Source organism: Janthinobacterium sp. SUN176 (genome assembly GCF_030587335.1).
In the GTDB taxonomy this organism is placed as follows: Bacteria; Pseudomonadota; Gammaproteobacteria; order Burkholderiales; family Burkholderiaceae_D; genus Janthinobacterium; species Janthinobacterium kumbetense.
In genome coordinates this window covers 3,190,255-3,302,490 of record NZ_JAPWIA010000001.1, presented here as the reverse complement: position 1 = coordinate 3,302,490, position 112,236 = coordinate 3,190,255, and the positions used below count along the sequence as shown (strand labels likewise).

109 protein-coding genes and 2 tRNA genes (2 of these 111 cut by a window edge) are annotated in these 112,236 nt (G+C 63.2%); 54 read left to right on the top strand and 57 right to left on the bottom strand.

The window, feature by feature from the left end; translation table 11 throughout:
* Both O3299_RS14930 and O3299_RS14925 read left to right on the top strand, forming a co-directional pair.
* A protein-coding gene (locus tag O3299_RS14930) for an ABC transporter ATP-binding protein (protein WP_099666795.1) crosses the window boundary here: on the top strand, nucleotides 1-396 show its 3' portion. Its footprint begins 378 nt before the window's first position; the window shows 396 of its 774 coding nt (coding positions 379-774); the start codon falls outside the window, past its left edge; the stop codon is at nucleotides 394-396.
* The gene (locus O3299_RS14925) at nucleotides 393-1,112 is read left to right on the top strand and encodes an ABC transporter ATP-binding protein (protein ID WP_070256673.1); all 720 of its coding nucleotides are present in this window, start codon (nucleotides 393-395) and stop codon (nucleotides 1,110-1,112) included. Before O3299_RS14930 ends, O3299_RS14925 begins: the two co-directional genes overlap by 4 nt.
* Nucleotides 1,113-1,245: 133 nt before the next feature.
* On the opposite strand, the gene O3299_RS14920 is transcribed toward O3299_RS14925, so the two are convergent.
* Nucleotides 1,246-1,812: a phasin family protein gene (locus O3299_RS14920; protein WP_099666796.1), complete on the bottom strand. Its 567-nt coding sequence runs from the start codon at nucleotides 1,810-1,812 to the stop codon at nucleotides 1,246-1,248.
* Nucleotides 1,813-2,162: 350 nt separating this feature from the next.
* Between O3299_RS14920 and O3299_RS14915 the strand changes: the two genes are divergently transcribed.
* The 3 genes from O3299_RS14915 to O3299_RS14905 all read left to right on the top strand — a co-directional run bounded on the left by O3299_RS14915 (nucleotide 2,163) and on the right by O3299_RS14905 (nucleotide 5,076).
* Complete coding sequence (locus tag O3299_RS14915; RefSeq protein ID WP_370385282.1) at nucleotides 2,163-3,080, top strand: DMT family transporter; 918 nt, start codon at nucleotides 2,163-2,165, stop codon at nucleotides 3,078-3,080.
* A gap of 25 nt (nucleotides 3,081-3,105) precedes the next feature.
* Entirely contained in the window at nucleotides 3,106-3,825 is a 720-nt protein-coding gene (locus O3299_RS14910; protein WP_099666798.1) for a nitroreductase, read from the top strand.
* Nucleotides 3,826-4,002: 177 nt separating this feature from the next.
* Entirely contained in the window at nucleotides 4,003-5,076 is a 1,074-nt protein-coding gene (locus tag O3299_RS14905) for a serine hydrolase (RefSeq protein ID WP_305062590.1), read from the top strand.
* A 35-nt stretch (nucleotides 5,077-5,111) separates the two neighbouring features.
* Here O3299_RS14905 and O3299_RS14900 read toward each other — a convergent pair whose 3' ends face one another.
* A complete protein-coding gene (locus O3299_RS14900; protein WP_099378009.1) occupies nucleotides 5,112-5,891 on the bottom strand; it encodes an IclR family transcriptional regulator in 780 nt (259 codons plus the stop codon).
* A 151-nt stretch (nucleotides 5,892-6,042) separates the two neighbouring features.
* On the opposite strand from O3299_RS14900, the gene O3299_RS14895 reads away from it, so the two are divergent.
* The 8 genes from O3299_RS14895 to O3299_RS14860 all read left to right on the top strand — a co-directional run bounded on the left by O3299_RS14895 (nucleotide 6,043) and on the right by O3299_RS14860 (nucleotide 12,938).
* Nucleotides 6,043-6,426 (top strand): diacylglycerol kinase, encoded by a 384-nt coding sequence (locus O3299_RS14895; protein ID WP_035821531.1) that lies wholly within the window; start codon nucleotides 6,043-6,045, stop codon nucleotides 6,424-6,426.
* A gap of 130 nt (nucleotides 6,427-6,556) precedes the next feature.
* Entirely contained in the window at nucleotides 6,557-7,561 is a 1,005-nt protein-coding gene (locus tag O3299_RS14890) for a sulfate ABC transporter substrate-binding protein (RefSeq protein ID WP_099666802.1), read from the top strand.
* A 53-nt stretch (nucleotides 7,562-7,614) separates the two neighbouring features.
* A complete protein-coding gene (locus tag O3299_RS14885) occupies nucleotides 7,615-8,181 on the top strand; it encodes an alpha/beta hydrolase (RefSeq protein WP_034747509.1) in 567 nt (188 codons plus the stop codon).
* Between the two features lie 45 nt (nucleotides 8,182-8,226).
* Entirely contained in the window at nucleotides 8,227-8,865 is a 639-nt protein-coding gene (locus O3299_RS14880) for a peroxiredoxin (protein WP_034785187.1), read from the top strand.
* A gap of 323 nt (nucleotides 8,866-9,188) precedes the next feature.
* Complete coding sequence (gene cysT / locus O3299_RS14875) at nucleotides 9,189-9,998, top strand: sulfate ABC transporter permease subunit CysT (protein ID WP_099408869.1); 810 nt, start codon at nucleotides 9,189-9,191, stop codon at nucleotides 9,996-9,998.
* Nucleotides 9,995-10,921 carry a sulfate ABC transporter permease subunit CysW gene (gene cysW / locus O3299_RS14870; protein ID WP_251350677.1) on the top strand — a complete coding sequence of 309 codons (927 nt, stop codon included), beginning with the start codon at nucleotides 9,995-9,997 and terminating at the stop codon, nucleotides 10,919-10,921. Before cysT ends, cysW begins: the two co-directional genes overlap by 4 nt.
* Before the next feature lies 1 nt (nucleotide 10,922).
* Entirely contained in the window at nucleotides 10,923-11,993 is a 1,071-nt protein-coding gene (locus O3299_RS14865; protein ID WP_034747519.1) for a sulfate/molybdate ABC transporter ATP-binding protein, read from the top strand.
* A 12-nt stretch (nucleotides 11,994-12,005) separates the two neighbouring features.
* Nucleotides 12,006-12,938, top strand: a complete 933-nt coding sequence (locus O3299_RS14860; protein ID WP_070256667.1) for a CysB family HTH-type transcriptional regulator — start codon at nucleotides 12,006-12,008, stop codon at nucleotides 12,936-12,938.
* Here the strand turns inward: O3299_RS14860 and O3299_RS14855 are convergent.
* Nucleotides 12,935-13,288, bottom strand: a complete 354-nt coding sequence (locus tag O3299_RS14855) for an MmcQ/YjbR family DNA-binding protein (protein ID WP_305062589.1) — start codon at nucleotides 13,286-13,288, stop codon at nucleotides 12,935-12,937. The genes O3299_RS14860 and O3299_RS14855 overlap by 4 nt on opposite strands.
* Nucleotides 13,285-13,896: a DUF2185 domain-containing protein gene (locus O3299_RS14850; RefSeq protein ID WP_305062588.1), complete on the bottom strand. Its 612-nt coding sequence runs from the start codon at nucleotides 13,894-13,896 to the stop codon at nucleotides 13,285-13,287. The genes O3299_RS14855 and O3299_RS14850 overlap by 4 nt, the downstream gene beginning before the upstream one ends.
* A gap of 359 nt (nucleotides 13,897-14,255) precedes the next feature.
* Here O3299_RS14850 and O3299_RS14845 point away from each other — a divergent pair, with 359 nt between their 5' ends.
* The gene (locus tag O3299_RS14845; protein ID WP_305062587.1) at nucleotides 14,256-14,807 is read left to right on the top strand and encodes a PEP-CTERM sorting domain-containing protein; all 552 of its coding nucleotides are present in this window, start codon (nucleotides 14,256-14,258) and stop codon (nucleotides 14,805-14,807) included.
* A gap of 92 nt (nucleotides 14,808-14,899) precedes the next feature.
* On the opposite strand, the gene O3299_RS14840 is transcribed toward O3299_RS14845, so the two are convergent.
* From O3299_RS14840 to O3299_RS14830, 3 genes are all read right to left on the bottom strand, one after another.
* The gene (locus O3299_RS14840) at nucleotides 14,900-17,317 is read right to left on the bottom strand and encodes a TonB-dependent siderophore receptor (RefSeq protein ID WP_305062586.1); all 2,418 of its coding nucleotides are present in this window, start codon (nucleotides 17,315-17,317) and stop codon (nucleotides 14,900-14,902) included.
* Nucleotides 17,318-17,612: 295 nt separating this feature from the next.
* On the bottom strand, nucleotides 17,613-18,659 hold the full coding sequence (locus O3299_RS14835) for an aldo/keto reductase (RefSeq protein ID WP_305062585.1): 1,047 nt from the start codon (nucleotides 18,657-18,659) through the stop codon (nucleotides 17,613-17,615).
* A 9-nt stretch (nucleotides 18,660-18,668) separates the two neighbouring features.
* On the bottom strand, nucleotides 18,669-19,718 hold the full coding sequence (locus tag O3299_RS14830) for a quinone-dependent dihydroorotate dehydrogenase (protein WP_099666807.1): 1,050 nt from the start codon (nucleotides 19,716-19,718) through the stop codon (nucleotides 18,669-18,671).
* A 203-nt stretch (nucleotides 19,719-19,921) separates the two neighbouring features.
* On the opposite strand from O3299_RS14830, the gene O3299_RS14825 reads away from it, so the two are divergent.
* The gene (locus O3299_RS14825) at nucleotides 19,922-23,233 is read left to right on the top strand and encodes a S41 family peptidase (RefSeq protein WP_305062584.1); all 3,312 of its coding nucleotides are present in this window, start codon (nucleotides 19,922-19,924) and stop codon (nucleotides 23,231-23,233) included.
* A gap of 43 nt (nucleotides 23,234-23,276) precedes the next feature.
* On the opposite strand, the gene O3299_RS14820 is transcribed toward O3299_RS14825, so the two are convergent.
* Genes O3299_RS14820 through O3299_RS14810 form a run of 3 tightly spaced genes read right to left on the bottom strand, consistent with a single transcriptional unit; the run spans nucleotide 23,277 to nucleotide 25,385 of the window.
* Nucleotides 23,277-23,999, bottom strand: a complete 723-nt coding sequence (locus O3299_RS14820; protein WP_099666809.1) for an arginyltransferase — start codon at nucleotides 23,997-23,999, stop codon at nucleotides 23,277-23,279.
* Nucleotides 24,000-24,059: 60 nt separating this feature from the next.
* Entirely contained in the window at nucleotides 24,060-24,776 is a 717-nt protein-coding gene (aat, locus tag O3299_RS14815; RefSeq protein ID WP_305062583.1) for a leucyl/phenylalanyl-tRNA--protein transferase, read from the bottom strand.
* A gap of 30 nt (nucleotides 24,777-24,806) precedes the next feature.
* Nucleotides 24,807-25,385, bottom strand: coding sequence for an NUDIX hydrolase (locus tag O3299_RS14810; protein ID WP_099666811.1), 579 nt, complete (start codon nucleotides 25,383-25,385; stop codon nucleotides 24,807-24,809).
* A 201-nt stretch (nucleotides 25,386-25,586) separates the two neighbouring features.
* Here O3299_RS14810 and O3299_RS14805 point away from each other — a divergent pair.
* A tRNA-Met gene (locus tag O3299_RS14805) sits at nucleotides 25,587-25,663 on the top strand.
* Between the two features lie 163 nt (nucleotides 25,664-25,826).
* Nucleotides 25,827-25,903 (top strand) — tRNA-Met (locus O3299_RS14800).
* 59 nt (nucleotides 25,904-25,962) lie between these two features.
* Here the strand turns inward: O3299_RS14800 and O3299_RS14795 are convergent.
* Nucleotides 25,963-26,751: a helix-turn-helix transcriptional regulator gene (locus O3299_RS14795; protein WP_305062582.1), complete on the bottom strand. Its 789-nt coding sequence runs from the start codon at nucleotides 26,749-26,751 to the stop codon at nucleotides 25,963-25,965.
* Nucleotides 26,752-26,861: 110 nt separating this feature from the next.
* Between O3299_RS14795 and O3299_RS14790 the strand changes: the two genes are divergently transcribed.
* Entirely contained in the window at nucleotides 26,862-28,067 is a 1,206-nt protein-coding gene (locus O3299_RS14790) for an MFS transporter (RefSeq protein WP_305062581.1), read from the top strand.
* Here O3299_RS14790 and O3299_RS14785 read toward each other — a convergent pair.
* Together O3299_RS14785 and O3299_RS14780 are read right to left on the bottom strand one after the other, a co-directional pair.
* Nucleotides 28,064-30,370 carry a xanthine dehydrogenase family protein molybdopterin-binding subunit gene (locus O3299_RS14785; protein ID WP_305062580.1) on the bottom strand — a complete coding sequence of 769 codons (2,307 nt, stop codon included), beginning with the start codon at nucleotides 30,368-30,370 and terminating at the stop codon, nucleotides 28,064-28,066. The two genes, O3299_RS14790 and O3299_RS14785, sit on opposite strands and share 4 nt — an antisense overlap.
* The gene (locus O3299_RS14780; RefSeq protein ID WP_289903870.1) at nucleotides 30,367-30,843 is read right to left on the bottom strand and encodes a (2Fe-2S)-binding protein; all 477 of its coding nucleotides are present in this window, start codon (nucleotides 30,841-30,843) and stop codon (nucleotides 30,367-30,369) included. Before O3299_RS14780 ends, O3299_RS14785 begins: the two co-directional genes overlap by 4 nt.
* Nucleotides 30,844-30,995: 152 nt before the next feature.
* Between O3299_RS14780 and mug the strand changes: the two genes are divergently transcribed.
* Nucleotides 30,996-31,517, top strand: a complete 522-nt coding sequence (gene mug, locus O3299_RS14775; protein ID WP_305062579.1) for a G/U mismatch-specific DNA glycosylase — start codon at nucleotides 30,996-30,998, stop codon at nucleotides 31,515-31,517.
* Between the two features lie 43 nt (nucleotides 31,518-31,560).
* Here the strand turns inward: mug and O3299_RS14770 are convergent, their stop codons facing one another.
* From O3299_RS14770 to O3299_RS14750, 5 genes are all read right to left on the bottom strand, one after another.
* Nucleotides 31,561-32,346, bottom strand: coding sequence for an anti-sigma factor (locus O3299_RS14770; protein WP_305062578.1), 786 nt, complete (start codon nucleotides 32,344-32,346; stop codon nucleotides 31,561-31,563).
* Complete coding sequence (locus tag O3299_RS14765) at nucleotides 32,343-32,864, bottom strand: RNA polymerase sigma factor (protein WP_305062577.1); 522 nt, start codon at nucleotides 32,862-32,864, stop codon at nucleotides 32,343-32,345. Before O3299_RS14765 ends, O3299_RS14770 begins: the two co-directional genes overlap by 4 nt.
* 21 nt (nucleotides 32,865-32,885) lie before the next feature.
* On the bottom strand, nucleotides 32,886-33,257 hold the full coding sequence (locus O3299_RS14760) for a hypothetical protein (RefSeq protein WP_305062576.1): 372 nt from the start codon (nucleotides 33,255-33,257) through the stop codon (nucleotides 32,886-32,888).
* A 57-nt stretch (nucleotides 33,258-33,314) separates the two neighbouring features.
* A complete protein-coding gene (locus tag O3299_RS14755) occupies nucleotides 33,315-34,238 on the bottom strand; it encodes a DNA-3-methyladenine glycosylase (protein WP_305062575.1) in 924 nt (307 codons plus the stop codon).
* A gap of 69 nt (nucleotides 34,239-34,307) precedes the next feature.
* Complete coding sequence (locus O3299_RS14750; RefSeq protein ID WP_305062574.1) at nucleotides 34,308-35,315, bottom strand: XdhC family protein; 1,008 nt, start codon at nucleotides 35,313-35,315, stop codon at nucleotides 34,308-34,310.
* 100 nt (nucleotides 35,316-35,415) lie between these two features.
* On the opposite strand from O3299_RS14750, the gene O3299_RS14745 reads away from it, so the two are divergent.
* A complete protein-coding gene (locus tag O3299_RS14745; RefSeq protein WP_162835767.1) occupies nucleotides 35,416-35,556 on the top strand; it encodes a hypothetical protein in 141 nt (46 codons plus the stop codon).
* 82 nt (nucleotides 35,557-35,638) lie between these two features.
* Here the strand turns inward: O3299_RS14745 and O3299_RS14740 are convergent, their stop codons facing one another.
* From O3299_RS14740 to O3299_RS14670, 15 genes are all read right to left on the bottom strand, one after another.
* Nucleotides 35,639-36,742, bottom strand: a complete 1,104-nt coding sequence (locus tag O3299_RS14740) for a M48 family metallopeptidase (RefSeq protein ID WP_305062573.1) — start codon at nucleotides 36,740-36,742, stop codon at nucleotides 35,639-35,641.
* 137 nt (nucleotides 36,743-36,879) lie between these two features.
* A complete protein-coding gene (gene dut, locus O3299_RS14735; RefSeq protein WP_251350695.1) occupies nucleotides 36,880-37,329 on the bottom strand; it encodes a dUTP diphosphatase in 450 nt (149 codons plus the stop codon).
* A gap of 30 nt (nucleotides 37,330-37,359) precedes the next feature.
* A complete protein-coding gene (coaBC, locus tag O3299_RS14730) occupies nucleotides 37,360-38,580 on the bottom strand; it encodes a bifunctional phosphopantothenoylcysteine decarboxylase/phosphopantothenate--cysteine ligase CoaBC (protein WP_099666824.1) in 1,221 nt (406 codons plus the stop codon).
* A 17-nt stretch (nucleotides 38,581-38,597) separates the two neighbouring features.
* Entirely contained in the window at nucleotides 38,598-39,101 is a 504-nt protein-coding gene (gene lspA / locus O3299_RS14725) for a signal peptidase II (RefSeq protein WP_077407922.1), read from the bottom strand.
* Nucleotides 39,102-39,284: 183 nt separating this feature from the next.
* A complete protein-coding gene (gene ileS, locus O3299_RS14720) occupies nucleotides 39,285-42,185 on the bottom strand; it encodes an isoleucine--tRNA ligase (protein WP_099666825.1) in 2,901 nt (966 codons plus the stop codon).
* A gap of 81 nt (nucleotides 42,186-42,266) precedes the next feature.
* A complete protein-coding gene (locus O3299_RS14715; RefSeq protein ID WP_077407919.1) occupies nucleotides 42,267-43,238 on the bottom strand; it encodes a bifunctional riboflavin kinase/FAD synthetase in 972 nt (323 codons plus the stop codon).
* Between the two features lie 284 nt (nucleotides 43,239-43,522).
* Nucleotides 43,523-44,734, bottom strand: a complete 1,212-nt coding sequence (locus O3299_RS14710; protein WP_305052944.1) for a hypothetical protein — start codon at nucleotides 44,732-44,734, stop codon at nucleotides 43,523-43,525.
* Between the two features lie 78 nt (nucleotides 44,735-44,812).
* A complete protein-coding gene (locus O3299_RS14705; RefSeq protein ID WP_170840419.1) occupies nucleotides 44,813-45,244 on the bottom strand; it encodes a biopolymer transporter ExbD in 432 nt (143 codons plus the stop codon).
* 105 nt (nucleotides 45,245-45,349) lie between these two features.
* Nucleotides 45,350-45,778 (bottom strand): biopolymer transporter ExbD, encoded by a 429-nt coding sequence (locus O3299_RS14700; RefSeq protein ID WP_071075811.1) that lies wholly within the window; start codon nucleotides 45,776-45,778, stop codon nucleotides 45,350-45,352.
* 5 nt (nucleotides 45,779-45,783) lie between these two features.
* A complete protein-coding gene (locus O3299_RS14695) occupies nucleotides 45,784-46,704 on the bottom strand; it encodes a MotA/TolQ/ExbB proton channel family protein (protein WP_180278707.1) in 921 nt (306 codons plus the stop codon).
* Between the two features lie 86 nt (nucleotides 46,705-46,790).
* Nucleotides 46,791-47,447: an energy transducer TonB gene (locus tag O3299_RS14690; protein WP_289911227.1), complete on the bottom strand. Its 657-nt coding sequence runs from the start codon at nucleotides 47,445-47,447 to the stop codon at nucleotides 46,791-46,793.
* A gap of 539 nt (nucleotides 47,448-47,986) precedes the next feature.
* A complete protein-coding gene (locus tag O3299_RS14685) occupies nucleotides 47,987-49,588 on the bottom strand; it encodes a SpoVR family protein (RefSeq protein WP_099666828.1) in 1,602 nt (533 codons plus the stop codon).
* On the bottom strand, nucleotides 49,588-50,856 hold the full coding sequence (locus O3299_RS14680; protein ID WP_077407911.1) for a YeaH/YhbH family protein: 1,269 nt from the start codon (nucleotides 50,854-50,856) through the stop codon (nucleotides 49,588-49,590). Before O3299_RS14680 ends, O3299_RS14685 begins: the two co-directional genes overlap by 1 nt.
* A 72-nt stretch (nucleotides 50,857-50,928) precedes the next feature.
* Nucleotides 50,929-52,851, bottom strand: a complete 1,923-nt coding sequence (locus O3299_RS14675; RefSeq protein ID WP_099666829.1) for a PrkA family serine protein kinase — start codon at nucleotides 52,849-52,851, stop codon at nucleotides 50,929-50,931.
* Between the two features lie 328 nt (nucleotides 52,852-53,179).
* Nucleotides 53,180-53,431: a hypothetical protein gene (locus O3299_RS14670; protein ID WP_305058546.1), complete on the bottom strand. Its 252-nt coding sequence runs from the start codon at nucleotides 53,429-53,431 to the stop codon at nucleotides 53,180-53,182.
* Between O3299_RS14670 and O3299_RS14665 the strand changes: the two genes are divergently transcribed.
* Nucleotides 53,430-54,461, top strand: a complete 1,032-nt coding sequence (locus O3299_RS14665; RefSeq protein ID WP_289911225.1) for an adenosine deaminase — start codon at nucleotides 53,430-53,432, stop codon at nucleotides 54,459-54,461. The two genes, O3299_RS14670 and O3299_RS14665, sit on opposite strands and share 2 nt — an antisense overlap.
* Nucleotides 54,462-54,482: 21 nt before the next feature.
* Nucleotides 54,483-57,014, top strand: coding sequence for an ABC transporter permease (locus O3299_RS14660; RefSeq protein ID WP_305062572.1), 2,532 nt, complete (start codon nucleotides 54,483-54,485; stop codon nucleotides 57,012-57,014).
* On the opposite strand, the gene O3299_RS14655 is transcribed toward O3299_RS14660, so the two are convergent.
* Nucleotides 57,011-58,018 carry a response regulator gene (locus O3299_RS14655; protein WP_289911221.1) on the bottom strand — a complete coding sequence of 336 codons (1,008 nt, stop codon included), beginning with the start codon at nucleotides 58,016-58,018 and terminating at the stop codon, nucleotides 57,011-57,013. The genes O3299_RS14660 and O3299_RS14655 overlap by 4 nt on opposite strands.
* A 3-nt stretch (nucleotides 58,019-58,021) precedes the next feature.
* Entirely contained in the window at nucleotides 58,022-59,248 is a 1,227-nt protein-coding gene (locus O3299_RS14650) for a HAMP domain-containing sensor histidine kinase (protein WP_289898669.1), read from the bottom strand.
* Between the two features lie 224 nt (nucleotides 59,249-59,472).
* On the opposite strand from O3299_RS14650, the gene cqsA reads away from it, so the two are divergent.
* On the top strand, nucleotides 59,473-60,720 hold the full coding sequence (gene cqsA / locus O3299_RS14645) for an alpha-hydroxyketone-type quorum-sensing autoinducer synthase (protein ID WP_305062571.1): 1,248 nt from the start codon (nucleotides 59,473-59,475) through the stop codon (nucleotides 60,718-60,720).
* Between the two features lie 5 nt (nucleotides 60,721-60,725).
* Here the strand turns inward: cqsA and O3299_RS14640 are convergent, their stop codons facing one another.
* From O3299_RS14640 to O3299_RS14630, 3 genes are read right to left on the bottom strand one after another with little or no spacing between them, the layout of a single operon-like run.
* The gene (locus tag O3299_RS14640) at nucleotides 60,726-61,175 is read right to left on the bottom strand and encodes a MarR family winged helix-turn-helix transcriptional regulator (RefSeq protein WP_099668394.1); all 450 of its coding nucleotides are present in this window, start codon (nucleotides 61,173-61,175) and stop codon (nucleotides 60,726-60,728) included.
* A gap of 57 nt (nucleotides 61,176-61,232) precedes the next feature.
* On the bottom strand, nucleotides 61,233-61,580 hold the full coding sequence (locus O3299_RS14635; RefSeq protein WP_305062570.1) for a GIY-YIG nuclease family protein: 348 nt from the start codon (nucleotides 61,578-61,580) through the stop codon (nucleotides 61,233-61,235).
* 3 nt (nucleotides 61,581-61,583) lie between these two features.
* A complete protein-coding gene (locus O3299_RS14630; RefSeq protein ID WP_305062569.1) occupies nucleotides 61,584-62,861 on the bottom strand; it encodes an MFS transporter in 1,278 nt (425 codons plus the stop codon).
* Nucleotides 62,862-62,993: 132 nt separating this feature from the next.
* Here O3299_RS14630 and O3299_RS14625 point away from each other — a divergent pair, with 132 nt between their 5' ends.
* Both O3299_RS14625 and rmuC read left to right on the top strand, forming a co-directional pair.
* Entirely contained in the window at nucleotides 62,994-63,389 is a 396-nt protein-coding gene (locus tag O3299_RS14625) for a group II truncated hemoglobin (protein WP_034785429.1), read from the top strand.
* A gap of 5 nt (nucleotides 63,390-63,394) precedes the next feature.
* Nucleotides 63,395-64,780, top strand: a complete 1,386-nt coding sequence (rmuC, locus tag O3299_RS14620; RefSeq protein ID WP_099666837.1) for a DNA recombination protein RmuC — start codon at nucleotides 63,395-63,397, stop codon at nucleotides 64,778-64,780.
* A 12-nt stretch (nucleotides 64,781-64,792) separates the two neighbouring features.
* Here the strand turns inward: rmuC and O3299_RS14615 are convergent, their stop codons facing one another.
* From O3299_RS14615 to O3299_RS14595, 5 genes are all read right to left on the bottom strand, one after another.
* Nucleotides 64,793-65,692 carry an MHFG family PEP-CTERM protein gene (locus O3299_RS14615; protein ID WP_305062568.1) on the bottom strand — a complete coding sequence of 300 codons (900 nt, stop codon included), beginning with the start codon at nucleotides 65,690-65,692 and terminating at the stop codon, nucleotides 64,793-64,795.
* Between the two features lie 311 nt (nucleotides 65,693-66,003).
* A complete protein-coding gene (gene glp, locus O3299_RS14610; RefSeq protein WP_305062567.1) occupies nucleotides 66,004-67,863 on the bottom strand; it encodes a gephyrin-like molybdotransferase Glp in 1,860 nt (619 codons plus the stop codon).
* Between the two features lie 62 nt (nucleotides 67,864-67,925).
* On the bottom strand, nucleotides 67,926-69,047 hold the full coding sequence (moaA, locus tag O3299_RS14605) for a GTP 3',8-cyclase MoaA (protein WP_305062566.1): 1,122 nt from the start codon (nucleotides 69,045-69,047) through the stop codon (nucleotides 67,926-67,928).
* A 29-nt stretch (nucleotides 69,048-69,076) separates the two neighbouring features.
* Nucleotides 69,077-70,414, bottom strand: coding sequence for a chromate efflux transporter (gene chrA / locus O3299_RS14600; RefSeq protein ID WP_305062565.1), 1,338 nt, complete (start codon nucleotides 70,412-70,414; stop codon nucleotides 69,077-69,079).
* Nucleotides 70,415-70,502: 88 nt separating this feature from the next.
* Complete coding sequence (locus O3299_RS14595) at nucleotides 70,503-73,613, bottom strand: Rne/Rng family ribonuclease (RefSeq protein ID WP_305062564.1); 3,111 nt, start codon at nucleotides 73,611-73,613, stop codon at nucleotides 70,503-70,505.
* 686 nt (nucleotides 73,614-74,299) lie between these two features.
* Here O3299_RS14595 and O3299_RS14590 point away from each other — a divergent pair.
* The 4 genes from O3299_RS14590 (at nucleotide 74,300) to O3299_RS14575 (ending at nucleotide 77,458) form a co-directional block, all read left to right on the top strand.
* A complete protein-coding gene (locus O3299_RS14590; protein ID WP_077407877.1) occupies nucleotides 74,300-75,295 on the top strand; it encodes an RluA family pseudouridine synthase in 996 nt (331 codons plus the stop codon).
* A gap of 88 nt (nucleotides 75,296-75,383) precedes the next feature.
* Nucleotides 75,384-76,043 (top strand): HAD-IIIA family hydrolase, encoded by a 660-nt coding sequence (locus tag O3299_RS14585; RefSeq protein ID WP_035821424.1) that lies wholly within the window; start codon nucleotides 75,384-75,386, stop codon nucleotides 76,041-76,043.
* The gene (locus O3299_RS14580; protein ID WP_115057572.1) at nucleotides 76,040-76,417 is read left to right on the top strand and encodes a Rieske 2Fe-2S domain-containing protein; all 378 of its coding nucleotides are present in this window, start codon (nucleotides 76,040-76,042) and stop codon (nucleotides 76,415-76,417) included. The genes O3299_RS14585 and O3299_RS14580 overlap by 4 nt, the downstream gene beginning before the upstream one ends.
* Before the next feature lie 39 nt (nucleotides 76,418-76,456).
* Nucleotides 76,457-77,458, top strand: a complete 1,002-nt coding sequence (locus tag O3299_RS14575) for a S49 family peptidase (RefSeq protein ID WP_099666845.1) — start codon at nucleotides 76,457-76,459, stop codon at nucleotides 77,456-77,458.
* 374 nt (nucleotides 77,459-77,832) lie between these two features.
* Here O3299_RS14575 and O3299_RS14570 read toward each other — a convergent pair whose 3' ends face one another.
* Nucleotides 77,833-78,210, bottom strand: a complete 378-nt coding sequence (locus O3299_RS14570; RefSeq protein ID WP_305052934.1) for a hypothetical protein — start codon at nucleotides 78,208-78,210, stop codon at nucleotides 77,833-77,835.
* 256 nt (nucleotides 78,211-78,466) lie between these two features.
* On the opposite strand from O3299_RS14570, the gene O3299_RS14565 reads away from it, so the two are divergent.
* The 12 genes from O3299_RS14565 (at nucleotide 78,467) to O3299_RS14510 (ending at nucleotide 90,598) form a co-directional block, all read left to right on the top strand.
* Nucleotides 78,467-79,177, top strand: coding sequence for a pseudouridine synthase (locus tag O3299_RS14565; protein WP_034754110.1), 711 nt, complete (start codon nucleotides 78,467-78,469; stop codon nucleotides 79,175-79,177).
* 87 nt (nucleotides 79,178-79,264) lie between these two features.
* Nucleotides 79,265-80,263: a fumarylacetoacetate hydrolase family protein gene (locus O3299_RS14560; RefSeq protein ID WP_305062563.1), complete on the top strand. Its 999-nt coding sequence runs from the start codon at nucleotides 79,265-79,267 to the stop codon at nucleotides 80,261-80,263.
* A 263-nt stretch (nucleotides 80,264-80,526) separates the two neighbouring features.
* On the top strand, nucleotides 80,527-81,720 hold the full coding sequence (flhB, locus tag O3299_RS14555; protein ID WP_092608479.1) for a flagellar biosynthesis protein FlhB: 1,194 nt from the start codon (nucleotides 80,527-80,529) through the stop codon (nucleotides 81,718-81,720).
* On the top strand, nucleotides 81,717-83,813 hold the full coding sequence (gene flhA / locus O3299_RS14550; protein ID WP_077407865.1) for a flagellar biosynthesis protein FlhA: 2,097 nt from the start codon (nucleotides 81,717-81,719) through the stop codon (nucleotides 83,811-83,813). Before flhB ends, flhA begins: the two co-directional genes overlap by 4 nt.
* 268 nt (nucleotides 83,814-84,081) lie before the next feature.
* Nucleotides 84,082-85,410, top strand: a complete 1,329-nt coding sequence (gene flhF / locus O3299_RS14545) for a flagellar biosynthesis protein FlhF (protein ID WP_305062562.1) — start codon at nucleotides 84,082-84,084, stop codon at nucleotides 85,408-85,410.
* The gene (locus O3299_RS14540; protein ID WP_099666848.1) at nucleotides 85,403-86,266 is read left to right on the top strand and encodes an antiactivator of flagellar biosynthesis FleN protein; all 864 of its coding nucleotides are present in this window, start codon (nucleotides 85,403-85,405) and stop codon (nucleotides 86,264-86,266) included. Before flhF ends, O3299_RS14540 begins: the two co-directional genes overlap by 8 nt.
* 45 nt (nucleotides 86,267-86,311) lie before the next feature.
* A complete protein-coding gene (locus O3299_RS14535) occupies nucleotides 86,312-87,043 on the top strand; it encodes an RNA polymerase sigma factor FliA (protein WP_077407859.1) in 732 nt (243 codons plus the stop codon).
* A complete protein-coding gene (locus O3299_RS14530; protein ID WP_099666849.1) occupies nucleotides 87,025-87,771 on the top strand; it encodes a flagellar motor protein in 747 nt (248 codons plus the stop codon). The genes O3299_RS14535 and O3299_RS14530 overlap by 19 nt, the downstream gene beginning before the upstream one ends.
* Before the next feature lie 5 nt (nucleotides 87,772-87,776).
* On the top strand, nucleotides 87,777-88,559 hold the full coding sequence (motD, locus tag O3299_RS14525; protein WP_305053148.1) for a flagellar motor protein MotD: 783 nt from the start codon (nucleotides 87,777-87,779) through the stop codon (nucleotides 88,557-88,559).
* Nucleotides 88,560-88,623: 64 nt separating this feature from the next.
* Complete coding sequence (locus tag O3299_RS14520; RefSeq protein WP_305062561.1) at nucleotides 88,624-88,986, top strand: translation initiation factor Sui1; 363 nt, start codon at nucleotides 88,624-88,626, stop codon at nucleotides 88,984-88,986.
* A gap of 43 nt (nucleotides 88,987-89,029) precedes the next feature.
* On the top strand, nucleotides 89,030-89,917 hold the full coding sequence (locus tag O3299_RS14515; protein WP_305062560.1) for a hypothetical protein: 888 nt from the start codon (nucleotides 89,030-89,032) through the stop codon (nucleotides 89,915-89,917).
* Nucleotides 89,918-90,103: 186 nt separating this feature from the next.
* Nucleotides 90,104-90,598, top strand: coding sequence for a type II CAAX prenyl endopeptidase Rce1 family protein (locus O3299_RS14510; RefSeq protein ID WP_305062559.1), 495 nt, complete (start codon nucleotides 90,104-90,106; stop codon nucleotides 90,596-90,598).
* A 17-nt stretch (nucleotides 90,599-90,615) separates the two neighbouring features.
* On the opposite strand, the gene O3299_RS14505 is transcribed toward O3299_RS14510, so the two are convergent.
* The 3 genes from O3299_RS14505 to flgA all read right to left on the bottom strand — a co-directional run bounded on the left by O3299_RS14505 (nucleotide 90,616) and on the right by flgA (nucleotide 92,207).
* Nucleotides 90,616-91,083 carry a flagella synthesis protein FlgN gene (locus O3299_RS14505; protein WP_305062558.1) on the bottom strand — a complete coding sequence of 156 codons (468 nt, stop codon included), beginning with the start codon at nucleotides 91,081-91,083 and terminating at the stop codon, nucleotides 90,616-90,618.
* Nucleotides 91,084-91,091: 8 nt separating this feature from the next.
* On the bottom strand, nucleotides 91,092-91,400 hold the full coding sequence (gene flgM, locus O3299_RS14500) for a flagellar biosynthesis anti-sigma factor FlgM (protein ID WP_034787161.1): 309 nt from the start codon (nucleotides 91,398-91,400) through the stop codon (nucleotides 91,092-91,094).
* Nucleotides 91,401-91,511: 111 nt separating this feature from the next.
* Entirely contained in the window at nucleotides 91,512-92,207 is a 696-nt protein-coding gene (gene flgA / locus O3299_RS14495; protein WP_099666854.1) for a flagellar basal body P-ring formation chaperone FlgA, read from the bottom strand.
* 191 nt (nucleotides 92,208-92,398) lie between these two features.
* On the opposite strand from flgA, the gene flgB reads away from it, so the two are divergent.
* The 13 genes from flgB (at nucleotide 92,399) to O3299_RS14430 (ending at nucleotide 105,250) form a co-directional block, all read left to right on the top strand.
* Nucleotides 92,399-92,851 carry a flagellar basal body rod protein FlgB gene (gene flgB, locus O3299_RS14490; RefSeq protein WP_099666855.1) on the top strand — a complete coding sequence of 151 codons (453 nt, stop codon included), beginning with the start codon at nucleotides 92,399-92,401 and terminating at the stop codon, nucleotides 92,849-92,851.
* A 2-nt stretch (nucleotides 92,852-92,853) separates the two neighbouring features.
* Nucleotides 92,854-93,255 (top strand): flagellar basal body rod protein FlgC, encoded by a 402-nt coding sequence (flgC, locus tag O3299_RS14485; RefSeq protein ID WP_071075845.1) that lies wholly within the window; start codon nucleotides 92,854-92,856, stop codon nucleotides 93,253-93,255.
* Nucleotides 93,256-93,270: 15 nt separating this feature from the next.
* Nucleotides 93,271-93,966, top strand: coding sequence for a flagellar hook assembly protein FlgD (locus O3299_RS14480; protein WP_099666856.1), 696 nt, complete (start codon nucleotides 93,271-93,273; stop codon nucleotides 93,964-93,966).
* Between the two features lie 53 nt (nucleotides 93,967-94,019).
* Nucleotides 94,020-95,567 (top strand): flagellar hook protein FlgE, encoded by a 1,548-nt coding sequence (locus tag O3299_RS14475; protein WP_099666857.1) that lies wholly within the window; start codon nucleotides 94,020-94,022, stop codon nucleotides 95,565-95,567.
* Between the two features lie 60 nt (nucleotides 95,568-95,627).
* Nucleotides 95,628-96,371, top strand: coding sequence for a flagellar basal body rod protein FlgF (locus O3299_RS14470; protein ID WP_070253727.1), 744 nt, complete (start codon nucleotides 95,628-95,630; stop codon nucleotides 96,369-96,371).
* Between the two features lie 72 nt (nucleotides 96,372-96,443).
* Complete coding sequence (gene flgG, locus O3299_RS14465; RefSeq protein WP_034754070.1) at nucleotides 96,444-97,226, top strand: flagellar basal-body rod protein FlgG; 783 nt, start codon at nucleotides 96,444-96,446, stop codon at nucleotides 97,224-97,226.
* A 50-nt stretch (nucleotides 97,227-97,276) separates the two neighbouring features.
* Complete coding sequence (locus tag O3299_RS14460) at nucleotides 97,277-97,927, top strand: flagellar basal body L-ring protein FlgH (protein ID WP_077407839.1); 651 nt, start codon at nucleotides 97,277-97,279, stop codon at nucleotides 97,925-97,927.
* 2 nt (nucleotides 97,928-97,929) lie between these two features.
* Nucleotides 97,930-99,045: a flagellar basal body P-ring protein FlgI gene (locus O3299_RS14455; RefSeq protein WP_099666858.1), complete on the top strand. Its 1,116-nt coding sequence runs from the start codon at nucleotides 97,930-97,932 to the stop codon at nucleotides 99,043-99,045.
* 10 nt (nucleotides 99,046-99,055) lie between these two features.
* A complete protein-coding gene (gene flgJ, locus O3299_RS14450) occupies nucleotides 99,056-99,982 on the top strand; it encodes a flagellar assembly peptidoglycan hydrolase FlgJ (RefSeq protein WP_289898654.1) in 927 nt (308 codons plus the stop codon).
* An 88-nt stretch (nucleotides 99,983-100,070) separates the two neighbouring features.
* Nucleotides 100,071-102,038: a flagellar hook-associated protein FlgK gene (flgK, locus tag O3299_RS14445; RefSeq protein WP_305052927.1), complete on the top strand. Its 1,968-nt coding sequence runs from the start codon at nucleotides 100,071-100,073 to the stop codon at nucleotides 102,036-102,038.
* Between the two features lie 51 nt (nucleotides 102,039-102,089).
* Complete coding sequence (gene flgL, locus O3299_RS14440) at nucleotides 102,090-103,331, top strand: flagellar hook-associated protein FlgL (protein ID WP_180278709.1); 1,242 nt, start codon at nucleotides 102,090-102,092, stop codon at nucleotides 103,329-103,331.
* Nucleotides 103,332-103,489: 158 nt separating this feature from the next.
* A complete protein-coding gene (locus O3299_RS14435) occupies nucleotides 103,490-103,942 on the top strand; it encodes a MarR family winged helix-turn-helix transcriptional regulator (protein ID WP_370385281.1) in 453 nt (150 codons plus the stop codon).
* 48 nt (nucleotides 103,943-103,990) lie between these two features.
* Nucleotides 103,991-105,250: an MFS transporter gene (locus O3299_RS14430; RefSeq protein ID WP_305062556.1), complete on the top strand. Its 1,260-nt coding sequence runs from the start codon at nucleotides 103,991-103,993 to the stop codon at nucleotides 105,248-105,250.
* Nucleotide 105,251: 1 nt separating this feature from the next.
* Here O3299_RS14430 and fliR read toward each other — a convergent pair whose 3' ends face one another.
* From fliR to fliI, 10 genes are all read right to left on the bottom strand, one after another.
* Entirely contained in the window at nucleotides 105,252-106,106 is an 855-nt protein-coding gene (fliR, locus tag O3299_RS14425; protein ID WP_289903910.1) for a flagellar biosynthetic protein FliR, read from the bottom strand.
* A 16-nt stretch (nucleotides 106,107-106,122) separates the two neighbouring features.
* On the bottom strand, nucleotides 106,123-106,392 hold the full coding sequence (fliQ, locus tag O3299_RS14420) for a flagellar biosynthesis protein FliQ (RefSeq protein ID WP_035821365.1): 270 nt from the start codon (nucleotides 106,390-106,392) through the stop codon (nucleotides 106,123-106,125).
* A gap of 10 nt (nucleotides 106,393-106,402) precedes the next feature.
* The gene (gene fliP / locus O3299_RS14415; protein ID WP_369812289.1) at nucleotides 106,403-107,161 is read right to left on the bottom strand and encodes a flagellar type III secretion system pore protein FliP; all 759 of its coding nucleotides are present in this window, start codon (nucleotides 107,159-107,161) and stop codon (nucleotides 106,403-106,405) included.
* Nucleotides 107,162-107,168: 7 nt separating this feature from the next.
* Nucleotides 107,169-107,762 carry a flagellar biosynthetic protein FliO gene (gene fliO, locus O3299_RS14410; protein WP_305052923.1) on the bottom strand — a complete coding sequence of 198 codons (594 nt, stop codon included), beginning with the start codon at nucleotides 107,760-107,762 and terminating at the stop codon, nucleotides 107,169-107,171.
* Nucleotides 107,759-108,193, bottom strand: a complete 435-nt coding sequence (gene fliN / locus O3299_RS14405) for a flagellar motor switch protein FliN (RefSeq protein WP_034754038.1) — start codon at nucleotides 108,191-108,193, stop codon at nucleotides 107,759-107,761. Before fliN ends, fliO begins: the two co-directional genes overlap by 4 nt.
* Nucleotides 108,194-108,243: 50 nt before the next feature.
* Nucleotides 108,244-109,230, bottom strand: a complete 987-nt coding sequence (gene fliM, locus O3299_RS14400; protein ID WP_034754035.1) for a flagellar motor switch protein FliM — start codon at nucleotides 109,228-109,230, stop codon at nucleotides 108,244-108,246.
* A gap of 6 nt (nucleotides 109,231-109,236) precedes the next feature.
* Nucleotides 109,237-109,749 carry a flagellar basal body-associated protein FliL gene (fliL, locus tag O3299_RS14395; RefSeq protein ID WP_099666868.1) on the bottom strand — a complete coding sequence of 171 codons (513 nt, stop codon included), beginning with the start codon at nucleotides 109,747-109,749 and terminating at the stop codon, nucleotides 109,237-109,239.
* A gap of 186 nt (nucleotides 109,750-109,935) precedes the next feature.
* Nucleotides 109,936-111,237 carry a flagellar hook-length control protein FliK gene (locus O3299_RS14390; protein ID WP_305062555.1) on the bottom strand — a complete coding sequence of 434 codons (1,302 nt, stop codon included), beginning with the start codon at nucleotides 111,235-111,237 and terminating at the stop codon, nucleotides 109,936-109,938.
* Between the two features lie 19 nt (nucleotides 111,238-111,256).
* Nucleotides 111,257-111,697: a flagellar export protein FliJ gene (gene fliJ / locus O3299_RS14385; RefSeq protein ID WP_077407817.1), complete on the bottom strand. Its 441-nt coding sequence runs from the start codon at nucleotides 111,695-111,697 to the stop codon at nucleotides 111,257-111,259.
* A gap of 32 nt (nucleotides 111,698-111,729) precedes the next feature.
* Nucleotides 111,730-112,236, bottom strand: partial view of a flagellar protein export ATPase FliI gene (gene fliI, locus O3299_RS14380; RefSeq protein ID WP_233516143.1) — the final stretch only. Its footprint extends 810 nt past the window's final position; 507 of the gene's 1,317 nt are visible here — the last part of the coding sequence; its start codon lies beyond the right edge, outside the window; the stop codon is at nucleotides 111,730-111,732.

Sequence of the window (112,236 nt, the reverse complement as noted above, 5' to 3'; positions counted from 1 at the left end):
GAAGAGGCGTCCATCCGCAAGCGGGCCATGGAGTTGCTCGATTTCGTCGGTATCGCCCAGTTCGCCAACCGGACGGCGCGCTTCCTGTCGTATGGCGACCAGCGGCGCCTGGAAATCGCCCGCGCGCTGGCCACCGACCCGACCCTGCTGGCCTTGGACGAGCCGGCGGCCGGCATGAATGCGACGGAAAAGCTGGCCTTGCGCGAGTTGCTGGTGAAAATCAAGGCGGAAGGCAAGACCGTGCTCCTGATCGAGCATGACGTGAAACTGATGATGGGACTGTGCGACCGCATCACGGTGCTCGAATATGGCAAGCGCATCGCCGAAGGCTTGCCGGCCGAAATACAACAAAACCAGGCCGTCATCGAGGCTTACCTGGGGGGATCGCACGCATGAGCAATATATTGAAGGTGGCGGGCCTGCACGTGGCCTACGGCGGCATCAAGGCGGTGAAAGGCATCGACCTGGAAGTCAACGAGGGCGAGCTGATCGCCCTGATCGGCGCGAACGGCGCCGGCAAGACGACGACCCTGAAAGCCATCACGGGCACTTTGCCTGCTTGCAAGATCGAGGGCACGATCAGTTACTTGGGCGAATCGCTGAAGGGCACGAAATCGTTCCACCTGGTGGAAAGGAAACTGGCCATGGTGCCGGAGGGGCGGGGCGTGTTTACCCGCATGTCGATCCGCGAAAACCTCATGATGGGCGCCTACACGCGCACGGACAAGGCGGGCGTCGAGGACGACATCGCCCGCTGGTTCGACGTGTTTCCCCGCCTGAAGGAAAGGGCGGCGCAGATGGCCGGCACCCTGTCCGGCGGCGAGCAGCAGATGCTGGCCATGGCGCGCGCCCTGATGAGCCATCCGAAGCTGCTGTTGCTCGACGAGCCGTCGATGGGCCTGTCGCCCATCATGGTCGAGAAAATCTTCGAGGTGATCCGCAAGGTGTCGTCCGAAGGCATCACGATCTTGCTGGTCGAACAGAATGCCCGGCTGGCCCTGCAGGCGGCGCACCGCGGCTATGTGATGGATTCCGGCCTGGTCACCATGGGCGGCAACGCGGCCGCCATGCTCGACGACCCGCGCGTGAAGGCGGCGTATCTGGGCGAGTAAGCGCGTTCGGGAAGTGTTCAGGCATAAAAAATGCCCCAGCTGGGCTGGGGCATAATGGCATCCGTCGGGGAAGTGCGGGATGGATGCCTGGAGGAGCTGGTAAGAGCAGACCGCCGTGGCGGCCGCTTGATAATTACTTGGCGGCAGTGCGCGGCACGATTTTTTCAGCCGCTTGCGTGAACTGGTTCACGGCCGACGTCAGGTTCGCTTCGATGGCTTCGACGGCTTGCTTGCTGGTTTTCGAGAATTGCTCGTAGCCTGCATTGGCGTTGCCGATGGCGCTTTTCAGGATGGCGACGGCGTTTTCCGAACCGGCTGGCGCGTTCTTGGTGACTTCTTCCACCAGCGACAGGACTTTACGGTTGGTTTCAGCGATCTGCGATTCAGCAGCTTTGCTGAACTCGGCTTGCGTGCCCGACGTGATGGCAGCCAGGTGACGGCCGTAAGCGATGGCTTTTTCGGCGCCAGGCTGGGCTTGGGCAGAGGCCAGCGAGAAGAATTCTTGTGGATCTTTTGCCGACAGCAATTGCTTGGCGGCGGCGGTCGATTCTTCCAACGTTGCCTTGGCAGCGGTCAGGTTCAGTTCGACGATCTTTTCGATGCCTTCGAAGGCCTTGCCCGTCAGCGACGAGAACAGGGCGAATTGGGCTTCCAGGTTGGCTTTGGTAGCGGACGAAAATTGCTCAGGAATTGAAAACATATAAATCTCCAAAAAATCGAAATCTGGTTAATTTGATGCTGCGTGTACCGTTTGGGAAAGCAGGTGAATCTAAATTTTTCAAGCTGAACAAGAATTGTGCAACGCAACAAACCCTATTCTACGGCGAAAAAAACGTAAGTCAAGCGATTCTTGTGCGATGCAACAATTGAATAGATTTGCATCAAAAGTCATTGTTTCTAAAGAGAAATATTTGATTTCTACCTGTTAATGGTTTGTGCTTAAACTATCGTTTCCAGTGCCTGCGGGGACGATCGCGGCGCAGCATGCTAGACTTTGCCTCCCGCACTGGGCAACGCCCCGGTGCCGATCCCGTTTCCCGAGTCGATACCATGTCCAATCTTCCCGCCGCGGCTGGCGCCAGCGGCAAAGCCTCTTTCCTGACCACTGTGGCGCCGATGGCCTTGCCCGGCTTCTTTGTGTTGTTATGGAGCACAGGTTTTATTGTGGCCAAGTTTGGCTTGCCGTATGCGCCGCCGCTGACCTTTTTGCTGTTGCGTTTCCTGGGCGTGCTGGTCATTTTGTTGCCGCTGGTGCTGCTGTTGCGCGCGCCGTGGCCCGTGGGCCAATTCCGCCAGATCGCCGTGGCCGGCATCCTGATGCAGGCCGGCTACCTGGCCGGCGTGTGGTGCGCCATCAAGCTGGGCATGCCGGCCGGCCTGTCTGCGCTGATTGTCGGCATGCAGCCCGTGTTGACGGCCTGCGCCGCGCCCCTGATCGGCGAATCCGTGCGCCCGCGCCAGTGGCTGGGCCTGTTCTTTGGCTTGCTGGGCGTGGCCCTCGTCGTGTATGCGAAGATCAACCTCGTGGGCTTGACCGTGGAAAGCGTGCTGCTGTGCGTGTTCGCGCTGCTGTCGATGACGGCCGGCACCATGTACCAAAAACGCCACTGTCCGCACTTTGACTTGCGCACCGGCACGGTGGTGCAGTTTGCCGCCTCCATCGTGGTGGTCTTGCCATTCGCCCTGTATTACGAAGGATTGGACTTGCATTTCAGTAATGTTCAATGGACGGCGAATTTCATCGGCGCCTTGCTGTGGTCGGTGCTCGTGCTGTCCATCGGCGCCATCTTCCTGCTGTTCGCCCTGATCCGCCGCAGCGATGCGACGAAAGTGACGGGCTTGCTGTACCTGACGCCGCCCACGACGGCCGTGATGGCCTGGCTGATGTTTGGCGAAGCCTTTAATATGCTGGGCATCGCCGGCATGCTGGTGGCCGTGGTCGGCGTGGTGTTCGTGGTCAAGAAATAATAAGCTATAGCGGGAGAGCAGGGCAGTGAACAAGCAAGCATTGGAAACACCAGCGGCGCAGCAAGCCGTCGATAGCGTCATCCTGTCGCGCCGTTCCATCCGCGCCTTTTTGCCCACGCCGGTGGCGCAGGACGAGATCGCGCGCATCCTGGAAGTGGCGGCGCGCGCGCCTTCGGGCGCCAACATGCAGCCGTGGAAAGTGTATGTGCTGTCGGGCGAGGCCCGCCTGCGCCTGTCGCAGCGCATCCTGGCCGCCTATGCCGCGCCGAAGGCGCCCGATGCGCCCGCGCGCACGGCCTCGTATATCTATTACCCGCGCCAGTGGACGGCGCCGTTCATCGAACGCCGCCGCAAGATCGGCCTGGACCTGTACCAGTTGCTGGGCCTGGAGCGTGGCGACACGGCCGGCATGGCGGCCCAGCATGGGCGCAATTTCCAGTTTTTCGATGCGCCCGTGGGCCTGATCTTCACCATCGAGCGGGTACTGGAACAGGGTTCCTGGCTCGACTACGGCATGTTTTTGCAAAACATCATGCTGGCGGCGCGTGCGCGGGGACTCGACACGTGCCCGCAAGCGGCCTTCATCCATTACCATGACATCATCCGCGACGAACTGGGCGTGCCGGCCGGTGAAATGGTGGTGTGCGGCATGGCCCTCGGCTATGCCGACCCGGACAAGGTCGAGAACCGCCTGAACACGGAGCGCGAGCCGCTGGCCGGCTTTGTTAAATTCATGGACAAATAGACATTACTGGCGACGGGCGGAGAAAAACAGCCGGTTAAGGATGAGTTTGTTTGCTGATCGCCAACGATTTGTATTTCATTGCTGCAATAAATACTGTCCTAACTGTTAAATAGGCTTGCGATTGCTCTGCATTTCGCTACACTGCAATAAGGCAACAGCTTCACGGGGAATTATCGAATGGCTAAGTTTAAACTTGCGCTGGGTATCCTGGCTTCCCTGCTGTTTGCACTGGCGCCGGCTGCGGCCGTGCACGCCAAGGAAGCGAACGGCAAATCCGCAGCCTCGAAGAAACACAACACCAAGAAAATCAAAGTCGTGCTGCGCAAGGGCGCGACGGCCGCGCCGCGCGAAAAGACCGTGCGCCGGGTCGTCATGGTGCGCGGCAAACGCAAGGTCATCTACCAAAAAGTCAGCAGCGTGGCCGTGCCCATGGCCGCACCGATGCCCACCATGGGCGACCTGGCCGGCCTGAACCTGACGCGCGATCCGCTCGACCTGAAGTCCAGCGTGGCGCTGGTGCTGGACCAGGCCAATGCGGAAGTGTTGTTTGAAAAGAATTCCAATGTGGCCTTGCCCATCGCCTCCATCACCAAGATGATGACGGGCCTGGTGGTGGTCGAAGCGCACCAGGACATGGATGAGTTGCTGACGATCACGGACGAGGACGTCGACCGCGCCAAGTTCAGCAGTTCGCGCCTGAAAGTGGGCTCGCAATTGACGCGCGCGAATATGCTGCACATTGCCCTGATGAGCTCGGAAAACCGCGCCGCCTCGGCGCTGGGCCGCAATTATCCGGGCGGCTTGCCGGCGTTTGTCGACGCCATGAACAGCAAGGCGCGCCAGTTGGGCATGATGGATACGCATTACGTCGATTCCAGCGGCTTGTCGAAGATGAACGTGGCCAGCGCGCGCGACCTGGGCAAGCTGGCCATGGCCGCCTTCCGCCATCCGCTGCTGCGCGAGTACTCGACGGACCCGAAAGCCATCGTCGAAGCCAGCGGCCAGCCCATGCAGTTTGGCAATACGAATCACCTGGTGGCCAATCCGGGCTGGGAAATCGGCTTGCAAAAGACGGGCTTCATCAATGAGGCGGGACGTTGTCTGATGATGCAGGCGGTCATCGAAGGACGGGCCGTGATCATGGTCTTCCTCGATTCCAAGGGGAAACAGTCGCGTACGGCCGATGCGGGACGCATGCGCAAGTGGCTGGAAGCATTGAAACCTGCCAATATGAGCTTGCCAGGAGGGTAAGGTGTCCAGGGCGGCATGGCCGCCCTGTATTCTTATTACTCTTGAGGAATGAATCCCAAGGTCACGGAAATCTGGTTCGCCGTTTCCACCAGATCCACCAGCCACTCATCCTGCAGGCGGTCGGCCGGTGCCGAGATCGACAGGCCGGCGATCAGCTTGCCTGTATCGTCGCGGATGCCGGCGGCCATGCAGCGCACGCCCAGTTCCAGCTCTTCATTGTCGCGCGCATAGCCGCGCTCGCGCACCAGGCTCAGCTCGCGCTCGAGTTTTTGCAGATCCGTGATGGAATTCTTGTTGTGCCCGGCCAGTCCCGTGCGCGTGGCGTAGGCGCGGATGGCTTTCGGCTCGTCCACGGAGAGGAACAGCTTGCCCGTCGAGGTCAGGTGCAGCGGGCCGCGGCCACCGATGGCGCGCACCACCTGCATGCCCGAGCGCTCGGAAAAGGCGCGGTCGATGTAGACGATCTCGTCACCTTGGCGCACGGACAGGTTGATGGTTTGCTGGGTTTTCTTGTGCAGCTGGCGCATGAAGTCCAGCGCCGCTTCGCGCACGCTGAGGCGGCTTTTCACCACATTGCCCAGTTCCAGCAAGCGCATGCCCAGCCGGTACGTGCCCGGTTCGATGCGGTCGACAAAGCGCGTCAGCACCATGTCGTTGAGGATGCGGTGCGCCGTCGAGGGGTGCAAACCGGAAACCTTGGATAATTCCTTCAGGCTGACCGGGTCGGAATATTTGGCCAGGGCATCGAGCAGGGCGACCATGCGTTCGATCACCTGGATCGTCGTCTTCGGAGCAGCGACCGGTTCAATTTTCATGATGGATTTGGTGCAATGCAGTATTCATGCTTCTTTATACCATGATGTGAAAAAATAGTGAAATGTTCCGAGATATTCAGCGAATAAATGGTCACAGTGCTATGTCGCCCCCATAATGTGCCCACTGCGCCTGCTTTACATATGGAAAACTATGCAACCTGTAAATGAATTCAAAAGCAAGAGTGGCTTGAAACGGATTTTTTCCGCTTTTTTCTACTCGCTCGATGGCTTGAAAGCGGCCTGGCGCCATGAACACGCGTTCCGCCAGGAGCTCGGTTTGTTCGTCGTCGGCACCGTGATCGCCTTGCTGCTGCGCATCTCCGCCTTTGAAAAACTGGTGCTGATCGGCGTGCTGCTGCTGGTGCTGATCGTCGAACTGATCAATTCCGCCATCGAAGCCGTGGTCGACCGCATCTCGCTGGAGCGCCATCCGCTGTCGAAGAACGCCAAGGATTTCGGTAGCGCGGCCGTGCTGCTGACCTGCATCCTGGCCTTCGCCACGTGGGCCGTCGTATTATTTAACCGTTTCTACTAAACGCTTTATCCCCGTTGCGTACCGTCCATATGCGAAAAATGTATATCAAACGGCGAAACGCTTCGTTCTCTTTGCGGCCATAGCGCCGTAATCTGGTGGCTCTGAAAGTTCAACCACACGGGGATCTTAGATGCTGTCGAAAAAAATCATCACTGCCGCCGCCATCAGCGCGTTTGCCCTTCTGCAAACGGCGCAGGCTGCCGATATCACCCTGCTCAACGTGTCATACGACCCGACGCGCGAGCTGTACCAGGATGTGAATACGGCGTTTGCCAAGGAGTGGAAAGGCAAGACGGGCGACAACGTCAAGATCAAGCAATCGCACGGCGGTTCCGGCAAGCAGGCGCGCGCCGTCATCGACGGCCTGGAAGCGGACGTGGTCACTTTGGCCCTGGCCTACGACATCGACGCGCTGGCCGAGCACAAGCTGCTGGCCGCCGACTGGCAAAAGCGTTTGGCGCACAACAGCTCGCCTTACACCTCGACCATCGTGTTCCTGGTGCGCAAGGGCAACCCGAAAGGCATCAAGGATTGGAATGACTTGATCAAGCCGGGCGTGTCCGTCATCACGCCGAACCCGAAAACCTCGGGCGGCGCCCGCTGGAACCATCTGGCCGCGTGGGGTTATGCCCTGCGCCAGCCGGGCGGCAACGAAGCGAAGGCCAAGGATTTCCTCGGCAAACTGTATAAAAACGTGCCCGTGCTCGATTCCGGCGCGCGCGGCGCCACCACCACCTTCGTGGAACGGGGCATCGGCGACGTGCTGATCGCCTGGGAAAACGAGGCTTACCTGGCCGTCAAGGAACTGGGCCCGACCAAGTTCGACATCATCACGCCATCCGTCAGCATCCTGGCCGAGCCGCCCGTCGCCGTCGTCGATAAATTTGCCGACAAGCACGGCACGCGCAAGGTGGCCGAGGCTTACCTGAACTACCTGTACACGGACGAAGCGCAAGACATTATCGCCAAGAACTACTACCGTCCGGCAACGGACAAGGCGGCGAAGAAATACGCGTCGCAGTTCGCCAAGGTCAACCTGTTCACCATCGAGCAAGTGGCCGGCGGCTGGACGGCAGCACAGAAGGCGCACTTTGCCGACGGCGGCATCTTCGACCAGATCTATCAGCCGAAGTAATCTTCACCGGCAGGCGGCAACGCTTGCCGGAATCGATCACGCAAGGACACATCATGGCGCTGCGCAGCTTTTCCGATTACCGGGTACTGATCGTGCCGGGCTTGCATAACAGCGGTCCCGAGCATTGGCAGAGCCGCTGGCAGCGCCTGTATCCGCAATTCGAGCGGGTCGAGCAGGACGACTGGAACGCTCCCGACCTGGCCACCTGGTCGGCGCGCCTGGATCAGGTGCGGCGGCAGGATGCGCGTCCTACCCTGATCGTCGCCCACAGCTTCGGCTGCCTGACGACGGCGCACAGCCTGGCCCGCGACCCGCAGGGCGTGGCCGGCGTGCTGCTGGTGGGGCCGGCCGATCCCGACAAGTTTGGCGTGGCCAAGGCCTTGCCGCAAAAGCGGCTGCCTTGCCCCGGCATCCTGATCGCCAGCCAGACGGATCCGTGGATGACGGCCGAACACGCGGCGCAGTGGGCACGGCGCTGGAATTGCAAGTATATTGATGGCGGTGCGCTGGGCCATATCAACGCCGAGTCGCGCCTTGGTGACTGGGTATATGGCCAGGCGCAACTGCAAACACTGTTTGATCTGGCGCAAAGCGACAAACGCCACCGTCAGGCAGCCTGATTCGACGCACATCCCATTGCCACACAACCTCTCAAGGAGATCACGATGACTTTACGCCTGGGCGATGTCGCCCCTGATTTTGAACAAGACAGCTCGATCGGCCCCCTCAAGTTCCACGAGTGGGCGGGCAATTCCTGGGTGGTGCTGTTTTCCCACCCGGCCGACTTCACCCCCGTGTGCACGACGGAACTGGGCTTGACGGCCAAGCTCAAGCCGGAATTCGACAAGCGCAACGTGAAGGCCATCGCCCTGTCCGTGGATGCGGCCGAGTCGCACAAGAGCTGGATCAAGGATATCGAAGAGACGCAAAACACGGTGGTGGGCTTCCCCATCATCGCCGACGTCGACAAGAAAGTATCGGTGCTGTACGACATGATCCACCCGGAACAGTCCGTCACGGCCACTGTGCGCTCCGTCTTCATCGTCGACCCGAACAAAAAGGTACGCCTGATCCTCACGTATCCGCTGAGCACTGGCCGCAACTTCAATGAAATCCTGCGCGTCATCGACGCCCTGCAATTGACGGACGGCTACACGGTGGCCACGCCAGGCAACTGGAAAGATGGCGACGACGTCATCATTCCATTGACGGTGCAAGATCCGGACGTGATCAAGCAGAAATATCCGAAGGGATTTACGGCAGCCAAGCCATACTTGCGCCTCACGCCGCAGCCAAACAAATAAGAGCACCGAAAAAACGTCCATGGCGTTGTTGCATTGCCTCGCCGTACATTCGTACTGTCTTCGGCAAGGCGCCTAGCCCTGAACGTTTTATTCGGCGCTCTTGTTCCCACAAAAACGCACCTCACCGGTGCGTTTTTTTTCGCCCAGCATTTCCATCGGCAAGTATGCAAAATCCATCTAAGCAAATGAGAAATGGTTAGTTCTTTTTATAACGATTGCATGTGATTATTGCACTCTATAACTCAAAAATGTAATAAGAAGGAGTTTCTATGTCTGCAGCATCAGCAGCACCGCTCAAGGCGCGCGGAGCGCCGTTTCGGGTCATGCCGGGGTTTAAGCTGTCACTGGGCTTCACGCTCTTTTATCTGGCCTTGATCGTTCTCATTCCGCTGTCGTCGGTGTTCCTGAAAACTTTCACCATGACATGGGACGCCTTCTTCAGCGCCGTCACGTCCGACCGTGTGATGGCGTCGTACCGCTTGACGTTTGGCGCTTCGCTGATCGCCGCCCTGTTGAACGTGGTGTTTGGCGGCATCCTGGCCTGGGTGCTGGTGCGTTACAAATTTCCCGGCAAGCGCATCATCGACGCGCTGGTCGACTTGCCGTTCGCCTTGCCGACGGCCGTGGCCGGCATCACCCTGACGGCTTTGTATTCGTCGAACGGCTGGTTCGGCCAGTTCATCGAAGGCGTGTTGGGCATCAAGGTGGCGTTCACGCCGCTGGGCGTGGTGGTGGCGCTGACTTTCATCGGCTTGCCCTTCGTCGTGCGCACCGTGCAACCGGTGCTGGAAGACGCGGAAAAGGAACTGGAAGAAGCGGCCGCCAGCCTGGGCGCCAATTCGCTGCAAACGTTTATCCGCGTCATCTTCCCCACGATCCTGCCATCCTTGCTGACAGGCTTTGCGCTGGCGTTTGCCCGCGCCACGGGCGAGTACGGTTCCGTGATCTTTATCGCCGGCAACATGCCGATGGTGTCGGAAATCACGCCGCTGTTCATTATTACTAAATTGGAACAATACGATTACGCAGGCGCCACGGCCATCGCCGTGGTGATGCTGGTGGTGTCTTTCCTGCTGTTGTTGACGATTAACCTGCTGCAAGCATGGACGCGCGGAAAGGCGAAGAAATCATGAGTACGAATACGACTAGCGTCGCTGGCGTGGACAATGCGCGCCCGGCAGTGCGCCGCTTCGAGCCGAATGTCGGCCCCGTCGTGCTGGAACCGTTGTGGGTACGCACGGTCCTGATCACCGTCGCCTTGCTGTTCCTGACGGCGTTCCTGATCGTGCCCCTGGTGGCCGTGTTTGCGGAAGCGTTCAAGAAGGGCTGGGAAGCGTATATCGCCGCCATCATCGATCCGGACGCGATTTCCGCCATTAAATTGACCCTGATCACGGCCGCCATCGCCGTGCCGCTGAACCTGGTGTTTGGCGTGGCCGCTTCCTGGTGCATCGCCAAGTTCGAATTCCGCGGCAAGAGCATCTTGCTGACCCTGATCGACTTGCCGTTCTCCGTCTCGCCCGTGATTTCCGGCCTGATCTATGTGCTGATGTTTGGCGCCCAGGGCTGGTTCGGCCCGTGGCTGCAGGCGCACGACATCAAGATCCTGTTCGCCGTGCCCGGCATCGTGCTGGCCACCATCTTCATCACTTTCCCGTTCGTGGCGCGTGAATTGATCCCGCTGATGCAGTCGCAGGGCAGCGAAGAGGAAGAGGCCGCCATCGTGCTGGGCGCCTCGGGCTGGAACACCTTCCGCCGCGTGACTTTGCCAAATATCAAGTGGGGGCTGCTGTATGGCGTGATCCTGTGTAATGCCCGCGCCATGGGCGAGTTCGGCGCCGTGTCCGTCGTGTCCGGCCATATCCGCGGCGAAACCAACACCATGCCGCTGCAGGTGGAGATTCTGTACAACGAGTACAACTTCGCCGCCGCGTTTGCCGTCGCCTCCCTGCTGGCCTTGCTGGCGCTGGTGACCCTGGCCTTGAAAGCTTTCATTGAGTGGCGTTTGAACGAGAGCAACGCCGACGATTCCGCCTTACGTTCCACGGAGCACTGATATGACCATCGCAGTTAAAAACATCCACAAGCGCTTCGGCGATTTCGTCGCCCTCGACAATATCTCGCTGGACTTTCCAGCCGGCGAACTGACGGCCTTGCTGGGCCCGTCCGGTTGCGGCAAGACAACCTTGCTGCGCATTATTGCTGGCTTGGAACATCCGGACAGCGGCCAGGTGTTGCTGGACGCGGAAGACGCGTCGAACCGCCATGTGCGCGAGCGCCAGGTCGGTTTCGTGTTTCAACATTACGCGCTGTTCAAGCACATGACCGTGTTCGAGAACGTGGCCTTCGGCTTGCGCGTGAAGTCGCGCAGCGAGCGCCCGTCGGAAGACCAGATCCGCCGTAAAGTAAAAGATTTGCTGGAGCTGGTGCAGCTCGATTGGCTGGCCGACCGTTATCCGCCGCAATTGTCGGGCGGGCAACGCCAGCGCATCGCCCTGGCGCGCGCGCTGGCCGTCGAGCCGCGCGTGCTGCTGCTGGATGAGCCGTTCGGCGCCCTGGATGCCAAGGTGCGCAAGGAATTGCGCCGCTGGCTGCGCCGCCTGCATGATGACTTGCACGTCACCAGTATTTTCGTCACGCATGATCAGGAAGAGGCGCTGGAAGTGGCCGACCAGGTCGTGCTGATGAACAAGGGCACGGTCGAGCAACTCGGTTCCCCGGAGCAAGTCTATAACCACCCCGCGTCGCCGTTCGTCTACGGTTTCCTCGGCAACGTCAACCTGTTCCACGGCCGCGTGCATGACGGCGTGATGGCCACGGGCGACGCCAGTTTCGAGGTGCCCGATTACGCGGGCGTGAGCGACAGCAAGGGCACGGCCTATGTGCGGCCGCACGACCTGGAAATCGACCGCTACACGCAGGGTGCGGAAGGCATCGTGGTGAAACTGAGCCGCGCGCATGCCATCGGCCCGCTGGCCCAGCTGGACTTGCAGCGCGTGGATAACAGCGAACTGATCGAAGCGGTGATGTCGAACGAGCGTTTCACCCACCTGCAGCTGAAGGAAGGCGAGACATTGGTTGTCCGCCCGAAACGCCTCCATGTATTTGTTGAACCCACCCGAACTTGATACAGGATAGCCATGAACTTTCAACAATTGCGATCGATCCGCGAAGCGGCCCGCCGCGGCTATAACCTGACGGAAGTGGCCAACGCCCTGTTCACGTCGCAACCGGGCGTGAGCCGGCAAATCCGCGAACTCGAAGACGAGCTGGGCGTGGTGATTTTCGAACGCAACGGCAAGCGTTTGACGGGCTTGACGGAGCCGGGCAAGGGCATCCTGAAGATCGTCGACCGTCTCTTGATCGAGGCGGAAAACCTGCAGCAGGCCAGCCTCGAATACAGCGGCCAGACGAGCGGGACCTTGTCCGTGGCGGCCACGCACACGCAGGCGCGCTATGCGCTGCCGAAAGTGGTGCAGAGCTTCCGCGCCGCCTTCCCCGACGTGCGTATTGCGCTACAACAAAGCGCGCCCGAGCACATTGCGGAATGGGTGCTGTCCGGCAAGACCGATATCGGCATCGCCACGGAAGGCTTGAGCCAGTTCCCCGACCTGGTGTCGTTCCCGTGCTACCGCTGGAGCCATCTGATCGTCGTGCCCGACGGCCATCCGCTGCTCGAGCACTCGCCCATCCGCCTGGAAGACCTGGCGAAGTATCCGCTGATTACCTACGACAAGGGTTTCACGGGGCGCGGGCATATCGACGACGCCTTTGCCAAGGCAGGCGTGGCGACCGATATCATCCTGACGGCCATGGATTCCGACGTCATCAAGCAATACGTGGCGCTGGGCCTGGGCGTGGGCATCGTCGCCTCGATGGCCTTCGACCATGGCCGCGACAAGGGGCTGCGGGCCGTGGAAGCGTCGCATCTGTTCGCCACCAACACGACGCGCCTGGCCGTGCGCCGCGGCGCCTACCTGCGCGCCTACGCCTACGAGTTCATCCTGCAGCTGGCGCCGGACTTGACGCGCGAAGACATCGACCGCGCGATGGCGGGCGAGGACGCCCTCTAGGCGATGGCCGCCCTTTGCGCGCGCGTCAGGCTGGCCACGGCGCGCGCGTAGCTATCCTGCACCAGTTCCGCCAGGTAATCGGCCGGGAAGTGCGCCACGTCGACGATGGTCACCCAGTGAAAGCGGCCCATGTAACGGGCCGGTTTCACGCCGGGCATGTCCGTCAGCTCGATAAAGCGCCCGGCGCTGGCGCGCAGGCTGAAGCGCCACTGTTCCGGCATGCTGGTCTTGAAGTACGCAAATTTTTTCCCCGCCACTTCATACACGAGGATGTTCGACGGCGCACCGTACAACACGGCTTGCGCGCCGGGCAGGGCCGCGCAAACGTCTTTCAGTTCATCACTTGTCATTCGTCAACCGCCATGAATTGTTGGGTGTCGTGGTCAAAGGCGAACGCCGACCCGGCGGGCGCATCGAGCAGCGCAATGAAGCGGTCGTCCACGCCGAGCACGGCGCCCAGCGACACGAGGGCCACGTTGGCGCTGTCGTTGATGTAGTCGTCGCTTTCATCATTCGCCGTGAAGCGCCAGCCGCTGTCGTCGGCGTTGTCCGGTTCCTCGCGGTACAGATAGCCGACAGGCGCGCCGTCTTCCAGCACTTTTTTCGTCACGAAGCACAGGCCCGCATAGCGGTTGACGAGGTTGTCGTCATCGTCGTGCTGCGTATTGATGATGTGGCGTGCCGCGAAGGCGACGGGGTCTTTGGCTTGCAGATCACGGATGTAGCCTGGCGTGTTGTCGAGCTTGCCGGTGAAGTGTCCGTGCGGCTCGACTGTGTCGACCAGCACCCACATGCGCTCGGCGCCCGGCGCCTGCGGATCGTCGCTGTGGAAGGCGAAGATCAGCTTGACCACCTCGCCGGGGCGCACCTGGGCGATGGCCTCGGGCGGCGATTTGTAGAAGGTGTAGGGATGGCGCGCCGCCAGTTCGGCGGCGTCGGCCAGGTGCCAGCTGGGCATGGTGATCCGTTATCAAGAAGAGTAACACCCATGGTAGCCGATTGCGTGCCAGGATGACCACGCCTACCTTCAGGCTTGCCGTTGCCGCAGGGCTACACCGCTATCTGGCATGTGCCGATCTGCAACAATCCTGCTGCCAGGAGCGGCGCCCGGACATGGCAGGGAGGGCGGCATGCCCCGCGATAGCAGGCACCGGCCATAAATCGATAAGGCCAATTGAAAATGCCAATGGTAAAAATTGTTTCTTTTATTGCATTTCTATTTCCTGAATGATATCTTTTGCTCTGCGATGTGAAAGTGATAGAAAAATAATTAATATTGCAATTATTGAAATATTTATATCAGGGGAATATATGAACATGACCAAACGTGCGTTGCTGGGTCTTTGCCTGACCGCTGCGGCTTGCCTGGCGCCATTGGCCCAGGCGGCGAGCTGGGTGGAAATCACCGATCCTGCCATGACGGGCTTTTCGGTGGGCGGCAAGACCGTCACCTATGGCAGCGTGGCAGCGGACTCGGTCTGGGTCTATGACGGCGCCAACCCGCCCGGCGCGCAAAGCGCGGCCGCCATCCAGAGTTTGGTCAGCAGCACGTTTGGCCTGCCGTCCAGCGGTACCGGCTCCTTGGTCTTTGCCGCCCAGGGCGACTTGGCCAGCAGCAATTCTGGTTCGTTCACCGTCAACTCCAGCGTCGACTACCTGGCCGTGCATTATGGCCGTGGCGAACTGTTGTTCCACTGGGACACGCCGCTGGCCGCCAATACGGTTGTCACCATTGCCAACCTGCCGCGTGGCCTGAGCAATTTCCGCGCGTTCAATTCGGTTTCGGCAGTGCCTGAGCCAGCGACCTACGGCATGCTGATGCTGGGCATTGGCCTGGTCGGATTTGCCGCGCGCCGCCGCCGCGCCTGAGCCTGCAGCGCCTGAGGGCGCATGCGCTGACGCATGAAAAAAAAGCCTGGAAACGCGATGCGTTCCAGGCTTTTTGCATGGCAGAGTGCCATTTACCAGCTATAGCCGGCCTTGGCGTAGTAATAGCGGCCGTTGAAGCCGTTCGGCGCGAAGCCGCTGTACGGCTGGGTGCCGCCATTGTTGAAGTTGCCCACGCTGGTGACTTGGTCAGGATAGCGGTTGGTGACGTTGTCGATGCCGGCCACCAGGCGCCAGTTCTTGCCCAGTTTCACGGAACCGGACACGTCCAGCACCCATTGCGGATCGTAATGCTGGTCTTGCAGGGCATTGTTTTGCGGCACGATGAAACTGCCGTAGCGCGTTACGACGCCGTGCGCATTCCAGATGCCGACGCTGTAGTCGGCGGCCAGGCTGAACTTGTCCTTTGGCGAACCGACGGTGGCGCGCTGGATGGTCTGGCGGTCGATCAGTTTCAGGTCGTTGGCCGTCAGGATGGCCGGATTGTCCGCCAGTTTCTGTACCGAGGTCTTGTTGTGGTTGTAGGCCACGGTCAAGTCCAGGCGGTCCTTGTCCTGCAAGTCGATGCGGTAGGTGCTGACGATATCCACGCCTTCCGTGCGCGTATCGACGGCGTTGGTGAAATAGCGTCCTGCGCCCACCGGCGTGCCTTGCGCGGCGAGGATGTTTTTCAAAGTAGTGCTGAGTATCAGATTGGAGGAAAACAGGATGCGGTCATCGATGTCGATGCGGTAGGCGTCGATCGTCGTCGTGAAGTTGCGCGTGGGCTGGAATTGCAGCCCCAGGCTGTAGTTGCGGGCTTTCTCCGCCTTCAGGTCCTGTGCGCCCAGTGCGCGCGCCTGCGGCGTGTTGACGGCAAAGGTGCCCGTTTCGATGGCCGTATTCGTGCCATTGATGACCTGGAAGTTGGTGGTGGTGATGGTGTAGTACTGCTGCGCCAGCGATGGTGCGCGGAAGCCGCTCGACACGGTGCCGCGCAGGGACAGGGCGTCCGTGAAGGCATAGCGGGCCGAACCCTTGGCTGAGGTGGTGCTGCCGAAATCGCTGTAGCGCTCATGGCGCAGGGCCACGCCGCCGGACAGTTTTTTCGTCGCTTCCGCTTCCAGGTTGACGTAGATCGATTCATTGTGGCGGCTGTGGCTACCCGCGTTTTCGGGACGGAAGCCGGCAAAGCCCTGCGAACCGGTACCGGTATACGATGCTTGCTCGCCAGCGCCGATCGTGTATTTTTCATGGCGCGCTTCGGCGCCCACGGCCACCGTCAGCGGCCCCGTAAAGTAAGCGACGGGAAATTCGCGCGCCGCGTCGAGATTCAGGACGGTCTGCTCATTTTTCAGCGAGCCCACATAAAAGTGCGTGGGGCTGGCGGCAGCCAGGTCGAAATTGACGGTATTGTCGAGATCCAGCTTGAACTTGTTGCTGCCGTAATTCAGGCTGGCATCCCAACGCCAGCCGGCCGCCTCGCCGCGCAAGCCTGTCACCAGCGACTGGTCGGTCAGGGTGCTGTTCTGGATCGGCAGGAAGCCTTCGGGGAAGATCGACGAGCGGGTGACGTATTGTCCATTTTTGTCCTTCACCAGGCCTGCGCGCCAGGTGGCGCCGGCCGAGGTGTCGCGCTGGCCGTAGCCGCCGAAGGCATACCAGTCGAGGTTGTCGCCGAGATGGTATTCGCTGTTGATGAAGACGGTAGCCGGTTTGCTCTCGGCATCGCCGTAGCGCAGGTTGACCTTGCCGTAGCGCGGTTCCAGCGGGTTGCTGAAATCGCGGCCGGCGCGGTTGGTGGGACCGCGATCGGCCACTTCCGCCGAGACGCGCACCCAGCCGTCGTCGCCCAGGGCAAAGCCGGCCGAACCCTTGATGGATTTCTGCTTGCCGTCGCGCTCCTGCGTCTGGCCATAGCCCACTTCGACGTCGCCGCCGGCCGCGCCTTTTTTCAGGATGATGTTGATCACGCCGGCAATCGCATCGGAACCGTACTGGGCCGCCGCGCCATCGCGCAGCACTTCCACGTGGTCGATGGCGGCCAGGGGGATGGCGTTCAGGTCGACAGGCGCCGAGCCGCGGCCCAGGGTGCCGTTGACGTTGACGACGGCCGACGTGTAGCGGCGCTTGCCGTTCACCAGCACCAGGGTCTGGTCGGGCGACAGGCCGCGCAGCTGGGCAGGGCGCACGGCGTCGCTGCCATCGGCACCCGTCGGACGGGGGAAGTTCATCGATGGCAGCAGGCGCGCCAGCACGGTGGCCAGTTCGGCCGAGCCCGTGCTTTGCAGGTCGCGCGAGGTGAGGATGTCGATCGGCGATTCGGAATCGATGGTGCGGCGGTTCTTGGCGAAGGTGCCGGTGACAACCACCGATTGCAATTCGCCTTCGGCCGGCAGCTCTTGCTGCGCTTGCGCCTGCATGGGCAGGCTGAAGCAGGCGATCAGGCTGGCGGCGATAACGGTTTTCACGGGCAGGGCGGGAAGCTGGGAGCGGGCGTTGCTTGAACTCATCGACGATATCTCTTCGGTTGGTGGTTACGCGGACCATGGCGGTCCGACGATGAAATCAGATTAACAGTGGGCACGTGGCGTGCTTACGAATCGTTCTGTCTATCGATATGCAATAAATATCTGAAACACGTCAACATGGCGCGAGTAGCGCATATGGCCTCGTTTCCAGCATACGACCGGGCAAGGCAAGGCCGCAATGCTGCACAGCAGTAAATTGCCAGCTGTTGTATAAATACGACTATTGCGACGAGAGGGGGGAGCCTGGCGGCGGCATGCGCCGCCAGACGCAGGGCGGTTACTGCCCCGGATTGGGCGCGCTGGCGTGGATGGCGTCGACGGCCGCCACCAGTTCCGGCGACAGGGTGACTTGATGGGCGTCGATATTTTGCTGCAACTGCTCCACGCTGGTGGCGCCGATGATGGTCGAGGCCACGAACCAGCGCGTGTAGCACCAGGCCAGCGCCAGTTGCGCCGGCGTCAAGCCGTGCGCGCGGGCCAGCGCCGCATACTGGCCGGCGGCCGCGATGGTGGCGGGGCGCACGTAGCGGGGGCTCCAGCCGGCCGGAAAGCGCGTCAGGCGGCCCTTGGCCTGCGGATCGTCGAGGTATTTCGCCGTCAGCTGGCCGAACGCCAGCGGGCTGTAGGCCAGCAAGCTGACATTTTCCCGGTGGCAGGTTTCGTCGAGCAAACTCGTCTCGAAATGGCGCGCCGTCAGGTTGTACAGGTTCTGGATGGAGGCGATGCGCGGCAAGCCCTTCAGTTCCGCCTGCTTGATGTATTCGCAGACGCCCCACGACGATTCGTTCGACACGCCGATGTGGCCGATCTTGCCTTCCTCGACCAGCTTGCCCAGCACGGCCAGCGTGTCTTCGATGGCGACGCAAGCGTGCTCCTTGCGCGGGTTGTACACGCTGGCGCCGAAGATGGGCAGGTTGCGGCTGGGCCAGTGCAATTGATACAGGTCAATGTGCTCCGTCTGCAGCCGGCGCAAGCTGTCTTCGACGGCGGCGCGGATGTTGACCGCGTCGTGGTCCGTCTTGCCCTTGCGTATCCAGTGCATGCGCGAATTCGGCCCGGCCACCTTGCTGGCCAGCACGATGTTGCCGCGCTTGCCGCTTTTCTTCAGCCAGCTGCCGATGTGGCGCTCGGTGCTGCCCTGCGTTTGCGCGCTGGCCATCACCGGATACATCTCGGCCGTGTCGATGAAGTTGATGCCCCGTTCCAGCGCGTAATCGAGCTGGCTGTGCGCTTCGGCTTCCGTGTTCTGTTCGCCGAAGGTCATCGTGCCCAGGCAGATCCTGCTGACTTCCAGGCTGCTGGTACCCAGCTTGACCTTTTCCATGCGCCGTCCTTAGCGGGCCTGCTTGCCGTGCAGCGCGCGCGCGCAATCCTTGATCAGCGCGGGACCGGCGTAAATCAGGCCGCTGTACAGCTGCACCAGTTGCGCGCCCGCCTCGAACTTGGCCACGGCGTCGCTGCCCTGCATGATGCCGCCCACGCCGATGATGGGCAGCGCGTCGCCCAGTTCCGCCTTCAGCAGGCGGATGACATTGTTCGACAGCTCGAACACGGGCGCGCCCGACAGGCCGCCCGCTTCCGCGCCGTGCGGCATGCCTTCGACGGCGCTGCGCGACAGGGTCGTGTTGGTGGCGATGACGCCGTCGATCTGGTGGCGCGTGAGCGACTCGGCGATGCTCTTCACCTGTTCGCCATCCATGTCCGGCGCGATTTTCAGGGCCAGCGGCACGTAGCGCTTGTGCTTGTCCGCCAGGCGCGCCTGGGCATCTTTGAGCTGCGACAGCAGGGCGTCGAGTTCCGACGCGCCCTGCAGCTGGCGCAAATTCTTGGTGTTCGGCGACGAGATGTTCACCGTCACATAGCTGGCGTAGGGGTAGACTTTTTCCAGGCACAGCAGGTAGTCGTCGGCCGCGCGCTCGATGGGCGTGTCGGCGTTCTTGCCGATGTTCAGGCCCAGTACCCCAGCGCGGTTCTGGTAGAACTTCGACGCCTGCACGTTGGCGACAAACGCGTCCACGCCGCCATTGTTAAAGCCCATGCGGTTGATGATGCCCTGCGCCTGCGGCAGGCGGAACATGCGCGGTTTCGGATTGCCCGCCTGCGCGCGCGGCGTGACGGTGCCCACTTCGATGGAGCCAAAACCCAGGTCGGCCAGCGCGTCGATATAGGCGCCGTCCTTGTCCAGGCCGGCGGCCAGGCCGACCGGGTTCGGGAAGGTGATGCCCATCACCGTGCGCGGGTCCGCCGCCGGTTTGCCGGCCAGCTTCGTCAGGCCCAGCGCGCTGGCGCGTTTCAGGGCGGGCAGGGTGAGATGGTGGGCCGCTTCGGCATCCATCGAAAACAGCAAGGGGCGGGCGAGGGAGTACAGGAATTTTTCAGACATGGGGCGCTTTGAGTAGGTATGCGGGCTGCCGGGAAGGGCTGGCGGCGCGCGAAATAAGTGGCGTATTTTACCGTGTTCCGCGCGGCTGCCGGGTGTATAGTTCTTGTTGGTCTAATGCAATATTGAATCCTTGCTAATTCGCATTCGACCGTGGACCTTCCTGTTTTTTCTTTGTTCTGTTGACTTCATAAGCGAGACATCGATTGAAAAAGACACGCATCCTGACCGCCATCGCAGCCGCCAGCGCACTGCTGCTGAGCCATCCGGCCCTGGCACTGCCCAATACGCAAGACACCCGCATGCTGAGCGAACCGGCCGTCTCCAGCCGCCACATCGCCTTCATCTATGCGGGCGACGTATGGCTGTCGAACCTGGACGGCGGCGGCGCGCGGCGCCTGACCTCCGACCTGGGCGACAAATCGAACCCCGTGTTTTCGCCCGACGGCAGCCTGATCGCGTATAGCGCGAACATCGACGGCAATGTCGACGTGTATGTGATCGCGGCTGCCGGCGGCGTGCCGCGCCGCCTGACCTTCCACCCGGGTGTTGATCTGGCGCAATCGTTCACCCCCGATGGCCAGTCCGTGATGTTCACCTCGCCCCGCGCCGCCTTCAACAACCGCTTCCAGAAGCTGTTCACGGTGCCGGTGGCGGGCGGCGTGGAAACGCAGCTGGAAATCCCCAACGCGTCGCGCGCCACGTATTCTCCCGATGGCCAGCGCATCGCCTACAACCCGCTGGCGCCCGCCTTCAAGCAGTGGAAGCGCTACCGGGGCGGCACCAATTCCTGGCTGTGGCTGTTTTCGTCCAGCGACAAATCGATTGAAAAAATCCCCCAGCCGACGACGCGCTCGAACGACGTCGATCCGATGTGGATCAAGGATACCGTGTACTTCCGCTCGGACCGCAACGGCGAATTCAACCTGTTTGCCTACGACGTCAAGACGAAAGCCGTGCGCCAGTTGACGCAGCACAAGGATTTCCCCGTGCTGAACGCGTCGGCGGCGAACGGCACCATCGTCTACGAGCAGGCCGGTTATCTGCACTCGCTCGACATCGCCAGCGGCCAGGCGCACAAGCTGGCCATCGCCGTGGCCAGCGACCTGGGGCAGGCGCGCCCCCGCTGGGTCAAGAACGCGAAATACATCCGCGACGCATCGATTTCGCCGTCGGGCGCGCGCATCGCCTTCGAATACCGGGGCGAGATCGTCACCATCCCCGCCGACAAGGGCGACGTGCGCAACCTGACGCAGACGGCCGGCGCCCACGAGCGCACGCCGATCTGGTCGCCCGATGGCCGCTCGGTCGCGTATTTCTCGGACGAGTCGGGAGAATATGAACTGCATGTGCGCTCGCAGGACGGCAAGGGCGCCGTGAAAAAGCTCAAGCTCAATGGCAGCGGTTTCTATGACAGCGCCGTCTGGTCGCCCGACAGCCGGAAGATCGTGTTTGCCGACAATGGCTGGAGCATGTATGTGATCGATGTCGGCAACGGCAAGGTGCAAAAAATCGCCACGGAGCCGATGTATGGCGTCGACAAGAGCATGCGCGCCTCGTGGGCGCCCGATTCGCGCTGGCTGGCCTATACGCTCAATTCTCCCACCTACACGCGCAGCGCCTACATCTATTCCGTCGAGCAGAACAAGTCGATGCCCGTGACCGACGGCTTGTCCGACGTGGCCCAGCCCGTGTTCGACAAGAGCGGCAAATACCTGTACTTCTTCGCTTCGACGAATGCTGGCCCCAGCAACAACTGGTTCTCGCAGCAGAACGAAGACAATCTGGTGACGCGCACCGTGTGGATGGCCGTGCTGCGGCGCGACCTGCCGTCGCCCCTGATCAAGGAAAGCGACGAGGAAAAGGCCGCCGGCGCGGAGAGTAAAAAAGACACGGCGAAGGGGGAAGCGGAAGCGAAGAGCGAGCCGAAGGTCGACCCGAAGACGGGGCGCGACGACCCGAAAGTGGTCGTGGCGCCGGTGGCGCCGATCCACATCGATTTCGACGGCATCGCCACGCGCATCGTCGACTTGCCGCTGCCGGCCGCGCAATTCTCCAGCCTGACGGCTGGCGCTGCGGGGCAAATCTTCCTGCTGCGCGAAAGCGACGGCAAGAAGGCCGTGCAGCGCTTCGATCTGAAGGAGCGCAAGGCGGAAACCGTGGTGGCGGAAGCCGATGATTTCGAAGTCTCGGCCGACGGCAAGAAGCTGCTGTATCGCCAGAAGGACAATTGGGCCATGGGGTCGGCCACGGGCAAGCTGCTGGCGCCAGGCGAGGGCAAGATCAAGGTCGACGCCATCGAAGTGAAGGCCGATCCGCGCGCCGAATGGACGCAGATTTTCAACGAGGTGTGGCGCATCAACCGCGATTATTTCTATGACCCGGGCATGCATGGCGTGGACTGGAAGGCCATGCGCGACAAGTACGCCGTCTTCCTGCCCGAGCTGTCCAGCCGCGCGGACCTGAACCGGTTGATACAGTGGATGTGCAGCGAACTGGCCGTGGGCCACCACCGGGGCGGCGGCGGCGACGATTTTATCGAGGCGAAGAAGGTGCCGGGGGGCTTGCTGGGCGCCGATTATGAAGTGCGCGACGGCCATTACCGCTTCAAGAAGGTGTATGGCGGCTTGAACTGGAATCCGGCCCTGCGCGCGCCGCTGACGGAGCCGGGCCTGAACGTCAAGGCGGGCGAATACCTGCTGGCCGTCGACAGCCGTCCTTTGCTGCCGCCGACGAATATCTACAGCGCCTTCGAGAACACGGCCGGCAAGGCCGTCGACCTGACCGTGGGACCGTCGGCCGACGGCAAGGGCGCGCGCACGATCACCGTGGTGCCCGTCCCGACCGAGGATGCCTTGCGCAACCGCGACTGGATCGAAGGCAATATGCGCAAGGTCAATGCGGCCACGGGCGGCAAGGTGGCGTATGTGTACGTGCCGAACACGGCGGGGCTGGGCCATACCTACTTCAAGCGCTATTTCTTCCCGCAGGCGGACAAGCAGGCCATCATCGTCGACGAGCGTTTCAACGGCGGCGGCAGCGTGGCCGATTACTACATCGAGATCCTGCAGAAGAAGGAAATCGCCTGGTGGACCATGCGCTATGGCGCCGACATGAAGACGCCGTCCGCGTCGATCCAGGGGCCGCGCGCCATGCTGATCGACGAGACGGCCGGTTCGGGCGGCGACCTGCTACCGTGGATGTTCCGCAAAAACAACATGGGCCCGCTGATCGGCAAGGCGACGTGGGGCGGCCTGGTGGGCGTACTGGGCTTCCCCGTGCTGATGGACGGCGGCTTCATCACGGCGCCGAACCTGGCGTTCTGGACGCGCGAGAATGGCTGGGGCGTGGAAAATGAAGGCGTGCCGCCCGATATCGACGTCGAGCAAACGCCGGCCGACGTCATCGCCGGACGTGATCCGCAGCTGGAAAAGGCGATCGAGGTGATCCAGGCCGAACTGGCGAAGAACCCGCCCGTGCAGCCCAAGCGTCCTGCGTTTCCGGACAAGAGCAGGTAAGCCGGTACGGCAGGCATGAAAAAAGGGGCGCAAGCCCCTTTTTTTACAGGATGACCCACTGCCCCTTGATGCGCGCCTCCAAGGGTTTGAAATTGATTTTATACGCCATCTTCGGGCTTTGCTTTATCCAGTAGCCCAGGTAGATGTAGGGCAGGCCCAGTTCGCGCGCTTGGGCGATTTGCCACAGCACGTTGTAGGTGCCGTAGGAGGCGCCCGGCACGTCCGGATCGAAAAAGGTGTAGACGGACGACAGGCCGTCGGCCAGCACGTCGATGATGCTGACCATGCGCAGGATGCCTTCGGCATCGCGAAACTCCACCAGGCGCGTGTTGACCCGGCTTTGCAGCAGGAATTGCGCGTACTGGTCGCGGCTGTCCTGGTCCATGCCGCCGCCCGCGTGGCGCGTGCTCTGATAGCGCAGGTACAGCTCGTAGTGCTCGTCGAGGAAGGACAGGGTGGCCACGCCCGCCTGCAGGTCGGCGTGGCGGCTCCAGGCGCGGCGCTGGTTGCGGTTCGGGGTGAACTCGCCCGTCACGACGCGCACGGGTATGCAGGCCTGGCAGCCATCGCAATACGGGCGGTAAGTAAAAATGCCGCTGCGGCGAAAGCCGTTGCGCACCAGTTCCGAATACACGTCGCTGTTGATCAGGTGCGAGGGCGTGGCCACCTGCGAGCGGGCCTGGCGGTCGTCCAGGTAGCTGCACGGGTAGGGCGCCGTCGTGTAGAACTGCAGGGTGGCAAACGGTAGTTCGTTCAGGTGCGTCATGCTGATCCTGTCTGGTCTGTCCGCGGCAATGGAAGTCTGCGTGGAGATATCATAGCTTTTTTATGCCCGCGGTGCAGCCTGCCAATCCGTGATTTGCGCTGCTTCAATGGCGACGCGCACGTGGGCCAGGAAGCGCGCGCGCGAAATGGGCGCCGCGCCCAGCGACGCCAGGTGTCTTGTTTCTTGCTGGCAGTCAATCATGGCCACGCCGCGCGCCTGCAAAAAGCGCACGAGGTGCGCCAGCGCGATCTTCGAGCCATCCGTCACGCGCGCGAACATCGATTCGCCATAGAACATGCGCCCGATCGACACGCCATACGCGCCGCCCACCAGTTCCCCGTCCAGCCACAGTTCCGACGAGTGCGCGTAGCCCAGCTTGTGCAAGCCCGTGTAGCCGGCGATGATTTCATCGGAAATCCACGTGCCCGGGCCATCCTTGCGCGGCGCCGCGCAGGCGCGCATGACGGCGTCGAAATCGCCGTCGAAACGCAGCTGCCAGCGCCCGTCCGTGGCGGCGCTGCGTTCGACCTTGCGGATCGCCTTGGCCAGGCTGTCGGAGACCTTGAAATGCTCCGTCATCAGCACCATGCGTGGATCGGTGCTCCACCACAAAATAGGCTGGCCTTCGGAAAACCAGGGGAAGATGCCGCGCCGGTAGGCGTCGAGCAGGCGCGCGGGCGACAGGTCTGCGCCGGCCGCCAGCAGGCCGGGCGCCTCGTCGGTCAGGGCGCGCGAGACGTCGGGGAACGGGGTGTGGATGTCGAGCCAGGGAATCATGCGGCGTCAAAGGTGGCAGGTGAGGGGAGCTTATTCTGCATCCGTGCGCGCCATCGGGCGCGTGATGTCGCCCGTATGGACGCCGTAGCTGCCGCCTTCGCGGATTTTCACGCGGTCGGCAAAGAACAGTTCCAGGGTGGCGCGGATGGTGGGAAAGGCCAGGTCGTCCCAGGGAATCTGCGCTTCCGTAAACAGCTGCACGTCCAGGCTTTCGATGCCCGGCGCGAAATCGAGGTCGCGCAGGCGCGCCAGGTAGAACAGGTGCACCTGGTGCACGCGCTGCACGTTCAGCAGCGAGAACAGGGGCCCCAGTTCGATATTGGCGCCCGCTTCCTCCACCGTTTCGCGCTCGGCCGCATCGGACGTCGTTTCATCGTTTTCCATGAAGCCCGCCGGCAGGGTCCAGTAGCCCAGGCGCGGCTCGATGGCCCGTTTGCACAGCAAGACCTGCAACTGGCCATCCTCTTCCCAGACGGGAATCGAGCCGACCACCATTTTCGGGTTCTGGTAATGGATGGCGTCGCAGTTGGCGCACACATAGCGTGGACGGTTGTCGCCTTCCGGGATGGACAGGCTGACAGGATGGGCGCATTCGGAGCAGAATTTCATGGGCGGGCTTAGGAAAAGAATGATGTCTAGTGTAACGCTTACTGTACACCGCTTACTGTACACCGATTGCGTGCGGCGTGGCGTGACGGGCGGACACAATGCCAATCGGCAATTGGCCGGGGTTTTTAATTAAATAGCTCTATTGCAGCCTAAGTTGAGATAGCTATTGCCTAAGCCACCCGTTTGCCCTTATAATTCTTGTGCGGGGTGGAGCAGTCTGGCAGCTCGTCGGGCTCATAACCCGAAGGTCACAGGTTCAAATCCTGTCCCCGCAACCAATACCGGAAAGCCGCTGATTCTTGCAAAAGATCGGCGGCTTTTTTCATTTCCGCCTGGCGCACCCCATCATCTGCCTATCGGCAATCTTCGCGAGGCGGGGCGCGCATGCAATTGTCAAATCTTGCCCTTTACGCCTCGCAACAATCTGGTATATAATTCTGCTGCGGGGTGGAGCAGTCTGGCAGCTCGTCGGGCTCATAACCCGAAGGTCACAGGTTCAAATCCTGTCCCCGCAACCAATTCGAAGCCGCTGATTCCTCGCAAGAGGGTCAGCGGTTTTTTCGTTGTGCGGCGGTGTTTACTCTAGCAGCTGGCGCGCATACACGACCAGCCGCAGGTGGCGGTCCGCATCGATGGTCAGCGAGGTGTGCTCATACGCGATGCCTTCGCCGCCGACGTCCAGGCAGCGCACGCCGGCACATGGCGCATGCACGTCGTGGCGGCGCCACCACAGCTTGAATTCGGGCGAGACTTTTTCCAGTTCGTCCACCAGCGCATGGATGTCCGCTTCCTGCGTGGCGCGCGCATAGTCGCGGCGAAAGCTCGACAGCATCAGCGGCGCCTGCTCTTCCCAGCCGATGAAGCGCGAGCGCAGCAGCGGATCGGTAAACAAGAGCCACAGCAGATTGCGCCGCGCCGGCACATGCGCGCCGAAGCCGAACAGGGCGTCCGCGCCCGCATTGAACGCCAGCACGTCCCAGCGCAGGTTGAGCACATACGCGGGATGCGCCAGTTCGTGCATCAGGCGGCGCACCAGCGGCGGCACCACGCAAAACGTCTTGCCTTCTTCGGCCGGCGGACGCGCATGCGCGAGCAGGAACAGGTGGCGGCGTTCGCCCGCATCGAGTTTCAGCACTTCGGCCAGCTTGTCGAGAAAGGCGCTGGAGACGCCGATGTCGCGCCCCTGCTCCAGCCAGGTGTACCAGGTCAGTCCCACGCCGGCCAGCGCCGCCACTTCTTCGCGGCGCAAGCCGGGCGTCCTGCGCCGCCCGCCGCCGGGCAAACCCACGTCTTCCGGCGACAGGCGTGCGCGGCGCGCCTGCAGGTAGGCGGCCAGTTCGTGGCGGGTGCGGGCCAAAGTGCGCATGGTGCTGCCTTTCAGGTAAGCCTGTTGCTATCAGTAATAGCATAAACAGTTAAATTGTAATTGTTTATATTGTATTCCAGAATGCCTGCTTTCTTCCCGAAGGCTTGCCCATGTCCGATTATTCTTCTCACGCCAGTACTGGCACTTCCGCCGCCGTGCTGCCCGCCACCGTCTACCTGATCGCCGTGGGCGCGTTCGCGCTGGGCATGGCGTCGTATGTGACGGCAGGCCTGATGCCGATGATCGCCGGCGCGTTTTCCGTTTCCCTGGCGATGGCGGCGCAGCTGGTGACGGCGTTTACCCTGGCCTATGGCCTCGGCTCGCCGCTGATGGTGGCTTTGCTGCCGGCGCGCGCGCAGCGCTCCGGCCTATTGATCGCCCTGGGCGTGTTCGTGCTGGCGAACGGGGCCAGCGCGCTGGCGCCCGGTTTCAGCGGTTTGCTGGCATGGCGCGCCATCGCCGGCATCGGTGCGGGCGTGTACCTGGCGCTGGGCATCGCGGCGGCGGCCGGCGTGTCGGCGCCCCAGCAGCGGGGCAAGGCCATCGGCGCGATCATGGGCGGCATGGCGGGCGGCACGGTGCTGGGCGTGCCTTTGAGTTTGCTGCTGGCGCAGCAGCTGGGCTGGGCCGCGGCCCTGTGGCTGGTGGCGCTTCTCGGTGCGCTGGCGCTGGCGGGCTTGCTGTGGAAGCTGCCCGCGCTGCCTGCCGCATCGTCCGCGCCGGCCATTTCGCTGCGCCGCAAGCTGGCCTTGCTGGCCGACGGGCAGGTGCTGGCCATCCTGCTCGTGTCGCTGCTGGCGGCCATCGCCAGCCTGGGCATGTACACCTTCATCGCGCCGCTGCTGGCGTGGTCGGCGCAGGGCTTGGCGATCTCCGCGACGCCCTTCCTGTGGGCGTGGGGCGTGGGGGGGATCGTTGGCAGCGTGCTGGTCGGGCCATGGGCGGACAAGGTGGCGGCGCCGAAACTGACCTGGCTCATCTTGCTGCTGCTGGCGCTCGCCTTGGGCGCGCTGCCGCTGGCGGCCGGCTGGTCGGCCTGGCTGATGCTGGCGCCTATCGTGCTGTGGGGCGCGGCTGGCTGGGCCCTGCAAGTGCCGCAAAACCAGCAACTGCTGGCCGTGCGTGCGCGCCAGGGCGACGGCAACCTTGCCATCGCCCTCAACGAATCGGCGCTATACCTGGGCAGCGCCATCGGCGCCGCCACGGGCGGGGTGCTGCTCCTGCTGGACTGGCCCATGTGGCTGCTGGCGGCCGGCGCCGCCCTGGTCGCCGCCGCAGCGTTGCTGCTGCAGTTGCCGGCGGCGCGGCGCGGCTAGCCTTTCTTCGCCAGTTGCATGCCCACGGGCAGGGCGCGGATGCGCTTGCCCGTGGCGGCGAAGATGGCGTTGCACAGGGCGGGCGCGATGGGCGGCGTGGCCGGCTCGCCCACGCCGCCCAGCTCCATGTCCAGGGTGCCCGGCACCAGGTGCGTGTGGATCACGCGCGGCGCGTCGGCCGCGCGCAGCACGGCGTAGTCGTGGAAATTGCTTTGCTCGACCCGGCCATTTTTAAAGCTGATTTCGCCGCTCATGGCCAGGGACAGGCCCATGATGCAGGCGCCCTCGATCTGCGAGCGCACGCGGTCCGGGTTGATCTGCGGGCCGCAATCCATGGCGATGTCGACCCTCGGCACGATGACTTCGCCGGCCGCATTGATCTCCACTTCGATCACGGCCGCCACATAGGTGACGAAACTGTAGGACACGGCCAGACCCAGGCCCCGTCCCTTGGGCAGCTTGCGGCCCCAGCCCGCCTTGGCCGTCGCCAGCTCGATCACGTGGCGCATGCGGCCGATATCGACCGGATACTTCGCCGGATCTTCGCCATAGTTCCAGCCGTCGGACAGGTCGGCCGGGTTGATCTTGCGCGCGGGACCCAGGAGCGCCAGCAGGTAGTCGCGGTGGTCCTTCTTCGCCGCATGCGCCAGTTCGGCCGTGAACGACTGGATGGCAAACGCGTGCGGGATGTTCGACACGGAACGGAACCAGCCGATGCGCGTGTGGGCCGGCACTTCCGGCACCTCGACGCGGATGTTCGCAATGGCGAACGGCACGTTGATGGCCGACATGCCCAGTTCGAACGGCGCCTGCTTGTTCGCGCCGGCGGCGAAGGTCGACGTGATGGTGGGCGCGGCCGTGCGGTGCAGCCAGGCCGTCGGCATGCCTTTCGCATCGAGCGACGCTTCCAGCCGTTCGACCGATACCGTATGCAGGTAGTCGTGCTGCAGGTCGTCGTCGCGCGTCCACGTCAGCTTGACGGGCGCGCCATCCATGGCTTTCGACAGCAGCGCCGCCTCGACGGCGAAATCGGGTTTCGATTTGCGCCCGAAGCCGCCGCCGAGCAGGGTCACGTGGACGGTCACGTCGTCATACGTCAGGCCCAGGGCCTTGGCCACGTTGCTGCGCGTCGCCTGCGGCGCCTGCACGCAGGCCCATACTTCGGCCTTGCCGTTGGCGATGCGCACGGTGGCGGCGGGCGGCTCCATGGTGGCGTGGGCCAGGTGGGGCAGATAGTACTCGGCGCTGAATTTGCGCGCGGCGGGAGCGGCGGCCAGCGTCGCCACCGTCTTGCCCTGGTCGCGCGCCGGGCTGGCCGGCTGGCGCACGGCCGCTTCCAGCGTCTTGCGGAAGGCCTTCGAATCGTAGCCGCCGTTCGGGCCATCTTCCCATTCCAGCACCAGCGCTTCGCGGCCCTTGATGGCGGCCCAGGTGTTGCTGGCGATGACGGCCACGCCGCCCAGGGGATTGAACATGGCCGGCGGCGGGCTGCCCGCCAGTTCGACGATGCGCAGCACGCCCGGCACTTTCAGGGCCGCCGTCTTGTCCACGCTTTTCAGCTTGCCGCCGAAGACGGGCGGACGGGCGATGACGGCGTACGCCATGCCATCGAGGCGCGTGTCGATGCCGAAGTGGGTGTTGCCCGTGACGATGTCGTGCAAGTCGATGCCGCGCGTGCTGGTTTGCCCGATGTAGCGCAGCTCGCCCGCCGTTTTCAGGCTGATGCGCGCGCGTGGCGGCACGGGCAACTTGGCCGCGTCTTCGGCCAGCGCCCCGAAGGACAGCGAGCGTCCGCTGGCCGCATGCACGACCGCGTGATTGACGGCTTTCACTTCGGTGACGGGTACGTCCCAGCGCACGGCGGCCGCCGTTTCCAGCATCAGGCGCGCCGTGGCGCCCACGTGGCGCATGGCGCGGAACGAGTGGCGCATGCTGCGCGAACCGTCCGTATCCTGGCTGCCGTAGCGCGCTTCGTCGGCGGGCGCCTGCTGCACGCGCACCTGCGCCCAGTCGGCGCCCAGTTCGTCGGCCGCCACCATGGGCAGGCTGGTGCGGATGCCCTGGCCCATTTCGGAGCGGTGCGCCACGATGGTGACGATGCCGTCGGCGCCGATCGACAGGAAGACCAGGGTGTCGTCGACCACGCCGCCAGCCATATTGTCGCCGCCGTATTTGACGGCATCGGCCGCCATCACGAGGCCGGAAGGGCCGGCCACCAGGGTCAAGCCGGCCAGCGCGCCAGCGGCCTTGAGCCAGTTGCGCCGCGCAGGCGAATGTGCGGCGGCAGTGTCATGGATGCTCATTTGGCCGCTCCTTTTGCGTGGATGCTGCTTGCAGCCTGCTTGATGGCCGCATGGATGCGCGTGTAGGTGCCGCAGCGGCAGATATTGCCGCTCATCGCTTCGCGGATTTGCTGGTCGTTCGGTCTTGGCGTCTTGTGCAGCAGGGCCGTGGCCGACATGATCTGCCCGGCCTGACAGTAACCGCATTGTGGCACGCCGTGTTCCTGCCAGGCTTGTTGCAGCGCAAGGCCGACCTTGTCTTCGCCCACCGCTTCGATGGTGGTGATCTTCTTGCCGGCGGCGGCCGACATGGGCGTCACGCAGGAGCGGATGGCTTCGCCATCGAGGTGCACGGTGCAGGCGCCGCACAGGGCCATGCCGCAGCCGAATTTGGTGCCGGTCATGCCCAGTTCGTCGCGCAGGGCCCACAGCAGGGGCGTGTCTTCAGGCAGTGCAAGGTCGTGCTGCTTGCCATTGATGGTCAGGGTCGTCATGTGTATTCCTCGGAGTGGGGATGGTGCGGGACAGCGCGACGGCCATCCGCCAAACGGATTAGCTCATCAGTAGGGGATGGTAGCACCGGTCGCCCTGCGCTGCAGGAGATGGCGGCGGTGGCATACTGCGGCTTCTGATATCGGAGTTTTCCATGACATACCTCACAACGGCGCCGGGCTTGCCCGACATCCTGGCTCCCGGCTTGCAGGTGGTTTTTTGCGGCCTCAATCCCGGCGTGGATGCGGCGGCGGCCGGCCACCATTTTCTCGGCCGCGGCAACCGCTTCTGGCCCGTGCTGCACCTGGCCGGGTTCACGCCGCACCTGGTGGCGCCGCAGGACGATGCCAGCGTGCTCGGTTTCGGGCTGGGCTTGACGGCGGCCGTCGGGCGCCCGACCAGCCGCGCGGACCAGGTGGGGGCGGACGAATTTGCGCAAGCGGCGGCGGGCCTGCGGCACAAGCTGGCATGGGCGCAGCCGCAGTGGATCGCCTTCCTGGGCAAGGCCGCCTACGCGGCGATGACGGGAAAACGCCAGCTGGCGTGGGGCGAGCAGTCAGAGCGCTTCGGCGGCGCGCGCGTGTGGATCTTGCCCAATCCGAGTGGCCTCAATCGCGGTTATTCGAAGGAGCGGCTGGTCGACGCGTATGCGGAACTCAAGCGCGCGCTGGGCTGATGCCGGGCTGGCGTTCAGCGCACTTGCGCATGGATGAAGGGGCTTAGCGGGCTTGCTCCAGCTGCGCGTACACGGCGTCGGCGATCTTGCCCAGTTCCCGTTTGGGCAGGCTCGCCGAGAGGGCATAACCGAGCTGGCCGTCGATCCAGTAAAACACGCTCAGATCCTTTTCCTGCGTATAGCGGAAAGCCGTTTCCTGCCTGCCCGCCCGTTCCTTGGCCACGTACAGGGTCAGGCGCTTGCCACCGCCATCTTCGTACATGAATTGCGCCACGGGACCGTCGCCATCGCCGGGCAGCAAGCGCCCGCCGATCAGATGATAGCCGAGTGGCGACAGCGCGGGCGGCTGCAGTTGCGTGCCCAGGCGTTTCGACAGCCATTGCACCAGGTGCGCTTCCTGCGCCGCGCCCACTTCGACGGGGTGGCGTACTTCGGGCGTGTAGACGGCATGGGCGATGGCGGCGCTGCGCGCCAGGGTGAGGGGGCTGGCGCTGGCGGTCGTGCCGTCGCCGCCGCGCAGCAGCCAGCCACCCGCGCCGCCGGCGATGAGCAGCACGATGGCCGCTGCCGCCTGCATGGCGGGGCGACGCCAGGCGCCGTTCGCCGCCGCTGGCGATGCCGCCTGCCGCAGGGCCGGCGGCACGGCGTCGTCCAGCACGGGATCGAACAGGGCGCGCAATTGCCGGTTCTGTTCGCGCCACGCATCCACCCTGGCTGCGTCCTCGGGATGCGCGCGCAGGTGGGCGTCGATGGCCGCGCGCTGCTCCTCGGGCAGGACGCCGTCGGCCAGGGCGTGCAATTGCGCTTCGCTGATGGCTTGCGTTGTCATTTCACGACTTTCAGGGTAGGGGCGCCATGGCTGCCGGCGGGGCGGCCGTCGAGCAGTTCGCGCAGCCGCTCGCGCCCGCGCGACAGCCGCGACATGACGGTGCCGATGGGGATGCCCAGCGTGGACGCCACCTGCTCGTACGGCATCTGTTCCAGCGCGACGAGCAGGATGACTTCGCGCTGCCCCAGCGGCAAGCGGGCCAGCGCCGCGTCCATTTCGCCGATGGCGATGGCCTGCCCTGGCGCGCGCTCCGGCGCGGGCAGCAGGGCGTCGTCGTCGAGTTCCTGCAGCGCCAGGCCGGGGCGGCGCAGTTGATCCACATGCAGGTTATGCATGATGGAAAACAGCCAGGGCCGCATCTCGCCACCGCGCTGCCACTGGTCGAACTTGCGCCAGGCCCGCTCCACGGTGTCCTGCACCAGGTCGTCCGCGTGCGCGGCGCCCGCCAGCGCGCGCGCATAGCGGCGCAGGCCGGGCAGGCAGGCTTGCAGCTGGCGGCTGTCCTCTTGCGTGGTCATCGTGGCGGCGGGATGGCGTGCTTAAGGCTTGACGATGTGCCACACGTTCTTGAAATTGTCGCCGGCCGCGTCGCCCGGTTTCTTGTCTTCCTTGTACAGGTACAGGGGCTTGCCCTTGTAGGTCAGCTGCATGGCGCCGTTGTCTTCGCGCTTGATGCTGCCATACGGGGCGGCGGGCGCCGCTTCGGTGGCGATGACGGCGGGCCAGGCCACCAGGCAGCCGCCGCTGCAGGCGCTCTTGCCGTTGTCGGCGACATCCTTGTCGAACACGTACACGGTCATGCCGCTGGCGTTGACCAGCATGCCGTTGGCGGGCATGACGTCGGCGGCAAAGGCCAGCGGGGCGGACAAGGCGGTGCAAAGGGCGGTGGCTGCAAAAGTGGTAAAGCGCATGGTGGTCTCCTTGAGGTTTTGGGGGCTTGCAAGGGATAGACGCGTGCCGCCCGCCGTTTATTCCCCGGCCGGCAAAATATTTTTTTCCGGCGCGTGCAGGCTGGCCCACAGGTGGGCGGCGGCCATGGTGCGGTGCGGCGCGTACTGGCGCAGCCACTGCTCCGTGCGCGCCATGTCCGGCTTGACCTCTTCGCCGAGCAGCTTTTGCAGGGCGGCGCGGATGGCCACGTCGCCGTGCAGCGAGCAGTCGGCATAGCCATAGCCGCGCAGCAGCGCATAGTTGACGGTCCACGGGCCGATGCCCTTCACGGCCAGCAGCGCCTGCGAAATGGCCACCACGTCGCCGGAAGGGGGCAGCTCCAGCGACAGTTCTCCATCGTTGACGAGATGCGCCAGGCGCAGCACGGTTTCCGCCTTGGCACGCGAGAATTTGCGGCTCGTCAAATCCTCGACGGATAGCCGCGCCACGTCGCGCGCCTCCGGGTAGCACCACAAGCCGCTGCCATGCTGGCGTCCCGCCTGCACGATGAAGGTGCGGCGCAGGGAAATGGCGAACGGCAGGTTGATTTGCTGGCCGATGATGGCCCAGGTCAGCGCCTCGAAGGGGCTGGCCGACTGCACGATGCGCAAGCCCGGATTGACGTGGATCAAGGGCGCCAGCAGCGGGTCGGCGGCGGCCAGTTGCGCGAACGGCTGCGGGTCGATGCGCAGGCCGAGGATGTTCAGCAGGGCGCCGTGCAGCGGCGTTTGCAGGTCGGCGACGGTGTCGTCATTGTCGTCGAGGTCTGCCTGGCAGATGGCGGCATCCTGCGTGAACGCCACGTCCAGTACCACGGGGACGCCGGCAAGCAGGATGCCCTTGCGCAGGCCTGTCGGCGTGACTTGCTCCGCCACGGCTTGCGTATCCCGGCTGTGGAAGGCGATGACATCGTCGCGGCGGTAGCCGGCGGGCAGGGGGAGGGTCCAGTGCAGCAGGGTCATGGCGGGCCAAAGTCAGGGAAGGTATCAGGGGGACGATGCTGGCGCATCCCGTTTCTTGCTTTTCACGCTTCAGCGCACGCAGAGGTCAGGGTTGGGCGGCGTCAAGGCGGCCGCGTGCTGGATCTGCAGCGCATCGGGCACGCCGTTTTTCACGGCCGTCAGTTCGGCCAGGATGGAAATGGCGATTTCGGCCGGCGTCTTGCTGCCGATGTACAGGCCGATGGGGGCGTGCAGGCGCGCCAGCTGCTCGGCGCTGACGTCGAACTGCAGCAGCCGTTCGCGCCGCTTGGCGTTATTCGCGCGCGAGCCGATGGCGCCCACGTAGAAGGCGGGCGACTTCAACGCTTCCATCAGGGCCAGGTCGTCGAGCTTGGGGTCGTGCGTGAGGGCGACGACGGCGCTGCGGCTGTCGAGCTTTAATTCCAGCACGAGGTCGTCCGGCATGGCGTGCAGCAGGGGCACGCCCGGTACGTTCCAGCCGCCCCGGTATTCCTCGCGCGGGTCGCAGACGATGACGTGGTAATCCATGGCCGTGGCGATTTGCGCCACGAAGCGCGACAGCTGGCTGGCGCCGATGATCAGCAGGCGCCAGCGCGGGCCGTGCTGCGTGGTGAGCGCCCCGTCGTCCAGGGCCAGCACGGCGCCCGGCGTGGCGCGCTGCAGGGTGACCGCGCCGCTGCGCAGATCGAGGCGGCGCTCGACGAGTTCATGCGCTTCCAGGCGCGCCAGCAGTTCGGCCACGCGGCTGCCCGCGTGCAGCGGCTCGATGGCCAGTTCGATGGTGCCGCCGCAGGGCAGGCCGAAGCGGTGCGCCTCGTCGGCGCTGATGCCGTAGCTGACGATTTCGGGCTGCCTGCGCACGATACCGTGCACGCGCACGGTGTCGATCAAGTCATCTTCGATGCAGCCGCCGGAGACGGAACCGACCACCGTGCCATCGTCGCAGATGGCCAGGGTGGCGCCCACAGGGCGGGGGCTGGAACCCCAGGTCTTGATGACGGTGACGAGTTCGCAGCGGCGGCCGGCGGCGAGCCAGGCGGCGCTGGTTTTCAGAACTTCAAGGTCGATGCTGTCCATGGCGCGCGCGAGTTACATGCCGCATGTTTGCGGCAAAGTATGGAAAAGTATTCAAGATTGTGGATATACTACCTGTTCCACCACCCTGCGGAGAATTTTCATGTCAAATGAAGTCAAGACGCAAGAAGAGGGTATTCCCAAGTTCGGCAAGCTGCTCATTGTCCTGTTCCTAGCCGTGGTGTTCTGCGGTGCCCTGACCTGGATCATGGGCACCTACTTCCCCAACTTCCCGGGAGCCTGAGCAAACCCTGTTTGATCAGGATTGAGCACAGTGAGCATCGCAGACCGCAAAGCGCGACGCGCAGTAGGTTATGGCAGGCGTTCTAAGGCTTCAGCGGTTTCTTCGCCGCCTGCTTGGCGCGCACGTCGGTGACGGCGCGGTTGACGGCGGCCATGCGCGAGTTGGTACCCGGATGCAGCGCCGTGTAGCCGTTGGCGACTGTGGCCGGTACTTGCGTGGCCAGGCGCTGCCAGAAGCGGGCCGCGTTGTCGACGTTGTAGCCGGCGCGCGCCAGCAGGTAGATGGCCAGGGTGTCGGCTTGCACGTCGAGTTCCTGCGGCATGGCCTTGATGCCGGCGGCGCCCGTCAGCATCGACACGTCGGGCTGCACGGCGCCCAGGCTGTCGATGATGCTGCCGGCCGTTCCTGCCGTGCGCTGGCTGCGCGCGTGGTCGAGGATGTTGTGCGCCATTTCGCGGGCGATGACAAAGGCGATGCCTTCGTCGTTTTGCGCCGCATTGACCATGCCGCGCGTGAGCATGATGCGCGCGCCGTCCGAGTAGGCGTTGATATTGTCCGCATTGCCCAGGGCGACGCGGAAGGCGCAGGCGCGTGTGACGGGAATCTTCAGGTCCTGCTGCTGACCGTCGCGGGCGATGGTCATGTTCAGACTTGCGCTTTTCGAGGCCAGCGGGCCGACGATGGCGCCAAACGGACCTTCCGCCTTCGGACCGGCCGGCAGCGGCTTGCCTTCGGCGGCCAGCAAGCCGTCGCCCTTGCGCAAGCCGGCGCGTGCGGCGCCGCTGCCCGGCAAGACGCCGGAGACTTGCATCTGTTCGCCGTAGCCGAGGGCAGCCTGCGCCGCGTCGGCATAGATGCCGGGGTAGGAATACTTGTTCTGCGCCGTGAAGCCCAGCAAGTTGCGCGCATACGTCTTGCACAGGTCCGCATTGTTGATCAGCAGGGGCGCCGAGACTTTCGACAGGCGGTCCTGCAGGGCCACCATCTTCACCAGTTCTTCCTGCGCCGCCTTTTGCTGCGCCGTCGGGGCGGGCGCATCGGGCGCCGGCACCACGTTGAACGGGCCGCTGACATGCGTCGCCGGCGTGGTGCAGCCGGCCAGCATGGCCGCGCCGGCCAGCAGCAGGGGAGTGGCCAGTTGGCGCAGCGAAGTTGGGGCTGTGATCAGATGGCGGAAACCTGGCATGAGACAATCCTTCTTGTAACTCCTGACAAAACCTACTGCGCGGCGCGGGTCGCGGCCTCCGATGCTCACTGTGCATTCGCACAGCTCCGCTTCTCAGCCACAACTCACATCCGCTCGCTACGGTTTGTCAGTCGCTGTTAATGTTTGCCGGTGCTGCCGAAACCGCCAACACCGCGTTCGCTGTCGCCGAATTCCTCGACGACGTTAAAGCCCACTTGCAGCACCGGCACGATAATCAGTTGCGCCAGGCGTTCCATGGGATTGAGCGTGAAAGCGCTCTGGCCCCGGTTCCAGGTCGATACCATCAGCTGGCCCTGATAATCGGAGTCGATCAAGCCTACCAGATTCCCCAATACGATGCCGTTTTTGTGGCCCATGCCGCTGCGCGGCAGGATCATGGCCGCATACGACGGGTCGCCGATGTGGATGGCCAGGCCCGTGGGAATGAGCACGGTCTGGCCGGCTTCGATGGTGATCGCCTCGTCGATGCAGGCGCGCAGGTCCAGGCCGGCGCTGCCTTGGGTGGCGTAGGCTGGCAGCATTTCTTTCATGCGGGCGTCGAGGATCTTGATGTCGATATTTTTCATTAATCTAACTAAGCTAAGTCGTGTAAAAGGTTATTTGAGCAGCGAATTCTTGGCCAGCCGCTTCGAGATTTCCGAAATCAGCTGGCGCGCCAGGTTCAGTTTCGAGGCGCGCGGCAGTACGGTATGGCCTTCCTCGTCGAACAGGATGATGGTGTTGTCATCCTGGCCAAAGGTGTTCTGGCCGATATTGCCGACCAGCAAGGGGATGCCCTTCTTTTCGCGCTTGGTCGAACCGAATTCCACCAGGTTTTCCGATTCGGCAGCAAAACCGACACAGTACGGATAGCCGGCCAGGTTGGTGCGCGCCGCCACGGTGGCCAGGATGTCGGGATTTTGCGCGAACTGCAGTTCCGGCACGGAGCCGTCGGCCTGCTTTTTCATCTTTTGTTCGCTGGCGTTGGCCACGCGCCAGTCGGCCACGGCGGCCACGGCGACGAAGACATGCTGGCCGTCGACGTGGGCGAGTACCGCGTCGTGCATCTGCTGCGCACTTTGCACGTCGATGCGGCGCACGCCGAAGGGGGCGTCCAGGGCCGTGGGGCCGGAAATGAGCAGCACCTCGGCGCCCGCTTCGCGCGCCGCGCGCGCCACCGCATAGCCCATCTTGCCCGAGGACAGATTGGTGATGCCGCGCACGGGGTCGATGGCTTCGAACGTGGGACCGGCAGTGACCAGCACGCGCTTGCCCGCCAATACCTTCGGCTGGAAGGCGGCGATCAGCTCCGTCAGCAGCTGTTCCGGTTCCAGCATGCGGCCCAGGCCCGTTTCGCCGCACGCCTGTTCGCCGGCGGCCGGGCCGAACAGCTTGATGCCGTCGTCGCGCAGCTGCTGCACATTGCGCTGCGTGGCGGGGTTTTGCCACATTTCCACGTTCATGGCCGGCGCCACCAGCAGGGGCAGGTGGGATGGGCGGGCCAGGCACAGGGTCGACAGCAGGTCGTCGCACACGCCGTGCGCCAGCTTGCGCATGAAGTCGGCCGAACACGGCGCGATCAAAATCGCGTCCGCATGGCGCGTCAAATCGATATGCGCCATGTTGTTGGCTATGCGCGCATCCCACTGGCTCGTGTGCACGGGGTGGCCGGACAGGGCCTGCATCGTGACGGCCGTGATGAAGTGGCTGGCCGCATCCGTCATCACCACCTGCACCGAGGCGCCTGCTTTTGTCAGCGCGCGGCACAATTCGGCCGCCTTGTAGCAGGCGACGCCGCCTGAGAGTCCCAGGACGATTTTTTTGCCGGACAGTTCCATGCCGTTCTCCTGCGTGTTTATTTGTTTACCCGGCGCAGTTCATCGATGATGAACAGGGCCGCGCCGATGCAGATGGCGCTGTCGGCGATATTGAAAGCGGGGAAATGGCCCCAGCTTTTCCAGTGGAAGTCGAGGAAATCGACCACGTGGCCGTACATCAGGCGGTCGATGGCGTTGCCCAGCGCGCCGCCGAGGATCAGCGACAGGGCCCAGCAGAACATGCGCTGGCCCGCGTGCTTTTTCAGCAGGTAGATGATGTAGATGGCGGCCGCCAGGGCGATGCCGGTGAAGAAATAGCGCTGCCAGCCGCCCTGGTCGGACAGGAAGCTGAATGCGGCGCCTTTGTTATACGCGAGCACCAGGTTGAAATACGAGGTGATGACCATTTCCTGCGCATAGCGGAAGGTCTTCAGGATCGTGATCTTGGTGATCTGGTCGAACAGGATGACGATGGCGGCAATGCCCAGCCACAGCGTCAGCGGCGATTGCGGTTTCGATGAAAAACGGTTTTTAGTGGCCATATTTTTCCAGGGAAGATAAAGCCGCCGCCTGGCAGCAGGCGGCGGTTGGACGGATAGCATACAACGGCGGGCAAAATCGTAGCGAGCGGCAGCGATTTGTGGCCGAGAAGCGCAACCGTACTCTAGTACGGTGAGCATCGCAGGCCGCAAATCGCGACGCGCAGCAGATTTTGACGCCGTTGTTTAGGCGAAGCGGCGAACTTCGCCCTTGCCAAACAGGTTGCTGACGCAGCGGCCGCACAGGGTGGCATGCGCGGCGTCCGTGCCCACGTCGCTGCGGTAGTGCCAGCAGCGCTCGCACTTCGGCGCCGTCGACGCGGCCACGACCACTTCCTCGGCTGCTTCGTCGGCCACTTCGGCTACCGTTGCCTGCGAGGTGATGAAGACGAACTTCAAGTCGTCGCCCAGGGTCGTCAACAGCTTGTACTTCATCGGCGCGGCCTTGATCGTCAGTTCCGCCTGCAGCGACGAGCCGATGGCGCCCGAGGTGCGCAAGTCTTCCAGCTGTTTTGTGACGTCCGTGCGCACGGCGCGCAGGGCCGTGTATTTCTCCAGCAGGTCGGCCGCATCCGCCACTTCCGGCAGCTGCCACCAGGTTTGCGTGAAGATGGTTTCATCGCTGGCGGCATACGCTTCGCTGCCGGCGAAGACGGCCCACGCTTCCTCTGCCGTGAACGACAGGGCCGGGGCCATCAGGCGCAGCAGGCTTTGCGTGATGTGCCACAGGGCCGTCTGCGCCGAACGGCGCGCGTGCGACGTCAGGCCGGAGGTGTACAGGCGGTCCTTCAGGATGTCCAGGTAGAAGCCGCCCAGGTCTTCCGAGCAGTACGTCTGCAGCTTTGACACGACCGGGTGGAATTCGTAGCGCGCGTAGTTGTTCTCGATCTGCGTTTGCAGCGAGGCCATGTTGGCCAGCGCATAGCGGTCGATTTCGAACATCTCGGCCACCGGCACGGCGTCCGTGGCCGGATTGAAGTCCGAGGTGTTCGCCAGCAGGAAGCGCAGGGTGTTGCGGATGCGGCGGTACGATTCCGTCACGCGTTTCAGGATTTCGTCGGAGATCGACAGCTCGCCCGTGTAGTCGGTCGAGGCGATCCACAGGCGCAGGATGTCCGCGCCCAGGGTGTCCGAGATCTTTTGCGGCGCCAGCGTGTTACCCAGCGACTTAGACATCTTCTTGCCTTCGCCATCGACCGTGAAGCCGTGCGTCAGCAGCGCTTTATATGGCGGACGGCCATTGAGCATCGACGACACGAGCAGGGACGAGTGGAACCAGCCGCGATGCTGGTCCGAGCCTTCCAGGTACAGGTCGGCCGGGAATTGCAGCTGCGTCGAGTGCGAACCGTGCGCTTGCGGGCCGCCCAGCACCGTCTGGTGCGTGGCGCCGGAATCGAACCACACGTCCAGCGTGTCCTTGTTCTTCGCGTAGATGGCCGCTTCGTCGCCGATCAGGTCAGCCAGGTCCAGCGCCTGCCATGCCTCGATGCCGCCTTTTTCGATCAGCTTGGCCACTTGCTCCAGCAGTTCCGGCGTGCGCGGATGCAGGTCGCCCGTTTCCTTGTGCACGATGAAGGCCATCGGCACGCCCCATTGGCGCTGGCGCGACAGGGTCCAGTCGGGACGGTTGGCGATCATGCCGTGCAGGCGCGCCTGGCCCCAGTCCGGGAAGAACTCGGTGTCGGCGATGCCTTTCAAGGCCGTTTCGCGCAAGGTCGCGCCGCCGTCCTTCGGCGTCACATCCATGCCGGCGAACCACTGCGAGGTGGCGCGGTAGATGATCGGCGTCTTGTGGCGCCAGCAATGCATGTAGCTGTGGTCGAACATCTTGACTTCGAACAGCGCACCGGCTTCGCGCAGGGCGTTGCAGATCGGCTTCGACGCTTCCCAGATGGTCATGCCGCCGAACAGGGGCAGGGTCGAGGCGAACTTGCCGTCACCCATGACGGGCTTGATGATGTCGTCGTCCTTCATGCCGTGCGCCTTGCACGAGATGAAGTCGTCCAGGCCGTAGGCTGGCGCCGAGTGCACCACGCCCGTGCCGCTTTCCGTGGTCACGTATTCGGCCAGGTACAAGGGCGACAGACGGTCATAGAAGGCATCGGCCGCATGCAGCGGGTGGCGGAAGCTGATGCCGGCCAGGGCCGCGCCGTCGCAGGTGGCGATGGTCGTGCCATCGAGCTTGAAGCGCGCCAGGCTGGCGACGACCAGGTCTTGCGCCAGGATCAGCAGCAGCGGCTGGCCATCGCGCTCGGCTTTCACCAGCGCGTACTTGACTTCCGGGTGCACGTTCAGCGCCTGGTTCGACGGGATGGTCCACGGCGTCGTGGTCCAGATGACGATGAAACCGTTATCGGTCGGCAGCGATGGCAGGCCGAAGGCGGCCGCCAGTTTTTCCGGCTCGGCGAACTTGAATCCGACGTCGATGGCGGGATCGCGTTTTTCCGCGTATTCCACTTCCGCCTCGGCCAGCGCCGACTGGCAGTCGAAGCACCAGTTGACGGGTTTCAAGCCGCGGTACACATAGCCTTTTTCCAGCAGCTTGCCCAGCGCGCGCAATTCGTCGGCTTCATTGCCGTGCGCCATGGTCAGATACGGGTTGTCCCACTCGCCCAGCACGCCCAGGCGAATGAAATCCTTCTTCTGGCGCTCGACCTGCACGTTGGCGTAGGCGCGGGCCTTTTCCAGCACTTCCGCCGTCGGCAGGTTCTTGCCGTGCAGTTTTTCGATCTGGATCTCGATCGGCATGCCGTGGCAATCCCAGCCTGGTACGTACGGCGCGTCGAAGCCGGCCAGCGAGCGCGATTTGACGACCATGTCCTTCAGGATCTTGTTGACGGCGTGGCCCAGGTGGATATCGCCATTCGCGTACGGCGGGCCGTCATGCAGGATGAATTTCGGACGGCCGGCGGCAGCCTTGCGCACGCGCTCGTAGATTTTCTTGTCTTGCCATTGCTGTACCCATTGCGGCTCGCGCTTGGCCATGTCGCCGCGCATCGGGAACGGGGTTTCCGTCATGTTGACCGGGTATTTGCTTTCAGGCTTCTTGTTCTGCTTGGGCGTGGCTGGCTTGTTTTGATCGGACATAATCTTCTTTAATGGTATGGAGTATATTTTTGCAGCGGGTTTGCGACGGCAAGTGCCGCCAGGCGGCGGAGTTGGCCGGCGTCAAATTCGGTCGGTGGCGGTAATGGCGCCGCTGCGCTGCTCAAAATAGGCGCGCGCCTGGTTCGAGTCGCGCTCGATGGCGGCCGTCAGGGTGGGCAAATCGTCGTACTTTTCTTCGTCGCGCAGCTTTTCCAGGAATTCCACGCGCACCAGCTTGCCGTAGCAGGATTGATTGAAATCAAACAGATGCACTTCCAGCAAGACGCGGCCGCTGTCGTCGACGGTGGGGCGCACGCCGAGGCTGGCCACGGCCGGCAGCGGCTGCGGCGCCAGGCCGTGCACTTGCACGATGAAGACGCCGGACAGGGCGGGACGGTGCGCCACGCGCAGGTTCAGGGTGGGGAAACCGAGGGTGCGGCCCAGTTTCTGGCCGTGGATGACATGGCCGGAAATGGCGTACGGATGGCCCAGCAGCTGCGTGGCCAGCGGGAAATCGCCGGCGGCCAGGGCCAGGCGCACGGCGGACGACGAGATGCGCGTGCTGCCGTTCATCACGGTAGGCAATGTTTCTACATGGAAACCATATTTGCGGCCCGCTTCCTGCAGCATGGCCACGTCGCCGGCGCGCCGGGCGCCATAGCAAAAGTCGTCGCCGACCATCAGCCATTTCACGTGCAAGCCGTCGACGAGGACTTTTTCCGTGAATTCCTGCGGCGTCAAGGCGGCGAACTGGGCGCTGAAGTGCTCGACGACGACACGGTCGATGCCGGCGTCATCCAGCGATTGCAGCTTGTCGCGCAAGTTGGCGATGCGCTGCGGGGCCTTGGACAGGTCGCCCGCGCGCTGCGCGAAGAATTCGCGCGGGTGCGGTTCGAACGTCATCACGGCCGCTTCAATGCCGAGTTCGGTCGCCGCGCCGCGCACGCGCGCCAGCAAGGCTTGATGGCCGATGTGGACACCGTCAAAATTGCCGATGGTCAGAGCGCAAGGCGCTCGTGCCTGGGCATTGGGAAGTCCGCGGAATACCTTCATAGGAATCTGATGAAAAACTGTGCCAAAAGGGGGATTATACGGACTGTTTCGGGGATGCACACCCGGCAGGGTGGACGCAGGGCGAATTTCACTGCTGAAATGATAAAAAGCGTTGCCGGCGGGTATGCTGGCAACGCTTTAGTATTGATTCAATGCACTCTCAACGTCGAAGCCAAGCGTAGCGAGCGGCAGTGATTTGTTGCCGAGAAGCGCAACCGTACTGTAGTACGGTGAGCATCACAGGCTGCAAAGCGCGACGCGCAGTAGCTTGGGTTCGATGTTAATTACTTATTCATCAAGGTCCAGTAGCGGGCCAGGTCAGCCGCGCCATCCGTGCCCTTGACGGCTTTGAGTGCCGTCGTGGCGTTGGACTTCTTGCCGGCGTGGATGTAGGCGATGCCCAGATGCAGCTTGGCTTCTTCCGCATACTTGGCGGTGCCCAGTTTCACGGCGTCGTTCATCAAGCCCAGACCTTTTTCGGCCTGGCCATCGTAGACCAGGGCGAAGCCCAGCTTGCTCAAGCTGTCGGCGTCCTTGTTCTTGGCGTATTCCGCTTCCGACTTGGCCGCGTTGGCTTTCAGGTCAGCCTGGGTTTTCAGGGCCAGGTCTTTCAGACGCTGGTGACGTGGCGCATCGGCGCCGGTACCCAGCACGCCTTTTTTGTAGCCTTGCTCGATGATGCTCAGCGCTTCGCCAGGATTGCCTGCTTGCAGGGCCAGCTGGCTGATTTCCATGTATTCGGAAGGCTTGCTGAACAGGCCGTTGGCCAGGCGCAGGCGCTGGACATCCAGGCCCAGGCGTTGCGAGAAGCCAGGTTTGCCCGAAACGCGGTTCAGCAGGTCGGCCCAGTAGCTGGTTTTCGGATAGCTCGATGCCAGTTTTTCCAGGGTGGCGACGTAGCCGCCCTTGTCGTTTTGCTTCAACTGGATGTTGGCCAGCATTTGCAGGCTCGCTTCCGAGTTGCCGCCACGCGCTTGCAATTCTTTTGCCGCTTCGGCGAAGTTGCCGCTGACGTAGTAGGTCTGGATCAGCAGTTCGCGCATCTGTGGATCTTCGCGGTCTTTCAGCGAGCGTTTGATCCAGGTGATGGTGTTTGGCCAATCCTTGGCGCGGTAGTACATGCCTGCCAGCGCTTGCGTGAATTTGGGGGCTTCGGCGGCGCTCAGGCGGCCGGAATTGATGACGGCTTCAAAAGCCTTGATGGCGGTGCCGTTGTCGCCAGCGGCGGCGGCAGCCGAGGCGCGCACGCGTTCGATCTGGTAGCTTTCAAAGGCGGTTTTGCCGCCGACGCTGTCAGCTTCGCGCAGCTTGGCCAGTGCTTCCTTGTTTTTGCCGCTGCCAGCGAGTTTTTGCGCTTCTTGCAATGGCTTGCCCACTTCGGCACGCACGGTGTCCGCGGCATATGCCAGCGAGCCCAGGCCGATTACGGGAGTTGCTGCGGTAAAACCGATAGCGGCCATGACGAGGCCGAGATGAGCGAGACGAAACTTGGACATGAGAAAGTCTTTCAGTAAAAAGCGAATAGGCAGGAAGTCCTGCCTATTCGGATGTAAAGATAACCTGATTGCTACAGCTTACTGGAATTGCTCGTTGCCGACCAGACCGATTTTGGTCACGCCCAGACGCTGCGCCGACGCCATCACACCGGCGACGACTTTGTATTCCACCAGCTTGTTAGGACGCAGATGCACTTCTGGCTGATCTGCTTGCGCAGCAACGTTGCTCAGCTTGGCTTCCAGCGTATTACGATCAGGTACGACCTGATTGTCCCACAAGATAGTGCCATCAAAATCGACATCGATCGTGACGACCACTGGTTCGGTTGTCGGTGGCGGCGGGGTGCCGACCGGCATGTTCAGGTTCACCGAGTGGTTTTGCTTAGGAATCGTGATGATCAACATGATAATCAGCACCAGCATCACGTCGATGAGGGGCGTCATGTTCAGTTCCATCATTGGTTCCGGATCCGCGCCTGCTGCGCTTCCCGAACCGACATTCATACTCATAGTGTTTCCTTTAAGAAGTCCAACGAAGCACCGGGCGATACTGCCGCCCGGCAAGCTTCCTTCAGTGGCGCCCCCCTGTTGCCGGGACGCCGCTGTCAGTCGCTATCAGCCCTTGTCAGGTGGTTCGGTGATGAAGCCGACCTTCTGGATCCCGGCACGTTGGGTCGTGTAAATAACCCGGCCGATCGATTCGTAGCGTGTTTCTTGGTCGCCACGAACGTGTACTTCCGGCTGCGGTACTTTCACTGCTTCAACTTTAAGATAATCGAACAGTTCGTTCGTGTCTTTCAGTCTGGTCTGGCCCAGGTAAATCTCACCATCCTTGTTAACAACGATGTTGACGTTCTCTGGCTTGGTTTGCAGGGCTTGGTTGGCCTCAATCGGCAGATCGATTTTCTGCAATTTGAGGACAACCGGACTGGTGATCAAGAAAATGATCAGCAAAACCAACATGATGTCGACGAGCGGCGTCGTGTTGATTTCTGACATTACTTGATCTTCATCTCCGCTGTCGGAGCCGACGGACATCGACATGATTCTTATCCGATCTTTTTAGCGCCGGCAGCACGGCCAGCTTCGCTGGTGGACATTACGCCGGAAACCAGGACCGAGTGAACGTCGGCGCTGAACGAGCGGATGTCTTCCATTGCGGATTTGTTACGACGTACCAGCCAGTTGTAACCCAGAACGGCAGGAACGGCGACCAGCAGACCGAAAGCGGTCATGATCAGTGCTTCACCAACTGGACCTGCAACTTTATCGATCGATGCGTTACCGGTCATGCCGATAGCGGTCAGCGCGCCGTAAATACCCCAAACGGTACCGAACAGACCGATAAACGGTGCGGTCGAACCAACGGTTGCCAGGAACGACAGGCCATCTTGCAGACGCGATTGGACTTTATCCGAAGCGCGCTGGATCGACATCGTCACCCAGGTCGACAGATCGATTTGTTCCAGCAGGGCGCCGTCATGGTGAGCGGTTGCCTTGGTGCCCGATTCAGCGATGAAGCGGAATGGCGAGCCTTCGCTCAGGGTTGCCGAACCAGCAGCGATCGAAGGAGCTTTCCAGAATTTGGAAGCGGCTTCTTTAGCTTGCTTGAAGATCTTCATTTGATCCAGCAGTTTGGTGATGATGATGTACCAGCTGCCGATCGACATGATGGACAGGATGATCAGGGTGGCGCGTGGCACGAAGCCGCCGTCCCATACTGCGGACAGGCCGAACGGGTTGTGCACTTCTTCGGTTTTGGCTGGAGCGGCTGCATCAGCGGCTGGAGCTGCTGCTGGAGCGGCGGCATCTGCAGCAACTGGTGCTGGTGCAGCGTCTGCCGCAGGAGCCGAAGCGGCAGCCGATGCTGGCGCGTCAGCGAATGCCGGAGCTGCTACCAGAGCGGTAGTAGCGGTAACGGACAACAGAACCGCGGCAAAAAATGCGGACAAACGGGTATTCTTAAACATGCTTCCTCCAAAATTAAAAATAACAGATCGCTGAACGTAATGACAACGAAATCATAGTGTGAGACAGGGGATAACTGTCTCGGGTTTTAATCCAGCGACCAAACGTATTGCATTTGCTGCCAGCCTTGTTCCGGCTTGCCGTCAACTGTTGCCGGCTTAAATGTACAGCGGCTGATACCTTGCACCGCAGCTTTGTCCAGGTCCCTGAAGCCGCTGGACTTCACGATCTTCGAATCAGCAACCTTGCCGTCTACACCGATCAGGAACGACAGTGTCACCACACCGGTTTCCTCGTTACGCTGCGACGACTTTGGATAAGCCGGTTTTTCGCAGACGCTGAAGTCAACCACGGCCGGTGTACGCACCGATTTGGCTGGTCCAGGAGTTGGCGCAGGCTGTGCTGGCGGCGTTGGCGGTGCCAATACATTCGATGCTGGCTTCACGGCAGTCGCATTTGCAATCACGTTCTGCTGTGGCGGCGGCTGCTGCACGTTCACCTCGACTGGCGGAATGAATGGCGGCGGTGGCGCCTTCATTTCTGGCGGCGGTGGTGGCGGTGGAAGATCCTTCGGTGGAGGCGGTTTGACTTCCTCGATAATCTTGGTTTCAACCGGTTCCATCATTTTGGTGACCAACCGCTTGCCCAAGCCCGTCGCGATCCCGTAAGCCGCGAGAACGTGCAGCAGGACAACGACGGTTATGCCTGTGTAGTTCTTGGGACTTTTCTCGTTCGAAAAATTCATGCCTGCTTTCTCCAAATACCATCTCTTGTCTTGCAACTGAACCCCAAAATGACGACACAAAGCTCCAGCCGTATCCGGGACGTCGCCGAATTATACATACGAATTCTTTATTTTACACAGATTTTTAACGCCTAAAACCGGTTAAATTTTTGGCGCTTTTGCGCCCTGAAAACGTACTTGCTTATGTCATCTTTGCACGCTTTCGGACATAAAAAAAGGCGGTCTTATCGGTTTTTTACAGCCGTTTTGGGCGACCGCTGCTAAGTTCTCCGATGTGTCGATCTGGCGGAATTATATTTCGTGATATCCAATATGGAAACTGCTAAATTTGGAGAAAAATCTTTCTTTTTGGAAATGTTTTGCCTCGGAACCAGACCACTTAGCCCGTCGCGCGCACCAAACGGGTGCGGAACGCACTTCACCCAGGTCAAAAAAGGCGCTCCTGACAGCCGTTTCGAGGCCGTCAGGCCATACTGAATTCCTATATAGGCATAGGAAGCGCTTATATTCTTGCTATTGATTATTATCAACAAATCATTTCATGGCTTGGCAACCGGGTCATCGCGCCGGTTGCGCTTCTCGCGCCGGCAATTCAAGGTGCCCAGCACCGCCCCCTGCGGGTCGACCGTATCGAGGTGCACATCGAAGCCCCACAGCCGTGCCACGTGCTTGAGCACCTCGGCAGCCTGCTGGTTCAGCGGGCGGCGCTGGAATTGCGTGTGGCGCAGGGTCAGGGCGCGGTCGTCGCGCGTGTTGACGGACCAGACCTGGATATTCGGCTCGCGGTTGCCCAGGTTGTACTGTTCCGCCAGTTGCTGGCGCACGTAGCGGTAGCCGGCATCGTCGTGGATGGCGGAAATGGCCAGTTTTTCATTCTTGTCGTCGTCGAGCACGGTAAAGAAGTGGAATTCGCGGATCAGCCGCGGCGACAGGTACTGGGCGATGAAGCTTTCATCCTTGAAATTGCGCATGGCAAAGTCCAGGCTCTTGCGCCAGTCGCTGCCGGCCATGTCGGGGAACCAGGCGCGGTCTTCGTCGGTCGGGTGCTCGCAGATGCGGCGGATGTCGCTCATCATGGCAAAACCCAGCGCATACGGGTTGATGCCGCTGTAATACGGGCTGTCGATGGGCGGCTGGTAGACTACGTTGGTATGGCTTTTCAGAAATTCCATCATGAAGCCGTCGCCCACCACGCCTTCGTCATACAGCTGGTTCAATATCGTGTAGTGCCAGAAGGTGGCCCAGCCCTCGTTCATGACCTGGGTTTGCCGCTGCGGATAGAAGTACTGGGAAATCTTGCGCACGATGCGCACCATCTCGCGCTGCCACGGTTCCAGCAGCGGCGCATACTTTTCGATGAAGTACAGCAGGTTTTCCTCGGGTTCGGGCGGAAAGCGGGGCGCGGCCTTGCGCTGGTCTTCCTCTTCCTCCTCATCCTCGCGGCGGGGCAGGGTGCGCCACAGCTGGTTGATCTGCGACTGCACATAGGCTTCGCGCTCTTTCTGGCGCGCATATTCCTTCGCCATCGACAGTTTCGCCGGGCGCTTGTAGCGGTCCACGCCATAGTTCTGGATGGCATGGCACGAGTCGAGCAGCAATTCCACGGCGTCGACGCCATGGCGCTGTTCGCATTCGGCGATGTAATTCTTGGCAAACACCATATAGTCGATGATGGCGTCCGCATCCGTCCAGGCGCGGAACAGGTAATTGCCTTTAAAAAAGGAGTTGTGGCCGTACGCCGCATGCGCGATCACCAGCGATTGCATGGTCAGGCTGTTTTCCTCCATTAAATAGGCGATGCACGGGTTCGAGTTGATGACGATCTCGTAGGCCAGGCCCATCTGCCCCCGCTTGTAGCTTTTCTCGGTCGATAAAAAATGCTTGCCGAACGACCAGTGGTTGTAGGAGACGGGCATGCCCACCGAGGTATAGGCATCCATCATCTGCTCGGCCGTGATGATTTCCAGCTGGTTCGGATAGGTGTCGAGGCCAAACTGTTTCGCCACGCGGCGGATTTCCTCGTGGATTTGCTCGATCAGCTCGAACGTCCATTCCGACTGCTCGGGCAGGGCGTTCGGGTGGCGCAGGCGCGCGAACGGTTCGCCCGGGGTGTTGCTGGCGCGGTCAAAGGCTGCACTCATCATTTCACCTGTTTCTTGAACAGTTCGCGGAAGACCGGGTAGATATCGGCCGGCGTGACGATCTTTTGCATGGCGAAATGGGCGTGATGGTCGAGCACGCCCGCGTATTGCTCCCACAGGTTTTGCTGCGGGCCGTCCGTGATCTCGACATAGGTGTAGTACTGCACCTTGGGCATGATGGTATTAATAAGCAATTGCCGGCACAGCACGGAATCGTTGTCCCAGTTGTCGCCGTCGGACGCCTGCGCCACATAGCTGTTCCATTGCCCGGCGCCATAGCGTTCGTCGATGATGGTGTTGAGCAAGTGCAGCGCGGACGACACGACGGTGCCGCCCGACTCGCGCGAATTGAAGAATTCATGCTCGTCCACTTCGGCCGCCGCCGTATGGTGGCGGATGAAGACGACCTCGATCTTGTCGTAGGCGCGCTTGAGGAACAGATATAACAGGATGAAGAAGCGCTTGGCCGTGTCCTTGCGCGACTCGTCCATGGAGCCGGACACGTCCATGATGCAGAACATGACGGCTTGCGTCATCGGCTTGGGTACCTTGATGCGGTTGCTGTAGCGCAAGTCGAACGGGTCGATGAAGGGGATGGCCAGCAGGCGCGTGTGCAGGTGGTGGATCAGGCGGCGCAGTTCCGTGACGAGCGGGTCGCTGTCGGGCGCGCCTTCGTGCAGCAGTTCGGCCAGGTCTTCCTCGGCCTGCGCCAGCTGCTTGCGGGCGCCGCCGCCGACGGCGATGCGCCGCCCCAGCGCGCCGCGCAGGGAGCGCAGCACGTGGATGTTCGATGGCGTGCCCGACATATTGTAGCCGGCGCGCTGGTTCTTGAATTCCGTGGTGGCCGTCAGCTGGGTTTTCACCATGTGCGGCAATTCCAGGTCTTCGAAGAAGTAATTCATGAATTCTTCGCGCGACAATTCGAAGATGAAGTCGTCTTCCGTCGTTTCGTCGCTATTGCCCGCCTTGCCCCGCCCGGCGCCACCGCCGCCTTTCGGCCGCGCGATCTGGTCGCCTTTCAGGTATTCCTTGTTGCCGGGATTGACCACTTCCCATACGCCGCCATGCGCGTGGCCGAACGACGGTTCGCCCACGTCCTTGACGGGGATGCTGACCTTCTCGCCATTCTCGACGTCCGTGATCGAGCGCCCCTTGATGGCGCGCCCCACGGCATCCTTGATCTGGCCCTTGTAACGCCGCAGGAAACGCTCGCGGTTGACGGCGGATTTATTCTTGCTTTGCAAGCGCCTGTCGATGAGATATGTCAAAGGGTGCCTCCTTGCTTCTCGTCTTGCGCGCCCCGCCTGCCCTCGGGCGGGAGCGCGCCTCCGCTGTCCGCGCTAGGATGACTTGCGCACGCGCAAGTACCATTCGCATAACAGGCGTACCTGCTTGGCCGTATAGCCTTTTTCCACCATGCGGGCCACGAAGTCGGCGTGCTTGTTGGCATCGTCGGCGCTGGCCTTGGCATTGAAGGAAATCACGGGCAGCAATTCCTCCGTATTTGAAAACATTTTCTTTTCAATGACGGTGCGGAACTTTTCATAACTGGTCCAGGCGGGATTCTTGCCGCCGTTCGAGGCCCGCGCGCGCAAGCCGAAGTTCACGATTTCATTGCGGAAATCCTTCGGATTGGAAATGCCCGCCGGTTTCTCGATCTTCTCGAGTTCATTGTTCAGCGATTCGCGGTCGAAGCTTTCGCCCGTGTCCGGATCGCGGTATTCCTGGTCCTGTATCCAGAAATCGGCAAACGTCACGTAGCGGTCGAAGATGTTCTGCCCGTATTCCGAATAGCTTTCCAGGTAAGCCGTCTGGATCTCCTTGCCGATGAATTCCACGTAGCGCTGCGCCAGGTGCTCTTTTATATAGGAGAAGTAGCGCTGCTCCAGTTCCGGCGCGAACTGCTCGCGCTCGACCTGCTGCTCCAGTACATATAATAGATGCACGGGATTGGCAGCCACTTCGGAATTGTCAAAGTTGAACACTTTTGACAGGATCTTGAAGGCAAAGCGCGTCGACAGGCCGTTCATGCCTTCGTCCACGCCCGCGTAATCGACGTATTCGTGCATGGACTTGGCTTTCGGGTCCGTGTCCTTGAGGTTTTCGCCATCGTAGACGAGCATCTTCGAGAAGATGCTGGAGTTTTCCGGGTCTTTCAGGCGCGACAGGATGGCGAACTGCGCCATCATGCGCAGGGTGCCGGGCGCGCACGGGGCCTTGACGAGCGAGGAATTGGCCACCAGCTTGTCGTAGATCTTGATTTCGTCGGACACGCGCAGGCAATACGGCACCTTGACTATATAGATACGGTCAAGAAACGCCTCGTTGTTGCGGTTGTTCTTGAACGTCTTCCATTCCGACTCGTTCGAGTGGGCCAGGATGATGCCGTCGAACGGAATCGCGCCGAAGCCTTCCGTGCCCTTGTAATTGCCTTCCTGCGTGGCCGTCAGCAAGGGGTGCAAGACCTTGATCGGCGCCTTGAACATTTCCACGAATTCCATCAAGCCCTGGTTGGCCAGGCACAGGCCGCCCGAATAGCTGTAGGCGTCCGGATCGTCCTGCGCATAGTCTTCCAGCTTGCGGATGTCGACCTTGCCCACCAGCGAGGAAATATCCTGGTTGTTTTCGTCGCCCGGCTCCGTTTTCGAGATGGCGATCTGTTTCAGCACGGATGGATAGCGCTTGACGACGCGGAACTGGTTGATATCGCCATTGTATTCATGCAGGCGTTTCACGGCCCACGGGCTGGGGATGTTGCGCAGGTAGCGGCGCGGGATGCCGTAATCCTCTTCCAGGATGGTGCCGTCCTCTTCCTCGTTGAACAGGCCCAGCGGCGATTCGTTGACGGGCGAGCCTTTCAGGCAATAGAAGGGCACGTGTTCCATCAGCGACTTGAGTTTTTCCGCGATGGACGACTTGCCGCCGCCGACGGGCCCCAGCAGATACAGGATCTGCTTGCGCTCTTCCAGGCCTTGCGCGGCGTGGCGGAAGTACGAGACGACTTGCTCGATCACCTCCTCGGTGCCGTAGAACTCGCGGAAGGCGGGGTAGATCTTGATGATCTTGTTGGCGAAGATGCGCGACAAGCGCGTGTCGTTGCGCGTGTCGACCAGCTGCGGCTCGCCGATGGCGGCCAGCATGCGTTCAGGCGCGCTGGCGTACGTCAGCTTGTCCTTCTTGCACAGGGCCAGGTAGTCGGTGAGCGACATTTCCTCTTCGCGGGTGCGCTCGTAGCGTGCTGCATAGTTATCAAAAATGGTCATGTCAATGTCCTTTAATGTAAACCCGTACTGCCAGTCACCATGGCCGCCCGCCTGGCACTCGCCTGGGCTTGCCGCTTGAACTTTTCCTGTACCCCGTATCGATTTTTATTGTTGTTTCAAGCCCGGCTGTCTTTGCGAGTCCGGATTGCCCGGACCAAAAAACTGGCGCTTGATGCCGTGTGCTGACGTGGCCAGCCGGCTTTTTTTTCACTGTTGATAGCGCTTGCTGCACCTACCATTACCCCATGAAATTTATTATTGCTCTAAAGGATCAGGAAGTCAAAAGATATGTCGGCATATCCTTAATACTTGTTTGTAAATTGTTGATTTAATTGGATAAATCATCAAATTTTTCATCGGTTCCAATGAACTTTTGTATACCTTTTAAACCATCATACGACAATTCGCCAGCGCGTGCCGGAGCCGGCCATGGCGCCGCCGCAGCCTGCGCCATGGCGGCCTGGCGCCGGTGAGGCTGGCCATCTTGCGCTAAGATGCCTGCATGTCTGATGGCCCTGCGCGCCGCGCGTGCGCGTGCGCGAGCCAGCATTTTTATCGTCACCCTATAAGGAACACCCATGATGAACCCCCAATTGCGCGCGATCGTCCGCGGCATGCCGAAGGCCGAACTGCATATCCATATCGAAGGCTCGCTGGAGCCAGAACTGATTTTCGCACTGGCAGAGCGCAATGGCGTGCCTCTGGGCTATGAATCGGTGGAACACTTGCGCAGCGCCTATGCTTTTACGGATTTGCAGTCTTTTCTCGACATTTATTACGCTGGCGCAAGCGTGCTCTTGAAAGAGCAGGATTTCTATGACATGACGCAAGCCTACCTGCGCCGCGCCGAAGCCGATAACGTGCTGCACACGGAAATCTTCTTCGACCCGCAAACCCACACGGCGCGCGGCGTGCCCATTGCCGACGTGATCAACGGCATCCACCGCGCCTGCCAGGACAGCCCCGTCAGCGCCGCCCTGATCCTGTGCTTCCTGCGCCACTTGAGCGAGAAAGAGGCGTTCGAGACCCTGGAAGACGCCTTGCCGCACCGCGATAAATTCATCGGCATCGGCCTCGATTCCTCGGAAGTGGGCAATCCGCCCGAGAAATTCTCGCGCGTGTTTGCCCGCTGCCGCGAACTGGGCCTGCACCTGGTGGCCCACGCGGGCGAGGAAGGCCCGCCGGCCTACATCCGCACGGCGCTCGACGACTTGCAGGTCGAACGCATCGACCATGGCGTGCGCTGCCTGGAAGACGCGGAACTGACGGCCCGCCTGGCGCGCGAACAGATCGCCTTGACCGTCTGCCCCCTGTCGAACACCAAGCTGCGCGTGTTCGACCAGATGCACGACCATAACCTGGTGCAATTGCTCGACGCGGGCTTGCTGGTGACGGTGAACTCGGACGATCCCGCGTATTTCGGCGGCTACATGAACGACAATTTCGACGCCATCTTCGACGCGCTGCCGCTGGGCCTATCCCACGCGCAACGTCTGGCGCGCAACGGTTTCATCGCCGCCTTCCTGCCGCAGGCGCAGAAAGACGCCTTCCTCGCTACCGTCGATGCGTATTTCGCGCAGCACGCCGCCGCCCACGGCAGCGCGCAGTAACTCTATAAAGACCCGCCGCCCATGTTCCGCCTCTCCCTGAAAATGACCGGCCGCGACTGGCGCGCCGGGCAACTGCGTTTCCTGCTCGTCGCGCTGATCGTCGCCGTGGCGGCCCTGTCGGCCGTCGGCTTCTTCGTCGACCGCCTGCGCGCGGGCCTGAACCGCGACGCGCACCAGCTGCTGGGGGCCGACCTGGTCATCAGCGCCGACCAGCCCGTCAATGCGGCCTGGCGCGCGGAGGCGCAGAAGCGCGGCTTCATCCTGGCCGACACGGTGACGTTTCCCAGCATGGCGCAGGCGGGCGAGGGCGAGCAATCGCTGTCGCAGCTGGCCTCCATCAAGGCCGTCTCGCCCGGCTACCCGCAGCGGGGCAAGCTGAAAATCACGACCAAGCTCAGCGAAGCGCAGGATGCCGTCGGCCAACCGACCAGCCAGGTGCCGGCACCCGGCACCCTGTGGGTCGATGCGGCGATTCTGTCCAGCCTGAATGCGAAACTGGGCGATACGCTGACCCTGGGCGACAAGGCGTTTACCGTCACGCAACTGATCGCCAGCGAGCCGGACCGCGGCGCGTCCTTCCTCAACTTCGCTCCCCGCGTGATGCTGCCCTTGAGCGATCTGGCCGCCACGGCGCTGGTGCAGAACGGCTCGCGCGTGTCGTACCGCTTGCTGTTGTCGGCGCCGCCCGCCAAGGCGGGCGAGCTTGCGCAATATCAAGCCTGGCTGGAAAGCCAGATCAAGACGCAAGCGATCAAAGGCGTGCGCATCGAATCGCTGGAGTCGGGTAGTCCGCAGATGCAATCGACCCTGGACCGCGCCGACCGCTTCCTTTCCCTCGTCGGCTTGCTGTCGGCCATGCTGGCGGCCGTCGCCGTGGCCATGGCGGCGCGCCGCTTCATGCTGCGCCACCTCGATGCCTGCGCCATGCTGCGCTGCCTGGGGCTGACGCAAAACCAGGTCACTGCCATGTACGTGATCGAATTCTTATTGGTGGGCCTGGCCGGCAGCGTGGTTGGCGTGATGGTGGGTTTCGGCGGCCACCTGGTGCTGCTGGAGCTGCTGGGCAAGCTGGTGCAGAGCGACTTGCCGCCCGTGTCCATGTTGCCCGCCCTGCAAGGCGTGGCTACCGGCATGCTGTTGCTGCTCGGCTTTGCCCTGCCGCCGATTTTGCAGTTGCGCAATGTCCCCCATAACCGCGTGATCCGCCGCGAGCAGGAGCCGCCGCAGGCGCTGGCCCTGGCCACCTACGGCCTGGGCATCGCCGCCTTCGTCGTGCTGCTCCTGTGGCAAGCGGGCGACGTGAAACTGGCCCTGCTGACGGCGGCCGGCTTCCTGGGCGGCTTCGCCCTGTTCGGCCTGGCCGGCTGGCTGGGTATCCGCTCGCTGAAAACCCTGCGCGGCGCCTTCAATCACCAGGGCTGGCGCTTTGCCGTCACGTCCCTGCAGCGCCGCCCGGGCGCCACCGTCATCCAGGTGGTGTCCCTGGCCTTGGGCCTGATGGCCTTGCTGCTGCTGACGGTGGTGCGCGGCGACTTGATGGTGGCCTGGCGCAACGCCACGCCGCCGGATGCGCCGAACCGCTTCATTATCAATATCCTGCCGGAACAAAAAGACCCGATCGCCGCGCGCCTGGCCCAGGCCGGCGTGGCCAATGCGCCCTTGTATCCGATGATACGGGGGCGCCTGGTAGCCGTGAACGGCAACGCCATCACGGAAACCACGTACGAGGACGACCGCGCCAAGGGCCTGGCCGACCGCGAATTCAACCTGTCGACGATGGCCGCGATGCAGGAAGAAAACAAGCTGGTGGCCGGCAAGTGGTTCGGCAATGCGCCGGGCGCGCCAGCCGAGGCGTCGGTGGAAGAAGGCATCGCCAAGACCCTGAAGCTGAAGCTGGGCGACAAGCTGCGCTTCGACATCGCCGGCCAGCCCGTGGAAGCGGCGATTACCAGTTTACGCAAGCTGGAATGGGGTTCGATGCGCGTCAATTTCTTTGTCATCATCAATCCGGCCGCCATGGCGGATACGCCGCAGACGTGGATCACGGCGTTCCACCTGCCGCCCGCGCAGGCCGACCTGGGCAACGCCTTGCTGCGCGACTACCCGAATCTGACGGTGGTCGACGTGGGCGGCGTGCTCAAGCAAATTCAGGGCGTGCTGGACCAGGTGGTGACGGCCGTCGAATTCCTCTTTGCCTTTACCTTGGCCTCTGGCTTGCTGGTGCTGTATGCGGCCTTGATGGGTTCGCAGGACGAGCGCACGCGCGAAGCGGGCCTGCTGCGCGCGCTGGGCGCCACGCGGCGCCAGCTGGCGCAGGCGCAGCTGATCGAGTTTTCCCTCGTCGGCGCGCTGGCCGGCCTGCTGGCGGCCTCGGGCGCGGCGGCCATGGGCTGGGCGCTGGCCACGTACCAGTTCAAGTTCGCCTGGAGCTTCGCGCCCGGCGTGTGGGCCTTTGGCTTGCTGGCCGGCGCCCTGTGCGCGATCGCCGGCGGCTGGCTGGGCTTGCGCAATGTGCTGAAACATCCGCCGCTGCAAACCTTGCGGGAAAGCTAGGCTCCCACGCTGTCGTCCGCCTGCGCGCGTAAGAATTGCGCGTAGGACATGACTGGCTGCCCCAGCTGGTGCGGCGGCACGTCGAACAGGGCCCAGAAGTAGGTTTCGCGTCCCAGGCAGATGGTCGGCGCGGCGCAGTAGCGGAACCAGTTTTCGCCGATGTGCGCTGCATACATGCCGTCGCTGTCGGCATCGGAAAAGTACGGGATCACGCGCATTTCCAGCAAGGCCAGCAGCAGGGACTCGGGCGCGTCGCTGTCACGCGCCATTTCGTACTGCGTGTGCAGGCTGCGTTCCGTCTCGATGATCATCAGGCGGGCCTGGCCGTCGCGCGTGAAAAACAGGATGCCGCAGGGATTCGGGAAAATATAGAACTCGACAAAGCCATGGCGCCGGCACAGCTCCTGCACGACGGCGGCCATGGCTTCGTCTTGCAGGAAACTATAGTCATGCAGCAATAGCAAGTCGCGCACCGTGTCCGACTGCTGCAGGAAGAATTCGCGTTGCAGGGAAACGATTTCCTGTTCCAGGATATCGAGCGCATCGTCGTCGCTCTTCTTGATGTAGCGGTCGATCAAGCCCCGGTTGAAGGCCGTCACGGCCACTTTTTCATCGGCCGCGCCCGTAAATAAAATCTTCTTGCACGGCAAGTCACGCACGGCCTGGCAGAATTCCAAGCCATTCATCTGCGGCATCGAATAATCGACCACCAGCACGGAAGGCACGGCAAAGCGTTGCGCCTGGCCGCTGATGCGCCAGATGCGTTCGAGGTCGAGCGCCACGTTGCGCTGGTCGCGCGGCAGGTTTTGCGTGTCGAAATTGACGTGCAGCGGCGTCTCGCCCGGCTGCGTGCTGTGGCGCAGCCAGTGCAGCGCGCTGCTGGTGTCATGAAAGGTCAGGCGCGCCAGCGCGGGATCGAGCTGGAACGCCAGGCTTTTCAGGAAGGAATCGCTGTCATCGATCAATACGGTCAGGGTCGGATGGGAGTAGACGGGCAGTTGCATGCATCACCTTGCGGGGGAAGAGGGTTGTAAGCGGGCAGGCAGGGGCTGGGGAAATTCCAGGATGAAAATCGCATACGCATGCTCGCGCGACACGCAGCGGATGCGCGCCTGCCAGGCCGTGATGATCTGCCGGCACAGGGCCAGGCCGATGCCGCTGCCGTTATGCACGGGATAGGAATAAAAACGCTCGAAGATCAGCGGCAGGCGGTTCTTCGCGATGCCGCAGCCCGTGTCGATGAACAGCAGCCTGGGCACGGGGCGGGCGCCGTCGATGATGATGCGCACGCGGCCCTTGCCGGCCCGCTGGATGGCTTTCAGCGCGTTCCTCAGCAGGTTCAGCAGGATCACCACGCACAGTTCGTCCTGGCCGGCGAACTGGAAGTCGGCGCGCACGTCCACCTTGACGCGGCTGCGCTGGCTGTTGCCGGTGAATGGGTAGCGCTTCAGCACGGAATTCACCATCGCCAGCATCGACAGCGCCTGGCTGGGCTGCAGGTTGCGGTTCACGGCGCTGGCGCTCATCAGGAACAAATCGATCATGTGCTGCATGTGGCGCACTTCGAACTGGATGCGCGACAGGGCTTCCTGCAGCGGCGGCAAGTCGTGCGCCTGATCGGCCAGTTGCGGCAGCAGCCGGCGCATGCCCCGCACATTGGCTTCCACGCTGGTCAGCGGCGTGCGCAGCTCGTGCGCCACGGAACCGAGCCCGGCCGACAGGCCGGCCAGCCGTTCCAGTTCCAGCACCTTGCTGCCCACTTTCACCACGGACAGCGCGGCTATGGTGAACCAGTGCACGGGCAGTTGCTGCAGCACTTCACGCTGCAGCAGGAAGTCGCCTTCCCCCTGCAGGATGACGGCCAGGCAGGCGGTGCTGGTGCCGATCAGGTAGGCGCGGCAAGCCAGCTTCGTTTCGAAATGAAACAGCACGACCAGGCCGATCAGCAGCGATTCGCTCCAGATGGACGACGCGTGGTTCATCAGAAACATGAAGGTAAAGAAGAAGGGCAGGATGTAGCTGAGCGCGAACAGCAGGTAGCGCGACAGCCAGCGGGCCGAGAAGTGGCGCGCAAACAGGCCGACCGCGCAGATGCCCACGCCCGTCAGGCGCAAGGTCAGGTTTTCATAGGCTTGCGGAAAAAAGTAATTCCACAGCAGGTAGTACAGCGGCATCGCCACCGTGCCCACGGCGGCCAGCATGGCGACCCGGCCGGCCAGGTTTTCATGGGGCATGCGTTCATGCAGCAGCGAATGGAGCAGGCGCCTGCGCCAGTGTGTCCATCGTCCTTGCAATTGCTGCGTCATGACTCTGCCTTGATTCTCTTCAGAACATTATCATCGCGTAAATTTTCCTGGTTGAACGGTTATCTCATCGGACATTGATATACGTCAATGGATGGGTTCGCGAGACGGTCAAGGCTTTAAGCCGCAGCAAACCTTTCCCCAGGAGAAAACTCATGACCATCGCTACCAGCTTGCACGCCCCATCCTTCGTCCGCGCAGAACACTGCTTGCCAGACTACATCGTGCGGCGCATGGATGCGCACCACGTCACGCGCATCGAAAAATTGCTGGGCGGCCAGCATCCCCATGCCTGGCAACCGACACCCGCCCATGCCATTTTCCTGGCCGGCAATGACTACCTGTCCATCGCCGCCGAACCGGCGCTGGTGGCGGCCCAGGTGGCGTCCCTGCAGGCGAATGCGGGCGGCATGCTGATGTCGGCCGTGTACTTGCAGGAAGGCAGCGAACAGCACCGGCTGGAAAGCCGGCTGGCCCGCTTCATGGGCAGCGAGGATGGCATCCTGGCGCAGTCCGGCATGGCGGCCAACGTCGGGCTGATCCAGTGCATCGCCAGCCCCGGCATTCCCGTCTACCTCGACATGCAGGCCCACGCCTCGCTGTGGGAAGGCGTGCTGTCGGCGCAGGCCCAGGCCGTGCCCTTCCTGCACAACGACATGACGCACTTGCGGCGGCAGGTGGAAAAGCATGGCCGCGGGGTGATCGTCGTCGACGCCCTGTACAGCACCAACGGCAGCCTGGCGCCGCTGCTGGAATTGCTTGACATCGCCGAGCGCAGCGACTGCGTGGTGGTGGTCGACGAGTCGCACTCGCTGGGCACGCACGGCCCGCAGGGCGCGGGCCTGGTGGAGGCGTGGGGACTGGGCCACCGCGTGCATTTCCGCACGGCGTCGCTGGCCAAGGCCTTCGCGGGCCGGGCCGGTTTCATCAGCTGTTCCAGCCGCTTCAAGGGCTATTTCTTGTCCGAATCACGGCCCGCCATCTTCAGCTCCTGTTTGCTGGCGCATGAGCTGGCGTGGCTGGGCGCGGCGCTCGATTTCATCATGGCCGCCGATGGACGGCGCGCCACCCTGCAACGCCATACGCTGCAGGTGCGCGAAGGCTTGCGCGAGCTGGGCTACAACGTCAGCGATGGCACGGAGCAGATCGTGGCGCTGGAGGCGGGCGGCGAACCGGCCACCCTGGCCCTGCGCCAGGCGCTGGAGCGGCAAGGCATTTACGGCGCCATGTTTTGCGCCCCGGCAACGGCGAAGAACCGCGCCCTCGTGCGCCTGACCCTCAATGCGGGGCTCGACGGGGCCGCCATCGAGCGGGTGCTGGCGGGCTGCGCCGCCATCCGCGCCGAAGCGGGCGTGGAACACTGGTCATCGACGCGGCGCCTGCGCAGGCTGGCGCTCGTGTAGCGTCGTCAGCCGGCCAGCCGGCCCAGGAGGGCGGAAAGCGCTCCCAGCTGTTCTGCCGGCGCATCCTGCAGCAATTCGCGCCCCACCGCCTGCGCGGTGGCGCTCGCATGCCCCAGCAATTCCTGGCCGGCGGCAGTCAGCACGGCATAGCCGACGCGTGCGTCGCGCGCATCGGCCTGGCGTGCCACCAGGCCAATCTTTTCCAGTGGCATCAAGGAGCGCGTGACGCCGGAGGCCGTCAACGCCAGGCGCTCGGCCAGGTCGATGCGGCGCAGGCGCGCACCGGGTGCGCGCTGCAGCTGGTACAGCAATTGATAGTCGCTGAAGCTCAGGCCATGCAAATTGCCCAGGGCGCTGTCGAAGCGGCGCACGATGAGCGCCTGGGCGCGCGCCAGGCGCAGGCAAAAGTCCAGCGCGCCATCGGCGTCCGGCGACGGGAGAGTGTGATCGTTCATGGCGTCCATTTTATCCGTTGCGAAATGCTTGAGTGCGCAAGTGTAAAGCAATGCCGCTCAATACAGTAGCTGGCCTTGCTCCAGCCACTGTGCGCGGTGCAAGTCCAGCAAGGCGCCCAGTTCGGCGTCCGCATCGAAGGCGGGGTCGTCGGGCAGCTTGAGCGTATCGATGACGGCGCAGGAAAAGGCCGCCGCGCCATCGCGCCGCCAGTCCGCCTGCAGCAGGGCGTTGCGGTGCTTGCCCAGGTTCAGCTCGAAGCGGTGCCGGTTCAGCATGCCGGGCGCGTTGCGGCTGCTGTCGAGCAAGGTGCGCCCGCTGGGCAAGTGCCGCAAGGCGATGATGCCCAGCGGCGGTGGCTGTTGCCGGTAGTGCGCTTTCAATGTTGCCTGTCGTGTCTTGTCCATGTTTTACTTCTCCGATATCGTTTGGGTAATCGCTTCCGGTCCGGCGATGCGCGGGATGGCGGTAAATAATGCGGCCGCCACGGCGGCGGCCAGCAGCAGGGCGCCGCCGCCGCAGAACAGCTCGCCAACGCTCAGGTGGCGCAGCAGCGCACCCGTGGCCGCCGCCGACAGCGGCGCCAGTCCCAGGAAGATGCCCATGAACAGGGCCATCGCCCGGCCCAGCATGGCGGGCGCCACGCGCCGCTGTATCCACGTAAAGATGGCCACCTGCAAGTAGCCGCCGAGCAACCCTGTCACGGCCAGCAGGGCCGCGCCTTGCCAGGCCGAGCTGATTTGTCCCAGGGCCATCAGCAGCAGGCCGACGACCGCGTCGACGAGCAGCAGGGTGGCGCCGAAGTGGCGGCGCAGCCAGGCGCCGCCCAGGCTGGACGCCAGCATGCCGGCCAGGGTGCCGGCGCCATGCGCGCCCATCAGCAAACCCAGCGCGGAGGCGCAATGCAGGCGCTCGCTGGCCAGCACGGGCAAGGCCACTTGCAGCGGCCCCATGACGAAGAACGCCACCACCGCCCAGTACGCATAGCAGCTGCGCAAGGGAAGGTCGCGCCACACCATGGACAGGCCCGCCGCCATGTCGCGCCACATGCCCTGCGCCGCCGCCGCGGCCAGTGGCCGCAGGCTCACTTGCCGCAAGGTCCAGGCGGAGAACAGGAACGTCAGCGCATCGATGGCAAAGGCGGCGGCCAGCGCCGCCATGGGGGTGTGCTGCGCGCCATCGTGGGCGCCGAGCACGAGCGCCGCCAGCAGGGGGCCGGCCAGCAGGGACAGCTGGCGCGCGCCCATCTGCAAGCCATTGGCGTTCTGCAACGATTGCGGCGGCACGGCTTGCGGCAGGATGGCCGTGCCGGCGGGAATGCCGAAGGCGGCCGCGATACCCAGCGCCAGCGCGGCCGCATACGCGAGCGCCAGGCTGGCCTGGTCCAGCAGCAGCAACCCCGCCAGCGCCAGCAGGATGGCGGCGTTCGCGTATTTGCTCAGCAGCATCACGCGCCGGGGCGAATAGCGGTCGGCGATGGTACCGCCCAGCAGAATCAGCACGGCGCGCGGGGCGCCCATCAGGGCCACGGCGATACCCAGGCTGAGGCTATCGCCCGTCAGGCTCAGCACCAGCCAGGGCAGGGCCAGCATGCTGAACTGGTCGCCCAGCATGGAGACGAGGCCGCCGCCCAGCAGCCAGCGGAAGTTGGTATTGCGTAGCAAAGGGGATTCTGCAGTGGTGGGCATGGTTGACCTGTCCGTGTTTAAAGATTGCATAGTAGTTGATATAAGCTTGAGTAGTCAAGTATATTGCTTTTTATGCCGGCAGCGGCAGCTGGCGCCGCATGGGCCGCCGGCGCTTGCGCTATCATGGCGGCCATGACTGATACCACTGCCCCCACCCTCTACGAGACCATCGGCGGCGCCCCCGTGCTGCGCGAAATGGTCGACCGTTTTTATGACTTGATGGAACTCGAAGCCGAGTTCGCCGGCATCCGCGTCATGCATCCGCCTTCGACGGACGGTTCGCGCGACAAGCTGTATTTCTTCCTGACGGGCTGGATGGGCGGCCCGGACTTGTATATCGAGAAGTTCGGCCACCCGCGCCTGCGCGCGCGTCACTTGCCCTACGCCATCGGCACCAGCGAGCGCGACCAGTGGCTGCGCGCCATGGCCTGGGCCATGGAAGACACGGGCATCGAAGAATCCTTGCGCGTGCGCCTGATGGAATCGTTCTATCAGACGGCCGACTGGATGCGCAACAAACCTGACTGACACCCATGAGCCCAATCGAGTTTTACAGCCTGCTGGGCGCCGCCATCGTCGCCATCGTCCTGTTGCTATTGATCTTGCTGCGCCCCCGTGGCGCGGCCGGCGATGGCGCCACCACCCTGGCCCTGGTGCAGCAGCACCAGCAGCAAAGCCTGGAGCGCATCGACCGGGTCGAGCGCGAAGTGCGGCTGCAGCTGCAGGCGTCGGCGCAAGCGACGCGGCAAGACCTGGCCACCAGCCTGGCGCAATTCCAGGCGGCGACCCTGCAGCAGCTCGACAGCCTGCGCACGCAGATGCAGGCCCAGGGAAAAGTCGGGCGCGAGGAACAGGCGCAAAGCCTGGCGCGCTTTGCCGACAGCACCAACCAGACCCTGGCGCAGCTGACGGAGTCGAATGCGCAGCGCATGCTGGAAGTGCGCGCCACCCTGGAAAGCAAGATCCGCGATTTGCAGGCCGACAATGGCGCGCGCCTGGAAGAGATGCGCAAGACGGTCGACGAGAAATTGCACGCCACGCTGGAGACGCGCTTGACTGCCTCGTTCCAGCAAGTGTCGGAGCGGCTGGAAAAAGTCCACCAGGGACTCGGTGAAATGCAGCAGCTGGCGCTGGGCGTGGGCGACCTGAAGCGGGTGCTCACCAACGTCAAGACGCGGGGAACGTGGGGCGAAGTGCAGCTGGAAATGCTGCTGGAGCAGGTACTCACTGTCGACCAGTACGCGAAGAACGTGGAAACCTTGCCGGGCAGCGGCGCGCGCGTGGAATTCGCCCTGAAACTGCCGGGCCTTTCCGATGGCGGGCCGCCCGTGTGGATGCCGATCGATGCGAAGTTCCCCAAGGAACAGTATGAGCGCCTGGTCGAAGCGGCAGAGCGGGCCGATGCCGACGGCGTGGCCCTGGCCGGACGCGAGCTGGAACGGGCCGTGCGGGGCGAAGCGAAAACCATCGCGGACAAATACCTGGCGCCGCCGCTGACCACCGACTTTGCCATCCTCTTCCTGCCCACGGAAGGCTTGTATGCGGAAGTGTTGCGCCGCCCGGGCCTGGCCGATGAATTGCAGCGCGTGCACCGGGTCAGCATCGCGGGGCCATCCACGTTGACGGCCTTGCTCAACAGCCTGCAAATGGGTTTCCGCACCCTGGCGCTGGAAAAGCGCTCGTCGGAAGTGTGGCAAGTGCTGGGCGCCGTGAAGACGGAATTCGGCAAGTTTGGCGACGTGCTGTCGCAAACCCGGCTGACCCTGGAAAAGGCGGCGAAGAATATCGAAAGCGCGGAAGTGCGCAGCCGGCAAATGGCGCGCAAATTGAAATCCGTGGAAGCCTTGCCGGGCGAGGCGGCTGCCTTGCTGCTGGGTAAGGCGGACGCGGGACCGTCCGCCGAAGCGGACGGCGAATAGCCCCGCCGGCGTTCAGGCCGCCGCCGCAGGCCGGCGGCGCAGCGTGGCGCAGACGGTCAGCGCGAGTCCCGCCAGCAGCATGGCCCACGTTTGCGGTTCCGGCACGGCGGGCAGGACGGACAGGCCGGTGGGCGGCAGCGAAGGCAGCATGACGGTGGGGTTGAACGGCTCGACGATGATGCTGCTGCCGCGCGGTGGCTGGCCACCGCCTATGCCCGACGGCAACATCGTGTCGCGGCTGCCGCGCACGAAATCGAAGCCCGGCAGGGGCAGGCCGGCCACCACGGCCGGCGGCGCCGCGCCCGTGAGCGAACCGCCATGCGCGGCGACGGGATGCTCGATGACGGGCACGCCCGTTGCCGCCGGCGCGGCCGCTGCCGGCGTTGCACCGCCCGGCGCGGCGCCAACGGGGGCGGCGCCAGCGCCGCGCGGCCCGGCCGCCGCCTGCGTGATGCGGCTGACATTGCGGCACACGGTGGGCACGAGGATGCAGGCGCCCTGCACGCAGTACACGAGTCCCCTTTCCTGCATCTGCTCGCTCCAGCCTGCACGCGTGACATTGCGGCAAACGCGGCCCGGGCCGAAATGCATGTCGCTGATGCGCGCATCGTAATTGCCCTTGCCGCGGATGGCGTCGCGGCTGATCACGACGATTTCATCATACTGGCGCGCGCGCATGCGCGCCTTCAATTGCTCGCGCACCTGCGGCGCGATGTCCGGGTACCTGTCCACGGCGGCCACGACATCGCCCATGAACGGGTCGGCGCCGGGGCGGTTCCAGCTGCAGTTGTCCAGTACGTCGGCCCGAGGGGTCCCTTTGGCGTATGCGGGCGGCGGCGCGAGGGTCAATATGCCAAGCAGGCAAGCCGCTCCCAGCATGTTGGCGCCCGCGCTCCAAGAGCGGTGTCTCATTATTAGTTTCCTCGTGAAAACAATATCAAAATTGAACTTTTCGTATAAGTTCGGATGTTATCACCGAAGAAACTTCAATATCAACAAATAAATAAAATAATTACAATTAGTGTTGTGTTTGTTGATATGTTATTTGAAGAAATAATTAACATTTTTATCTCAATAGCCGAGCAGTTTCCGGGAAGAAAATTGATTGCGAAGGAGCAATGCAAACGGCCCGCGCAGGGCGGGCCGTTGTGGCGAGGGGGGGATAGGTGGCGCAGCGTTGACTGCGGTCCGGCCAGCGCGTCAGCTTGGCCGGTGGTGGCGCGTCAGGTCAATCCCTGGAACAGCACGATAGCGACCAGGTCGCCTGCGGCCACGTGGCCTTGCGCTTCGTGCAGCACGATCATGCAATTGGCTTGCGTCATCGAGCGCAGGATGCCCGAGCCTTGCGCGCCCGTCACGCGCACGTGCTGGCGCCCGTCCGCACCGCGCTCGACGATGCCGCGCTGGTATTCCGTGCGGCCCCGTTTCTTGCGGATCGGCGCTTGCGCCGCCACTTGCAGCAGCGGCAGGGCGGAGGTGTCCGCGTCGGCGCCCATCAGGCGCAGCAGGGTGGGGCGGGCGAGGAAATAAAACGCCGCCATCACGGCCACCGGGTTGCCGGGCAGGCCCAGCAGCAAGGCCGATTCGCCTTCGCTGGCAATCCGCCCGAAGGCCATGGGGCGGCCAGGGCGCATGTTGATTTGCCAGAAGGCCACGTCACCGAGGCGCGCGAGGATGTCGCGCGTAAAATCGGCCGCGCCGCTGGACACGCCGCCCGAGGTGATGATGACGTCGGCCATGGCGCAGGCGCCGCGCAGGGCCGTTTCCAGCGCTTGCGGATTGTCCTTGACGATGCCCATGTCGAGCACTTCGCAGCCGAGGCGCGTCAGCATGCCCAGCAGGGTGTAGCGGTTGCTGTCGTAGATGCAGCCTGCGTCGAGCGGCTCGCCGATCGAGCGCAATTCGTCGCCGGTGGAAAAGAAGGCCACGCGCAGGCGGCGGCGCACGGGCACTGTGGCGATGCCCAGCGAGGCCAGCAAACCCAGCTCGGCCGGTCCGAGTATCTTGCCTTGCAGCAGGGCCGGCTGGTCCTGCATCAAGTCTTCGCCCTTGAAGCGGCGGTTGTCGCCGGCGCGGATGCAGTCCGGCGCCACGGTAATGCTGGCGTCGCCCGCTTGCAGCACCAGTTCCTGCGGCACCACGCTGTCGCAACCGTCGGGCATGACGGCGCCCGTCATGATGCGCGCGCATTGGCCGCGTCCGATTTTGACGGTGCCGGGACGCCCGGCCAGGATGGTGTCGACCACGGCCAGGGTCACGGGGGTGTCTCCGCCGAGGTCGGCGCCAAGGTCAGCTCCGTAAAGCGCATAGCCATCCATGGCGGAATTGTCGTGCGCGGGCACGCTGATGGGCGAGATGATGTCGGCCGCCAGGATGCGTTCGAACGCTTGCGGCAGCGGCAGTTCCTCGATCTCGGCCACGGGCGCGACGGTGTCGGCCAGGATGGCTTGCGCCATCGGCACGGACAGGCCCTGCGCCTGCAGGGCGGCCAGCTCGTCCGGCGTATTGATGTTGCCGAATGCACTATTGTTTTCGAAGAGTACTTCGGCCAGTTTCAAGGGGCCATGCCAGGTGCGCATGCGGCGTTCGCCGCCGCGCAGATAGGCGTCCAGTTGGGGCAGGGCGGATGTTTTTACCAGGCAAAAGACGGGGTGCGGGCGGCGCACGGCCGCTCCCGTCGCCGCATCGATTTCCTCGGTGACGGCGATGGCCAGGTCGGCATTGTCTTGCGTCAAACCGGCGGCCAGGCGCGCCGCCAGGTCGGGCGGCAGCAGGGGCGAGTCGCACGGCACGGTGAGCAGATAGGGCGTGCCGGCGTGCTGCATGCCGCTGTGTAAGCCGGCCAGCGGCCCCAGCTGGCCTGGCAGCACGTCGGGCCACACGGGCAGGCCGAAGTGCGCGTAGTCGCCCGCATCCGCGTGGACGCTGAGGGCCAGCTGGCCCACTTGCGGCGCCAGGCGCTGGGCCACGTGGCGCGCCAGGGGCTGGCCATGCAGGGGCAGCATGCCCTTGTCGCGCTGGCCCATGCGCGTGCCGAGGCCGCCGGCCAGGATCAGGCCGGTAATGTCGTGTTTGTTGATCATGTCAGGTAGGAAAATTGGTGCATGCGCCATGGTAGCAGCGGCGGGCGCGTGCTGCGCCCGATTCAGCCGCCGATGTACGACATTTCCACTTTCTTTTTACCGTGCTCAAGCGCACCGCCCGTCAAATCCGTCTGGCTGGTGCGCAATTGCGAATAGCGGTCGCCGCGGCCGCGCCACAGCTGCGCCACGGCAGAGGAAATTTCCGCGTCGCTGCGGCCGCCGCGCAGCAGGCTGCGCAAGTCGTGGCCGCTGCTGGCGAACAGGCAGGTGTACAGCTTGCCCTCGGTCGAGAGGCGGGCGCGGCTGCACTCGCCGCAGAACGCTTGCGTGACGCTGGAAATGAGGCCGATCTCGCCGCTGCCATCGGCATAGCGCCAGCGCGCCGCCGTCTCGCCCGCGTAGTTCGGATCGATGGGCAGCAAGGGCATGTGCGCGGCGATGCGCCGCACGACGTCGGCGGACGGGATGACTTCCTGCAAGTTCCAGCCGTTCGAGGCGCCCACGTCCATGTATTCGATGAAGCGCAGGATGTAGGGCGTGCCCTTGAAGTGGCGCGCCATGGGCACGATTTCCTGCTCGTTCATGCCGGCCTTGACGACCATGTTGATCTTGATGGGCCCCAGGCCCGCCGCGTGCGCCGCATCGATGCCGTGCAGCACGTCGGCCACGGCGAAATCGACGTCGTTCATGCGCTTGAAGGTGGCGTCGTCGAGCGAGTCGAGCGACACGGTGACCCGGTTCAGGCCCGCATCCTTGAGTGCCTGCGCTTTTCTTGCCAGCAAGGAACCATTGGTCGTCAGGGTCAGATCCAGCGGCTGGCCCGACGGCGTGCGCAGGTCGGCCAGCATGGCGATGAGCTTTTCGATATTCTTGCGCAGCAGCGGTTCGCCGCCCGTCAGGCGGATCTTTTCCACCCCGTGCGCGACGAACAGGCGCGCGACGCGCGTGATTTCCTCGAACGACAGCAAATCCGTGTGCGGCAGGTAGACGTGGTTCTTGTCGAATACGTCCTTGGGCATGCAATACACGCAACGGAAATTGCAGCGGTCGGTAATCGAGATGCGCAGGTCGTGCAGGGGCCGGCCCAGGCTGTCGGCCACGTTGCCGCTGGGGCTATCCAGCTGCGCGGGAATCGCCAAAGCCCCATTGCGGGCTTCGGCGAGGTAGATAATCTTGTCAGCCATGAAAGGTGATACCACTTACGTTGAGTCGTTCAAGGCAGATACGATAGCACGAGGCCGAAGATGGCACAGGCGAGCAGCAATTTGATGGTGCCCACTTGAAACTTGATCAGCGCCACGCCGGCCGCCAGCGCAATGGCGATCGCCAGCCAGTCCCAGTGCGGCAGCGGGTTTTCTTGCCAGAAGACATGGCGGCCAAAGAACAGGGCCAGGCTGGCGATGACGCCCACCACGGCCGCCGAGATGGCCGTCAGGGGCGCGCTCAGGCGCAGGTTGCCGCGCGACGCTTCCACCAGCGGCGCGCCGGCCAGGATGAAGATGAACGAGGGCAGGAAGGTGAACCAGCTGGCGACGAGCGCGCCGCACACGCCCGCCAGCCACAGGTGGTCGCCCGTCACGGCATGGCTCCAGCCGCCGACAAAGCCGATGAAGGCGACGATCATGATCAGGGGGCCGGGCGTCGTTTCGCCCAGCGCCAGGCCATCCATCATTTGCGCGCTCGTGATCCAGTGGTAGTGCTCGGCGGCGCCTTGCACCAGGTAGGGCAGCACGGCATACGCGCCGCCGAACGTCAGCAGGGCCGCCTTGCTGAAAAACACGCCCATCTGCGCCAGCGGCTGGTCGGCGCCGCCCGCCAGCGCCAGGCCCAGCCAGGCGAGGAAGGCCAGGGCCAGGCCCACGGCGGCCGTGCCAAGCAGGCGCGGCCAGCTGAAGCGCGCGTGTTCCGGCGTGGGCGTGTCGTCATCGATCAGGGCGGCGCCGTAGCGGGCCGCGCCGTCATGCGAGGCGGCGCCGACATGGAAGTGGGCCGGCAGCCAGCGGCCGCCCGCCATGCCGAGCAGGGCTGCGGCGAGCACGATCAGTGGAAATGGCAGCTGTAGCGCGGCGATGGCGACAAATGCGCCCGCCGCGATGGCGATCAGGCCGGGACTGCGCAAGGTGCGCCGGCCCAGGCGCCAGGCGGCCGCCAGCACGATGGCGACGACGGCCGGCTTGACGCCGTACAGGATGCCGGCGATGGCGGCCACGTGGCCATACGCCATGTACAGCCAGGACAGGACGATCAGCAGCAGCAGCGAAGGCAGCAAGAACAGCAGGCCCGCCACCAGGGCGCCGCGCGTGCGGTGCATCAGCCAGCCGATGTAGATGGCCAGCTGGGTCGCTTCCGGCCCCGGCAGCAGCATGCAGTAATTCAGGGCGTGCAGGAAGCGCTGCTCGGAAATCCAGCGCCGCTTTTCCACCAGTTCCGCATGCATCATGGCGATTTGCCCGGCCGGACCGCCAAAGCTGACGCAGCCGAGCTTGAGCCAGTACCAGAAGGCGCTGCGCAGGCTGACGGGGGAGGGAAGTTGGTTGGCGTTCTCGTGCATGGCGGCTGGCTGGCAAAGGTGGGGACGTAAAAAAGGGGAAGCCTGAGCTTCCCCTTTCATCATCGGCGGCTGGGCGAACCCGGCACGCTTATGGACGTTGCGTGTTGACCTGGATCAACGGCTCATCCGATTGCGGCGGCAATGGCTTGCGTTCGCGCGGCTTGCGTACCGGAGCGACTGCCTTGGCGGCCGCTTCCTGCGCCAGGCGCAGTTTTTCCGGATCGGTGGCAGCCAGGGTCAGACCGGCCGAACCGAGCACTGCGCTCAAGTCCAGCGGCGCGGCCACTGGCGCGGCAGGCGCCGGGGCAGGCGCGGCGACAGGAGCCGGCGCTGGTGCAGGAGCAGGAGCAACTTCGGTAACCACCGGCGCGGCTTCCGCCACGACAGGCGCCGCTTCGGCTACCGGCGCTTCTTCCACCACGACGACCGTTTCCACGACAGCAACTGCTTCCACGACTGGCGCCGCTTCGACGATGACTTCCGCTGGAGCAGGGGCAGGCGCTGGTGCGGCTTGCGCTTTCTCGGCAAAGCTGTACTCGGCAACCGGTGCCGGTTCAGCAGCGGCTGGTTCAGCTTGCGCTGCAGCCGCTTCGACAGGGGCTGCCGGCACGATCACTTCAGCAGCTGGGGCAACTTCCACGGCAGGAGCGGCTTCTTCGACCTTGGCGATGTCCACGACCTTGGCCACTTCCGCCACTTCCACCACTTCCACCACGACGGCTGGCGCGGCTTCGGCGGCAGCTTCCACTGGCGCGGCAGCGACAGCAGCTTCCGGCGCCGGAGCAACCGTAAAGCTGATCACTGGCGCATCCTGGCCTTCGTTCTCGCCATTTGCCGATTCGATCAGCTCGCCCGTTTCGCGGTCGCGGCGGTTGCGGTTGCGGCCGCCACGACGACGACGGCGGCGCGGTTCTTCGCCTTCCACGTCGTTTTCCGTCTCTTCGCCTTCAGGACCGGCATTCGCCGGTGCTTTCAGCAGGTTGGCCGGTGCGGCGTCGGATTCAGGGCCGCTGGACGGCACGACGACGTTCACTGCGCTGGCGCTGGCGCCAACCAGTGCCAGCTCTTCAGCTTTCACTTCAGCAACAACAGCCTTGTCGGCGCGCGGTTCGCGGCCTTCGCGTGGCTGGCGTGGCGGACGCTCTGCGCGTTCAGGACGCTCGGCGCGCTCCGGACGTTCCGCGCGTTCAGGACGTTCGCCCCGTTCGCGTGGCGCTGCCGTTGCATCGCCGCCTTCGCGTGCTTCACGCGGTTCGCGTGGCGGACGCGGCGGGCGTGGCGGACGGGCCGCTTTTTCCAGTGCTTCCGCTTCTTTCGCGGCATCGTCCTGGGCTGGACGGCCCTGGCCAGGTTCGCGCTCTTCGCGGCCAGGCTTGCCGTTGCGGCCACGGCCACGCGGGCCACGGCTGTTGCGGTCGCCGCGGTCGGCGCCGGCCGGCTTGGCTGGTGCGACTGGGGCGGGTGCCGGTGCCACCGGTGCCGGGGCGCCGGTGAAGAAGCTGATGATCTTGGCGATCAGGCCTTGCGGCGCGGCAGGCGCGGCCACTGGGGCCGGTTTCGCTTCGACGGGCTTGCGCTCGACCAGCGGTGCCGGCTGGTCAGGGGTGATCGTCTTGACGACGGCTTCCTGGCGCGGCTTGGCTTCTTCCTTCTGGCGCTTGCTGTAAGCCATGTCGGTTTCAGCGCTTTCAGCCAGGTTGTAGCTGGCCTGGCTGTCTTCCAGACGCGGATCGTCGTGCTTGATGCGTTCCAGCTTGTAGTGCGGCGTTTCCAGATGCTTGTTCGGGATCAGGATCACGGCGATGCGGTGGCGGTTTTCGATCTTCAGCACTTCGCCGCGCTTTTCGTTCAGCAGGAAGGCGCCCACGTCCACGGGCACTTGCACGTGGATGGTGGCCGAGTTTTCCTTCATCGCTTCTTCCTGGATGATGCGCAGCACTTGCAGGGCGGACGATTCCGTATCGCGGATGTGGCCGGTGCCGGAGCAGCGCGGGCACGTCACGTGCGAGCCTTCGGACAGCGAAGGACGCAGGCGCTGGCGCGACAGTTCCATCAGGCCGAAGCGGGAAATCTTGCCCATTTGTACACGGGCACGGTCATGGTGCAGCGCATCTTTCAGGCGCTGTTCCACTTCGCGCTGATTCTTTGCCACTTCCATGTCGATGAAGTCGATGACGATCAGGCCGCCCAAGTCGCGCAAGCGCAGCTGGCGGGCCACTTCTTCGGCCGCTTCGCAGTTGGTGTTGAAGGCGGTCGTCTCGATGTCCGAGCCGCGCGTGGCGCGGGCCGAGTTGACGTCGACGGAGACCAGCGCTTCCGTATGGTCGATCACGATGGCGCCGCCCGATGGCAGCGGCACGGTGCGGCTGTACGCCGTTTCGATCTGGTGTTCGATCTGGAAGCGCGAGAACAGCGGCACGTCGTCGCTGTAGCGTTTCACGCGGTGCACCATGTCGGGCATCACGTGGCTCATGAACTGGTGCGCCTGGTCGTAGATCTCGTCGGTGTCGATCAGGATCTCGCCGATGTCGGGCTGGAAGTAGTCGCGGATGGCGCGGATGACGAGCGACGATTCCTGGTAGATCAGGAAAGCGCCGTTGGCCGACTTGCCGGCGCCTTCGATGGCGCGCCACAGTTGCATCAGGTAATTCAAGTCCCACTGCAGTTCATCGACGTTGCGGCCGATGCCGGCGGTGCGGGCAATGACGGACATGCCAGCTGGCAAGTCCAGTTTATCCATGGTTTCGCGCAATTCCTGGCGCTCTTCACCTTCCACGCGGCGCGATACGCCACCGCCACGCGGGTTGTTCGGCATCAATACCAGGTAACGGCCGGCCAGCGAGACGAACGAGGTCAGGGCGGCGCCCTTGTTGCCGCGCTCTTCCTTTTCCACCTGGACCATGATTTCCTGGCCTTCGCGCAGCGCTTCCTTGACGGAAGCGTTACGCACGTCCACGCCTTCGCGGAAGTACGTGCGGGCAACTTCCTTGAAAGGCAGGAAGCCGTGGCGGTCTTCGCCATAGCTGACGAAGCACGCTTCGAGCGATGGCTCGATGCGCGTGATCACGCCCTTGTAGATGTTGGATTTGCGCTGTTCGCGCCCGGCTGTCTCGATATCGATGTCGATCAGTTTTTGTCCGTCGACAATCGCTACGCGCAGTTCTTCTTGCTGCGTGGCATTAAACAACATGCGTTTCATTTTTATAACTCCGCGACCCGTAGGCCATCTCAAAGCCGCTTCCGGGGAAGCGGCGAAGTACAGGGATATATGCGAGAACGGGAGTGCTGGCGGGGGAAATGCCTAGGCGTGCGGAGCAACAACGCGTACGAGGTATACGTTACGGCCGCAACAGGCGCGGTGAGGTCGATCGTCATGCCGAGTGCACAGGACACCTGCAACTCATCTGAAGCAGCCCGGATGTCGGGGGCAGAGAATGCAAGTGGTCAGCAAATTCAGAGCCAAATCGTAAGCCGGCTCATTACAGGGATCGCGATGGCGAGGCTTGGCCTCAGCCTATTCATCGACAACCCTCAGTATTGTGGCCGCATACGGGGTTTGGCGAAAACGGCAAGCGTTATCAACTTCATCAACCCGCGAGCCCGACTCGATAAGTCGCGCTAACGGGTACTTATCCTTATAATCCAATACACTCACTTCAGCATCTCCACGCGTTATCCGATTACAACTACGGTGCAACCTTGATTCGCGCGGGGATGGTGCATATACATTTTTTTCCACCGAATTTGCAATTTGGCGAGGCCGGTGGAGACGCCCCTGTGTAAAATGTGCTTTTATTCTTACACTCGCAGCAGCCAGGGCCGCAGCAAAAACAATTATATATTCAAAATGAAGGACTTAGAGAGATTTCTGGGAAGACATAGTAAATGAAGAGTCAAAATGATGTTGTTCCCCCTTCAACACCCCCGGTTCAGCCGCAAGCCCAATTCGTAACGATCGCCGAGGAAGAAGCAGGCCAGCGCATCGACAACTACTTATTAAGAGTGTGCAAGGGAGTGCCTAAAAGCCACATCTACCGGATCTTGCGATCGGGAGAAGTGCGGGTTAATAAAGGCCGTATCGATCAGCTGTACCGTCTCGCCGCCGGCGACGTGGTGCGCATTCCACCCGTGCGCGTGGCCGAAAAGGCCGCCACGGGCGCGCCGGCCGCCGAATTCAAGATCATCTTCGAAGATGCGCAGCTGCTCGTCATCGACAAGCCGGCCGGCGTGGCCGTGCATGGCGGCTCGGGCGTCTCGTTTGGCGTGATCGAGCAATTGCGCGCTTCGCGCCCCGACGCCAAGTTTTTGGAACTGGTGCACCGCCTGGACCGCGACACGTCCGGCTTGTTGTTGCTGGCAAAGAAACGTTCCGCGTTGACGAATCTGCATGAACAGATGCGCGACGGCGTCACGGACAAGCGCTACCTGGTGCTGGTGGCGGGCGACTGGAAGAATGCGCGCCAGCATATCAAGTTGCCGTTGCATAAATATACGACGGCCGAAGGCGAGCGCCGGGTGGCCGTGCAGGCCGATGGCCTGGCGTCGCACACGGTGTTTTCACTGTTGCATAAATATCACAACTTCGCCTTGCTGGAAGCGGAATTGAAGACGGGACGCACGCACCAGATCCGCGTGCACCTGTCTTCGTCCGGTTTCCCCATCGCCGGCGACGATAAATATGGCGACTTTGCCCTCAACCGTGCCCTGTTGAAAGCCGACAGCACGCGCGGCGCCCTGAAACGCATGTTCCTGCACGCGCACCAGATCACGTTCACGCATCCGGAAACGGGCAAGACGATGACCCTGAACGCGCCGCTGGCTGCCGAATGCGAGCGTTTCTTGGTAAGCTTGGGCAAACCATTGGCCGTTGCCGCACGCTAAATATCCACCGTGCGCGCGACACTACTCACAAGGTAGTCAGTCGCCAGCATTCATTCTCAAGGAGCCGGCGGCTATGCCGTCGGGAAACATGGCAAGAAAGCAATTTGATCTGATCGTCTTCGATTGGGACGGTACCCTGATAGACAGTACCTCGACCATCGTCAAGTGCATCCAGGCGTCGGCCAAAGACCTGGGCTTGCCAATTCCCACCGAGTTGCTCGCTTCGCATGTGATCGGCCTGGGCTTGCAGGAAGCCATGCAGCTGGTGATGCCCGACGTGGAGCCGAAATACCATGCGCGCATGGCGGAACGCTACCGTTATCACTATCTGTCGCGCGACCATGAGCTGGCTTTGTTTCCTGGCGTCTACGAGATGCTGCAGGAACTGTCGCAGCAAGCGTATTTCCTCGCCGTCGCCACGGGCAAGAGCCGCGTCGGCCTGAACCGCTCCTTGAATGCCGTCAAGCTGCTGTCCCTGTTCGATGCGACGCGTTGCGCCGATGAAACCTTTTCCAAGCCCCATCCAGCCATGCTGCAGGAACTGACGCGCGAACTGGGGCAGGATATGCGCCGCACCGTGATGATCGGCGACACCAGTCATGATTTGTTGATGGCAAGCAATGCGGGTGCGGCCGGTATTGCCGTAGAGTATGGAGCGCATCCGGTGGCGCAGTTGCAAGCTTGCAATCCCCTGTATTCGGCCGCCACGGTGGCCGAGCTGCATCAATGGCTGAGCGAGCACGCATGATGAACGATGTTGTCGACGTTTTCATCTGTGCCGCCGACGCCGTGGCCGATGGCGGCAAGGGCGTGCGCTTTCCCGTCTCGGCCGGTGGCGAAGCGACCACGGGCTTTGTCGTGCGCCATGGCGGCAAGGCGTATGGCTACCTGAACCGCTGCGCCCACGTGCCGATCGAACTGGACTGGGCGGAAGGCGAGTTTTTCGAGTCCAGCGGCTTGTACCTGATGTGTTCGACGCATGGCGCCATCTATGTGCCGGAAAGCGGCTACTGTGCGGGCGGCCCCTGCAAGGGCGGGCGCTTGCGCCCGATCGCCGTGGCCGAACGCGATGGCCAGCTGTACTGGCAACCCGACGAGTATGTCCAGCCGCTGCCGGCCTGAGGCCGGGGCAGGCCTTCTGTAATTTACGCAAAGTGAACCATGAGCGATAACACGAATGACAAGCTGGACAGTAGCGCGCCAGCCGCCGGCCACGGCGCCCCTGCGGGACACTGGGAGCGCGAAGTGCTGGAAAAGCTGGTATTTGCCACTTTGCAAGAGCAACGCGCGCACCGCCGCTGGAGCATCTTTTTCAAGGTCTTCGGCTTGCTGATCGTGCTGTTCGCCCTGTGGGTGTTTTATGACTACAACACGGCCGACGACAGCGAAACCCTGGGCCGCCACACGGCCCTGATCGACATCAGCGGCGCCATCGAGTCCGAAGGCAGCGGCTCGGCCGCCGTCGTCATCCCCGCGCTGGACAAGGCGTTTTCCGATGCCGGTTCCGTGGCCGTGGTGCTGCATATTAATAGTCCGGGCGGCAGTCCCGTGCAGGCAGGCATGATCGTCGACGAGATGCAGCGCCTGCGCAAGGGCTATCCGGACAAGCCTTTATATGTGGTGGTCGATGAAATGTGCGCCTCGGGCGGCTATTACATCGCCGCCGCCGCCGACCGCATCTACGTCAACAAGGCCAGCGTGGTCGGTTCCATCGGCGTGCTGATGGATGGCTTCGGCTTCACGGGCGTGATGGAAAAGGTGGGCGTCGAGCGCCGCCTGCTGACGGCGGGCGAGAACAAGGGCTTCATGGACCCGTTCAGCCCCCTGACGGAAAAACACAAGGCGTATGCGCAAGGCATGCTCAATGAAATCCACCAGCAATTCATCGACGTGGTGCGCGCGGGACGGGGCAAGCGCCTGAAGGAAACGGCCGATACCTTCTCCGGCCTGTACTGGACGGGCGCGAAAGCCGTGGAAATGGGCCTGGCCGACGATTTCGGCACGGTCGACAGCGTGGCGCGCGACGTCGTCAAGGCGGAAGACATCGTCGACTACACGCAGCATGAAGGCTTGCCGGAACGGGTGCTGAAGAAGTTTGGCGCCGCCATGGGTGCGGGCGCCATGAAGGCGGCCGTGCAGCAGTCGCAACCGGCGTTGCGCTGAGGACATCACTCTTGGCAGGCAGGCAAGCCAGTCGAGAATGATTTTCAATAAGGTGGTAAATTGGCTTGAAAATAGGGCTGCTTGGGCTATAGTGAAAGCGTAGTTCTTTTCAAGGAGGGGCGATATATCAACTATGTTGTCAGTACTAACTTGATTGGCAGGTCTTGGAACTACTCGCCGCATCGCAGATGTGGTTTTGAGTGAATTTACATTCCTCACTAAAGTCCCGATGGGGCTTGGGAACGGCGGCGCAATGCCGCCGTTTCCTTTTGTGCGTCGTTCATGTTCGATGGTCCGGTATCGCTGGATGGGGTTGGGCGTGCTGGCAAGGCAGGCATGCGAGGGCGTGGCATGGCTGGTCGGATGGGCCGCGCTCAGACGGCGCAGCCGTTGCAGTGCACGGGCAGGGGAGCGGCGCTGGTTTCCCTGGCTGCTGTTGCACCGGCGTCAACGTTTATGCTGGTATCGGACGGCATGTCCGCCATGGCGGGCGCGGTCGCGTTGTCGGCCTGCGCATCCGCGTGCGCAAAACCGCCCAGTTCCAGCCAGCACATGAAATGACATTGCGCCTCGGCATGCCAGCGCGTCTGGCTTGCCGGCGATGGCGGCGCGTCCGCATCCTGCGGCGCAGGGGCGGTGCTCCAGCGCGCCACGCCGAGTCTGACCTTGTGCATGGCCGCCTGTTCTGCGGCGATGCGCAGGCGCATGTCGGCGATGTTGCCTTGTAAGGCGATGGTATCGGTATGTTCCATACGATGTCCTTGTCAGTCGTTGCCTAGTTATTATTCCTAAACCTCGTTAGGCGGATTCCTAACGAAGTTTCAGTCTATCAACGCGATATTCCGAGCGCTTGATATTTCTCAAAGGAATCAACCATTTCTCGCCAAATCTCACCTTGTTCTTTTTGGTATTTCTGCGTGCACCATGGTTTCGTGCCGCCTGGACCGCCGCGCGGACGCCAGGCGCCGCCGCTTCACGCTGCCAGCCGCTTCTGGTAAAGTCACGCCCATGAGTAAATTATCCCTAGACCGCATCCTGCAATCGCAGGGTTTTGGCACCCGTAAATATTGTCGTTCCCTCATCGAGGATGGTGATGTCGTCATCGATGGCGTCACCCAGACCAATTACCGCACCACCGTCGAGACTGAAGGCCTGGTGCTGCACGTGTTCGAAGAAGAGTGGGTGTACCGCGCGCACCTGTACCTGGCGTTGAACAAGCCCGCCAACTTCGAATGCTCGCGCAAGCCCAGCCATCATCCTGGCGTGCTGACCCTGCTGCCGGAACAATTCACCTGGCGCGAAGTCCAGCCCGTCGGCCGGCTCGACCACGATACGACCGGCATGCTGCTGATGTCCGACGATGGCCCGTTTATCCATGCACAATCGTCGCCGAAGCGCCACGTTCCGAAGATTTACCAAGCCACCACGCAAGAGCCCGTGACGGATGAGCTGGTGGCCCTGCTGCTGGCCGGCGTGCAATTGCACGACGAGCCGGCCCCGCTGGCGGCCCTCGTCTGCGTCAAGCGCGGCGAGCACCAGCTGGAAATCGTGCTCGAGCAAGGCAAGTACCACCAGGTCAAGCGCATGCTGGCCGCCGCCGGCAACCATTGCAGCGCGCTGCACCGTTCCGCCATCGGCAGCCTGACCCTGGAATCGCTGGGCATCGCCGAAGGTGAGTGGTGCTACCTCACGCCCGAGCAGATCGCGCTCCTGGCCTAGCCCCTTCCTGACCGCCAAAGCCGGGGATATCCCGGCTTTTTGGCGTCGTTAGTCTCCATTGCCTGCATTTGACGAAGTTTCCCGCACATGAAATTAGCTACCCTGAAGGATGGCACGCGCGACGGCCAGCTGGCTGTCGTCTCGCGCGACCTGAAAACGGCCCATCTGGCCGATGGCATCGCCTCGACCCTGCAAAAGGCGCTCGACGACTGGAGTTTCATCGCGCCCCAGCTCGATTTGCTGTACCAGACCATCAATAGCGGCCGCGGCCATCGCGCCTTCGAATTCGATCCCGCCAACTGCATGGCGCCCTTGCCGCGCAGCAGCTTGCGCGTGGCTGGCGCAGCCTACCTGCAGCAGATCGAGCGGGCCTGCAAGGCGGCGGGCAGCGAGGCGCCCGCCAATCTGCGCGATGCGCCGCGCCTGTACCAGGGCGCCAGCGACGATTTCCTGGGTGCCCAGGACGAGATCGTGCTGGCGCACGAGCAGTGGGGCATCGACTACGAAGCGGGCATCGCCGCCATCACGGACGACGTGGCCATGGGGGCGACACCGGACCAGGCGCACCTGAACATCAAGCTGTTGATGCTGGTCAACGACATCACCCTGCGCAACCTGGCGCCGGACGAGCAGGCGAGTGGTTATGGTTTCCTGCAGGCGAAACCGGCCATGGCGTGCTCTCCAGTCGCCATCACGCCCGACGAGCTGGGAGACGCCTGGCGCGGCGGCAAGGTGCATTACGCGCTGCGTTGCAGCCTGAACGGCAAGTTGACGGGCCAGCCCCATGCGGGCGCCGACATGGCGTTCAATTATCCGCAATTGCTCGCCCACCTGTGCCAGACGCGCAACGCGCGCGCCGGCAGCGTGGTGAGCGCGGGCGGGGTCGCCAACAAGGAAGTCAAGAAAGGATTTTCCAGTATTTTTGAGCGACGTAACCAGGAGATGATCGCCGATGGCGTCGCCAGCACGCCATTCCTGTTGTTTGGCGACGTGGTCCGGCTGGAAATGCTGGGCGATGACGGTAAATCCCTGTTTGGCGCCATCGAGCAGACCGTGAAACAGGCCGAGGCGAGGAAAAACCGTTAGGAGCCCCGAGAAAATGGCCATGACTGCGTTGCAACCCCTCGCCGTACTATTCGTACTGTCTTCGGGGCTGCGCCTTGTCCTGACCATTTTTCGGTCTCCTTTGAAGTGGGCGCCTGCGGCGCCTTGTTTCATTTAGGCAAAGGAAAAGCAGGGGATTCGCCCTCCTTTTCCCTTGATGGCGTTGCGGTAATTGAACCGATAATGCCACATGCCCAGTCCGTATTGCGCCTAGCCAGGCTGCAGGACTTCACCGGAGTTGATTGATGTCGGAAGACAGCGACGCAGAAAAGACCGAAGCCGCGTCACCGAAGCGCCTCGAGCAGGCGCGTGAGGAAGGCGACGTTCCGCGATCGCGTGAAGTGGCAACGTTCACTGTGTTGATGGCGTCCGGCTGCTGCCTGTGGTTTGCTGGCGACGCCATCGTGCGGCGGTTGACGGCCGTCATGGTGTCCGGGCTGACCCTGGACCGGGAGCAGATACTCAATCCCGACGCGATGATGTTGCGCATCGGCTACGACGTGGGCTCGGTCTTGCTGACGTGCCTGCCGTACGCGCTGGCCATCATGCTCGTCGCCCTGGCTTCGCCCGTGCTGGTGGGCGGCTGGCTGTTCAGTTCCAAGGCGTTTACACCCAATTTTGGCAAGCTCAACCCGATTCGCGGCCTGGGCAACATGTTTTCGAAGAATGCGCTGGTGGAATTGCTCAAGGCCATCGCCAAGACCCTCGTCGTGGGCGTCGTCGCCTGGATGGTGATGCAGCATCAAAAGGACGCCGTGCTGGGCTTGTCGGTGGAATCCCTGCGCGCCGGTTCGGCCCATCTGATCAGCCTCTTGATCACGGCTTTCCTGCTGATCGTCGGCGCGCTGGGCCTGATCGCCGCCATCGACGGGCCGTACCAGATGTGGCATTACGCCAACAAGATGAAAATGTCCTTGCAGGAAGTCAAGCAAGAGTCGAAGGAATCGGACGGCAATCCGCAGATCAAGGCGAAGATCCGCCAGATGCAGCATGAAATGTCGCGCCGCCGCATGATGGCCGACGTGCCGACGGCCGACGTGGTGGTGACCAACCCTACCCACTACGCGGTGGCCTTGAAGTATGGCGAGAATTCGCGCGGCGCGCCGCAGGTGGTGGCCAAGGGCGTCGACGAGGTGGCGGCGAAGATCCGCGAACTGGCCGGCGAACACAAGGTCGCCATCCTGGAAGCGCCGGCCCTGGCGCGCGCGCTGTACAAGCATACGGACATCGGCGACGAGATTCCCGAGGCGCTGTACGGCGCCGTGGCCGAAGTGCTGGCCTACGTGTTCCAGCTGCGCAGCTATGGCAAGGGTCAGGGCGAGCGTCCCGACAAGCCGAAGAAACTCGACGTGCCGCCCGAGCTCGACCCGCAGAATCCCGCCTCACAGACACCGCCCGCAGCCGGCGCAGAAGACAAGAATAAAGGAAGTACACCATGAACGGCCTGAGAATGCCAGCCTGGCTCAGCGGAATGGGTGGCAACGCCAGCAAGGGCATCGCCGCGCCTGTCATCATCATCATGCTGCTGGCGATGATGGTGCTGCCGTTGCCTGCCTTCATCCTCGACATCTTCTTCAGTTTTAATATCGCGCTGTCCATCATCGTGCTGCTGACGGCGCTGTACACGGTCAAGCCACTCGACTTCATGGCGTTCCCGACCATCCTGCTCGTGTCGACCATGCTGCGCCTGTCGCTGAACGTGGCATCCACGCGCGTGGTGTTGACGGAAGGCCATACGGGAGCCGACGCGGCCGGTAAAGTGATTGAAGCATTCGGTCACTTCTTGATCGGCGGCAACTACACGGTCGGTATCGTCGTGTTTATCATTTTGACGATCATCAACTTTACGGTCGTGACCAAGGGTGCGGGCCGTATCGCCGAGGTGGGCGCCCGTTTCGCGCTGGACGCCATGCCTGGTAAACAGATGGCCATCGATGCCGACCTGAACGCGGGCCTGATCGGCGAAGACGAAGCGCGCCGCCGCCGCACGGAAGTGGCGCAGGAAGCGGAATTCTATGGCGCCATGGACGGCGCCAGCAAATACGTGCGCGGCGACGCCATCGCCGGCATCATGGTCACCGTCATCAATATCGTCGGCGGCCTGCTGGTGGGCTTGCTGCAGCACGACATGGGTTTTGCCGACGCGCTCAAGAACTACACCTTGCTGGCCATCGGTGACGGCCTAGTGGCGCAGATTCCTTCGCTGATCATTTCCACGGCGGCCGGTATCGTCGTCTCGCGCGTGGCCAGCGAACAGGACATCGGCACCCAGTTGGTGGGGCAATTGTTTGCGAAACCGCAAGTGCTCTATATTACCGCCGGCATCATCGGCGGCATGGGCTTGATTCCCGGCATGCCGAACATGGTCTTCATCCTGCTGGCCTCGCTGCTGGCCGGCTCCGCCTATCTGATCAGCAAGAAGCGCACGCAGGAAAAGGCGGCGGCCGAAAAGCCGGCCGAAGTGCCGCAAGCGACCGTGGCGCCCGAGCAGGAAGAAGCCAGCTGGCAAGACATCATGCCCGTCGATACCCTGGGTCTGGAAGTGGGCTACCGTTTGATCCCCCTGGTCGACAAGACGCAGGGCGGCGAATTGCTCAAGCGCATCAAGGGCATCCGCAAGAAATTTGCCCAGGAAGTGGGTTTCCTGGCGCCGCCCGTGCATATCCGCGACAACCTGGAATTGAAACCGTCCGCCTACCGCATCACCCTGAAGGGCGTGGAAGTGGGCGTGGGCGAAGCGTTCAACGGCCAGTTCCTGGCGATTAATCCCGGCATGGCCAGCGGCACCTTGCCCGGCCTGGCCACGAACGACCCCGCCTTCGGCCTGCCCGCCACCTGGATCGACGCCAGCCTGCGCGACCAGGCCCAATCGATGGGCTACACGGTGGTCGACGCGGGGACGGTGGTGGCCACGCACCTGAATCACCTGATCACCTCGCACGCTTCCGAGCTGCTGGGCCGCGCGGAAGTGCAATCGCTGCTCGACCACCTGGGCAAGGAGTCGCCGCGCCTGGTGGAAGACCTGGTGCCGAAGATGCTGTCCCTGTCGACCTTGCAAAAGGTGCTGCAGAACCTGCTGGCCGAGGGCGTGCACATCCGCGACATGCGCACCATCATCGAAACCCTGGCCGAGCATACGGTCAGCACGCAAGACCCGAACGACCTGACGGCGCTGGTGCGCGTGGCCCTGGGCCGTGCCATCGTGCAGCAACTGTTCCCCGGCTCGGCCGAACTGTCCGTGATGACCCTGGACAGCCGCCTGGAGCGGCTGCTGATGCAGGCGATGGGCAATGGCGGCGACGGCGCCGGCATCGAGCCGGGCCTGGCCGACACCATCGCGCACCAGGCGGGCCTGGCTGCCCAGCAACAGGAAGCGCTGGGCCTGACGCCCGTGCTGCTGGTGCCGGCGCCGCTGCGCGCCTTGCTGTCGCGTTTCCTGCGCCGCGCCTTGCCGCAGCTCAAAGTGCTGTCGCATGCGGAAGTGCCGGAAACCAAGACCATCCGCGTCACGGCGCTGGTGGGCGCGCAGTAGTTGTGATGAGCGGCATCGGGGTCGGTTCCTGCGGGACGGACTCCCGGTGCTTGCTTTTGGTCAAATAAACATCAATTTCCTCTCGGCAAACTGAATAACGGGTACTTTCCCGTCCTGTTCCTTCGATCATTTCCTGCAAGCATCGCTAATAATGGAAACTGTCCGGGTGATCTGTGTCCATGTGGAAGACAGCACTCAAGCAACAGGAGTCGACGATGGTCACACAGTTCAGCCAATATTGCGCCACCCCCGCCCTGGGAGGCCGGTCATGAATGTGAAGAAATTTACGGGCGCCTCGTCGCGCGATGCGCTGCGCAAGGTGCGCATCGCGCTGGGCCCCGACGCCGTGATCCTGTCGAACCGCCAGGCCGATGGCGTGGTGGAAATCCTCGCGCTGGCCAATGACGACGCTGCTTCGCTGGCCTCGCCGCCGGCCGCCTCCGAAATGGCCCAGCCCCGTCCCCAGTTGCAGACCCAGTTCGCCACGCCGCAGCGTCCGGCCGCCCCGGCCCAGCGCCCGGCTGCGCCACGTCCTGCCGCGCCGCGCCAGGCTGCCTCCGAGCCAGTGGACATGGCCCGCATGCAGCAGATGATGGCCAGCGCGCTGGCGCACGTCAAGGAAAACGCCGCCGCCGAGATGAGCGGCATGATGAATGAAATCCGCGCCATGCGCGGCATGATGGAAACCCAGCTGGCGGAAATCTCGTGGGGTTCGACGCAGCAGCGCGAGCCGCAAAAAGCCGTCGTGCTGCGCGAAATGCTGGCGGCCGGCTTCTCGGCCAGCCTGGCGCGCTACCTGATCGACAAGCTGCCGGCCGGCCTCGATGGCGCGCAAAGCATGCGCTGGATCAAGACGGTCCTCAGCCGTAACCTGAATACTGTGGCCAATGAAGATGCCATGCTGGAGCAGGGCGGCGTGTTTGCCCTGGTGGGCCCGACGGGCGTCGGCAAGACCACCAGCACGGCCAAGCTGGCGGCCCGCTGCGTGATGCGCCACGGCCCGGAAAAGCTGGCCCTGATCACCACGGATGCCTACCGTATCGGCGCGCATGAACAGCTGCGCATCTACGGCAAGATCCTCGGCGTGATGGTGCATTCGGTGAAGGACGAGGCGGACTTGCGCATCGCCCTGAAAGAATTGAAGAACAAGCATACGGTACTGATCGATACGGTGGGCGTGAGCCAGCGCGACCAGATGGTGACGGAACAGGTGGCCATGCTGTCGGGCGCCGGCGCCGACGTGAAACGCCTGCTGTGCCTGAACTCCACGGCCACGCAGGAAACGTTGAACGAAGTGGTGCGCGCGTATCAGGGCAGCGGCCTGGCCGGCTGCATCATGACCAAGCTCGATGAAGCGGCCTCGATCGGCAATGTGCTCGACGTGGTGATCCGCCAGAAGCTGAACCTGTTTTATGTGTCGAATGGCCAGCGCGTGCCGGAAGACCTGTACCTGGCCGACCGCGGCTACCTGATCGACCGTGCCTTCAAGCTCAAGCGCGATGCGGCGGCGACGCAGTTTTCCGACGCCGAACTGCCGCTGCTGATGGCGCAGGCGGCCGCCCGCAACAATGAAGCGCGCGGGGTGCACCTTGGCTAATTTCGATTTCGACCAGGCCGAAGGCTTGCGTCGCATGCTGGCCGGCCCGCAGCCGCGCGTCATGACGTTCCTCTCGGCCACGCCGCAGGACGACAAGGGCGCCATGCTGGTCAACCTGGGCGCGTCGCTCGTCTACGGCGGCAATGACGTGCTGCTGCTCGACGCCAGCGGCGGCAGCGATGGCGTGGCATCGCGCCTGGGACTGGCGCACGGCGCCAGCCTGCGCGACGTGGCGCGCCAGCAGTGCGGCTTGAACCAGGTCATCCACCAGGTGCCGCAAGGCTTCGGCGTGGCCAGCCTGGGCGCGCGCAACCATTTGATGGACAGCATGGATTATGCGGGCGAGGATGAACTGCGCCGCCTGGGCAAGACGTTCGAGGTGCTGGCGCGCCAGAGCGGCATCGTGCTGGTCGACGGCGTCGTGGCGGACGAGGGGGCCTGCTTCCCCGTGCCGCTGATGGCATCGTCGGATATCGTCGTGCAAGTCTCGACCAGCGCCACCTCGATCAAGGCGGCGTACTGCCTGATCAAGCGCCTGAGCCAGGAACTGGGACGCCGTCCGTTCGGCATTCTCGTCACCGGCGCTTCCGAATCCGAAGCAAAAGTGGTATACGATAATATGGCGCAGGCGGCGAGCCGCTACCTGGCCGTGAAGCTGACTTCGATGGGGTCCGTGCCTGCCGACGAGTATCTGCACCGCGCGGCGCGGCTGGGCCGCAGCGTGGTCGACGCGTTTCCGCTGGCGGGAGCGTCGGTGGCGTTTCGCGGACTGGCCGAGCGGCTGGCCCGTTCGGCGGCGCCGGTGCTTGGCGGCACCTTGTACCAGACGGGGAGCCCGCACCAGTTCAGCGCCTGAATCGAACCGCAGCACCAGATAAGATGAGAAAACAATAAGCAGCCTATGTACACGGTCAAAGGGAAATCGAACAAGGACTATTTGCTGACGGAGCATATTCCGCTGGTGAAGCGTCTGGCGCACCATATGAAGGCGAAATTGCCGCCTTCGGTCGAGGTCGATGACCTGATCCAGGCCGGCATGATCGGCCTGCTCGATGCCATTACGCGCTATGAAGAGACGCATGGCGCGCAGTTCGAGACGTATGCCGTGCTGCGCATCCGCGGCGCCATGCTCGACGAATTGCGCACCAGCGACTGGCTGCCGCGCAGCATGCGCCAGAACATGCGCAAGATCGAAGAGGCGATGAGCACCCTGCAGCAGCGCCTCGGCCATCCGCCGACCGAGTCGGAAGTGGCGAAGCTGCTGAAAATGTCGCTGGCCGACTACCAGGAAATGCTGGGCGACGGCGGCGGCCACCAGCTCGTGTACTACGAAGACTTTCATGACCCGGACGGCAATGACAGCTTCCTCGACCGCCACTGCGTGGACGAGGACAGCGATCCCTTGCGTTCCCTGCTCGATACCGATTTCCGGCAATCCGTGATCGATGCCATCGACGCGCTGCCGCCACGCGAGAAAATACTCATGGGCCTGTATTACGAAGAAGAGCTGAACCTGAAGGAGATCGGCGCGGTGATGGGCGTATCCGAATCGCGCGTCTCGCAGCTGCATACCCAGGCCGTCGCGCGCCTGCGCGCAACCTTGAGGGAGCTGGCGTGGACTGGTCCAGCGTAATCGGGCTGGCGCTGGCGCTGGCGGGCCTGCTGGTCGGCCAGGCACTGGAAGGCGGCAAGATGGCCTCCCTGCTGCAGCCGGCCGCCTTTGCCATCGTCATCGTCGGCACCTTCGGCGCCGTGCTGCTGCAGACGCGGCTGCGCACCTTCGTGCGCGGCCTGGAAATGCTGCGCTGGGTCTTCCTGCCGCCGTCGGACACGCGCGCCGCGCTGGCGCGCGACATCGGGCAATGGAGCCTGACGGCGCGCCGCGACGGCCCGCTGGCGCTCGAACGCCTGATGGAAAACACGGCCGACCGCTTCAACGCCAAGGGTTTGCGCATGATCGTCGACGGCATCGCGCCCGACAAGCTGCGCCAGCTGCTCGACGTGGAAATCTCCGCCTACGAAATGGCCGAGCGCCAGGCCGTCAAGGTATGGGAATCGGCGGCCGGCTATTCGCCTACCATCGGCATCCTGGGCGCCGTGCTGGGCCTGATCCACGTGATGGAAAACCTCACCGACCCCAGCAAGCTGGGCGGCGGCATCGCCGTGGCGTTCGTCTCGACCATCTATGGTGTGGGCCTGGCCAATCTGCTGTTCCTGCCGGTGGCCAATAAACTCAAGGCCATCGTTTCGCGCCGCGTGGTGCAATATGAAATCACGGCCGCCGTGCTGTACGACATCGCCACGGGCGACCACACGCGCATCATCGAAGAGCGCGTGTCCAGCCTCTTGCACGAGCATTGACCATGATGCGGCGCGCGCGCAGGAAGTATGACGAGGAACCGGACAACCAGGACCGCTGGCTGATCTCGTACGCCGACTTCATCACCCTGCTGTTCGCCTTCTTCGTCGTCATGTATGCGATTTCGCAAGTCAACGAAGGCAAGTACCGCGTCTTCCAGAGCGCCATCGGCCAGGCCTTCAGCCTGGAAAAGGGCGCGCCGCCCATCATCATGGAAGCGCCGCAGGCCATCCCGCTGCCGAACCCCGCCCTGAAACGCCGCACGGAAGCCATCCGCCGCGAACGCGAACACATGACGCGCCTGGCGCAGGACTTGACGTCGACCCTGGCGCCCCTGGTCAAGGAAGGCAAGGTGCGGGTCACGCAGACGAGCCGCGGCGTGAGCGTGGAAATCAATGCCAGCGTGCTGTTCGACCCGGGCGCGGCGGGCTTGACGGCGGAGTCGGACCAGGCCTTGCGCGCCGTGGCCGTGCTGCTCAAGGACGACACGCACGACGTGCAGGTGGAAGGACATACGGATGTGCAGCCGATCAGCAATTCGACCTTTGCCTCGAACTGGGAATTGTCGGCCGCGCGCGCCAGCGCCGTGGTGCGCCTGTTCATCGCCAGCGGCGTCAAGGCGTCGCGCCTGACGGCCGTCGGCCACGCGGACAATATCCCCGTGGCGCCGAACGCCACGCCGGAAGGGCGCGCGCGCAACCGCCGGGTCGCCGTGACGATTTTGTCGGGCATCCCCGAAACGGTGACGGAAGTGCCGACGGCGCCCGTGGCGCCTGCGCCGGCCAACTGACACTCGTCAACTGCGGGCTGCCGCTTGGTACAATCGCGCTTTCTTCCTCTTTTATCGTTCCCTCATGAAAAGCAGCTCCCTGGGCGGTCTCGTCTATTCCACTGAAACGGGCCGCATGTGTCCCGCCTGCCGCCAGCCGCTGGCGCAGTGCGCGTGCAAGGCGCAAGCGAAGGCGGCGCCCGCGGGCGATGGCGTGGTGCGCGTCTCGCGCCAGACCAAGGGCCGCGGCGGCAAGAGCGTCACCGTGGTCAAGGGCTTGCCGCTGGACGCCATCGCGCTGGCCCTGCTGGGCAAGCAGTTGCGCACGCAGTGCGGCTCGGGCGGCACCGTCAAGGATGGCGTGATCGAAGTGCAGGGCGACCATGTGGACGCCATCCTGGTCGCGCTGGCCAAGCTGGGCCACCAGCCGAAAAAGGCCGGCGGCTGAGCGTGCGGAGGCGTGCGGCCCGCCGCCGCGCGCCTGTGGTAACGTGCGTTTCCCATCCACGCGCTTCCTCACCATGAACGTCAAATTCACCGGCCTGGCCATCGCCGCCGCCATCGCGGCAGTGCTGGCGCTCGCGTACTGGCCCGCACCCGAGAGCGGCGCGCCGGACGCTGCCGCCGCCTCCGCCGCTGGCGCGCCAGCGGGACGCAGCCTGGAATCGTATCTGAATATCGATGCCAGCCCGGTCGCCGATGCCGCGCCGATGCCCGTCACCCTGGCGCAGCAGCTCGCGCGCCTGACGGCCAGCGGCAAGCCGGAAGACGCGTATGCGGCCTACAATCTGCTCGACGACTGCATTTCATTTGAGAAAGAAAGGCGCTTGCCGGGGCTGGAATTCGAGCTGGGGCGCGAGATGACGGCGCAGGAAAAAGCCGCCCAGCAGCAGCTGTGCGCGGGCCTGACGCAGCGCCAGCGCGAGGAGCGCCTCGGCTACCTGGCGACTGCCGCCAGGGCGGGCGTGCCCGGCGCGGCGACTATCTTCCTGTCGGAAGGGCCGTTCGGCGACCGCAGCGCGCTGCGCAACCGTCCCGACGATCCGCTGGTGCAGGCGTGGAAGCGGCAAGCGATCGCCCAGCTGACGGCGCAGGCGGACGAGGCGGAGCTGACCAGCGTGTCGACTCTGATGATGGCGTATCTGCGCGATGGCGAGGTGGTGCAGAAAGATGCGCCGCAAGCGTATGGCTACCTGCTGGCGCTGCGCCAGGTCTACGACGACATCCTCGCGCCCGGCGTCACCAATCCCTACCAGGACGAATACTGGCACTGGCTGCAGGCGGAACTGACGCCGGAGCAGCAGGCGGCCGCCAGCGCCAGGGCGCAAGCCATCGTGGCGAAATACCGCCAGCATGCGGGGCGTCCCGCGCACGGCTGACATACGCTGAGCTGTATGCTTTTTTGCAACAATTGATGTGGTTTCGCATGGCTGTGCCGGGCTATGATGGTCGTATATGTGCCCATGTGGGCAGGGTACGCCATGAGGAGTAATACACGGATGTTGAAAGCGACGAACTTGCCGATGCCACGACTGGCTGTCAACTTGGCTGCGCTGCGGGCGAGCATGGCAAAGCGCCCCATGCGGGGCGCCATGCGCCTGGGCTTGTGCGCGGGCGCCGTCAATTCTTTCATTGCCATGCTGTTGCTGTTGGCAGCCCTGGCCTTGTTCTCGCCACAGCAGCTGGGCGGCTCCGCTTCATCATCGCTGGAAGGCGCCGGTACGGTCCGGATATTCTGGACAGTCGTCGTCTGGGCGCCATTGTTCGAGACGCTCATCGGGCAGTGGCTGCCGCTTGAAGTGTTGCGCCGCTACAAGGTGCGTGCCGGCTATAGCCTGTTGGCCAGCGCGATACTGTTTTCCCTCTTGCATGTCATGGGCGGCTCCGGCATTTTGCATGCCAGCATGACTTTGATTGCCGGAGGTATCTTCGCGGCCAGCTACTTGGCGGCGCGCAGCTTGGGCCTGGCGCCCGCCTATGTGGCGGCGGCCACGGCGCATGCGTGCAGCAATGGATTAATACTGTGCGGGTCGTTCGTGTTTCCCGATTTGTTGGGATGAGCGTCGAATCAAGGCTGTTAGCCGATGACGACGCGCCGGCTGGCCGTGTTCGTCGTCGGTTGGCCGCTGGGACCGTAGAAATTGCCGCTCTGGGCCGGGGGGCGCATGGCGTTCAGGGCGCCTTGCGTGTGCAGCATGTGCTTGTTGACGAGCAGGCTGTTCAGGCGATTTTGTTCCTTGGCTTCGCGCGTCGTCTCGAGCAGGGCTTTCCACAGGGGCGCCGCGTCGGCTTCATTGGCGCCGACCAGCCAGTCTTCCATGCCCGCTTCGGCCGCCGTGAAACCGGCTGCCGCCAGCGCCTGGTGGCGTTGCGCCGCCAACTGGCTCAATTTTCCTACCAGTGCCGTCTTGCGCGCCGTGAGCTCCGTGATTGCATCGATGTCAGCCGCAACCAGATGCCGCTGTTCTTCTTTCATCAATGCCAGCAATGTGGTCATGAGCTGTTGCTCGTCGCGCAGGCTGGAAAACGGAGTCACTGATTGCATGAGGGAACCTATCTATTTCGTGAGTGCAGCAAGTCCTTGACCGTGTCGAGGAGACCGTCCGCCACTTTTTCTGAGTTGACCTGGAACTGGCCGTCGGCGATCGCGAGCTTGATGCGTTCGACTTTTTTCGTGTCGAACACGGCGCCGCTGCCGGCAGTTGCACTGGCCGCTAATGCCTGTCCTTGCGGCGACAGGCGTACATTGTCCGACGTTGTCGGTGTTGCCTGGGCTTTCTCGGCATTCCGGGCGCCGGAAGTACTCGCGGGCGCCACCGGCAGGCCGGGATTGCTTTTAATGGTGTTATCGGTAATTTTCACAGCGTGATCCTCGTCTGGTCGAAGTCAAAAAACTCCGGGATATGTGTCATTATCGGCACCTTTTGCCGAAACTTTAGTGCGCCAGACCACAATATCGCTGTCCATCCGTGTTTAAAACGCCACCTCCACCAGGCCGCCAGCCCGCGCCACGCCGCTGATCTGCTGGCCGCTCTGCGTGCGTACCTGCACCGTCTGGCCATCGCCGGCGCTGCCAATGGCGCGTCCTTCTGATGCCACCTGGAAACCGTTGCCACTCGAAACGACGCGCACCAGCTGGCCTTGCATCACCACCGGTTTGCGGCGCAGGGTGTCGAGGCGCATCGGCGTGCCTGGCGGCAAGGAAATATTCGTGCTGGCGCCCACGACCTGGGCCATGTCGGTGGCGATGCCTGCCGGCAATGCGGCCAGGTCGCCCTGCATCGTCACCAGCTGGCTGGCGTCGATGGCTTGTCCTTGCGCCAGCGGCACAGCGCTGGCCACGTAGTCGCCGACGACGGCCACGTTGGCTTGCAAATAAATAGTCCAGCTGGAGGGCGCCGTGCAGCGCACGCCGACGGTGGTCTTGCCCCAGGCGCGCGCGCCCGGCGCCATGAACGCCTGCGGCGCGGGGCAGGCAGCCAGGTTCAGGCGCGGATCGACGGCGCCGACGGTGACAGTCACCTTGCCGGGCAAGCCGTTGCTTTGCACTTGCAGGAATTGTTCCACGCTGTTGCGCAGCGCTTCCGGCGTTTGTCGGCCGGCGTTTTGCGCCTGCGCCAGCAGTGGCAGGGCGGCAAAAGCAAAGAAGAAAGCGAGCGGTGTTTTCATGGTGATAGGCCTCTGGAATAGTGCCATGATAGTGCGCGCCGCCCCGTTCGAAGCGCCGATTAAGGGGTAAAAGTACGGTCTGATCCGGCGATGGTCTTGCTGGCGGGCACCTTACTATGTTTCCTGTCATCACTAATCCGCCATCCTTCCGCCATCTCGGGCGCCAGTGGCAGATCTTTCCGGAGCCTGACATGATAGGGAAACTCGACGATTACATGCGCTTCAACGAGACGGCGCTGAGCCTGCGCTCGACGCGCCAGGAATTGCTCGCCTCGAATATCGCCAATGCCGACACGCCCAACTACAAGGCGCGCGACGTCGATTTCGCCGCCGCGCTGAAGGGGGCGATGGCGCGCAAGGATGGCGTGCCGCCGGCCCTGAAGGGCACGGCACCGCAGCATATGCCGGGCAAGGGCGTGGCCGCAGCTGCGGGCGCACCCGGTGGCGGCAAGGTCGAGACCCTGGCCGACGGCACGCCGCTGCTGTACCGCGCGCCGGCCCAGGGCGCCGTCGACGGCAATACGGTCGACATGGATCTCGAGCGCAACGCGTTTGCCGACAATGCCATCCGCTACGAGGCGGCCGTGACGTTCCTCAATTCACAGATCAAGGGCATGCTGACGGCCATCCAGGGAGGACAATAATCATGTCGCTATTTAATATCTTCAATGTTTCCGGTTCGGCCATGAGCGCCCAGGCGCAGCGCCTGAACACGGTGGCCAGCAACCTGGCCAATGCCGACAGCGCCACCAGCGCCACGGGCGAAGCCTACCGCGCCAAGCAGGTGGTGTTCGAAGCCGTGCCCATGGCCAACGGCGCCACGGCCGTCAAGGTGCAGAAGGTGATCGAGGACCCGTCGCCGATGAAGCTGGTCTACGACCCGAAGAATCCGCTGGCCGACGAGAAGGGCTACGTCACCATGCCCAACGTGAATACGGTCGACGAAATGGTCAACATGCTGTCGGCTTCGCGCTCGTACCAGACCAACGTGGAAACCATGAACGCGGCCAAGTCGCTGCTCCTGAAAACCCTCACCCTCGGCCAGTAAGGCTGACTGATCATTATGGCAATCATCGATACGAACACCTCCAAAGTCACCGACCTGATGGCGACGATGAATCCGAAGAAGACGACGGCCGAGGCAGGCAGTGTCGAAGCGGAAACGAACAAATTCCTCACCCTGCTGGTTACCCAGCTGAAAAACCAGGACCCGATGAATCCGCTGGACAATGCACAGCTGACCAGCCAGCTGGCCCAGCTGTCGACGGTGACGGGCGTCAACAAGCTCAATACCACCGTGGAAAGCTTGAAAGCCAGCTACCAGCAAGCCGAATCGATGCAGGCGGCCAACATCATCGGCCATGGCGTCTTGACGGCGGGCAAGGACATCAACCTGAGCAAGAGCGCTGCGCTGCTGGGCGTGGACCTGGCCACGGCCGCCGACAAGGTCAAGGTCGTCATCTACAAGGATGGCAAGGAAGTCCATTCCATCGACCTGGGCGCCCAGCCGGCGGGCACCTTGCCGCTGGGCTGGAACGGTTCCACCGCCGACCTCGACAAGGATGGCAAGCCGGTCGTGCTGGCCGACGGCGCCTACACCTTCGCCGTGGAAGCGACGCGCGGCGGCACCAAGCTCAAGGATGCAACGGCGCTGATGTTCGGTTCGGTCGCCAGCGTGTCGACGGGCGCCAATGGCGTGAAATTGAATGTGCCGGGCGTGGGCAGCATCACCATGGCCGACGTGAAACAGATTCTGTAAGCCGCTTCCCCTTAGCGTGACCCTCTACCCCTAATTTCTACCAGGAGAACACAATGTCTTTCCAACAAGGCCTGAGCGGCTTGAATGGCGCCGCCAAATCGCTGGACGTCATCGGCAACAACATCGCCAACTCGTCGACCGTGGGTTTCAAGCAGTCGCAGGCCCAGTTCGCCGACATTTATGCCAACTCGCTGTATGGCGTGGGCGGCAACCAGGCGGGGATCGGCGTGTCGGTCTCGCAAATCGCCCAGCAATTCAACCAGGGTAACCTGGAAACGTCGCAAAATCCCCTCGATATCGCCATCAATGGCGGCGGCTTCTTCCGTACCAGCGTCAACGGCGCCATCCAGTATTCGCGCAATGGCCAGTTCCAGGTCGACAAGAGCGGTTTCATCGTCAACGCCCAGCTGGCGCAGCTGACCGGCTATCCGGCCGACGTCAACGGCAAGATCGTCGCCGGCGCCGTCGTGCCCCTGCAGATCGACCAGTCGGACATGAAGCCCCAGGCAACGACCAAGGTCGACACGCAAGTCAACCTCAATTCGAACACGGCCATGCCGACCACGGTGCCGTTCAAGTCGACGGACGACACCTCGTACCACAAGCAGTTCCCCGTCGAAGTCTTCGATTCGCTGGGCAATTCCCACAACATGGCCAATTTCTATGTCAAGACGGGCACCAATACCTGGGATGTCTACTCGGCCATTGACGGCACGGAAGTGACCAGCATGAAGGTTGCGGCCGCCCTGCAGACGGACCCAGCCTCGCTGGCCGCGCGCGCCGCCTACCAGGCCGCCGCCACGGCCGTGCCGCTGGTGCCGGCCAACGTGACGGCCGCCGCCGTCGCCTATGGCAATGCGGTCGGTGCCGCCGTCTCGGCCGCTGCCGCCGCCGCGGGCGCCACGCCGGCGCAACTGGCCGCCATCGCCGCCACCTACGGCAGCGCAGTGCCGAACGGCGTCAACTCGAGCCGCACGCCCGACCAGATCGACGAGGCCATCCGCAACGTGACCGTGGTGCCGGCCGTCAAGACCGGTTCCCTGGTCTTCAACACGGTCGGCAGCCTGGACCGGGCCGCCATGTTGGCCCTGACGCCGCCGCAAACCTTGCCCGTCACCGTCAACCTGCCGATCTTCCCGGCCACGGGCGCGAATGCGACCCTGTCGGTCCAGGTCGATTTCACCAGGTCGACCCAGCTGGGCACCACCACGGCGGAAAAGAAAACGGAAGCGGACGGCTACAAGGCGGGCCAGCTGAGCCAATTCATCGTCGGTGACGACGGCGTCATCCAGGGCCAGTACAACAATGGCAAGACGCGCGCCCTGGGCCAAGTGGTGTTGAGCAACTTTACCAACCCGAACGGCCTGGAGCCGCTGGGCAACAACGCCTGGGTGGAAAGCTCGGCCTCGGGCAAGCCCATCACGGGCGAACCGAAGACTGGCACCCTGGGCAACTTGCGCGCCTCGGCGGTGGAAGTGTCGAACGTCGACCTGACGGCGGAGCTGGTCAACATGATCACGGCCCAGCGCGCCTACCAGGCGAATGCGCAGACCATCAAGACGCAGGATTCCGTCTTGCAGACCCTCGTCAACCTGCGTTAAGAGTAAGGGGAGCGGTTCTTTCGGACTGCTCCCGGCTTTCGTTTTGCACGGAGAAAACACATGGACCGTCTCATCTACACCGCCGGCTCGGGCGCCAAGCACATCCTCGACAAGCAGGCGACCACGGCGAACAACCTGGCGAACGCCACCAGCACGGGTTTCCGTGCCCAGCTCGACTCGTTCCGTGCCGTGCCCGTGGTGGCCGACGGCATGATGCCGACGCGCGCCTTCGTCGTCGATTCGACGGTCGGTTCGGATTTCACGCAAGGTCCCATGCAGCACACGGGTCGCGCGCTCGACGTGGCCGTGGAAAACGGCGGCTGGATCGCGGTGCAGTCGGCCGATGGTTCCGAAGCCTACACGCGCAACGGCGCCCTGAAACTCAATGAAAACGGCATGCTGCAAACGCAGGGCGGGCTGATGGTGCAGGGCGACACGGGTCCCATGGCGATTCCGCCCGGCGTGACGGTGGCCATCGCCAGCGACGGCACGGTGGGCACGATTTCCACCGACGTGCCGCCCGGCCCCTCGACGGTGCTGGGGCGCATCAAGCTGGTCAACCCGCCGGAGCAGCAACTGGTGCGCGGCGACGACGGCCTGTTCCGCCTGAAGGATGGCACGGTGGCGCAGGCCGACCAGGCCGTCAAGCTGACCACCGGTGCGCTGGAAGGCAGCAATGTCAGTCCCGTCGACTCGATGGTCAGCATGATCGCCCTGGCGCGCCAGTTCGAAACGCAAATGAGCTTGTTGAAGAATGCCGAGAATAACGCGGCGAAAGCCACCCAGATCCTCGCTTTGAATTGATGGGGGCCACCGCATAATGGTCGCATAGAAATAGTCTACAGGGCTGGTTAGCGCTGTTATTGGAGAAATATCATGATTCGTTCCCTTTGGATTGCCAAGACCGGCCTGGAAGCGCAGCAAACGCAGATGGACGTGATCGCCAATAACCTGGCCAACGTCAGCACCACCGGCTTCAAGAAGTCGCGCGCCGTGTTTGAAGACTTGCTGTATCAAAATGTGCGCCAGCCGGGCGCGCAATCGTCGCAGCAGACCCAGCTGCCATCGGGCTTGCAGATCGGCACGGGCGTACGCACCGTGGCGACCGAACGCATCCATACGCAGGGCAATCCCCAGGCCTCGGGCAATTCGCGCGACGTGATGGTCAACGGCACCGGTTTCTTTCAGGTGCTGATGCCGGACGGCGCCACCGCCTACACGCGCGACGGCTCGTTCCAGACGGACGCCAACGGCCAGCTCGTCACCTCGGAAGGTTTCGTCATCCAGCCCGCCATCACCGTGCCGACCAATGCGCTGAGCCTGACCGTGGCGCGCGACGGCACCGTGTCCGTCACCTTGCCCGACACTGTTGCGCCATCGCAAATCGGCTCTCTGCAGCTGACCACTTTCGTCAATCCCGCCGGCCTGGAATCGAAGGGCGAAAACCTGTACATGGAAACGGGCGCCTCCGGCGTGGCGCAAACCAACACCCCGGGCACGAACGGCGCCGGCGTGCTGATGCAGGGCTATATCGAGACGTCGAACGTCAACGTGGCCGAGGAAATGGTCAACATGATCCAGACGCAGCGCGCCTACGAGATCAACAGCAAGGCCATCACCACATCCGATCAAATGCTGCAGAAATTGTCGCAACTTTAATTTTCATAGTCGTCATGCCATCCGCCGCCGGATGGCAGCGGAGGTTCGCCATGCAATACCCCATCATCGCCCTGTTGTCCGCAGTCCTGCTGTCCGGCTGCGCCATCACGCCTACGTCCATCGTGCAATATCCCACCACCACGCGCGCGCCGATGCCGGAACCCGTGGTCGTCAACAACGGTTCCATCTACCAGCCGTCGACCTACCGTCCCGCCTTCGAAGACCGCCGCGCGCGCCACGTGGGCGACACCATGACGATCGCCATCACCGAGCGCACGAATGCCGTCAAGGCGGGTGCCAGTTCCGGCAACAAGTCCGGCAGCGTGGGCTTTTCCACGCCGGGCTTCGCCCAGGGCCGTTTCGGCGGCACCGTGGCGGCGAATGGCGCGACGAAATTTGCCGATGGCGACAACCAGTCCGCCAGCAACACGTTTTCCGGCACCATCGGCGTGACGGTGATCGAGGTATTGCCAAACGGAAACTTGATCGTCGCCGGCGAAAAACAGATCGCCATGAACAAGGGCACGGAATTCATCCGCTTCTCGGGCATGGTCAATCCGGACACCATCGGCACGGGCAATGTCGTGCCTTCGACCCAGGTGGCCGAAGCGCGCGTCGAATACCGCACCAACAGCCAGATCGACCGCGCCGAAATGGCGTCGATGGCGTCGCGCTTCTTCCTCAGCCTGTTGCCGTTCTGATCATGGCAACGTCGACCTTTCCCCGCTTTCTCGCCATTTTCGGCCTGGCCATCTCCCTGCTGGCGCCCGTGGCGCAAGCCGAACGCATCAAGGACCTGGCCAGCATCGCCGGCGTGCGCCAGAATCAGCTGATGGGCTATGGCCTCGTCGTCGGCCTCGACGGCAGCGGCGACCAGACCACGCAAACCCCGTTCACCATCCAGAGCGTGGCGGCGATGCTGCAGCAGCAGGGCATCAACTTGCCGCAAGGCACCAGTTTGCAGCTGAAAAACGTGGCCGCCGTGATGGTGACGACGGCCTTGCCCGCGTTTGCCCAGCCGGGCCAGTTGCTCGACGTGACGGTGTCGTCGATGGGCAATGCGAAAAGCTTGCGCGGCGGCACTTTATTGATGACGCCCCTGAAGGGGGCCGACGGCCAGGTGTACGGCATGGCGCAAGGCAACGTGCTGGTGGGCGGCGTGGGCGCGCAGGCGGCCGGCAGTTCCGTCGTCATCAATCACCTGAGCGTGGGCCGCATCTCGGGCGGCGCGACCGTCGAGCGCACCGTGCCTTCGGCGCTGGGCGCCAACAACACCATCCGCCTGGAATTGAACGCCACCGATTTCGCCACCGCCAGCCGCGTGGTCGACGCCATCAACAGCCGCTACGGCGCCGGCACGGCCGCCGCGCTCGACGGCCGCGTGATCCAGGTGCAGTCGCCGAGCGGCAGCGACCAGCGCGTGTCCTTTTTGGGCCAGCTGGAAAGCATCGAAGTCAACCCGGCCCGCCTGGCGGCCAAGGTCATCATGAATGCGCGCACCGGTTCCGTCGTGATGAACCAGTCCGTGACCCTGGAAACGTGCGCCATTTCGCACGGCAACCTGTCCGTCACCATCAATGTCGAGCCGCAAGTGAGCCAGCCGGCCCCCTTGTCGGGCGGGCGCACGGTGGTCACGCAGACGGCGCAGATCGATATCAAGAAGGAACCGGGCAAGGTCATGCTGGTCAAGGGCGGCGCCTCGCTGTCCGACGTGGTCAAGGCCCTCAACGCCATCGGCGCCTCGCCGCAAGACTTGCTGGCCATCCTGCAGGCGATGAAGGCGGCCGGTTCGCTGCGCGCCGAACTTGAAATCATTTGATGGACACGCCATGATCAGTCAAACCGACCTCAGCAATACCGCCGCCTATGACGTGAAAGGCATGGATGGCTTGCGCCAGTCCGCCAAGGCGAAGGACCCCGCCGCCCTGAAAGAGGCGGCCACGCAATTCGAAGCCATGTTCATCAACATGATGATGAAAAGCATGCGCGAAGCCACGCCGCAGGACGGCATCATGGATAGCCAGCAAAGCAAGATGTACACCTCGATGCTGGACCAGCAGACGAGCCAGAACCTGGCCAAGCGGGGCACGGGCCTGGCGGACGTGCTGATCCGCCAATTGTCGTCGTCGAACCAGGCGCTGGCCGCCGATGGCGCCGAAGCGCCGTCGCCCCGTTCCTCGAGCATGGCGCAGGCGCTGGCCGCCTTCCGCCAGCAGCAGGGCGCCCTCGCCGAGGGGGCCGGCAGCGCCGCCGCCAGCGGCAAGACCCTGAGCGACAAGGCCAACGCCACGCAGGCGCCGCACGTGCGCGCCTTCCAGGAAAAGCTGGGCGTGCATGCGGAAGAAGCCAGCCGCGCCACGGGCATCCCGGCCAAGTTCATGCTGGGCCAGGCGGCGCTGGAAACGGGCTGGGGCAAGCGCGAAATCATCAGCCGCGACGGTAGCAGCAGCCACAACCTGTTCGGCATCAAGGCTTCCAGCGACTGGAAGGGCAAGGTCACGGAAGCCGTCACCACGGAATATGTAAATGGCAAGGCGCAGCGCAAGGTGGAAAAATTCCGCGCCTATGACAGCTATGCCGACAGCTTCAAGGATTATGCGCAGTTGATTACCAACAACAAACGCTACGAAAAAGTCCTGGCCAGCGCGGGCGACGCCAGCACCTTCGCCCAGGGATTGCAGAAAGCCGGTTATGCGACGGACCCGAATTACGCTGCCAAATTGACAAAAATCATTAAAAATTCTCTGGTCGGCTGACGCCCCGCCTTGCCCCCGTGCAAGCCGCGCGCTTCAAGTTTTCGCCGCGGCTGCCGTAAATACATTTGACGGTAACCAATAAGACACCATGACTTCGAATCTACTCAGCATCGGTAAGAGCGGTTTGCTTGCAGCGCAGGTGGGCCTGTCGACGACCGGGCATAACATCACCAATGCCAACGTGGACGGTTACAACCGCCAGGTGGTGCTGCAGCAGACGGCGCAGTTCAACAATGCCGGTTATGGCTTTGTTGGCAATGGTACCGAGGTATCGCAAGTCAAGCGCCAGTACGACGGTTTCATGGCGGCCCAGGTGAATGCCGCGCAGTCGGCCACCAGTTCGCTCGACGCGTATTACACGCAGATCACGCAGATCGACAATATGCTGGCGGACCCCACGGCCGGGCTGTCGCCGGCGATGGCCGATTTCTTCAAGGGCGTGCAGGATTTCAGCTCGAATCCCTCGTCCGTGTCGTCGCGCCAGGCATTGTTGTCGAGCGCAAACTCGCTGACGGCCCGTTTCCAGGGCCTCAGCGCGCGCCTGACGGAGATCGGCGACGGCGTCAATTCGCAGATCACGTCGAACGTCAAGGTGATCAATTCCTACGCCAAGCAGATCGCGGAACTGAATACCTCGATTACCAACCTGACCGTGAATGAAAGCAATCAGCCCAACGATTTGCTGGACCAGCGCGACCAGTTGATCACGGAACTGAATAAATACGTCAAGGCAACGGTTCAGCCTGGCGCCGGCAATTCGATTACCGTCTCGATCGGCTCGGGCCAGCCGCTGGTGGTGGGCGACAAGAACTTTGAACTGGCCACCACGCCGTCGCCGACGGACCCGAACCGCCTGGACATCGGCTATGTGACGGGCTCGAGCGTCAGCAAACTGTCGGAAAGCTCCCTCAGCGGCGGCGCGCTGGGCGGCTTGCTGGAATTCCGCAGCGGCAGCCTGGACCGCATCCAGAATTCGCTGGGCAAGGTCGCCATCGCACTGGCTTCCACCTTCAATGAACAGCACAAGCTGGGCCAGGACTTGAATGGCGACATGGGGACCGACTTCTTCAAGTTGCCCGATCCCGTCATCGGCGCCGACTACCGCAACAATGCGACCAGCACGACCGTTCTGTCGGCCAAGGTCAGCGATCCGACCAAGCTGACGGCCAGCGATTATGCCGTCAAGTATGACGGCTCCAATTATGTGGTGACGCGCCAGAGCGACGGCGCGAAAACGACCATCAACCCGTATCCGCAAACCGTGCCGCAAACCATCGACGGCGTGGATTTCTCGATCTCGGGCGCGGCCGCCGAAGGCGACAACTTCATGGTCAGGCCGACGGCGCACGGTGCTTCCGACCTGGCTGTGGCGATTACCGACCGCAACAAGCTGGCCGCCGGCGCACCGATCGTCACGGGCGCGCCCGTCAGCAACACGGGTAGCGGCAAGCTGGGCGCAGGTAGCGTGGACAAGGCATATTTGACGCCAGGCAACGCCTTGACGGGCCCCGTCACCTTGACGTACGACAAGGCGACCACTTCGCTGTCGGGTTTCCCCGCGGGCCAGGCCGTGACCGTGAAAGGCTTGAACGGCGCCACCACCACGTATCCGGCCGGCACGGCGAACATTCCGTACACGGAAGGCGACAGCTTCAGCTTTGGCGGCATCAACGTCAACATGACGGGGGCGCCCGCGCAGGGCGATAAGTTCACCATCGGGCCGAACTCGGGCGGCGTGGGCGACAACCGCAATGCCTCCCTGCTGGCGGGCTTGCAGACGAAAAACATTCTCGACGGCGGCAAGGCCACGTTCCAGGGTTCGTACGCGGAAACCGTCAGTTTTGTCGGCAACAAGACGCGCGAAGTACAGGTCAGCGGCTTGGCCAGTCTTGCGTTGTTGCAACAAACCAGCACGCAGCAGCAAGCCGTCTCCGGCGTCAACCTCGATGAAGAGGCGGCCAATCTGCTGCGCTACCAGCAAGCCTACCAGGCTTGCGGCAAGGTCATGCAGATCGCCAGCACCCTGTTCGACGTGGTCATCGGCCTCGGACGTTAATTATTCAAGCGGCGGCGCCTGGCGTCCGCCGCCATCAGGAAGGGCAGCATCATGCGCATCAGTACAAAAATGATCTATGACGCGGGCAGCACGCAGCTGAACAACCTGCAGGGCGCGTTGAACCGTAGCCAGATGCAGCTGTCGGCGAATCGCCGCAACCTGACGCCGGCCGACGACCCGATCGCCTCGGCGCGCGCGCTGGAAGTGACGCAGTCGCAAACGATCAACACGCAATTCGTGACGAACCGCTCGAACGCCAAGAATTTCCTCTCGCAGGAAGAGCTGGCCCTGGCCAGCACCACCTCGCTGCTCGCCGACGTGCAGGAACTGGTGCTCAAAGCCGGTAATCCGGCCTTGAAGGATGTCGACCGCCAGAGCCTGGCCACGGAACTGCAGGGCCGTTTGACGGACCTGCTGGGCATCGCCAACACGTCCGACAACGCGGGCGGCTACCTGTTCGGCGGCTACAAGTCGACGACGCAACCGTTCAGCCAGACGCCGGGCGGCGCCACCTACGCAGGTGACCAGGGGCAGCGCGAACTGCAAGTGGGCTCGGCCCGCTACCTGGCCACCAGCGATTCGGGCGCGGCCGTGTTCGAGAATAATTTGACGGGCAACGGCAAGTTCACCACGGCGGCCGATCCGGGTAACTTCACGCGCGGCGGCGCCGGCATCATTTCCGGCGGCACCGTCACCGATCCCACCAAGTTGACGGGGCACAAGTACTCGATCGATTTCCAGGTGACGGGCACGGGCACCGCCGCCGTCACGACCTATACCGTGACGGACGTGACCCTGGGCCAGACCATCCCGAATCCGGCCGTGCCGGTGGCCTACAAGTCGGGCGACGCCATCAACTTTGACGGCCAGCAAGTCAATGTCGCGGGCAAGCCGGCCGACCTGGACAAATTCACCCTGGAGCCCAGCAGCAAGGAATCGATCTTTAGCACGATTACCAACCTGATCGGTGTGCTGGGCCAGCCGGCCTCGGGCGACGCGGGACAGGCGCGCCTGACGGCCGGTCTGAACGCGGCACACGACATCCTCGATACGGCCTATGACAACGTGCTGTCGGTGCGCGCGGAAGTCGGTTCGCGCCTGAAGGAACTCGACACGCTCGACAGCGCCGGCGACGACCTCGACCTGCAGTATGCGAGCACCCTGTCGGGCTTGCAGGACCTGGACATGGTGAAGGCGATTTCCCTGTTCAGCCAGCAGCAGATCACCCTGCAGGCGGCGCAGAAGTCGTTTACCTCGATCTCGGGCCTGTCGCTGTTCAATTACATCAGCTAAGCGGGCCGCATCGCAGGCTGGCCGGCAAGCCGGGGCAGGGAGGAGATCTCCCGCCCCGGCTTTTTTGCATCCGCAAGATGGCCGTTCTGGCAAGATATGCAGGCAAACTGTGCAGTCTACCTGCATATCTGGTATAGTGGAGGCCGTTGATCCACTACATGACTGCCATGACCACCCCGCAAGAAGACCACGAACAAGTTCTGCAACTGGCCGGCGAATTGCGCATCCTGGTCGGCAAGCTGCGCCGCCGCCTGCGCGAAGAGGCGCACCTGGGCGATGTCAGCATGTCGCAGGCATCCGTGCTCAGCCGTCTTGAACGCGACGGCCCCGCCACGGCCAGCAGCCTGGCGCGCGCCGAAGGCATGCGGCCCCAGTCGATGGCCGCCACCGTGCTGGCGCTGACGGAGGCGCGGATGGTGACGGGGTCGCCCGACCCGGCAGACGGACGCCAGACGATATTGACCCTGACGGACAACTGCCGCGCCTGGATCGCGGCCAGCCGCGCCGCGCGCGAAGACTGGCTGGCGCGCACCATTGAAACCCGGCTCACGCCGGACGATGTCACCGAACTGAACCACGCGGTGGCATTACTCAAACGCTTGGCGGAGTGATCCGCTGAATTTTCCACCACGACCCCGGCAAGGAGCCCGCACGCCCAGATGAACAACACATTCCGTTCGCTACGCATACCCAATTACCGTATCTGGGCCGGTGGCGCCCTCGTGTCGAATATCGGCACGTGGATGCAGCGCACGGCGCAGGATTGGCTGGTGCTGAGCGAATTGACGCAGCACAATGCCAGCGCCGTCGGCATCGTCATGGCCTTGCAATTCGGCCCGCAACTGCTGTTGCTGCCGCTCACTGGCATGGCGGCCGATTTGCTCGACCGCAGGAAATTGTTGCTGTGTACGCAGGCGGCCATGGGCTTGCTGGCGCTGGGCCTGGGTTTGCTGTGCATCAGTGGACAGGTAGCACTGTGGCACGTGTATGTGTTTGCTTTCCTGCTGGGCTGCGTGACGGCCTTCGATTCGCCCGTGCGCCAGACTTTTGTTGCCGAAATCGTCGGCGAGGAAGACTTGACGAATGCCGTGGCGCTCAATTCCACCTCGTTCAATGCGGCGCGCATGCTGGGTCCGGCCGTGGCCGGCTTGCTGATCAGCAGCGTCGGCAGCGGCTGGGTCTTCATCATCAACGCCGTCTCGTTTGCCGCCGTGATCGGTTCGCTGTTGCTGCTGCGCGTGGAATTGCTGCGCCGCGCGCCGCGCCTGAAGGCCACGCGGGCCAGCCTGGGCGACGGCTTCCGCTACGTGCGCCAGCGGCCCGACCTGATGGCTATTTTGCTGATGCTGTTCCTGATCGGCACCTTCGGCCTGAATTTCCCCATCTTCCTGTCGACCATGTCCGTGACGGCCTTCCATGCGGGCGCGGGCCAGTATGGCGTGCTCAGTTCCGTGATGGCTTGCGGCTCCGTGGCCGGCGCCCTGCTGGCGGCCGGGCGCGGCCAGCCCACGCTGGCCTTGCTGCTGGGGGCGGCTGCGCTGTTCGGCCTGGCATGCGCGCTGGCCGCCGTGATGCCCAATTATTGGCTGTTCGGCATGATGCTGGTAGTCATCGGCATCGCCGCGCAAACCTTTACTACCAGCGTCAACAGCAGCGTGCAACTGTCGACGGCGCCCGCCATGCGGGGCCGGGTCATGGCCATCGTGCTGGCCATCTCGGCGGGCGGCACGCCGCTGGGCGCGCCCATCGTGGGCTGGGTGGCCGACACCTTCGGCCCGCGCTGGGCGCTGGGCATAGCCGCCTTGTCGGGCCTGGCGGCGGCGCTGGTCGGCGTGCGCTACCTGGTCAAACATCACCAGTTGCGCCTGAACGTCGACGTGCGGCGCTGGCGCGCGGCGCTGAGCAGCGACCCGCAGTGAGTCAGCGCGCCGGCGCGGCCGGCGCCGGGGGGCGCAAGGGATTCGGCGGCGCGGGCGGCGGCGGCCGGTCGCGCGTGGCGAAGCCGCGCGGCAGCAGGCGCGCCGTTTCTATGCCGCGCAGGAACATGTTCTGGAAGGGCGTGGCCAGGTAGGGCAGGACCATGCTGATCACCAGCAAACCCACGCCCAGGGTGACGGGAAAACCGATACCGAAGATGTTCAGCTGCGGCGCGGCCCGCGTCAGGATGCCCAGGGCTACGTTGGTCAGCAGCAGGGCGGCGATGATGGGCAGCGAAATTTGCAGGCCGGAACGGAAAATTTCCCCACCCCACGCCGCCAATTGCTGGAAGCCGCCGCCGCTGATGGGGCTCGATGAAATCGGCAGGCTGACGAAGCTTTCCGCCAGGGCCGCCAGCAAGACCAGGTGGCCGTTGACGGTCAAAAACATCAAGGTGGCCAGCATGACGAGGAACTGGCTGATGGCGGAAGACCTGCCCTTGGTTTGCGGATCGAAGAACGAGGCGAAGCCCAGGCCCATGGTGAGACTGCTGATTTCGCCTGCCATTTCGATGGCGGAAAACACGATGCGGATGGAAAAGCCCATGGCCAGGCCCACCAGCATCTCTTGCGTGAGGATCAATAAACCGGGCAAGGACATCGGGTTGACGGCAGGCAAGGCCGGCACGGTGGGGGCGATGATCATGGCCAGCAGGGCGCCCAGGCTCACCTTCACGGTGGCCGGCACGGCCGCGTTGCCGAACAGGGGGGCGGCCGCGATCAGGCCGAGGATGCGGCTAAGCGGCCACAGCAGTGCTGCGATCCAGGTATTGAGTTCGATGCTGGACAGGGTCAGCATGGCAACAAGCGCAGCACTAGCCCACCAGGTTCGGGATGCCCGTGAAGACCTGGCGCATGTAGTCGAGCATGACGGACAGCATCCAGGGGCCCGCCACGACGAGGGCGACGAAAATGCCGACCAGCTTGGGGATGAAGGACAGGGTCGCCTCGTTGATCTGCGTTGCCGCCTGGAAAATACTCACGATCAAGCCGATGATGAGGGCGACGAGCAGCATGGGCGCGGCCACCATGAGGGTGATTTCCATCGCATGGCGGCCCAGGGTCATGACGCTTTCGGGTGTCATCGTATTTCCCCTAGTAAAAACTCTGAGACAGCGAGCCCAGCAGCAACTGCCAGCCATCGACCAGCACGAACAGCATCAGCTTGAACGGCAGCGAAATCGTTGCCGGCGACATCATCATCATCCCCATCGACATCAGCACGCTGGCGACCACCATGTCGATGATCAGGAACGGGATGAAGATGGCAAAGCCGATCTGGAACGCCGTTTTCAGTTCGCTGGTGACGAAGGCGGGCACGAGGATGCGCAGCGGCACGTCTTCCGGACCTTGCAGGGCCGGCGAGCGCGACATCTTGGCAAACAGGGCCAGGTCGGCCTGGCGCGTCTGCTTGAGCATGAAGGTTTTCAGGGGATCGACGCCCTTGTCCATCGCCTGCTGCATGGTGATCTTGTTTTCCTGATAAGGAAGATAGGCATCCGTATAAATCTTGTCGAACACGGGCCCCATGACGAACAGGGTCAGGAACAGGGCCAGGCCCACCAGCACCTGGTTCGGCGGCGCCGATTGCGTGCCGATGGCCTGGCGCAGCAGGGACAGCACGATGATGATGCGCGTAAAGCAGGTCATCATCAGGAGGGCCGCCGGCAGGAAGGTGAGCGACGTCATCAGGATGAGCGTCTGCACCGGCAACGAATAATTCTGGCCTCCGCCCGGGGCCGGCGTGCTGTTGAAGGCCGGAATGCCCGGCTGGGCCATGGCCCACAGCGGCAAGGCCAGGGCGGCGGCCGCCAGCAGCCAGGTCAGGGGAGTCTTCAAGGTGGACCACGCCATCTGCTGCTTATTTCCCATTGCGTTTTTCGATGGTCTGTTTCAGCCACTCGGAAAAATTGGCGGCCGCGGGGCCGTTTTGCGCCGTGGCCAGTTGCGGCAAGTCGCCTTCCTGGCGCGGCATGGTGGCCAGCGCGTTGATCCTGCCGGGCGAGGCGCCGACGACGATCCACTGGTCGGCCACTTCGACGAGGACGATGCGTTCGCGTCCGCCCAGGTTGAGCGAGCTGACGACGCGCATCTTGCTGTTGCCGCCCATGACCTTGGGGCCATAGCGCTTCATGAACCAGGCCAGGCCGATCAGGAGGGCCAGCACGAACACGAGTGCGAAGATGGTTTGCAGCAAGCTGCCGGCCGAGCTGGTCGGCGCCATCGTCATCGCTGCGCCGGGCGGCATGGCGGGCAGGGCGGCGGCAGGCGCGGAGGCCGGCACCGCCGTTGCAGCCGAGGCGGCCGGCGCCGTGGCGGCTGGCGGTGCCTCGCTGGCCGCCGCGACGGAAGCGCTGGCGGCGCTGGCCGCCGGCGCCGATGCCGGTTCGGCGTGCGCGATGCTGCATGCCGCCAGGAACGGCAGCACAGTGGAAATCAACAGGCCAGGCTTCATTTATTCAATTTTCGGATGCGTTCGGAAGGCGTGATGATGTCCGTCAGGCGGATGCCGAACTTGTCATTCACCACCACCACTTCGCCCTGGGCGATCAGGCAGCCGTTCACCAGCACGTCCATCGGTTCGCCGGCCAGGCCGTCGAGTTCGACCACGGAACCCTGCGCCAGTTGCAGCAGGTTCTTGATGGCGATCTTGGTGCGGCCCAGTTCGACCGTCAGCTGCACGGGGATATCGAGGATGAAATCGATATCGTTGTGCGTTTCCGACTTCGATGCCTGCTTGGAAAAGTCCTTGAACACGGCGGCGCTGGCCGCGCTGGCCGTATTGGCGGCCTGGTTCTGCAGCGCTTCGGCTTCCGCCTTGGCCTGCTCGGCAATGGCCGCGCCCCAATCGTCTTCCGCGCTTTGGTCGTCTTGGTTGTCAGACATGTGTTTCTCCTGTTGTACAGATGCGGGCCGCAGCGCGACCCGTATATTTCTTAATGGTTGTTCATGTTATCGGCATTGGCGAGGAGTTTCTCCACCTTCAGCGCATATTGTCCGTTCAACACGCCGTACGTGCAATCCATCACGGGCACGCCGTCGACGGTGGCGGCGATCAGTTCGGGAATATTCAGCGGGATGATGTCGCCCACCTTCATGTTCAGGATTTCATCGAACGACACGCGCGCCGTGCCCAGCGAAGCCACCAGCTCGACTTCGGCGATCTGGATCTGCTGCGTCATCAGGCGGATCCAGCGCTTGTCCACTTCCAGCGCCTCGCCCTGCAGGCTCGAGGTCAGCGAATCGCGGATCGGCTCGATCATCGAATACGGCATGCAGAAGTGGATTTGTCCGGAAACGGAGCCCAATTCCACCGTAAACGTGGACGCCACCACCACCTCGTTCGGCGTGGCGATGTTGGCGAACTGCGTGTTCATTTCTGAACGGATATATTCGAACTCGACGGGGAAGACCGGCTCCCACGACTTGGTGTACGCTTCGAAGACGATGTCGAGGATGCGCAGGATGATGCGCTGCTCCGTCTGCGTAAAGTCGCGTCCTTCGACGCGCGTATGGAAGCGTCCGTCGCCGCCGAACAGGTTGTCGACCAGCAAGAACACGAGGCCCGGATCGAAGACCATCAGGGCCGTGCCGCGCAGCGGCTTCATGTGCACCAAATTCAGGTTGGTCGGCACCACCAGGTTACGGATGAACTCGCTGTATTTCGACACGCGCACGGAACCGACCGACACTTCGGCGCTGCGGCGCAGGAAGTTGAACAGGCCCACGCGCAGCAGACGGGCGAAACGCTCGTTGATAATTTCCAACGTTGGCATCCGGCCGCGCACGATGCGCTCCTGGGTTGCCAGGTTGTAGGTACGAACTCCCGTGACATCTTCCGGCGCCTGCGCGTCGTCCTGGTCTCCGTTGACGCCCTTCAGAAGGGCATCGACTTCTTCCTGGGAGAGGAAATTATCGGCCATGGCTGCTTATTGAATGATGAATGCGGTAAATAATACGTCCGTCACGTCCTGCTCCGGCCCTTTGTCCTCGAACGGCTGGTTCACCTGATTGATGATTTCGGCCGCCAGTTGCTGCTTGCCTTCCACGGTATTGAGTTCGGACGCCTTCTTGCCGGACAGCAGCAGCAATAAACGGCTGCGCACTTTCGGCATGTTGACCTTGATCAAGTCCATTTCTTCCGGGCTGCTGGCCTGCAAGGTAAACGCGATTTGCAGGTATTGCTCGCCATTTTCCGGCTGCAAGTTGACGGTGAAGGCATCGATGGGCACGAAGACGGGCGGACCTGCCTTGGAAGCGGCATGTTTTTTCTTGCTGGGCGCCGATTCTTCTTTATCGGCCTTGCCATGCAGGAAGTACCAGGCGGCACCGCCACCGATACTGCCAGCCACCAGCACCGAGGCCAGCACGATGATCAGAAGCTTCTTTTTCGAGGCGCCGGCGGGAGCCAGGCCTGCATCTGCTTTCGGATCTGCTTTCATTTTTGGATTTGCTTTCAATGGTACTCGAGTGCATGGAAGTGGATCACGACGCCATTATGTCATTATCGGCAAATTCTGCGCAGAAGGATGCAGTGAAAAGAGGGCGGAAGCGCCCTCAACTCGCTGTTTTTAGACGAAAAGTTACGTCAGGGGGCGCGCCAGCGGCTGGCGGACGACGAATTGTCCTCAGGCAAAGGTATCCACGGCACTCAGGCTGGGCCGGCTGCGCCCGCCTGCCGCCGGCGCGATGGCGGTCTCGCCACCCGTTACGCCGCCGCCCTGGCCATTGCCACGGCGTCCGCCCGAGGCTTCCCGGTTACCCTGGTCCTGCTGTTCCGGCGTGCCGGCCGAGACGGTGGCGCTGCCAAAGGCGATGCCCGCTTCGCTCATCATCTCGCGCAGGCGCGGCATGGCCGCTTCCAGCGCCTGGCGTACTTCCGGCTGGGCCGACATGAAGGCGGCATCGGCCTGGTCGTTGGTGACTGTCAGTACCACTTGCACAGGTCCCAGGTCGGGCGGATTCAAGGTCAGGGTGGCGCTCTGGTCGCCGCCGGCCGCCATCCACACGACTTTCTGTCCCAGCTGCTGGTCCCAGGCCGGCGTGCCGACCCGGCCCGTCAGCTTGTCGGCCGGCACGGCCACGGCGGCAGCGGCCTGCTGCAGCGCACCCGGCTGCAATTGGGCCGCCAGGCGGCTCAGGTCGGCAGGTGTTTCCTTGAGAATCGGTTCGGCCACGGCGGCGCCCGCCTTGGCGGTGGCAGCCAGCTGGGCGTCGATGGCCAGCTTGCCAGGTTCGGCCTTGCCGGTTGGCACGCTGGCGCCCGGTGTGGCGGCCGCCTTGCCTTGGGCTTGGCCCAGGCTGTCGGCAAAGTCGCCGCCGTCGGCTTGCGCGATGACGGTGGCGGCAGCCTTGCCGCTGCCCTGGCCCGCTGCCAGCAAGGGCCCTGCGGCCAGGTTCTTGCCGTCGGCCTTGACGCTGGCGCGCGCGGGCAGTTCCGGCACGGCCTTGGCGGCTGCCGCCGGCGGCTGGATGGCCAGCTGGATGCTGCCTACCAGGGCCAGCATCTCGGCGGCCGGATCGGCTGGCGGCGCGACTGTCGCGGTGGCGTTGTCGGCGGGCACGCTGGCCTCGGCCGGGGCGCTGGCGTTGTCGGCGGTGGCGGGCGCGGCCGCCTCGCTGGACTGCGCTGGCGGCGGTTCGCTGCTGGCCGCCTGTTCGGTACCCGTCTGCGCCGGCTTCGCTTCGCTCGCTGGCGCCTGGGCTGGAGCCTGCGTGGCCGCGGGGCTGGCAGGGCGGACCGCCGGCGCAGGCGCTTGTACTTGCGCCTGCGTCATATTGCGGCTGGCCTGGCGTTGCTCGATCTGGCGGTTCAGGGTGCGCTGGAAGTCGCCCGCCGTGCCGCTGGTGGTCGGCTGGCTGCGGTTGGCGGCGCCCGGCGTGGCGTTCGGCGAGATAATCTGGGAAATCGGTGTTGGCTGGGTTTGCATGATGCTGCCTCAGTGTTGCTTAGCGTTTGTAATAGGCTTGTCGCGCCGCGTGCTCATCCATTGCTTTCTGGTCGCGTTTGTTTTCCAGCTTCAGCGCCTGTTCCTGCGCCCGGTTGTTCAGGGTGGTGTACGACATGCGCTTGCGTTCGGCCAACTGCCAGCGCATCTTTTCATTGTCGCTGCGCGCTTGCGCATGCTCGACTACCTGCTGCTGGCCCAGGATGGCGCTGTCAAGCTTGACCATGAAGGCCTGGAAGTTGCGGTAAGCCATGGGCGTAATGCCGCTGCTCATGCTTGTCTCGAAGCGCTTGGCGTAGTCGTCGCGGTAGCCGGACAGCATGTCGAGCTTCTGGCGGCAATCGTCGAGCGCTTTCAGGGCCGCGCCCAGGCGCTTGGCGCAGTCGTCCGTTTCGCGCTGGGCAAGGTCGATCAGGGTTGCAAGTTGGGAAGGAGAAGCCATGGCTGATTATATTCCCGCTATGCAAGCCCTAATCAGTCGAATAGAGCGGTAAGTTGCCCCAAGCTCTCGTCCATGCTGACCCGCTCCGTGATTTGCTGTTGCAAAAACGCCTCGATCTTTTCATGCAGGGCGATGGCCTGGTCCAGCACGGGGTCGGTGCCGGCGCTGTAGGCGCCCACGCTGATCAGGTCGCGGCTGCGTTCATAGCGCGAATACAGCTGTTTCAGCTTGCGCGCCTGCTGCTGGTGTTCATGCGTGGTAATCGAGTGGGCGGCGCGCGAAATCGATTGCTCGATGTCGATGGCGGGATAATGGCCCGCTTCGGCCAGGCGCCGGTTCAGCACGATATGGCCGTCGAGAATCGCGCGCGCCGAGTCGGCGATCGGGTCTTGCTGGTCGTCGCCCTCGGTCAGCACGGTGTAGAAGGCCGTGATCGAGCCGCCGCCTTCCTCGCCATTGCCGGCCCGCTCCACCAACACGGGCAGCTTGGCGAAGACGGACGGCGGATAGCCCTTGGTGGCGGGCGGTTCGCCGATGGC

Coding starts and splice junctions, on each gene's coding strand:
- O3299_RS14480 (WP_099666856.1), top strand. CDS start 93,271: ATGGCAATCATCGATACGAACACCTCCAAAGTCACCGACCTGATGGCG.
- O3299_RS14685 (WP_099666828.1), bottom strand. CDS start 49,588: ATGAGTGCAGCCTTTGACCGCGCCAGCAACACCCCGGGCGAACCGTTC.
- O3299_RS14690 (WP_289911227.1), bottom strand. CDS start 47,447: ATGAATTTTTCGAACGAGAAAAGTCCCAAGAACTACACAGGCATAACC.
- fliQ (WP_035821365.1), bottom strand. CDS start 106,392: ATGACACCCGAAAGCGTCATGACCCTGGGCCGCCATGCGATGGAAATC.
- O3299_RS14715 (WP_077407919.1), bottom strand. CDS start 43,238: ATGAAGGTATTCCGCGGACTTCCCAATGCCCAGGCACGAGCGCCTTGC.
- rmuC (WP_099666837.1), top strand. CDS start 63,395: ATGAGCCCAATCGAGTTTTACAGCCTGCTGGGCGCCGCCATCGTCGCC.
- flgC (WP_071075845.1), top strand. CDS start 92,854: ATGTCGCTATTTAATATCTTCAATGTTTCCGGTTCGGCCATGAGCGCC.
- O3299_RS14740 (WP_305062573.1), bottom strand. CDS start 36,742: ATGCCAGGTTTCCGCCATCTGATCACAGCCCCAACTTCGCTGCGCCAA.
- cqsA (WP_305062571.1), top strand. CDS start 59,473: ATGACCATCGCTACCAGCTTGCACGCCCCATCCTTCGTCCGCGCAGAA.
- O3299_RS14835 (WP_305062585.1), bottom strand. CDS start 18,659: ATGGAAAAGGTCAAGCTGGGTACCAGCAGCCTGGAAGTCAGCAGGATC.
- O3299_RS14625 (WP_034785429.1), top strand. CDS start 62,994: ATGACTGATACCACTGCCCCCACCCTCTACGAGACCATCGGCGGCGCC.
- O3299_RS14520 (WP_305062561.1), top strand. CDS start 88,624: ATGAAAAGCAGCTCCCTGGGCGGTCTCGTCTATTCCACTGAAACGGGC.
- O3299_RS14900 (WP_099378009.1), bottom strand. CDS start 5,891: ATGAAAATTGAACCGGTCGCTGCTCCGAAGACGACGATCCAGGTGATC.
- O3299_RS14660 (WP_305062572.1), top strand. CDS start 54,483: ATGTTCCGCCTCTCCCTGAAAATGACCGGCCGCGACTGGCGCGCCGGG.
- O3299_RS14830 (WP_099666807.1), bottom strand. CDS start 19,718: ATGTCTGAAAAATTCCTGTACTCCCTCGCCCGCCCCTTGCTGTTTTCG.
- O3299_RS14595 (WP_305062564.1), bottom strand. CDS start 73,613: ATGAAACGCATGTTGTTTAATGCCACGCAGCAAGAAGAACTGCGCGTA.
- O3299_RS14470 (WP_070253727.1), top strand. CDS start 95,628: ATGGACCGTCTCATCTACACCGCCGGCTCGGGCGCCAAGCACATCCTC.
- O3299_RS14795 (WP_305062582.1), bottom strand. CDS start 26,751: ATGCGCACTTTGGCCCGCACCCGCCACGAACTGGCCGCCTACCTGCAG.
- O3299_RS14905 (WP_305062590.1), top strand. CDS start 4,003: ATGGCTAAGTTTAAACTTGCGCTGGGTATCCTGGCTTCCCTGCTGTTT.
- fliL (WP_099666868.1), bottom strand. CDS start 109,749: ATGAAAGCAGATCCGAAAGCAGATGCAGGCCTGGCTCCCGCCGGCGCC.
- O3299_RS14650 (WP_289898669.1), bottom strand. CDS start 59,248: ATGCCCCATGAAAACCTGGCCGGCCGGGTCGCCATGCTGGCCGCCGTG.
- flgB (WP_099666855.1), top strand. CDS start 92,399: ATGATAGGGAAACTCGACGATTACATGCGCTTCAACGAGACGGCGCTG.
- O3299_RS14580 (WP_115057572.1), top strand. CDS start 76,040: ATGATGAACGATGTTGTCGACGTTTTCATCTGTGCCGCCGACGCCGTG.
- O3299_RS14705 (WP_170840419.1), bottom strand. CDS start 45,244: ATGAGTATGAATGTCGGTTCGGGAAGCGCAGCAGGCGCGGATCCGGAA.
- dut (WP_251350695.1), bottom strand. CDS start 37,329: ATGAAAAATATCGACATCAAGATCCTCGACGCCCGCATGAAAGAAATG.
- O3299_RS14460 (WP_077407839.1), top strand. CDS start 97,277: ATGCAATACCCCATCATCGCCCTGTTGTCCGCAGTCCTGCTGTCCGGC.
- O3299_RS14575 (WP_099666845.1), top strand. CDS start 76,457: ATGAGCGATAACACGAATGACAAGCTGGACAGTAGCGCGCCAGCCGCC.
- O3299_RS14890 (WP_099666802.1), top strand. CDS start 6,557: ATGCTGTCGAAAAAAATCATCACTGCCGCCGCCATCAGCGCGTTTGCC.
- O3299_RS14390 (WP_305062555.1), bottom strand. CDS start 111,237: ATGCAAACCCAGCCAACACCGATTTCCCAGATTATCTCGCCGAACGCC.
- flgA (WP_099666854.1), bottom strand. CDS start 92,207: ATGAAAACACCGCTCGCTTTCTTCTTTGCTTTTGCCGCCCTGCCACTG.
- O3299_RS14865 (WP_034747519.1), top strand. CDS start 10,923: ATGACCATCGCAGTTAAAAACATCCACAAGCGCTTCGGCGATTTCGTC.
- O3299_RS14710 (WP_305052944.1), bottom strand. CDS start 44,734: ATGTCCAAGTTTCGTCTCGCTCATCTCGGCCTCGTCATGGCCGCTATC.
- fliR (WP_289903910.1), bottom strand. CDS start 106,106: ATGCTGACCCTGTCCAGCATCGAACTCAATACCTGGATCGCAGCACTG.
- O3299_RS14435 (WP_370385281.1), top strand. CDS start 103,490: ATGACTGCCATGACCACCCCGCAAGAAGACCACGAACAAGTTCTGCAA.
- O3299_RS14640 (WP_099668394.1), bottom strand. CDS start 61,175: ATGAACGATCACACTCTCCCGTCGCCGGACGCCGATGGCGCGCTGGAC.
- O3299_RS14860 (WP_070256667.1), top strand. CDS start 12,006: ATGAACTTTCAACAATTGCGATCGATCCGCGAAGCGGCCCGCCGCGGC.
- flgK (WP_305052927.1), top strand. CDS start 100,071: ATGACTTCGAATCTACTCAGCATCGGTAAGAGCGGTTTGCTTGCAGCG.
- O3299_RS14770 (WP_305062578.1), bottom strand. CDS start 32,346: ATGACAACGCAAGCCATCAGCGAAGCGCAATTGCACGCCCTGGCCGAC.
- aat (WP_305062583.1), bottom strand. CDS start 24,776: ATGATTCCCTGGCTCGACATCCACACCCCGTTCCCCGACGTCTCGCGC.
- fliP (WP_369812289.1), bottom strand. CDS start 107,161: ATGGCGTGGTCCACCTTGAAGACTCCCCTGACCTGGCTGCTGGCGGCC.
- O3299_RS14630 (WP_305062569.1), bottom strand. CDS start 62,861: ATGCCCACCACTGCAGAATCCCCTTTGCTACGCAATACCAACTTCCGC.
- O3299_RS14840 (WP_305062586.1), bottom strand. CDS start 17,317: ATGAGTTCAAGCAACGCCCGCTCCCAGCTTCCCGCCCTGCCCGTGAAA.
- mug (WP_305062579.1), top strand. CDS start 30,996: ATGACATACCTCACAACGGCGCCGGGCTTGCCCGACATCCTGGCTCCC.
- O3299_RS14880 (WP_034785187.1), top strand. CDS start 8,227: ATGACTTTACGCCTGGGCGATGTCGCCCCTGATTTTGAACAAGACAGC.
- fliN (WP_034754038.1), bottom strand. CDS start 108,193: ATGTCTGACAACCAAGACGACCAAAGCGCGGAAGACGATTGGGGCGCG.
- O3299_RS14820 (WP_099666809.1), bottom strand. CDS start 23,999: ATGACGCACCTGAACGAACTACCGTTTGCCACCCTGCAGTTCTACACG.
- O3299_RS14635 (WP_305062570.1), bottom strand. CDS start 61,580: ATGGACAAGACACGACAGGCAACATTGAAAGCGCACTACCGGCAACAG.
- motD (WP_305053148.1), top strand. CDS start 87,777: ATGCGGCGCGCGCGCAGGAAGTATGACGAGGAACCGGACAACCAGGAC.
- O3299_RS14570 (WP_305052934.1), bottom strand. CDS start 78,210: ATGGAACATACCGATACCATCGCCTTACAAGGCAACATCGCCGACATG.
- flgL (WP_180278709.1), top strand. CDS start 102,090: ATGCGCATCAGTACAAAAATGATCTATGACGCGGGCAGCACGCAGCTG.
- O3299_RS14475 (WP_099666857.1), top strand. CDS start 94,020: ATGTCTTTCCAACAAGGCCTGAGCGGCTTGAATGGCGCCGCCAAATCG.
- O3299_RS14585 (WP_035821424.1), top strand. CDS start 75,384: ATGGCAAGAAAGCAATTTGATCTGATCGTCTTCGATTGGGACGGTACC.
- flgJ (WP_289898654.1), top strand. CDS start 99,056: ATGATCAGTCAAACCGACCTCAGCAATACCGCCGCCTATGACGTGAAA.
- ileS (WP_099666825.1), bottom strand. CDS start 42,185: ATGTCCGATCAAAACAAGCCAGCCACGCCCAAGCAGAACAAGAAGCCT.
- O3299_RS14655 (WP_289911221.1), bottom strand. CDS start 58,018: ATGCAACTGCCCGTCTACTCCCATCCGACCCTGACCGTATTGATCGAT.
- O3299_RS14565 (WP_034754110.1), top strand. CDS start 78,467: ATGAGTAAATTATCCCTAGACCGCATCCTGCAATCGCAGGGTTTTGGC.
- O3299_RS14765 (WP_305062577.1), bottom strand. CDS start 32,864: ATGACCACGCAAGAGGACAGCCGCCAGCTGCAAGCCTGCCTGCCCGGC.
- O3299_RS14430 (WP_305062556.1), top strand. CDS start 103,991: ATGAACAACACATTCCGTTCGCTACGCATACCCAATTACCGTATCTGG.
- flhF (WP_305062562.1), top strand. CDS start 84,082: ATGAATGTGAAGAAATTTACGGGCGCCTCGTCGCGCGATGCGCTGCGC.
- O3299_RS14885 (WP_034747509.1), top strand. CDS start 7,615: ATGGCGCTGCGCAGCTTTTCCGATTACCGGGTACTGATCGTGCCGGGC.
- O3299_RS14535 (WP_077407859.1), top strand. CDS start 86,312: ATGTACACGGTCAAAGGGAAATCGAACAAGGACTATTTGCTGACGGAG.
- O3299_RS14750 (WP_305062574.1), bottom strand. CDS start 35,315: ATGGACAGCATCGACCTTGAAGTTCTGAAAACCAGCGCCGCCTGGCTC.
- flhA (WP_077407865.1), top strand. CDS start 81,717: ATGAACGGCCTGAGAATGCCAGCCTGGCTCAGCGGAATGGGTGGCAAC.
- O3299_RS14675 (WP_099666829.1), bottom strand. CDS start 52,851: ATGACCATTTTTGATAACTATGCAGCACGCTACGAGCGCACCCGCGAA.
- O3299_RS14790 (WP_305062581.1), top strand. CDS start 26,862: ATGTCCGATTATTCTTCTCACGCCAGTACTGGCACTTCCGCCGCCGTG.
- O3299_RS14920 (WP_099666796.1), bottom strand. CDS start 1,812: ATGTTTTCAATTCCTGAGCAATTTTCGTCCGCTACCAAAGCCAACCTG.
- coaBC (WP_099666824.1), bottom strand. CDS start 38,580: ATGGAACTGTCCGGCAAAAAAATCGTCCTGGGACTCTCAGGCGGCGTC.
- chrA (WP_305062565.1), bottom strand. CDS start 70,414: ATGCACGAGAACGCCAACCAACTTCCCTCCCCCGTCAGCCTGCGCAGC.
- O3299_RS14850 (WP_305062588.1), bottom strand. CDS start 13,896: ATGCCCAGCTGGCACCTGGCCGACGCCGCCGAACTGGCGGCGCGCCAT.
- O3299_RS14590 (WP_077407877.1), top strand. CDS start 74,300: ATGAAGAGTCAAAATGATGTTGTTCCCCCTTCAACACCCCCGGTTCAG.
- cysW (WP_251350677.1), top strand. CDS start 9,995: ATGAGTACGAATACGACTAGCGTCGCTGGCGTGGACAATGCGCGCCCG.
- lspA (WP_077407922.1), bottom strand. CDS start 39,101: ATGGCCACTAAAAACCGTTTTTCATCGAAACCGCAATCGCCGCTGACG.
- O3299_RS14780 (WP_289903870.1), bottom strand. CDS start 30,843: ATGACGACCCTGACCATCAATGGCAAGCAGCACGACCTTGCACTGCCT.
- O3299_RS14855 (WP_305062589.1), bottom strand. CDS start 13,288: ATGACAAGTGATGAACTGAAAGACGTTTGCGCGGCCCTGCCCGGCGCG.
- fliM (WP_034754035.1), bottom strand. CDS start 109,230: ATGGCCGATAATTTCCTCTCCCAGGAAGAAGTCGATGCCCTTCTGAAG.
- flhB (WP_092608479.1), top strand. CDS start 80,527: ATGTCGGAAGACAGCGACGCAGAAAAGACCGAAGCCGCGTCACCGAAG.
- O3299_RS14560 (WP_305062563.1), top strand. CDS start 79,265: ATGAAATTAGCTACCCTGAAGGATGGCACGCGCGACGGCCAGCTGGCT.
- fliO (WP_305052923.1), bottom strand. CDS start 107,762: ATGAAGCCTGGCCTGTTGATTTCCACTGTGCTGCCGTTCCTGGCGGCA.
- O3299_RS14670 (WP_305058546.1), bottom strand. CDS start 53,431: ATGGGTGTTCCTTATAGGGTGACGATAAAAATGCTGGCTCGCGCACGC.
- flgG (WP_034754070.1), top strand. CDS start 96,444: ATGATTCGTTCCCTTTGGATTGCCAAGACCGGCCTGGAAGCGCAGCAA.
- O3299_RS14700 (WP_071075811.1), bottom strand. CDS start 45,778: ATGTCGATGTCCGTCGGCTCCGACAGCGGAGATGAAGATCAAGTAATG.
- O3299_RS14915 (WP_370385282.1), top strand. CDS start 2,163: ATGTCCAATCTTCCCGCCGCGGCTGGCGCCAGCGGCAAAGCCTCTTTC.
- O3299_RS14925 (WP_070256673.1), top strand. CDS start 393: ATGAGCAATATATTGAAGGTGGCGGGCCTGCACGTGGCCTACGGCGGC.
- moaA (WP_305062566.1), bottom strand. CDS start 69,047: ATGGCTGACAAGATTATCTACCTCGCCGAAGCCCGCAATGGGGCTTTG.
- O3299_RS14745 (WP_162835767.1), top strand. CDS start 35,416: ATGTCAAATGAAGTCAAGACGCAAGAAGAGGGTATTCCCAAGTTCGGC.
- cysT (WP_099408869.1), top strand. CDS start 9,189: ATGCCGGGGTTTAAGCTGTCACTGGGCTTCACGCTCTTTTATCTGGCC.
- O3299_RS14665 (WP_289911225.1), top strand. CDS start 53,430: ATGATGAACCCCCAATTGCGCGCGATCGTCCGCGGCATGCCGAAGGCC.
- glp (WP_305062567.1), bottom strand. CDS start 67,863: ATGATCAACAAACACGACATTACCGGCCTGATCCTGGCCGGCGGCCTC.
- O3299_RS14510 (WP_305062559.1), top strand. CDS start 90,104: ATGGCAAAGCGCCCCATGCGGGGCGCCATGCGCCTGGGCTTGTGCGCG.
- O3299_RS14760 (WP_305062576.1), bottom strand. CDS start 33,257: ATGCGCTTTACCACTTTTGCAGCCACCGCCCTTTGCACCGCCTTGTCC.
- O3299_RS14455 (WP_099666858.1), top strand. CDS start 97,930: ATGGCAACGTCGACCTTTCCCCGCTTTCTCGCCATTTTCGGCCTGGCC.
- fliJ (WP_077407817.1), bottom strand. CDS start 111,697: ATGGCTTCTCCTTCCCAACTTGCAACCCTGATCGACCTTGCCCAGCGC.
- O3299_RS14615 (WP_305062568.1), bottom strand. CDS start 65,692: ATGAGACACCGCTCTTGGAGCGCGGGCGCCAACATGCTGGGAGCGGCT.
- O3299_RS14505 (WP_305062558.1), bottom strand. CDS start 91,083: ATGCAATCAGTGACTCCGTTTTCCAGCCTGCGCGACGAGCAACAGCTC.
- O3299_RS14785 (WP_305062580.1), bottom strand. CDS start 30,370: ATGAGCATCCATGACACTGCCGCCGCACATTCGCCTGCGCGGCGCAAC.
- O3299_RS14845 (WP_305062587.1), top strand. CDS start 14,256: ATGACCAAACGTGCGTTGCTGGGTCTTTGCCTGACCGCTGCGGCTTGC.
- O3299_RS14810 (WP_099666811.1), bottom strand. CDS start 25,385: ATGAAATTCTGCTCCGAATGCGCCCATCCTGTCAGCCTGTCCATCCCG.
- O3299_RS14895 (WP_035821531.1), top strand. CDS start 6,043: ATGCAACCTGTAAATGAATTCAAAAGCAAGAGTGGCTTGAAACGGATT.
- O3299_RS14695 (WP_180278707.1), bottom strand. CDS start 46,704: ATGTTTAAGAATACCCGTTTGTCCGCATTTTTTGCCGCGGTTCTGTTG.
- O3299_RS14755 (WP_305062575.1), bottom strand. CDS start 34,238: ATGACCCTGCTGCACTGGACCCTCCCCCTGCCCGCCGGCTACCGCCGC.